General features: G+C 32.2%; 121 protein-coding genes, 3 pseudogenes and 1 riboswitch (1 of these 125 running past the window's edge). Of the genes and pseudogenes, 94 read left to right on the top strand and 30 right to left on the bottom strand.

The window, feature by feature from the left end; all coding sequences use genetic code 11:
* Positions 1-572: the 3' portion of a type I 3-dehydroquinate dehydratase gene (gene aroD / locus ACXQH5_RS02710; protein WP_000150029.1), read on the top strand. Its footprint begins 145 nt before the window's first position; the window shows 572 of its 717 coding nt (coding positions 146-717); its start codon lies beyond the left edge, outside the window; the stop codon is at positions 570-572.
* An 82-nt stretch (positions 573-654) separates the two neighbouring features.
* Positions 655-1,194: a nitroreductase family protein gene (locus ACXQH5_RS02705; RefSeq protein ID WP_000422908.1), complete on the top strand. Its 540-nt coding sequence runs from the start codon at positions 655-657 to the stop codon at positions 1,192-1,194.
* 149 nt (positions 1,195-1,343) lie between these two features.
* Here the strand turns inward: ACXQH5_RS02705 and ACXQH5_RS02700 are convergent, their stop codons facing one another.
* A complete protein-coding gene (locus ACXQH5_RS02700) occupies positions 1,344-1,664 on the bottom strand; it encodes a thioredoxin family protein (RefSeq protein WP_001147955.1) in 321 nt (106 codons plus the stop codon).
* A 143-nt stretch (positions 1,665-1,807) separates the two neighbouring features.
* Between ACXQH5_RS02700 and ACXQH5_RS02695 the strand changes: the two genes are divergently transcribed.
* From ACXQH5_RS02695 to ACXQH5_RS02660, 8 genes are all read left to right on the top strand, one after another.
* Complete coding sequence (locus tag ACXQH5_RS02695) at positions 1,808-2,164, top strand: arsenate reductase family protein (RefSeq protein WP_000589549.1); 357 nt, start codon at positions 1,808-1,810, stop codon at positions 2,162-2,164.
* A 157-nt stretch (positions 2,165-2,321) separates the two neighbouring features.
* Positions 2,322-2,702, top strand: a complete 381-nt coding sequence (gene gcvH, locus ACXQH5_RS02690) for a glycine cleavage system protein GcvH (RefSeq protein WP_000290491.1) — start codon at positions 2,322-2,324, stop codon at positions 2,700-2,702.
* 178 nt (positions 2,703-2,880) lie between these two features.
* The gene (locus tag ACXQH5_RS02685) at positions 2,881-3,759 is read left to right on the top strand and encodes a YwqG family protein (RefSeq protein WP_000932206.1); all 879 of its coding nucleotides are present in this window, start codon (positions 2,881-2,883) and stop codon (positions 3,757-3,759) included.
* An 822-nt stretch (positions 3,760-4,581) separates the two neighbouring features.
* On the top strand, positions 4,582-4,968 hold the full coding sequence (locus ACXQH5_RS02680) for a toprim domain-containing protein (protein ID WP_001018961.1): 387 nt from the start codon (positions 4,582-4,584) through the stop codon (positions 4,966-4,968).
* Complete coding sequence (locus ACXQH5_RS02675; protein WP_001065801.1) at positions 4,961-5,257, top strand: thioredoxin family protein; 297 nt, start codon at positions 4,961-4,963, stop codon at positions 5,255-5,257. Before ACXQH5_RS02680 ends, ACXQH5_RS02675 begins: the two co-directional genes overlap by 8 nt.
* Before the next feature lie 57 nt (positions 5,258-5,314).
* Positions 5,315-5,418, top strand: a riboswitch (SAM riboswitch).
* An 88-nt stretch (positions 5,419-5,506) separates the two neighbouring features.
* Positions 5,507-6,532: a methionine ABC transporter ATP-binding protein gene (locus tag ACXQH5_RS02670; RefSeq protein ID WP_000571213.1), complete on the top strand. Its 1,026-nt coding sequence runs from the start codon at positions 5,507-5,509 to the stop codon at positions 6,530-6,532.
* Positions 6,525-7,220, top strand: a complete 696-nt coding sequence (locus ACXQH5_RS02665; protein WP_000520233.1) for a methionine ABC transporter permease — start codon at positions 6,525-6,527, stop codon at positions 7,218-7,220. The genes ACXQH5_RS02670 and ACXQH5_RS02665 overlap by 8 nt, the downstream gene beginning before the upstream one ends.
* A 17-nt stretch (positions 7,221-7,237) precedes the next feature.
* A complete protein-coding gene (locus ACXQH5_RS02660; RefSeq protein WP_000732334.1) occupies positions 7,238-8,059 on the top strand; it encodes a MetQ/NlpA family ABC transporter substrate-binding protein in 822 nt (273 codons plus the stop codon).
* 142 nt (positions 8,060-8,201) lie between these two features.
* Here the strand turns inward: ACXQH5_RS02660 and ACXQH5_RS02655 are convergent, their stop codons facing one another.
* The 6 genes from ACXQH5_RS02655 to ACXQH5_RS02630 all read right to left on the bottom strand — a co-directional run bounded on the left by ACXQH5_RS02655 (position 8,202) and on the right by ACXQH5_RS02630 (position 12,312).
* The gene (locus ACXQH5_RS02655) at positions 8,202-9,422 is read right to left on the bottom strand and encodes a tyrosine-type recombinase/integrase (protein WP_000266157.1); all 1,221 of its coding nucleotides are present in this window, start codon (positions 9,420-9,422) and stop codon (positions 8,202-8,204) included.
* An 88-nt stretch (positions 9,423-9,510) separates the two neighbouring features.
* Positions 9,511-10,239 carry a staphylococcal enterotoxin type K gene (sek, locus tag ACXQH5_RS02650; protein WP_000733774.1) on the bottom strand — a complete coding sequence of 243 codons (729 nt, stop codon included), beginning with the start codon at positions 10,237-10,239 and terminating at the stop codon, positions 9,511-9,513.
* A gap of 23 nt (positions 10,240-10,262) precedes the next feature.
* Positions 10,263-10,991, bottom strand: a complete 729-nt coding sequence (gene seq, locus ACXQH5_RS02645; RefSeq protein ID WP_234720422.1) for an exotoxin beta-grasp domain-containing protein — start codon at positions 10,989-10,991, stop codon at positions 10,263-10,265.
* 70 nt (positions 10,992-11,061) lie between these two features.
* Positions 11,062-11,493, bottom strand: coding sequence for a hypothetical protein (locus tag ACXQH5_RS02640; RefSeq protein ID WP_001228759.1), 432 nt, complete (start codon positions 11,491-11,493; stop codon positions 11,062-11,064).
* A gap of 16 nt (positions 11,494-11,509) precedes the next feature.
* On the bottom strand, positions 11,510-11,968 hold the full coding sequence (locus ACXQH5_RS02635; RefSeq protein ID WP_000281657.1) for an ImmA/IrrE family metallo-endopeptidase: 459 nt from the start codon (positions 11,966-11,968) through the stop codon (positions 11,510-11,512).
* Between the two features lie 11 nt (positions 11,969-11,979).
* Complete coding sequence (locus tag ACXQH5_RS02630; protein WP_001260004.1) at positions 11,980-12,312, bottom strand: helix-turn-helix domain-containing protein; 333 nt, start codon at positions 12,310-12,312, stop codon at positions 11,980-11,982.
* A gap of 192 nt (positions 12,313-12,504) precedes the next feature.
* Here ACXQH5_RS02630 and ACXQH5_RS02625 point away from each other — a divergent pair, with 192 nt between their 5' ends.
* From ACXQH5_RS02625 to seb, 17 genes are all read left to right on the top strand, one after another.
* Positions 12,505-12,768, top strand: coding sequence for a helix-turn-helix domain-containing protein (locus ACXQH5_RS02625; RefSeq protein WP_000243851.1), 264 nt, complete (start codon positions 12,505-12,507; stop codon positions 12,766-12,768).
* Complete coding sequence (locus ACXQH5_RS02620; protein WP_000091731.1) at positions 12,761-13,033, top strand: helix-turn-helix domain-containing protein; 273 nt, start codon at positions 12,761-12,763, stop codon at positions 13,031-13,033. Before ACXQH5_RS02625 ends, ACXQH5_RS02620 begins: the two co-directional genes overlap by 8 nt.
* An 11-nt stretch (positions 13,034-13,044) precedes the next feature.
* A complete protein-coding gene (locus tag ACXQH5_RS02615; protein WP_000784875.1) occupies positions 13,045-13,191 on the top strand; it encodes a hypothetical protein in 147 nt (48 codons plus the stop codon).
* On the top strand, positions 13,184-13,393 hold the full coding sequence (tscA, locus tag ACXQH5_RS02610) for a type II toxin-antitoxin system antitoxin TscA (protein WP_001058486.1): 210 nt from the start codon (positions 13,184-13,186) through the stop codon (positions 13,391-13,393). Before ACXQH5_RS02615 ends, tscA begins: the two co-directional genes overlap by 8 nt.
* Before the next feature lie 2 nt (positions 13,394-13,395).
* Complete coding sequence (gene tscT, locus ACXQH5_RS02605) at positions 13,396-13,716, top strand: type II toxin-antitoxin system toxin TscT (RefSeq protein WP_001103942.1); 321 nt, start codon at positions 13,396-13,398, stop codon at positions 13,714-13,716.
* 63 nt (positions 13,717-13,779) lie between these two features.
* Positions 13,780-14,649, top strand: a complete 870-nt coding sequence (locus tag ACXQH5_RS02600; RefSeq protein WP_001002732.1) for a primase alpha helix C-terminal domain-containing protein — start codon at positions 13,780-13,782, stop codon at positions 14,647-14,649.
* 16 nt (positions 14,650-14,665) lie between these two features.
* The gene (locus ACXQH5_RS02595) at positions 14,666-16,135 is read left to right on the top strand and encodes a virulence-associated E family protein (protein WP_000390454.1); all 1,470 of its coding nucleotides are present in this window, start codon (positions 14,666-14,668) and stop codon (positions 16,133-16,135) included.
* Between the two features lie 285 nt (positions 16,136-16,420).
* The gene (locus ACXQH5_RS02590) at positions 16,421-16,783 is read left to right on the top strand and encodes a hypothetical protein (protein WP_001039168.1); all 363 of its coding nucleotides are present in this window, start codon (positions 16,421-16,423) and stop codon (positions 16,781-16,783) included.
* 1 nt (position 16,784) lies between these two features.
* Entirely contained in the window at positions 16,785-17,069 is a 285-nt protein-coding gene (locus ACXQH5_RS02585) for a hypothetical protein (RefSeq protein ID WP_000998181.1), read from the top strand.
* Entirely contained in the window at positions 17,066-17,707 is a 642-nt protein-coding gene (locus ACXQH5_RS02580; RefSeq protein ID WP_001019764.1) for a hypothetical protein, read from the top strand. Before ACXQH5_RS02585 ends, ACXQH5_RS02580 begins: the two co-directional genes overlap by 4 nt.
* Positions 17,708-18,223: 516 nt before the next feature.
* Positions 18,224-18,565: a pathogenicity island protein gene (locus ACXQH5_RS02575; protein ID WP_234720421.1), complete on the top strand. Its 342-nt coding sequence runs from the start codon at positions 18,224-18,226 to the stop codon at positions 18,563-18,565.
* Positions 18,566-18,576: 11 nt separating this feature from the next.
* Positions 18,577-19,155 carry a hypothetical protein gene (locus ACXQH5_RS02570; protein WP_000846285.1) on the top strand — a complete coding sequence of 193 codons (579 nt, stop codon included), beginning with the start codon at positions 18,577-18,579 and terminating at the stop codon, positions 19,153-19,155.
* Between the two features lie 17 nt (positions 19,156-19,172).
* On the top strand, positions 19,173-19,391 hold the full coding sequence (locus tag ACXQH5_RS02565; RefSeq protein ID WP_000448773.1) for a capsid morphogenesis B protein: 219 nt from the start codon (positions 19,173-19,175) through the stop codon (positions 19,389-19,391).
* Positions 19,392-19,441: 50 nt separating this feature from the next.
* Entirely contained in the window at positions 19,442-19,969 is a 528-nt protein-coding gene (locus tag ACXQH5_RS02560) for a spore coat protein (protein WP_000771368.1), read from the top strand.
* Between the two features lie 131 nt (positions 19,970-20,100).
* Positions 20,101-20,313, top strand: coding sequence for a hypothetical protein (locus ACXQH5_RS02555; protein ID WP_045181470.1), 213 nt, complete (start codon positions 20,101-20,103; stop codon positions 20,311-20,313).
* The gene (locus ACXQH5_RS02550) at positions 20,310-20,879 is read left to right on the top strand and encodes a terminase small subunit (protein WP_001293067.1); all 570 of its coding nucleotides are present in this window, start codon (positions 20,310-20,312) and stop codon (positions 20,877-20,879) included. The genes ACXQH5_RS02555 and ACXQH5_RS02550 overlap by 4 nt, the downstream gene beginning before the upstream one ends.
* A gap of 307 nt (positions 20,880-21,186) precedes the next feature.
* Positions 21,187-21,987: a staphylococcal enterotoxin type B gene (seb, locus tag ACXQH5_RS02545; protein WP_000278085.1), complete on the top strand. Its 801-nt coding sequence runs from the start codon at positions 21,187-21,189 to the stop codon at positions 21,985-21,987.
* A gap of 77 nt (positions 21,988-22,064) precedes the next feature.
* Here the strand turns inward: seb and ACXQH5_RS02540 are convergent, their stop codons facing one another.
* Positions 22,065-22,622: a DUF4888 domain-containing protein gene (locus ACXQH5_RS02540; protein ID WP_001035631.1), complete on the bottom strand. Its 558-nt coding sequence runs from the start codon at positions 22,620-22,622 to the stop codon at positions 22,065-22,067.
* A 373-nt stretch (positions 22,623-22,995) separates the two neighbouring features.
* Between ACXQH5_RS02540 and ACXQH5_RS02535 the strand changes: the two genes are divergently transcribed.
* The 4 genes from ACXQH5_RS02535 (at position 22,996) to ACXQH5_RS02520 (ending at position 24,834) form a co-directional block, all read left to right on the top strand.
* Complete coding sequence (locus tag ACXQH5_RS02535; RefSeq protein ID WP_001795626.1) at positions 22,996-23,148, top strand: hypothetical protein; 153 nt, start codon at positions 22,996-22,998, stop codon at positions 23,146-23,148.
* A 70-nt stretch (positions 23,149-23,218) separates the two neighbouring features.
* The gene (locus tag ACXQH5_RS02530) at positions 23,219-23,329 is read left to right on the top strand and encodes a hypothetical protein (protein ID WP_000139423.1); all 111 of its coding nucleotides are present in this window, start codon (positions 23,219-23,221) and stop codon (positions 23,327-23,329) included.
* Position 23,330: 1 nt separating this feature from the next.
* Positions 23,331-23,516: a hypothetical protein gene (locus ACXQH5_RS02525; RefSeq protein WP_001286805.1), complete on the top strand. Its 186-nt coding sequence runs from the start codon at positions 23,331-23,333 to the stop codon at positions 23,514-23,516.
* A 1,123-nt stretch (positions 23,517-24,639) separates the two neighbouring features.
* Positions 24,640-24,834: a CsbD family protein gene (locus ACXQH5_RS02520; RefSeq protein ID WP_000752917.1), complete on the top strand. Its 195-nt coding sequence runs from the start codon at positions 24,640-24,642 to the stop codon at positions 24,832-24,834.
* Positions 24,835-25,067: 233 nt separating this feature from the next.
* Here the strand turns inward: ACXQH5_RS02520 and ACXQH5_RS02515 are convergent, their stop codons facing one another.
* Positions 25,068-25,919, bottom strand: a complete 852-nt coding sequence (locus ACXQH5_RS02515; RefSeq protein WP_001183851.1) for a polyprenyl-phosphate transporter PopT — start codon at positions 25,917-25,919, stop codon at positions 25,068-25,070.
* A gap of 328 nt (positions 25,920-26,247) precedes the next feature.
* Between ACXQH5_RS02515 and sufC the strand changes: the two genes are divergently transcribed.
* The 6 genes and pseudogenes from sufC to ACXQH5_RS02485 all read left to right on the top strand — a co-directional run bounded on the left by sufC (position 26,248) and on the right by ACXQH5_RS02485 (position 32,097).
* Positions 26,248-27,009, top strand: coding sequence for a Fe-S cluster assembly ATPase SufC (gene sufC, locus ACXQH5_RS02510; protein ID WP_000168845.1), 762 nt, complete (start codon positions 26,248-26,250; stop codon positions 27,007-27,009).
* A 97-nt stretch (positions 27,010-27,106) separates the two neighbouring features.
* Positions 27,107-28,414, top strand: a complete 1,308-nt coding sequence (gene sufD / locus ACXQH5_RS02505; RefSeq protein ID WP_000205572.1) for a Fe-S cluster assembly protein SufD — start codon at positions 27,107-27,109, stop codon at positions 28,412-28,414.
* Positions 28,415-28,519: 105 nt separating this feature from the next.
* Positions 28,520-29,770, top strand: coding sequence for a cysteine desulfurase (locus ACXQH5_RS02500; RefSeq protein WP_001838628.1), 1,251 nt, complete (start codon positions 28,520-28,522; stop codon positions 29,768-29,770).
* Entirely contained in the window at positions 29,760-30,224 is a 465-nt protein-coding gene (sufU, locus tag ACXQH5_RS02495) for a Fe-S cluster assembly sulfur transfer protein SufU (protein ID WP_001010508.1), read from the top strand. The genes ACXQH5_RS02500 and sufU overlap by 11 nt, the downstream gene beginning before the upstream one ends.
* 150 nt (positions 30,225-30,374) lie before the next feature.
* Complete coding sequence (gene sufB / locus ACXQH5_RS02490; RefSeq protein WP_001074405.1) at positions 30,375-31,772, top strand: Fe-S cluster assembly protein SufB; 1,398 nt, start codon at positions 30,375-30,377, stop codon at positions 31,770-31,772.
* Positions 31,773-31,957: 185 nt separating this feature from the next.
* Positions 31,958-32,097: pseudogene (locus ACXQH5_RS02485) on the top strand (hypothetical protein).
* Positions 32,098-32,102: 5 nt separating this feature from the next.
* Here the strand turns inward: ACXQH5_RS02485 and ACXQH5_RS02480 are convergent.
* Complete coding sequence (locus ACXQH5_RS02480; RefSeq protein ID WP_000274032.1) at positions 32,103-32,417, bottom strand: hypothetical protein; 315 nt, start codon at positions 32,415-32,417, stop codon at positions 32,103-32,105.
* A gap of 364 nt (positions 32,418-32,781) precedes the next feature.
* Here ACXQH5_RS02480 and ACXQH5_RS02475 point away from each other — a divergent pair, with 364 nt between their 5' ends.
* From ACXQH5_RS02475 to ACXQH5_RS02440, 8 genes and pseudogenes are all read left to right on the top strand, one after another.
* The gene (locus ACXQH5_RS02475) at positions 32,782-33,822 is read left to right on the top strand and encodes a hemolysin family protein (protein WP_000582332.1); all 1,041 of its coding nucleotides are present in this window, start codon (positions 32,782-32,784) and stop codon (positions 33,820-33,822) included.
* A 13-nt stretch (positions 33,823-33,835) separates the two neighbouring features.
* Positions 33,836-34,903, top strand: coding sequence for an NAD(P)H-dependent flavin oxidoreductase (locus ACXQH5_RS02470; protein ID WP_000267245.1), 1,068 nt, complete (start codon positions 33,836-33,838; stop codon positions 34,901-34,903).
* A 63-nt stretch (positions 34,904-34,966) separates the two neighbouring features.
* Positions 34,967-35,066: pseudogene (locus ACXQH5_RS02465) on the top strand (hypothetical protein).
* A 391-nt stretch (positions 35,067-35,457) separates the two neighbouring features.
* Positions 35,458-36,306 (top strand): DUF72 domain-containing protein, encoded by an 849-nt coding sequence (locus tag ACXQH5_RS02460; protein WP_000608137.1) that lies wholly within the window; start codon positions 35,458-35,460, stop codon positions 36,304-36,306.
* Between the two features lie 12 nt (positions 36,307-36,318).
* On the top strand, positions 36,319-37,146 hold the full coding sequence (locus ACXQH5_RS02455) for a sulfite exporter TauE/SafE family protein (RefSeq protein WP_000927625.1): 828 nt from the start codon (positions 36,319-36,321) through the stop codon (positions 37,144-37,146).
* A 26-nt stretch (positions 37,147-37,172) separates the two neighbouring features.
* A complete protein-coding gene (locus ACXQH5_RS02450) occupies positions 37,173-38,492 on the top strand; it encodes a bifunctional metallophosphatase/5'-nucleotidase (RefSeq protein WP_001241231.1) in 1,320 nt (439 codons plus the stop codon).
* Between the two features lie 83 nt (positions 38,493-38,575).
* Positions 38,576-39,493: a lipoyl synthase gene (lipA, locus tag ACXQH5_RS02445; protein WP_000201875.1), complete on the top strand. Its 918-nt coding sequence runs from the start codon at positions 38,576-38,578 to the stop codon at positions 39,491-39,493.
* 129 nt (positions 39,494-39,622) lie between these two features.
* On the top strand, positions 39,623-40,006 hold the full coding sequence (locus ACXQH5_RS02440; RefSeq protein WP_000598444.1) for a YutD family protein: 384 nt from the start codon (positions 39,623-39,625) through the stop codon (positions 40,004-40,006).
* A 78-nt stretch (positions 40,007-40,084) separates the two neighbouring features.
* Here the strand turns inward: ACXQH5_RS02440 and ACXQH5_RS02435 are convergent, their stop codons facing one another.
* The gene (locus tag ACXQH5_RS02435) at positions 40,085-40,351 is read right to left on the bottom strand and encodes a DUF3055 domain-containing protein (protein WP_000566643.1); all 267 of its coding nucleotides are present in this window, start codon (positions 40,349-40,351) and stop codon (positions 40,085-40,087) included.
* 97 nt (positions 40,352-40,448) lie between these two features.
* On the opposite strand from ACXQH5_RS02435, the gene ACXQH5_RS02430 reads away from it, so the two are divergent.
* The 9 genes from ACXQH5_RS02430 to dltD all read left to right on the top strand — a co-directional run bounded on the left by ACXQH5_RS02430 (position 40,449) and on the right by dltD (position 47,328).
* On the top strand, positions 40,449-40,883 hold the full coding sequence (locus tag ACXQH5_RS02430; RefSeq protein ID WP_000273979.1) for a DUF86 domain-containing protein: 435 nt from the start codon (positions 40,449-40,451) through the stop codon (positions 40,881-40,883).
* Positions 40,883-41,662: a TIGR01457 family HAD-type hydrolase gene (locus ACXQH5_RS02425; protein ID WP_458066458.1), complete on the top strand. Its 780-nt coding sequence runs from the start codon at positions 40,883-40,885 to the stop codon at positions 41,660-41,662. The genes ACXQH5_RS02430 and ACXQH5_RS02425 overlap by 1 nt, the downstream gene beginning before the upstream one ends.
* A 32-nt stretch (positions 41,663-41,694) precedes the next feature.
* Positions 41,695-42,654: a 2-hydroxyacid dehydrogenase gene (locus tag ACXQH5_RS02420; protein WP_000239125.1), complete on the top strand. Its 960-nt coding sequence runs from the start codon at positions 41,695-41,697 to the stop codon at positions 42,652-42,654.
* Between the two features lie 253 nt (positions 42,655-42,907).
* Entirely contained in the window at positions 42,908-43,018 is a 111-nt protein-coding gene (locus ACXQH5_RS02415) for a hypothetical protein (protein ID WP_001790652.1), read from the top strand.
* Between the two features lie 47 nt (positions 43,019-43,065).
* On the top strand, positions 43,066-43,218 hold the full coding sequence (locus ACXQH5_RS02410) for a teichoic acid D-Ala incorporation-associated protein DltX (RefSeq protein ID WP_000837752.1): 153 nt from the start codon (positions 43,066-43,068) through the stop codon (positions 43,216-43,218).
* 15 nt (positions 43,219-43,233) lie between these two features.
* Entirely contained in the window at positions 43,234-44,691 is a 1,458-nt protein-coding gene (gene dltA / locus ACXQH5_RS02405; RefSeq protein ID WP_000129662.1) for a D-alanine--poly(phosphoribitol) ligase subunit DltA, read from the top strand.
* Entirely contained in the window at positions 44,688-45,902 is a 1,215-nt protein-coding gene (dltB, locus tag ACXQH5_RS02400; protein WP_000613541.1) for a PG:teichoic acid D-alanyltransferase DltB, read from the top strand. The genes dltA and dltB overlap by 4 nt, the downstream gene beginning before the upstream one ends.
* Before the next feature lie 17 nt (positions 45,903-45,919).
* Positions 45,920-46,156, top strand: a complete 237-nt coding sequence (dltC, locus tag ACXQH5_RS02395) for a D-alanine--poly(phosphoribitol) ligase subunit 2 (protein ID WP_000395692.1) — start codon at positions 45,920-45,922, stop codon at positions 46,154-46,156.
* Positions 46,153-47,328: a D-alanyl-lipoteichoic acid biosynthesis protein DltD gene (dltD, locus tag ACXQH5_RS02390; protein ID WP_000769416.1), complete on the top strand. Its 1,176-nt coding sequence runs from the start codon at positions 46,153-46,155 to the stop codon at positions 47,326-47,328. The genes dltC and dltD overlap by 4 nt, the downstream gene beginning before the upstream one ends.
* 262 nt (positions 47,329-47,590) lie before the next feature.
* Here the strand turns inward: dltD and ACXQH5_RS02385 are convergent, their stop codons facing one another.
* On the bottom strand, positions 47,591-47,833 hold the full coding sequence (locus ACXQH5_RS02385) for a NifU family protein (RefSeq protein ID WP_001138790.1): 243 nt from the start codon (positions 47,831-47,833) through the stop codon (positions 47,591-47,593).
* 100 nt (positions 47,834-47,933) lie between these two features.
* Between ACXQH5_RS02385 and ACXQH5_RS02380 the strand changes: the two genes are divergently transcribed.
* On the top strand, positions 47,934-48,257 hold the full coding sequence (locus tag ACXQH5_RS02380; protein ID WP_000401417.1) for a YuzD family protein: 324 nt from the start codon (positions 47,934-47,936) through the stop codon (positions 48,255-48,257).
* 59 nt (positions 48,258-48,316) lie between these two features.
* Here the strand turns inward: ACXQH5_RS02380 and ACXQH5_RS02375 are convergent, their stop codons facing one another.
* Entirely contained in the window at positions 48,317-49,381 is a 1,065-nt protein-coding gene (locus ACXQH5_RS02375) for an NAD(P)/FAD-dependent oxidoreductase (protein WP_000794020.1), read from the bottom strand.
* 316 nt (positions 49,382-49,697) lie between these two features.
* Here ACXQH5_RS02375 and ACXQH5_RS02370 point away from each other — a divergent pair, with 316 nt between their 5' ends.
* The 6 genes from ACXQH5_RS02370 to ACXQH5_RS02345 all read left to right on the top strand — a co-directional run bounded on the left by ACXQH5_RS02370 (position 49,698) and on the right by ACXQH5_RS02345 (position 55,684).
* Entirely contained in the window at positions 49,698-49,934 is a 237-nt protein-coding gene (locus tag ACXQH5_RS02370; RefSeq protein ID WP_001068337.1) for a YuzB family protein, read from the top strand.
* Positions 49,935-49,946: 12 nt separating this feature from the next.
* Positions 49,947-50,306, top strand: a complete 360-nt coding sequence (locus ACXQH5_RS02365; RefSeq protein WP_001143497.1) for a HesB/IscA family protein — start codon at positions 49,947-49,949, stop codon at positions 50,304-50,306.
* A gap of 443 nt (positions 50,307-50,749) precedes the next feature.
* Positions 50,750-51,958 carry an NAD(P)/FAD-dependent oxidoreductase gene (locus ACXQH5_RS02360; RefSeq protein ID WP_000046076.1) on the top strand — a complete coding sequence of 403 codons (1,209 nt, stop codon included), beginning with the start codon at positions 50,750-50,752 and terminating at the stop codon, positions 51,956-51,958.
* Positions 51,959-52,088: 130 nt separating this feature from the next.
* Positions 52,089-53,564 carry a M17 family metallopeptidase gene (locus ACXQH5_RS02355; protein ID WP_001009700.1) on the top strand — a complete coding sequence of 492 codons (1,476 nt, stop codon included), beginning with the start codon at positions 52,089-52,091 and terminating at the stop codon, positions 53,562-53,564.
* 410 nt (positions 53,565-53,974) lie between these two features.
* Positions 53,975-55,291, top strand: a complete 1,317-nt coding sequence (locus ACXQH5_RS02350; RefSeq protein WP_000606324.1) for a Na+/H+ antiporter family protein — start codon at positions 53,975-53,977, stop codon at positions 55,289-55,291.
* Between the two features lie 18 nt (positions 55,292-55,309).
* Complete coding sequence (locus tag ACXQH5_RS02345) at positions 55,310-55,684, top strand: PaaI family thioesterase (RefSeq protein ID WP_000149294.1); 375 nt, start codon at positions 55,310-55,312, stop codon at positions 55,682-55,684.
* 55 nt (positions 55,685-55,739) lie between these two features.
* Here ACXQH5_RS02345 and ACXQH5_RS02340 read toward each other — a convergent pair whose 3' ends face one another.
* From ACXQH5_RS02340 to ACXQH5_RS02300, 9 genes are all read right to left on the bottom strand, one after another.
* Complete coding sequence (locus ACXQH5_RS02340) at positions 55,740-56,894, bottom strand: FAD/NAD(P)-binding protein (protein WP_000558763.1); 1,155 nt, start codon at positions 56,892-56,894, stop codon at positions 55,740-55,742.
* A 262-nt stretch (positions 56,895-57,156) separates the two neighbouring features.
* Positions 57,157-57,513: a Na+/H+ antiporter Mnh1 subunit G gene (mnhG1, locus tag ACXQH5_RS02335; protein WP_000590451.1), complete on the bottom strand. Its 357-nt coding sequence runs from the start codon at positions 57,511-57,513 to the stop codon at positions 57,157-57,159.
* Complete coding sequence (mnhF1, locus tag ACXQH5_RS02330; RefSeq protein ID WP_001016306.1) at positions 57,491-57,784, bottom strand: Na+/H+ antiporter Mnh1 subunit F; 294 nt, start codon at positions 57,782-57,784, stop codon at positions 57,491-57,493. Before mnhF1 ends, mnhG1 begins: the two co-directional genes overlap by 23 nt.
* Positions 57,784-58,263 (bottom strand): Na+/H+ antiporter Mnh1 subunit E, encoded by a 480-nt coding sequence (gene mnhE1 / locus ACXQH5_RS02325; RefSeq protein ID WP_458066457.1) that lies wholly within the window; start codon positions 58,261-58,263, stop codon positions 57,784-57,786. The genes mnhF1 and mnhE1 overlap by 1 nt, the downstream gene beginning before the upstream one ends.
* Position 58,264: 1 nt before the next feature.
* Positions 58,265-59,761: a Na+/H+ antiporter Mnh1 subunit D gene (gene mnhD1, locus ACXQH5_RS02320; RefSeq protein ID WP_000573084.1), complete on the bottom strand. Its 1,497-nt coding sequence runs from the start codon at positions 59,759-59,761 to the stop codon at positions 58,265-58,267.
* Positions 59,754-60,095, bottom strand: coding sequence for a Na+/H+ antiporter Mnh1 subunit C (gene mnhC1 / locus ACXQH5_RS02315; RefSeq protein ID WP_000402803.1), 342 nt, complete (start codon positions 60,093-60,095; stop codon positions 59,754-59,756). Before mnhC1 ends, mnhD1 begins: the two co-directional genes overlap by 8 nt.
* The gene (mnhB1, locus tag ACXQH5_RS02310) at positions 60,095-60,523 is read right to left on the bottom strand and encodes a Na+/H+ antiporter Mnh1 subunit B (RefSeq protein ID WP_001081626.1); all 429 of its coding nucleotides are present in this window, start codon (positions 60,521-60,523) and stop codon (positions 60,095-60,097) included. Before mnhB1 ends, mnhC1 begins: the two co-directional genes overlap by 1 nt.
* A complete protein-coding gene (mnhA1, locus tag ACXQH5_RS02305) occupies positions 60,516-62,921 on the bottom strand; it encodes a Na+/H+ antiporter Mnh1 subunit A (protein ID WP_000054601.1) in 2,406 nt (801 codons plus the stop codon). Before mnhA1 ends, mnhB1 begins: the two co-directional genes overlap by 8 nt.
* A 130-nt stretch (positions 62,922-63,051) precedes the next feature.
* Positions 63,052-63,435 carry a kinase-associated lipoprotein B gene (locus ACXQH5_RS02300; protein ID WP_000781162.1) on the bottom strand — a complete coding sequence of 128 codons (384 nt, stop codon included), beginning with the start codon at positions 63,433-63,435 and terminating at the stop codon, positions 63,052-63,054.
* Between the two features lie 63 nt (positions 63,436-63,498).
* On the opposite strand from ACXQH5_RS02300, the gene ACXQH5_RS02295 reads away from it, so the two are divergent.
* The 5 genes from ACXQH5_RS02295 (at position 63,499) to ACXQH5_RS02275 (ending at position 69,225) form a co-directional block, all read left to right on the top strand.
* The gene (locus tag ACXQH5_RS02295) at positions 63,499-64,092 is read left to right on the top strand and encodes a peptidylprolyl isomerase (protein WP_000035058.1); all 594 of its coding nucleotides are present in this window, start codon (positions 63,499-63,501) and stop codon (positions 64,090-64,092) included.
* A 414-nt stretch (positions 64,093-64,506) separates the two neighbouring features.
* Entirely contained in the window at positions 64,507-64,884 is a 378-nt protein-coding gene (gene ygs / locus ACXQH5_RS02290) for a S1 domain-containing post-transcriptional regulator Ygs (protein WP_001067294.1), read from the top strand.
* A 361-nt stretch (positions 64,885-65,245) separates the two neighbouring features.
* Positions 65,246-66,373, top strand: coding sequence for an NADH-dependent flavin oxidoreductase (locus ACXQH5_RS02285; protein ID WP_000838027.1), 1,128 nt, complete (start codon positions 65,246-65,248; stop codon positions 66,371-66,373).
* A gap of 308 nt (positions 66,374-66,681) precedes the next feature.
* Positions 66,682-67,872, top strand: coding sequence for an ornithine--oxo-acid transaminase (locus tag ACXQH5_RS02280; protein ID WP_000167314.1), 1,191 nt, complete (start codon positions 66,682-66,684; stop codon positions 67,870-67,872).
* A gap of 108 nt (positions 67,873-67,980) precedes the next feature.
* Positions 67,981-69,225, top strand: a complete 1,245-nt coding sequence (locus tag ACXQH5_RS02275) for a Glu/Leu/Phe/Val family dehydrogenase (RefSeq protein ID WP_000138487.1) — start codon at positions 67,981-67,983, stop codon at positions 69,223-69,225.
* A 451-nt stretch (positions 69,226-69,676) separates the two neighbouring features.
* On the opposite strand, the gene ACXQH5_RS02270 is transcribed toward ACXQH5_RS02275, so the two are convergent.
* From ACXQH5_RS02270 to ACXQH5_RS02260, 3 genes are all read right to left on the bottom strand, one after another.
* Positions 69,677-70,606: a glycerophosphodiester phosphodiesterase gene (locus ACXQH5_RS02270; protein WP_000185327.1), complete on the bottom strand. Its 930-nt coding sequence runs from the start codon at positions 70,604-70,606 to the stop codon at positions 69,677-69,679.
* 241 nt (positions 70,607-70,847) lie between these two features.
* Positions 70,848-72,227 (bottom strand): argininosuccinate lyase, encoded by a 1,380-nt coding sequence (gene argH, locus ACXQH5_RS02265; RefSeq protein ID WP_000066053.1) that lies wholly within the window; start codon positions 72,225-72,227, stop codon positions 70,848-70,850.
* A complete protein-coding gene (locus ACXQH5_RS02260) occupies positions 72,217-73,422 on the bottom strand; it encodes an argininosuccinate synthase (RefSeq protein WP_000660050.1) in 1,206 nt (401 codons plus the stop codon). The genes argH and ACXQH5_RS02260 overlap by 11 nt, the downstream gene beginning before the upstream one ends.
* A 350-nt stretch (positions 73,423-73,772) precedes the next feature.
* Between ACXQH5_RS02260 and ACXQH5_RS02255 the strand changes: the two genes are divergently transcribed.
* The 8 genes from ACXQH5_RS02255 (at position 73,773) to ACXQH5_RS02220 (ending at position 86,798) form a co-directional block, all read left to right on the top strand.
* Positions 73,773-75,104: a glucose-6-phosphate isomerase gene (locus tag ACXQH5_RS02255; protein ID WP_000148859.1), complete on the top strand. Its 1,332-nt coding sequence runs from the start codon at positions 73,773-73,775 to the stop codon at positions 75,102-75,104.
* A 923-nt stretch (positions 75,105-76,027) separates the two neighbouring features.
* Positions 76,028-76,603, top strand: coding sequence for a TVP38/TMEM64 family protein (locus ACXQH5_RS02250; RefSeq protein ID WP_000007965.1), 576 nt, complete (start codon positions 76,028-76,030; stop codon positions 76,601-76,603).
* A 4-nt stretch (positions 76,604-76,607) separates the two neighbouring features.
* Positions 76,608-77,132 carry a signal peptidase I gene (gene lepB, locus ACXQH5_RS02245; RefSeq protein WP_000758211.1) on the top strand — a complete coding sequence of 175 codons (525 nt, stop codon included), beginning with the start codon at positions 76,608-76,610 and terminating at the stop codon, positions 77,130-77,132.
* A gap of 15 nt (positions 77,133-77,147) precedes the next feature.
* Positions 77,148-77,723, top strand: coding sequence for a signal peptidase I (gene lepB, locus ACXQH5_RS02240; protein WP_000711897.1), 576 nt, complete (start codon positions 77,148-77,150; stop codon positions 77,721-77,723).
* Positions 77,724-77,882: 159 nt separating this feature from the next.
* A complete protein-coding gene (gene addB / locus ACXQH5_RS02235) occupies positions 77,883-81,359 on the top strand; it encodes a helicase-exonuclease AddAB subunit AddB (RefSeq protein WP_000172334.1) in 3,477 nt (1,158 codons plus the stop codon).
* Positions 81,360-85,013: a helicase-exonuclease AddAB subunit AddA gene (gene addA / locus ACXQH5_RS02230; protein WP_000154915.1), complete on the top strand. Its 3,654-nt coding sequence runs from the start codon at positions 81,360-81,362 to the stop codon at positions 85,011-85,013. It abuts the gene before it with no gap.
* 165 nt (positions 85,014-85,178) lie between these two features.
* Positions 85,179-86,081 carry a fumarylacetoacetate hydrolase family protein gene (locus ACXQH5_RS02225; RefSeq protein ID WP_000670755.1) on the top strand — a complete coding sequence of 301 codons (903 nt, stop codon included), beginning with the start codon at positions 85,179-85,181 and terminating at the stop codon, positions 86,079-86,081.
* Positions 86,082-86,408: 327 nt separating this feature from the next.
* Positions 86,409-86,798, top strand: coding sequence for a YisL family protein (locus ACXQH5_RS02220; RefSeq protein WP_000902813.1), 390 nt, complete (start codon positions 86,409-86,411; stop codon positions 86,796-86,798).
* 171 nt (positions 86,799-86,969) lie between these two features.
* Here ACXQH5_RS02220 and ACXQH5_RS02215 read toward each other — a convergent pair whose 3' ends face one another.
* Together ACXQH5_RS02215 and ACXQH5_RS02210 are read right to left on the bottom strand one after the other, a co-directional pair.
* Positions 86,970-88,286, bottom strand: a complete 1,317-nt coding sequence (locus tag ACXQH5_RS02215; RefSeq protein WP_001124491.1) for a CoA-disulfide reductase — start codon at positions 88,284-88,286, stop codon at positions 86,970-86,972.
* A 51-nt stretch (positions 88,287-88,337) separates the two neighbouring features.
* Positions 88,338-89,162, bottom strand: coding sequence for a Cof-type HAD-IIB family hydrolase (locus ACXQH5_RS02210; RefSeq protein ID WP_001182436.1), 825 nt, complete (start codon positions 89,160-89,162; stop codon positions 88,338-88,340).
* Between the two features lie 113 nt (positions 89,163-89,275).
* Here ACXQH5_RS02210 and ACXQH5_RS02205 point away from each other — a divergent pair, with 113 nt between their 5' ends.
* The 3 genes from ACXQH5_RS02205 to clpB all read left to right on the top strand — a co-directional run bounded on the left by ACXQH5_RS02205 (position 89,276) and on the right by clpB (position 94,864).
* Positions 89,276-89,584 (top strand): metal-sulfur cluster assembly factor, encoded by a 309-nt coding sequence (locus ACXQH5_RS02205; protein ID WP_000390575.1) that lies wholly within the window; start codon positions 89,276-89,278, stop codon positions 89,582-89,584.
* Between the two features lie 653 nt (positions 89,585-90,237).
* Entirely contained in the window at positions 90,238-92,052 is a 1,815-nt protein-coding gene (locus ACXQH5_RS02200) for an acyltransferase family protein (protein ID WP_057504518.1), read from the top strand.
* Between the two features lie 202 nt (positions 92,053-92,254).
* Positions 92,255-94,864, top strand: coding sequence for an ATP-dependent chaperone ClpB (gene clpB, locus ACXQH5_RS02195; protein ID WP_000353962.1), 2,610 nt, complete (start codon positions 92,255-92,257; stop codon positions 94,862-94,864).
* A gap of 58 nt (positions 94,865-94,922) precedes the next feature.
* On the opposite strand, the gene ACXQH5_RS02190 is transcribed toward clpB, so the two are convergent.
* Positions 94,923-95,792, bottom strand: coding sequence for a LysR family transcriptional regulator (locus ACXQH5_RS02190; protein WP_001047064.1), 870 nt, complete (start codon positions 95,790-95,792; stop codon positions 94,923-94,925).
* Between the two features lie 109 nt (positions 95,793-95,901).
* On the opposite strand from ACXQH5_RS02190, the gene ACXQH5_RS02185 reads away from it, so the two are divergent.
* The 5 genes and pseudogenes from ACXQH5_RS02185 to ACXQH5_RS02165 all read left to right on the top strand — a co-directional run bounded on the left by ACXQH5_RS02185 (position 95,902) and on the right by ACXQH5_RS02165 (position 100,027).
* On the top strand, positions 95,902-97,047 hold the full coding sequence (locus tag ACXQH5_RS02185; protein WP_000619354.1) for a LeuA family protein: 1,146 nt from the start codon (positions 95,902-95,904) through the stop codon (positions 97,045-97,047).
* Positions 97,031-97,672, top strand: coding sequence for an L-threonylcarbamoyladenylate synthase (locus tag ACXQH5_RS02180; protein WP_000404422.1), 642 nt, complete (start codon positions 97,031-97,033; stop codon positions 97,670-97,672). Before ACXQH5_RS02185 ends, ACXQH5_RS02180 begins: the two co-directional genes overlap by 17 nt.
* Positions 97,665-98,783: pseudogene (locus ACXQH5_RS02175) on the top strand (MFS transporter). The gene ACXQH5_RS02180 and the pseudogene ACXQH5_RS02175 overlap by 8 nt, the downstream one beginning before the upstream one ends.
* Positions 98,767-99,282, top strand: coding sequence for a YbhB/YbcL family Raf kinase inhibitor-like protein (locus ACXQH5_RS02170; protein ID WP_000695347.1), 516 nt, complete (start codon positions 98,767-98,769; stop codon positions 99,280-99,282). Before ACXQH5_RS02175 ends, ACXQH5_RS02170 begins: the two are co-directional and overlap by 17 nt.
* A gap of 310 nt (positions 99,283-99,592) precedes the next feature.
* Positions 99,593-100,027, top strand: coding sequence for an MAP domain-containing protein (locus ACXQH5_RS02165; RefSeq protein WP_000769690.1), 435 nt, complete (start codon positions 99,593-99,595; stop codon positions 100,025-100,027).
* Positions 100,028-100,283: 256 nt separating this feature from the next.
* Here ACXQH5_RS02165 and ACXQH5_RS02160 read toward each other — a convergent pair whose 3' ends face one another.
* Entirely contained in the window at positions 100,284-100,469 is a 186-nt protein-coding gene (locus ACXQH5_RS02160) for a YjzD family protein (RefSeq protein WP_000682089.1), read from the bottom strand.
* A 294-nt stretch (positions 100,470-100,763) separates the two neighbouring features.
* Between ACXQH5_RS02160 and ACXQH5_RS02155 the strand changes: the two genes are divergently transcribed.
* Positions 100,764-101,705 (top strand): beta-ketoacyl-ACP synthase III, encoded by a 942-nt coding sequence (locus tag ACXQH5_RS02155; RefSeq protein WP_001100526.1) that lies wholly within the window; start codon positions 100,764-100,766, stop codon positions 101,703-101,705.
* Positions 101,706-101,716: 11 nt separating this feature from the next.
* On the top strand, positions 101,717-102,961 hold the full coding sequence (gene fabF, locus ACXQH5_RS02150; RefSeq protein WP_000081240.1) for a beta-ketoacyl-ACP synthase II: 1,245 nt from the start codon (positions 101,717-101,719) through the stop codon (positions 102,959-102,961).
* Positions 102,962-103,014: 53 nt separating this feature from the next.
* Here the strand turns inward: fabF and ACXQH5_RS02145 are convergent, their stop codons facing one another.
* A complete protein-coding gene (locus ACXQH5_RS02145) occupies positions 103,015-103,386 on the bottom strand; it encodes a DUF3899 domain-containing protein (protein WP_000915162.1) in 372 nt (123 codons plus the stop codon).
* Between the two features lie 242 nt (positions 103,387-103,628).
* Here ACXQH5_RS02145 and opp3b point away from each other — a divergent pair, with 242 nt between their 5' ends.
* From opp3b to opp4C, 10 genes are all read left to right on the top strand, one after another.
* Positions 103,629-104,555 carry an oligopeptide ABC transporter permease gene (gene opp3b / locus ACXQH5_RS02140; protein ID WP_000521533.1) on the top strand — a complete coding sequence of 309 codons (927 nt, stop codon included), beginning with the start codon at positions 103,629-103,631 and terminating at the stop codon, positions 104,553-104,555.
* Positions 104,555-105,625: an oligopeptide ABC transporter permease gene (gene opp3C / locus ACXQH5_RS02135; RefSeq protein WP_000829639.1), complete on the top strand. Its 1,071-nt coding sequence runs from the start codon at positions 104,555-104,557 to the stop codon at positions 105,623-105,625. The genes opp3b and opp3C overlap by 1 nt, the downstream gene beginning before the upstream one ends.
* A gap of 15 nt (positions 105,626-105,640) precedes the next feature.
* Positions 105,641-106,723, top strand: coding sequence for an ABC transporter ATP-binding protein (locus ACXQH5_RS02130; RefSeq protein ID WP_000140050.1), 1,083 nt, complete (start codon positions 105,641-105,643; stop codon positions 106,721-106,723).
* Entirely contained in the window at positions 106,713-107,654 is a 942-nt protein-coding gene (locus ACXQH5_RS02125) for an ABC transporter ATP-binding protein (protein ID WP_000786743.1), read from the top strand. Before ACXQH5_RS02130 ends, ACXQH5_RS02125 begins: the two co-directional genes overlap by 11 nt.
* An 18-nt stretch (positions 107,655-107,672) precedes the next feature.
* Positions 107,673-109,328: a peptide ABC transporter substrate-binding protein gene (locus tag ACXQH5_RS02120; RefSeq protein ID WP_000197089.1), complete on the top strand. Its 1,656-nt coding sequence runs from the start codon at positions 107,673-107,675 to the stop codon at positions 109,326-109,328.
* A 212-nt stretch (positions 109,329-109,540) separates the two neighbouring features.
* Positions 109,541-111,256 (top strand): oligopeptide ABC transporter substrate-binding protein, encoded by a 1,716-nt coding sequence (gene opp4A, locus ACXQH5_RS02115; protein ID WP_000517168.1) that lies wholly within the window; start codon positions 109,541-109,543, stop codon positions 111,254-111,256.
* A gap of 50 nt (positions 111,257-111,306) precedes the next feature.
* Entirely contained in the window at positions 111,307-112,293 is a 987-nt protein-coding gene (locus ACXQH5_RS02110; RefSeq protein ID WP_057504516.1) for an ABC transporter ATP-binding protein, read from the top strand.
* Between the two features lie 2 nt (positions 112,294-112,295).
* Entirely contained in the window at positions 112,296-113,276 is a 981-nt protein-coding gene (locus ACXQH5_RS02105) for an ABC transporter ATP-binding protein (RefSeq protein WP_000427764.1), read from the top strand.
* Entirely contained in the window at positions 113,269-114,231 is a 963-nt protein-coding gene (gene opp4B / locus ACXQH5_RS02100; protein WP_000593421.1) for an oligopeptide ABC transporter permease, read from the top strand. Before ACXQH5_RS02105 ends, opp4B begins: the two co-directional genes overlap by 8 nt.
* Before the next feature lie 41 nt (positions 114,232-114,272).
* A complete protein-coding gene (opp4C, locus tag ACXQH5_RS02095) occupies positions 114,273-115,124 on the top strand; it encodes an oligopeptide ABC transporter permease (protein WP_049786226.1) in 852 nt (283 codons plus the stop codon).
* Positions 115,125-115,343 lie beyond the last annotated feature (219 nt).

The raw sequence follows: 115,343 nt of genomic DNA, 5'->3' as shown, positions 1-115,343 counted from the left end.
TGGCAGAAATGATTACAAAGCTGAAGGTTATGCAAGATTCATTCAAATTATTAGTTACGTATCGTACAAAGTTACAAGGTGGCTATGGGCAATTTACAAATGACTTGTATCTTAATTTAATATCAGACTTAGCAAATATCAATGGTATAGATATGATTGATATAGAATGGCAAGCAGATATTGACATTGAAAAACATCAACGAATCATTACACATTTGCAACAATATAATAAAGAGGTGGTTATATCACATCATAATTTCGAAAGTACGCCTCCATTAGATGAATTGCAATTTATATTTTTTAAAATGCAAAAATTCAATCCAGAATACGTTAAATTAGCAGTAATGCCACATAATAAAAATGACGTGTTAAATTTATTGCAGGCAATGTCTACATTTTCAGATACTATGGACTGCAAAGTTGTTGGTATTTCAATGTCTAAACTTGGACTAATAAGTAGAACGGCTCAAGGCGTTTTTGGTGGTGCGTTGACTTATGGTTGTATCGGAGAACCACAAGCTCCAGGACAGATTGATGTTACTGATTTAAAAGCACAAGTGACTTTATACTAATAAAATGAATTAGGTTGCTTTTGTGTAAGTGCTGTCTTATAATTGAGAAGTATTATCATTGTTCGTGGAGGAGCGATTTTAGATGGAATTACAACAAGCAATAGCTAATAGAAGAAGTGTGAAAAAATTTAAAAGAGATATGCACATAGATGACGCATTGCTATATCAAGCAATTGAGAAAGCTGCTGATGCTCCAAATCACGGAATGAGGGAACCATGGAGAGTTGTGCATGTTCCGAAAGACAGATTAGGAGATATGAGTAAGGATATTTCTAAATTTGCATTTCCTAATGAATTAGATAAGCAACAATGTCATTATGATGCAGTAACGAAACTAGGTGGCATGTTATTGCTTATTTTAAAAACAGATCCAAGACAACGTCAAAATGATGAAAACTACTTTGCATTTGGTGCATATGCACAAAATCTTATGTTGTTACTTTATGAAGCGGGAATAGGTACATGTTGGAAATCGCCATTATATATCTATGATCCTAAAGTAAGAAAAACACTTGGTATAAAGAAAGATGAAGTTCTTGCTGGATTCTTATATTTAACGGATTTAGAAGAAGATATGCCTAAAGCACCACGTAAAAATAGAAACTTAATTACATTATATTAATATGTATAATTATAGAAACATTAATAAAAGCTGAGTCATGAATTGATGGACATCTATCGAGTTAGAGATTTAATCTAACTTACTAGAGTCGGTACAATCACAGTCTCAGCTTTTTATTGTGCAGTATATACACATTTTTATTTTAGTATTTATTTAAAAGTTTCTGCTAAAAATGATTCAACTTGTTCAGGTGACTTAGCATTTGCTGAATGAAGGTGTGCAATTTTGTCGCCGTTTTTAAATACTAGCAAGCTAGGGATACCCATAACTTCATTTTCAACAACTACATCTTCTAATTCATCACGATTAACAGTATACCATTGGTAATCATTATATTGTTCTACGATTGGGTCAATCCATAAATCCATAGCACGACAGTCTGGGCACCATCCTGCCTCAAATTTAACAATTACAGGTGTATCGCTATTAATTACAGATTTAAATGATTCATTACTTTTGATTGCTTGCATTGTAACAACTCCTCTAGATAGTTTAATAATTTTTATTATAGCTAAATTTATATCATAATAAAAAAATTTAGCTTCAAAATAAAAGCCTTTTGCTATGGAAAATGATATATTTATTTTAAATACATAAAGGAGGTTGCAGTCGTATGATTAAATTTTACCAATATAAGAATTGTACAACTTGTAAAAAGGCAGCAAAGTTTTTAGATGAATATGGCGTAAGTTATGAACCAATTGATATCGTTCAACATACACCTACAATAAATGAATTTAAAACAATAATTGCAAATACAGGCGTAGAAATTAATAAATTGTTTAATACACACGGCGCGAAATATCGTGAGCTTGATTTGAAAAATAAATTACAAACTTTATCAGATGATGAAAAGTTAGAGTTGTTATCATCTGATGGTATGTTAGTAAAGCGTCCTCTAGCAGTAATGGGCGATAAGATAACATTAGGATTTAAAGAAGATCAATATAAAGAGACTTGGTTAGCGTAAGCATAATGTAAACGTTTACTAAATATCTCGATATTTAGATTCATTACATGTAAAATGAAATAAGCTATACAATTGTTAATTTTTATAAATATAGTTGAATAGCATCTAGCCTTATGGCATCATTAATGATGTAAAGATTAATTAGGAGGGGATTCTCTTGGCAGTACCAAATGAATTGAAATATTCAAAAGAGCATGAATGGGTTAAAGTTGAAGGTAATGTAGCAACAATTGGAATCACAGAATACGCACAAAGCGAGTTAGGTGATATTGTTTTTGTTGAATTACCAGAAACAGATGATGAAATTAATGAAGGGGATACGTTTGGTAGCGTAGAATCAGTTAAAACTGTATCAGAATTATATGCACCAATCTCTGGTAAAGTAGTTGAAGTCAACGAAGAACTAGAAGATAGTCCCGAATTTGTAAATGAATCTCCATACGAAAAAGCATGGATGGTAAAAGTAGAAATTAGTGATGAAAGTCAGCTTGAAGCTTTATTAACAGCTGAAAAATATTCAGAAATGATTGGTGAATAATCACCGTGTAACTCCTTAATCTAAGATTGAGGAGTTTATTTTTAGTCTGAGTAAGTAAATAATATGAAAGAAAATTTATTAGGTACTATTATTTGGAGTATTGCTACATTTTGTTATTCAAGAATGATGAAAATAATGAATTTAGCTATTTTAAAAATAAAAATTGGGGGAAGTTAATATGCTAAACATTCAAGACGTTAGTCATCTTTCTAAAAAGGAGCAAAAAGCATATAACCGTTTCGTAGAATCTGTAGAAAACGGTAATTTACCAATACTGCCATGTATTGAAATGGATCTAAAAGAGATGCAAGAAGAAACATTAAACCAGAGTAAGATTGGCGGAATGCCATTTTTAAAATCTTTTAAAGATATACCATTAGATGAAAATAATGTACCAATGGTATTGCTAGCACAGATTAATTTGGATGATCTTCCAGAACAACAAGAATTATTTCCTGTAAATGAAGGGATATTGCAGTTTTGGATTAGTTCAGAAGATCAAATGTATGGTATGTCTGAAAATTTAAAGGGAAACAATATAAACTCAAGGCTTGTTTATATAAAAGAGCCAATTACAGATTTATCACTTGAAAATATTCAAATGCATTTGAAGTCATTAGATACTGATAATGAGGATATCCCGTTCAGTGGAGCATTTTCTATAGAATTTAGATTGTCGAAACAAACTATTACATGTACTGATTATAAGTACGATGAGGACGTGCTTGCATTGTGGAATAAAGTCAATCCATCCTTCGCGCTAAAATCGATGTTTGGTGGATATGATGAATTAATGGAACCTGTGTGTAACACATTTACTGCTAAGGAGCCATTTAATCAACTTGGTGGTTATCCATATTTTGACCAAATAGATCCAAGAACGAACGATCAAGAACTGAAAATGTATGATAGAGTCTTACTGCAAATTGATTCTACAAGAGATGGTAATTCTTCGATTATATGGGGTGATTTGGGTATTGCCAATATCTTAGTAAAATCTACTGACCTTGAGGCTATGAAGTTTGATGATTACATGTATTCATGGGATTGCAGCTAAGAGAATCATAAAAATATATTACTTTAATAAGTGTAGTAACTATAGATCAATCTAGGGAGTGGGACAGAAATGATAAGGGAGTAGGACAGAAATGATATTTTCTCAAAATTTATTTCGTCGTCCTACCCCAACTTGCATTGTCTGTAGAAATTGGGAATCCAATTTCTCTTTGTTGGGGCCCTCACCCCAACTCGCATTGCCTGTAGAATTTCTTTTCGAAATTCTCTATGTTGGGGCCCCTGACTATAATTGAAAAAAGCTTGTTACAAGCGCATTTTCGTTCAGTCAACTACTGCCAATATAACTTTGTAGAGCATTGAACATTGATTTATGTCTCAAGTTCTTTTTCATAAGCCACAGCTAATGTGTACTTAAAAATAGGTATACATGAGTAAAACTCATGCATAAGAAATACTAATTTCTAAAGAAAAAGTATTTCTTTATGTTGGGGTCCCGCCCCAACTCGCATTGCCTGTAGAATTTCTTTTCGAAATTCTCTATGTTGGGGCCCCGCCAACTTGCATTGTCTGTAGAATTTCTTTTCGAAATTCTCCATGTTGGGGCCCCACTATAATTGAAAAATGCTTGTTATAGGTGTATTTTCTTTTGGTTAACTATTGGTAATATAACATTGTAGATTTTAGGATGTTGATTTATGGTTTAGCCTTTGTCTGTTTATGTAAAATATCCCAGCTAGTCAAACATTGATTTTGTAATTATTATATTAAGCTAGTTTAAATTTTTGTGATTTATGTTTTATTCATACCAATTTTGTGAAATGATACAGTGACAGATGTTTATTGATTTTAAAGGGTGATGATGATGGCTATTGTAAATAAAGTGATAATTGTTGAAGGAAAATCTGATAAAAAAAGGGTGCAACAGGTTATTGCAGAACCAGTCAATATTATTTGTACTCATGGAACAATGAGTATAGATAAGCTTGATGATATGATAGAATCACTATATGATAAACAAGTTTTTGTATTAGCCGATTCTGATGACGAAGGAGATCGAATTAGAAATTGGTTTAAACGTTATTTGAGTGAAAGCGAACATATATTTATTGATAAAACTTACTGTCAAGTTGCGAATTGCCCCAAACAATATTTGGCACATGTACTTTCAAAACATGGCTTTACTTGTAAGAAAGAAACACCTTTCTTACCGAATATAAATAATGAAAGGTTAGTTTTAGTAAATGAATAATTCATTAGACATCAAAGATGTAACTACATTTTATGAGGAAGACAAACATTTAATCTTTGGTTATACACCAACTTGTGGTACTTGTAAGGTTTCAGAAAGAATGTTAGACATTGCTAATGAAATATTGCAGTTGCCATTATTGAAAATAGATTTAAACTTTTATCCTCAGTTTTGTAAAGATATGCAAATCATGTCTACGCCGATTTTATTGTTGATGAATAAAGATAAAGAAGTAAAACGAATTTATGCATTTAAATCGGTGACTGATTTGTTAGAAAATTTAAAATAGTTATTGACGAAATTTTACTTAGGTGTTAGGATTAATACAAATTAAATGATGCGTAAACTCTTATCGAGAGTGGTGGAGGGATGTGCCCTACGAAGCCCGGCAACCGTCTTATATAGAAATGGTGCCAATTCACATAAAGTTTTAACTTTTGAAGATGAGAGAAACAATACTACTATTGCTTTCTCAATTTTTCTATCGATATTGAGAAAGCATTTTTTATTTTATTAAGCAACACAGGGAGGAATCAACGTGATTGAATTAAAAGAAGTTGTTAAAGAATATCGGACTAAAAATAAAGAAGTCCTTGCTGTAGATCACGTTAATTTATCGATTCGAGCAGGATCGATTTATGGCGTCATTGGTTTTTCTGGAGCAGGAAAAAGTACTTTGATTCGAATGTTTAATCATTTAGAAGCGCCTACATCAGGTGAAGTTATTATAGATGGAGACCATATAGGCCAATTGTCCAAAAATGGATTAAGAGCAAAAAGACAAAAAGTAAGTATGATCTTCCAACATTTTAATTTGTTATGGTCAAGGACTGTGTTAAAAAATATTATGTTTCCGCTTGAAATTGCAGGTGTCCCTAGAAGGAGAGCAAAGCAAAAAGCATTAGAACTTGTCGAACTCGTCGGTTTAAAAGGTAGAGAAAAGGCTTATCCATCAGAGTTATCAGGCGGACAAAAGCAACGTGTTGGGATTGCACGAGCGTTAGCTAATGATCCAACGGTCTTGCTTTGTGATGAGGCAACAAGTGCACTTGATCCGCAAACAACAGATGAAATTTTAGATCTACTACTAAAAATTAGAGAACAACAAAATTTAACAATTGTACTAATTACGCATGAAATGCATGTCATTCGTCGTATTTGTGATGAAGTTGCAGTTATGGAAAGTGGTAAAGTGATAGAACATGGACCGGTAACACAGGTTTTTGAAAATCCGCAACACACTGTGACAAAACGATTTGTGAAAGAAGATTTAAATGATGATTTCGAAACATCTTTAACAGAATTAGAGCCATTAGAAAAAGATGCTTATATCGTTAGATTAGTTTTCGCTGGTTCAACAACAACCGAGCCTATTGTATCGAGTCTATCAACTGCCTATGATATTAAAATTAATATTTTAGAAGCAAATATTAAAAATACAAAAAATGGAACAGTCGGCTTTTTAGTTCTGCATATTCCATATATTTCAAGTGTAGATTTCGGAAAATTCGAAAAAGAGTTAATTGAGCGACAAGTTAAAATGGAGGTGTTAAGACATGGGTAAATCATTTAGTGAAATTATAAATGAAATGATTACAATGCCTAATATTCAGTGGCCAGAAGTTTGGACTGCAATAGTCGAAACACTATACATGACAGTTGTCTCAACTATATTTGCATTTATACTCGGTCTTATTTTAGGTGTGTTATTATTCTTGTCTGCTAAAGGTAAGTCTATCGGTGCAAGGTTATTTTATTCTATCGTTTCTTTTATTGTTAACTTATTTAGAGCGATACCATTTATTATTTTAATTTTATTATTAATTCCATTTACAAGTTTGATACTTGGAACGATAAGTGGTCCGACAGGTGCGTTACCAGCCTTGATCATTGGCGCAGCGCCGTTTTATGCAAGGCTCGTAGAAATTGCTTTTAAAGAAATTGATAAAGGTGTCATCGAAGCGGCCTGGTCAATGGGTGCTAATACTTGGACAGTAATTCGTAAAGTCCTCTTACCTGAAGCCATGCCAGCGCTAGTGTCTGGCATTACAGTTACAGCAATCGCTTTAGTTGGTTCAACGGCAGTTGCAGGTGTAATTGGTGCCGGTGGTTTAGGAAATTTAGCATACTTAACAGGTTTCACTCGAAATCAAAATGATGTCATTTTAGTATCAACAGTTTTTATTTTAATTATTGTATTTATAATCCAATTCATTGGGGATTGGCTTACAAATAAACTTGATAAACGATAAATTGGGGGTTTCATTTTATGAAAAAATTATTTGGTCTTATTTTAGTATTAACATTTGCAGTTGTATTAGCAGCTTGCGGTAATGGAAGCAAAAGTGGCAGTGACGACAAGAAAATAACAGTAGGTGCTTCACCAGCACCACATGCTGAAATTTTAGAAAAAGCAAAACCATTATTAGAGAAAAAAGGTTATGAACTAGATATTAAAACAATTAACGATTACACTACGCCTAATAAATTACTAGACAAAGGTGAAATTGACGCAAACTATTTCCAACATACACCATATTTAAACACAGAGAAAAAGGATAAAGGTTACAAAATCGTAAGTGCCGGTGATGTTCACTTAGAACCTATGGCTGTATACTCTAAAAAGTATAAAAGTTTAAAAGAATTACCAAAAGGTGCAACAGTCTATGTGTCTAATAATCCAGCTGAACAAGGACGTTTCTTAAAATTCTTCGTTGATGCAGGTTTGATTAAAATCAAAAAAGGCGTAAAAATTGAAGATGCTAAGTTTAGTGATATTACAGAGAATAAAAAAGATATTAAGTTTAATAATAAACAATCAGCAGAATTCTTACCTAAAATTTATCAAAATGAAGACGCGGATGCTGTTATCATTAATTCAAACTTTGCAATCGAACAAAAATTAAATCCTAAAAAAGATTCTATTGCTGTAGAAAGTGCGAAAGATAATCCTTATGCAAACTTAATTGCTGTTAAAGAAGGACATCAAGATGATAAGAAAATCAAAGCATTAATTGAAGTATTACAATCTAAAGATATTCAAGACTTCATTAATGAAAAATACAACGGTGCAGTTATTCCTGCTAAATAATATCAATTAAATAGAAATACCCTTTAATGAAAACGATTAAGGGGTTATTTTTGTGGTATTGAAAATAAAAAAAGGGCGCAAAAGGGGCGGTATATGCAAATTATCGAATTTCAAACAAAAAATACGCTCAGATTTGAGCGCATTATCCAAGTTTTACCTGTTCAAGTTTGTTCATCATATCCTTATCCATCTGTTCAGTAACGTGAGAATAAATGGAAAGTGTTGTACGGTGGTCGGAATGGCCTACACGATCCATAATAGCTTTAAGTGACACGCCTTGTTGAGAGAGTAATGATATGTGGCTATGTCTTAATATATGTGAAGAAACTTCTTTATCAATACCAACATCTTTAGCTGCTTCCCTAAGGATTTTATTGAATCTTTCAGTCTGCATTGGGTTGCCTTTATGATTAGTAAATACAAAATTTCTATTTAGATATCCATCATTCCATTTTGAATCCTTTTTGTTCTCCAGTATTGCTTTCTTTAATATCTCGCAACTTCTGCTACTCAATCCAATTGTTCTATAACTAGACTCTGTTTTAGTGGTATCTTTTACACCGAATCCACCAGATTCATCGTGAAACCAATGGATTGTTCCGTTAATATTTAAACTCTTATTATCAAAGTCTATATCTTCATTTTGAATGGCTAACATTTCACCAATACGCATACCATTTAAGGCTTGGAATTCTGTCATGAGTGCAACGAATAAATAAAACCGCTTATGGATACCTGAGTGCATCTTCTGAGCCTTCGTATTAATATCTTTGATGATAGATTGTATTTCATTTAATTCGAGGTACTTATTACGTTTAGCTTTCACTTCATCATAAGACTTAATTCTTTTATTTAACGTTATATCTTTTAAAAATTCTAAATCTTGCAGTTTATAGATACGTCTAGTGTATTCAAATACATTTTTGAATATGCTTAACGCATCTTTGTTTACTTGATATACATAACCTTTATTATCCATTTCATCGAAAACTTGTTGCGCATATGAAAGTGTTATTTTATTGATTAAAATATCTTCATCTACAAATTTCTTCAAAGTGTTTAGCTTACTCAATTTAGTTTTAATAGTTGTTCTTTTTGACCCAGACGTTTTGATATAACTCTGAAACCACTCATCACATGCGACATGGAAAGTTAGTGACTTAAGTGTAGTAGGTGTCTTATCATTCAGTTTTGCTTCTATACGCTCATTTAAGAGTCTTTGAGCTTCTTTTTGTGATTGCTTACCATTCTTATTAAGTACCACGCTAACACGTCTCCATTTGGCAGTGAGAGGGTCTTTGTACTTCTCGTAATATCTATATTTAGTTTCTTTATTCTTATTTTTAAATTTTTCTAACCACATTTTGCTTATCCCTCCTCAAAATTGGCAAAAAAATAATAAGGGTAGGCGGGCTACCCGAAAAATAATGATTATAATATAATTAATAGATTTATATCGTTTCTTTATAAGAAATATCGACATCCAAATGGAATTTCTCAGACTCTACAGTTTTATTGTCTTCGTAAATTTTTAAAAAACTTTTTGGTAACCCATCATCTCCTGTGTAGAATAAATCATATGAAAAAGTGTCATTATTATTTAAATGGAACGTTACTTTACCAATATTAAATCCAGAATAAAATTTTGATTTATGACCATATTCTTCTCCTTTTTTAGTGCCGTTATGTCCATAAATGTTGTATTCTTCTTGAAGGTACTTTCTTAATTTGACATCAATCTCTTGAGCGGCAACAAATTTTTTATTTGTCGAAACTTTATTGGTAGAAATAGTTTTGTGATTTCCATTAATCCATATATTTATAGGTATATTTCTAGATTTATCTAGATATTCGTTAGTAGCTGTGACTCCGCCATATATGTATTTAGTGTTACACTGGCCATTATAACTAATACCAAAAACATCAAGTTTTTTTCCCTTGAAATTACTAAATTTATTAAAATCTTTTGATTCTGAAATTAAATCATAAGATTCATTTGAAAATTGTAGTTGATTAGCTATAGGAGTATCATTGTCTTTTACATCTTTTAAATCTACGAAGTCTTTTTTTGTATAAAAATTCCTGAGATTATCAATTCCTATATCACCTTGAGCGCTGGCACTATTAGAGACACCTAAAATTATTATATTTATTAATAAGATGCTTATTAATTTTTTCATTGCCTTTTCTCCTTAAATTATATTTATTCAGTCTTCTCATATGAAATCTCTACATCCAAATGAAAATTCTCTGTATCTATAGTTTTATTATCATCGTAAATTTTTAAAAAACTCTCTGCTTGACCAGTTCCGGTGTAAAACAAATCGTATGTAAAAGAAGGTTCATTATTTAAATGGAAAGTAATTTTTCCTTTGTTAAACCCAGAATTAAATTTTGACTGATATCCATATTCCTGACCTTTTTTTGTTTTATTAAAACCATATATATTGTATTCGTTTTGTAGGTATTTTCGTAACTTAATATCAATCTCTTGAGCAGTTACCTCTTTTTTTTGAGTAGAAACTTTGTCTGTAGATATAGTATTTTGCTTACCATTGACCCAGAGATTAATAGGTATATTTCTAGGTTTATCTAAATTTTGATTCGCCAACGTAATTCCACCATACATATATTTTATATTACAAAGACCTGAGTAACTTATTCCAAAGATATCTACTTTATGATCTTTTAATCTCTTCGCTTCATATTCATTATGAAACTGTGAATATAAAGTGTATTTTCCATCAATATACTCTAATTGATGAGAAGTAGAAAAATTTCCAGAACTAACTCCTTGAAGCTTTTCAGGTTCATAATTAGCATAAAAGTTTCTAAGGTTGATTACCCCTACATCAGCATATGCTAGATTGTTTTTTATTAAAAATGTGAAGAAAAACAAGCTAACAGTGAGTATTCTAAATATTTTATTCATTTTGATGGCTCCTTTTTTTTTATATTACAACGCCATATAGGCATTTTTAATCACAATACAACTTTTCCCATCACTTTAATGTTTTATCCATAGAATTCTTGTATTTATTGAAAGTAGCATCATCGATATCACCGTTCATTTGTATTAAAAACTTACCTTTAGAATGGGTATGTGAATAGAAAGCTGCACTTTCTTTACCTAATTCATCGTAATATTTTTTAGTTTGTTTTAGATCATCACTATTTTTAAATTTCATTACTCTAGCATTTTTATCATCTTGAACAACAAACATTTTAGCTTCGTCCGTCTTCATTGGAGCAAGCCCAAAGTCTTCACGTGTCATTTCTTTTTCATTGATAACATTTAATTTATTATCTTTAAAACCTTTAACGATATCATTTGTAGTATAGCTCTTGCTTTCTTCTTTCTTATCTCCGTCGTTGCTACCACAAGCGCCTAAAATTAACGTACTTGCTAATGCTAAACCTAATAATTTTCTCATTTTTCATTTCTCCTATTTATATTTCTTTATATTTAAAAACTCTCAACGGCTCAAATGTAATAGAATACTCGCCATAGTGAGTTCCAATACCATATATCTTTTTATATTGTTCTATTGCTTCTAATATGTATTCTTCGCTTAATTGTAGATACTCAGACAATTCATACAAGTTACGTACGCCATAATTGTAAGCTTCTACAATTTCACGTAACGGGACTGCTGAGATAAAGCCGTGTCTACGTGCGTAATTTTCGAACTTGCGATTGTTGAACTTCGATTGGTCTAAAATATTGCCATACGTCAACTTGTGGTGGGCAAGTTCTTCGTATAACACTTCGGCTTTACGCCTTTCGGATAAATTTTTATTAATTAAAATAACTCCATTGTCATAGAGACCCTCAAAATTACCTAAAGACTTCCCATCATCAATTGGTATCTCTTTGTTTTCAATAACCATCTTTTCGTATAAATACATACAATAACCCCTTACTGATTTCGATGTGCTTTTCTAACTAACTCCGCATACTTTCTAATTTCAATTAATTCTTCCTCTGTAAAATCTCCATCTAAGTGCGCGGCGATAGTATCTTGTTTTGTAGATTCTTCGCGTTCAGCAAATCCTAATAAATATTCTGTTTTTATTCCAAGTACTTTCGCAAAATCTTCAGCGCGATTCAATGGGAACTCTCTAGTTAAATTTAAATATCTTGATACTGCTGATTTTGCTACACCTACACGACGAGCTAATTCACTTAGTGACATATTTTGTTCTTTCATTGATGTTTTAATTATTGTAATTATTTCATCATTAGTTCTCATTTCTTGTATCTCCTGAATTGAATATTTGTTCTTATTTGTGAACGATTTGATTATAACACCGTTCCCAAAAGAATACAATATATAAGAAAGAAAAAACTTTTTGAATTTTTTTAAGTAAAAAGTGTTGACGAACGAGAACGTAAATGGTAAATTGTAATTAGTTCTCAAACGAGAACGATAGGAGGTGTAAACGTGGTACTAAATTTAAAAAGATTGAGAGCGGAAAGAATAGCTTGTGGTATTACGCAAGATGAAATGGCTCACAAAATGGGGTGGAAAACAAGAACGCCTTATGCAAAGAGAGAAAATGGAATAGTAGATATTGGAGCGAATGAATTTATTAAAATGGCAAAAATATTAGGTTATGAAACAAATAACCTAGATATTTTTTTTACCAATAACGTTCCCAGAAAAGAACGTAAAAACATCTTAAAAGGAGGTGAATTAAATGTCTAGAACAAAATTGCATGATGTACCAGCTAAAGAAAATACAATTACAGAACCAAAGCAAGTTGTAGTGAATCCTTTGTTTGCGAAACCTAATGCACTAGCTAGTATTTTTGGAATTTCATATAGTTCGGTGAATCGCATTTTAAAAGAATGGGAAAAAGATTCTAAAGGTGTTGATGATTTATATTACTCGTTATCATCAACAATGATTGTTATAAGTATTCCACGATTCGAGGAGTACATGAAGGCACGTCATAAAAAATGGATGTAGGAGGCAAGGCAATGAAAATGTATTTAGCTTATATCTGCTTAGTTTCATTGTTAACAATTTTATTACTAGCAATATCTAACATGTATGTCGCTTTTAGCGTTTATGCTTGGCTAATAACTTTAGGATGTAATTTAACAGGAGGATTAGAAAATGAATAATGAACAAAAAGAAGTAATAGAACACTTGGTTTATCAACTTGAGTTAAGTGTCATGAATAATTTGGAAAGTTACGAACACACAGAATATGTTAATGGTATTGAAGTGGTTTCAGAGATCAGTCGTGAAAAGCACTTAGAATTGATAATGAAATGGTGCGCACAAGAATTAAAGAATAATTTTCAATTAGAGAAAGGAGAATAAAAATGAATTGGGAAATTAAAGATTTAATGTGTGACATTGAAGTGATAAAACAAAAAATTAATGATGTAGCTACCAAACATGCTTGGTTTGTTGAAGATAGATTTGTAAAAAATGAATTAGAAACAAAACGGGAACATATTAATTTTTCTGCTAGCTATTTAGAACATCGTATACAAAATGAACATACAGTTGAGTTATTACATGTGTACTTAAAAGAATTCAGTGAACTTATACAAAAATTTCATGAAATAGAAAAAGCGTCATCAGAGAACTTTGACGAGGAATCAGATGACGCAAAGAATTCAATAAAAGTAGCAGAGTAATTTAGAAATTACACATTCTTATTATAACATCTTTACTCTGTTGTTTCATTAGAGGTGCAAAAAATGAATGAAATTAAATTGAAATATGATACGCAAGTTTCGGTGGTACATTATGAAAGTTTAGACTCACGTTCATTTAAGAGCTTTTCAATGCCTAAATGGAGTAAGTTGGTTAATAAACTGTCTGTGCCTATAGAAGCAAATTATAAGTATGCACGTGGTGTTGCTGTATATGGTGATATTAAAGACAATACAAATGATCATGGTGAAATTATCAAAAAGCATCGAAACGATAAAAATGTCATATATAGAAATGTGATTGTACTTGATTACGATGAAATAAATGATGTAAAACAACTACATGACGCAATCAGCTCAGTTTTAAGCAGTGTTGCATGGTATTGGCACACATCGTTTAGCCATACAACTGAACAAGCTAGAATACGCTTGTATATCCCTCTAAATGAGCGAATAAGTGCAGATGATTATCGTAAATATACAAAAGTATTAGCAAATAAAATTGGCCATAAAGTGGATGAAGGTTCGTATCAGCCAAGTAGATGTTTTGCGTTACCAGTTATTCAAAAAGGACACATATTTATTAAGCGAGTGAATGACTGTCCAATTATGGATGTTGATATGCTCGAACAGTGGTCAAAGGAGTATAAACAATCAAATGGTAGTCCTAATATCAAAGGGTACACACGACGTGATAGTGCGTATTGGCGAGATATAGCTTTTGGTGTAAGTGAGGGAGAGCGCAATTCAACATTGGCTTCAATTACAGGTTATCTTTTGCGTAGGTATGTAGATCCAAACTTAGTTTATGGGTTAGTGAGTGCGTGGGCGAGTGTATGCAAACCACCTATTAATCAAAGTGAAGTAAATAATACTTTTAAAAGTATTTTGAAAAAAGATAGTAAAAACAGTTAGAAATGGAGGTTTTTGTTTGGAAGATGTTACAAACGAAGAAGTATTTGAAATGATTGATAGCAGAACCGGTGTTTTAAATGCTAATGATTGGAAAAGTCAATTAAGGCGTTCTGCTACTACACAAGCATTGAAAAAAACGACTACAAATGCTGAAATCATATTGTGTAATGATGAGAGTTTAAAAGGGCTAGTACAATATGACGCTTTTGAAAAAGTAACCAAACTGAAACGTCTACCGTATTGGAGGTCAAAAGGAGATACGAATTATTATTGGGCTGATATAGATACCACACATGTGATTTCACATATTGATAAATTGTATAATGTGCAGTTTAGCCGTGATCTTATTGATACTGTAATTGAAAAGGAAGCTTATCAAAATAGATTTCACCCTATTAAATCGATGATTGAATCTAAATCATGGGACGGAATCAAAAGAATTGAAACGCTCTTCATTGATTATTTAGGTGCTGAAGATAACCACTATAATAGAGAAGTTACAAAAAAATGGATGATGGGCGCAGTTGCTAGAATCTATCAGCCAGGTATTAAATATGATTCCATGATTATTTTATATGGTGGTCAAGGTGTTGGAAAATCTACGGCAATGAGTAAATTGGGAGGTCATTGGTATAACCAAAGTATTAAAACGTTTAAAGGTGATGAGGTCTATAAGAAATTGCAGGGTTCTTGGATATGTGAAATTGAAGAACTGTCGGCATTTCAAAAGTCTACTATTGAAGATATTAAGGGGTTTATAAGTGCTATTGTAGATATTTATAGAGCTTCGTATGGTAAACGAACAGAGCGTCATCCTAGACAGTGTGTGTTTGTAGGGACAACCAATAACTATGAGTTTTTAAAAGACCAAACAGGCAATCGTCGTTTTTTCCCTATTACGACAGATAAAAATAAAGCAACTAAAAGCCCGTTTGACGATCTAACACCAGATGTTGTGCAACAAATGTTTGCTGAAGCTAAAGTATATTTTGATGAGGATCCGACGGATAAAGCATTGTTATTAGATAAAGAAGCGAGTGAGATGGCTTTAAAAGTCCAAGAAGCTCATTCTGAAAAAGATGCTTTAGTTGGAGAAATAGAAGAATTCCTTGAACGTCCTATTCCGTCAGACTATTGGTATAGAACGTTAGAAGAAAAAAGAGTGTCTGCGCATGATGTTATAGACCAAGACTATATTAAATTATATGGTGATGGTAAATTGATTGAATTACCGAATACAAAACCAGGTGCTTATGTATGGCGTGACAAGGTATGTAGCATGGAAATTTGGAAAGTGATGATGAAACGAGATGACCAACCACAACAACACCATTTAAGAAAAATTGATAAAGCGTTAAGAAATACAAGTTATTGTGGGCAAAGTAAGTCGCGTCATAGATTTGGTGAAGGTATTGGTAGACAATATGGTTTTGGTATTAATTTAATATCCTATTATCAAGGTTTAAAAAGCAAAGAACAAAAATAACGGGACAACGAGACGATTATGGGACAATGGTAGGACACCTTCAATCTCTTGTGGCAGTAAGCATTATGTTATGTTTGTCCCTGTGTCCCGCAACTTTTACCCTAAACTTTTAAAATAATATATACACATTAAAAAATATATAAGTGTAGGCATAAAACAGTGGGACAATGGGACAGATAACTTTAATCCATTGGGAGAGTGGTGTTTGAGCATTGTCCTGACAATGTCCTGAAACATATTGAAAATAGCGAAATGGGACACCTATCAAAAATTAGGAGGAAGAAAATGAATAAAAATCAATTAAAGTCAGAAATTTTAGAATATATAAAGGCGCATGCTGGTACATCATTTGTAGAAATAGAACGTGTATTTGAAGAAAATAACTTTGATTATAAAGGTGACGGCGCATATACAAGTGGTCAACATCCCAATGTTGTGTTTTGGATTGGGTGGAATCAAGAAGCGTTTGATGTTATCGCTGAACTTAAAAAAGACAGACGTATTGAGATGGATATTTGTGAGCCAATTGTTTATATGGTTGATGGTAAAGGTTTGGATTTGCCTATTGTAAGGTCGAAAAACATTAAAACAGATCATTGGCTACCTGTCACGTTTACTATTAGTAAGAAAGAAACGGAGTGTGTCTAATATGAATGATAAAGAGAAAATTTATAATCAACTTCATCATGATGCACCAATTCAAATTATGCCAGCACCCGAAAATTTATTTGTCGAATATATAGAAGATGGCGAAGTGTGGTATTCACCAGTTGTATGTATAGCTTTAAGTAAAGCCCATAATATTAATTTTTATGACAGTGATGATGTGGGGTGCATCGATAAAGCAGCCACATGTAGCATTAAAAAATTTAATCCTGAGACAGGTGAGTTTGAACAATTCAGCAAAATGGCTCAAAAGGAGATAACACAATGAACATAGAAACTATCGTAAATGAATTTGAAACACGAGCAGGCACGTTACTAAGGTACTACACAGGATTATTAGAACGTAGTAAAGTGCAACCGTGTTGCTTTAAGTTATACAATGATCCATTTGATATGGTATACGTGATGATGAATAGTAAGTTGTTTAGTCATGTATATATTAAAGATTGTAAAGTAAGGCAATCATTTGAATTAGCGTCACCTAAGCACACTGAGGGGCTTATAAGAAGCATAGAGGGGCATTATGTAGGTTATGAATTACATGACGGTAAACAGCTTTCTATTAGCGATATGATGGCCAGTCAATTGTTTGAAGATGAGTATTTTATGTATGGATTACAAACATATGCAGAATCAAATAATAGTGATGTGTTTAAGTGCTTAGAAAATGGATTTGATACAGATACACTTGAGGGCATTCAATCGAGTAATACTGATGTGATAGCGAATATTGAAATGTTGTATCAGTTAGCTACGGGAATCAATGAACCAGTACCAGAGTTAGTTGAGGGGTTAAAATTAGTAACTGAGTTTGTACAAGATGAGAATGCGACACAAGAGGATTACAAGGCGTTAGAACGTAAATTGAATGATCTAAAAGCGTCTTACTATAGCTTGAGTAAATAATGTTATGAGGGGTCACATGTAGTGTGTGGCTTCTAATAAAATACTACGATTTTATACGAGGTATAGCAGTTTAAAATGGTTGAGGTACAGAACTTTAAAAAAGTATAAAACGTTGATATTAAGCTATTTTATGGCTTTGAAAATAATAAGGTTATATAAAGGTGCTAGCTTTTAAAATCGGAAGGTATACAGTCTTTGAGAATTGAAAAAATGGCAAGATTTGTGCAAGGTGTGCGAACTTTGTTAACGCTAATACAAGCTAAAGTTTGTGTTTTTGGTATAGGCCTAAAAGTTAAGTTTGTTCGTAATTTGTTCGCTCTGTTTTATCGAACTTAAGTTCTGTATTTGAATGATCTAAAAGGCTCCTTATTAATTTTATAATGTTGTTTTATAAGTGTTATATGAGATAGGCTAAACAACTGACAAAGCGTGCTATAAAGCGAACGTAAGTTTGTTTTAGGTCAGTGAAAATGGTATAATTTAGGTATGAAATAATTAAAAGAAAGAGGTGTAGAAATGCAAAGTATCGCAGAAAAAGAGACGTATCATTTACCCACCGAACACCTGCAAGTTTTCAATGTGATAAAAAATACGTCCAATAAATATATTACTAAAACTAAAATCTTAAATCAATTGGGATATGAATATAATTCAAGCAATGAACGATGGTTACGAAGAGTAATCAATTCATTAGTATATGATTATGGCTATCCTATCGGGTGCAGTTATAAACCTAGTGAACGTGGTTATTACATCATTACGACAGAACAAGAAAAGCAACAAGCGATGAGAAGTATTAAGAAATTAGCTGATGGCAGTATGAAACGCTATGAAGCTTTGAAACGAATTAAATTGTAAAGGGGATAAAAATGAAAACTGAATCGTACTTTAAAGAATACAACCAATTTGTAATAGATCAACAAAAGGCTATACAAGAATTGAAACAAGAGCGTAATGCATTGGAGAGTAAAATAAAGATAGATAAGTCCACATATAAACAGTTAATCATGGATGGACAAGATGATAAAGCAGATAACCTATATCAAGCAACAGATGCTGATGAAAAGAAACTAAAAGCACTTAATAAACGCTTAGAGACAAAGAAAAGTGTGTCGAAAGAAGTTAAATATCAAAAGACAATTGAATTATTAAAACATCAAAGCGAGTTGTCATCATTATACGAATCAGAAAAGCAATCAGCTTTAGGTAAATTAAAAAAAGTAGTCGATGCATATAATGAGATCATTGATGAAATAGAAGATATTAATGATAGATATGAAGATGAGCATCAGCAATATGCGAGTATTTATAGTCAAGAACAATTATATGATGATAAAGAGGCTAGGGAAGCATTGAATGGCTACTTTAGAGAAAATATATTTACATCATATATTAATGGTAATGATTTGCCATACGAACACAATAACAAGTTGTTTTTAAAACGTTAAAAAGAAAGGGTAATTAAATGGAAACAAAATACGAGTTAAATAATACTAAAAAGGTCGCAAATGCATTTGGTTTAAATGAAGAAGATACAAATCTATTAATAAATGCAGTTGATTTGGATATTAAAAACAATATGCAGGAGATTTCAAGTGAGTTACAACAATCAGAACAGTCTAAGCAAAAGCAATTAGGTACAACGCTACAAAATTTAGCTAAGCAAAACAGGATTATTAAATAGCAATGATTGCCTATCCAATTCGGGTAGGCTCTGTTTATAGGGGTGAATAAATGAAACTGCTTAAAACGAAGAATTGTTTATATTATCGTAATGGCGACAATAAACTATCTGAGTATCAACTATTAACGCAATTTAACCCAGCATTTATTAATAAAAAAATTAAGATGTGTGAATTCCAAATTGAAAGTATGTACCATATGAGTGCGTCGACCACAACATGTGATGAAATAATGGGGGTCGTGTCTGTCTCATATCCGATTGAAAAATTAGTTATCAAAATTATTGAAACAAAAGCAGGGTTACAAAACTATAAAAATAGATCTATAAATAATATGGCGTTGTTGAAAAAGGTACTAAATCATTATACAGAAAAAGAGCAGAAGCAAGTTGTAAAATATATGCGTTCAAATGGACGATATAAGCCCTACAACGTCATTGAACGCTTACAAGTTGATTTGTATCAAGCAAGTATTAAACAACGTTCAGAACGTCAAAAACAAAGAAATACAGCAATTGAAAACAGTAAGATTGCACGAGTAAATGCATATCACCAATCTTCATATGTAAAAGTGGTGTAACAATGGATAAAAAGCAAATAAAAGACTTCGTTTGTGATTATCATAAGCGAACTAGAAGTGATGTGTTGATAGATGATGAAATAAATACCGATGAATTCTTTTCAATAGGTGATGAAAATTCCAATGAATGGATGGCAGACGATAACATTGATGATCATATTGTAAAGAATCACTTAGAAATGATTGTTGACCGAGTAGCTAATGATAAAGAGTTTTATATTTTCGATTCTTTAATACAAGGACGTAGTTTTAAAGATATTAGTAATGTCTTAGAGTGTTCAGAACAATCTGTAAGATTATGGTATGAAACCTTATTAGATAAAATTGTGGAGGTGATAGAATGAGTGAGTTAACGGCAAAACAAGCGCGTTTTGTGAATGAGTATATAAGAACACTTAATGTAACACAAAGTGCCATAAAAGCAGGCTATAGCGCAAATAGCGCACATGTGACAGGGTGTAGGTTATTGAAGAAGCCACACATCAAGCAATATATACAAGAACAAAAAGATAAGATTATAGATGAGAATGTATTAACCGCAAAAGAGTTACTACATGTGCTTACGAATGCGGCAGTCGGTGATGAAACAGAAACGAAAGAAGTTGTAGTCAAGCGTGGAGAATATAAAGAGAATCCAAAAAGTGGCAAAGTACAATTAGTCTATAATGAACATGTTGAACTGATAGAGGTACCAATAAAACCTAGTGATCGTTTAAAAGCTCGTGATATGTTGGGTAAATACCATAAGTTATTTACAGATAAGCATGATATTAACGGGAATGTGCCTATATTCATTAACATTGGTGAATGGGATGGCGATGATGAGGAATTAGATAAGGCAGTGAAAGATGTATCTAACGCTAATCCTAATCATACTGTGATTGTGGATGATATTCCGTTAGAGGATTGAGGAGATTGAAGCAACGCTTAATTGTGCTATATAGTGTTCATAACATTATACAGTCATAAAATTAGAACTAGGTAGAAAAATAATTATGAGAAAACACTATGTTGTTAAAGATGTTTTCGTATATAAGTTTAGGTGATGTATAGTTATTTAATTTTAAAAGCATAACTTAATTAATATAAATAACATGAGATTATTAAATATAATTAAGTTTCTTTTAATGTTTTTTTAATTGAATATTTAAGATTATAACATATATTTAAAGTGTATCTAGATACTTTTTGGGAATGTTGGATAAAGGAGATAAAAAATGTATAAGAGATTATTTATTTCACATGTAATTTTGATATTCGCACTGATATTAGTTATTTCTACACCCAACGTTTTAGCAGAGAGTCAACCAGATCCTAAACCAGATGAGTTGCACAAATCGAGTAAATTCACTGGTTTGATGGAAAATATGAAAGTTTTGTATGATGATAATCATGTATCAGCAATAAACGTTAAATCTATAGATCAATTTCTATACTTTGACTTAATATATTCTATTAAGGACACTAAGTTAGGGAATTATGATAATGTTCGAGTCGAATTTAAAAACAAAGATTTAGCTGATAAATACAAAGATAAATACGTAGATGTGTTTGGAGCTAATTATTATTATCAATGTTATTTTTCTAAAAAAACGAATGATATTAATTCGCATCAAACTGACAAACGAAAAACTTGTATGTATGGTGGTGTAACTGAGCATAATGGAAACCAATTAGATAAATATAGAAGTATTACTGTTCGGGTATTTGAAGATGGTAAAAATTTATTATCTTTTGACGTACAAACTAATAAGAAAAAGGTGACTGCTCAAGAATTAGATTACCTAACTCGTCACTATTTGGTGAAAAATAAAAAACTCTATGAATTTAACAACTCGCCTTATGAAACGGGATATATTAAATTTATAGAAAATGAGAATAGCTTTTGGTATGACATGATGCCTGCACCAGGAGATAAATTTGACCAATCTAAATATTTAATGATGTACAATGACAATAAAATGGTTGATTCTAAAGATGTGAAGATTGAAGTTTATCTTACGACAAAGAAAAAGTGAAATTATATTTTAGAAAAGTAAATATGAAGAGTTAGTAATTAAGGCAGGCACTTATAGAGTACCTGCCTTTTCTAATATTATTTAGTTATAGTTATTTTTGTTATATCTCTCTGATTTAGCATTAACCCCTTGTTGCCATTATAGTTTTCACCAACTTTAGCTGAAATTGGGGGATCATTTTTATCTTTACTATGGATAGTTACTGTGTCGCCGTTTTTAACGATTTGTTTCTCTTTTAATTTGTCAGTTAATTTTTTCCATGCATCATTTGCGTCAAACCTATTTCCATTTGGATTTATTCTTGACAAATCAATTCTTTTAACACTATCGGTATTAATCGGCTTGTTATTAAAATTACTAAGTTCATCTAAATCAGCTGTACCCGTAATACTACTTTCGCCACCATTATTTAAATTGTACGTAACACCAACTGTCTCATTTGCTGTTTTATCGATAATATTTGCTTCTTTCAAAGCATCTCTTACATTTTTCCATAAGTCTCTATCTGTTATTTCAGAAGCCTTTGCAACGTTATTAATACCATTATAATTTGAAGAAGAATGAAAACCTGAACCTACTGTTGTTAAAACTAAAGCACTTGCTATCAATGTTCTTGTTAATAGTTTTTTATTCATTTTATTTTCTCCTATAACTTATTTGCAATCGATTACAAAGTAATTTTACAATAATTATTTATGTGAATCAATTAAATAATTATTAACAAATATATAAAAATTTATCATTAAAATATAATAATTTTGAGCTAGAAATATTCGTCATCTATGCTATAATCGTTTTAGACACAGCAATGTGTTCAAATTTTCATCTATTCGTAAGTTAGCCTTCGGGCTGACTTTTTATTTCCATTATTCACATGTTAATCTTGTTGTTATTTAGGCAGGTACTTCGGTACTTGCCTATTTTTTTATGCAAATTAAAAAAACACTCGCTTAATAAACACTTGTTTAGTATAATTATATTTGTAGGTTAGTTGATGACTTACAAATTATGCGTAAGGAGGTGAAAAGCCTCATGCTAGACATAATAAAAACACTTCTAGAACATCAAGTATTGGCAGTACTGATAATTCCAGAAGTGTTAAAACAACTTAGAGAATGGCATCTCGGCTACCTAGACCGAAAGCCAAACAACAAAGATTAACATTATGCTTGGAGCCTGATGGCTCCTCCTTACACTTATATAATATAATATTATTTGGAGGTTTTCAATTATGACAGAACAAATGTATTTAATATTGTTTTTATTAAGCCTACCATTGTTATTATTTATCGGGAGAAAAACACATTTTTATTGTTTAGATAAAAAGAATGGACGTAGATAATATGAGTGATTATAAATTAAAAATAATTGAATTGATCAAAAGTGATATAACAGGTTACCAAATTCACAAACAAACTGGCGTAGCGCAATATGTAATTTCACAATTAAGGCAAGGAAAGCGCGAAGTAGATAACTTAACTTTAAATACAACTGAAAAACTATACAGTTACGCACGACAAGTGTTATAATATAAATGTGAAATGGTCATTCTTGAAATGACTCGGTCGCTACTGGCACAGACCGTTTAAAGTGTCACCACGACATGAACTTAGAATTCTTATGACGTTGCTGACGAGCGACAAAGCTCTGTGTTCCTGGATGGGAGTAAGTTTGTGTGGTGGTTTAATTTAGTAACAGCATAGACTGTCTATAGCAAGATTGTCGAAGAGATTCTAAACGTATTTGTAAGTACGTGGTTCTTGCTAGATAACCGTATCGAATTCGAGGCGGTTATTTTTTTATTCTCACACAACCAAAATAACCACACCACCTATTAATTTAGGAGTGTGGTTGTTTTCAAGGGCAAAAAAAGGGCATAATTTTAAAACAAAGGGCAAGGGTATGAATAATAAATTATCTTGAAAATTTTATAAATACATATATAACAATGTTTTGATTGCCCTTGAACTTACTTGATAATCTGGCTAATTATTCCTGCTAAATAATTATTAATTAGAGCTCATTGACTGATATGCTCCCATCAAAGTAGACATTGAAAAAATGCGAACTTTGATGGGAGTTTTTTTAAATTAGAATCAATATGAAATGTGGAAGATTTAATATGATAAGAGATGAATAACTATGTATAAATGATTATCAAGTCATTATGTATTAAATGAAAGCCTATACGCTTCTGTGACTTCAATCAATGTCCAAAGCTTTACAATGTTATATAAGCAGTAGTTGATTGAATGAAAATACGATTGTAACAACCTTTTTACAATAATTGCGGGGCCCCAACATAGAGAAATTGGATTCCCAATTTCTACAGACAATGCAAGTTGGCGGGGTCCCAACACAGAGAATTTCAAAAAGAAATTCTACAAACAATGCAAGTTGGGGTGGGGCCCCAACACAGAAGCTGACGAAAAGTCAGCTTACGATAATGTGCAAGTTGGGGTTGGACGACGAAATAAATTTTGCGAAAATATCATTTCTGTCCCACTCCCTCAAGTTAATGATGAATCTATTTCGCTAGTTATAAAATGACGTCAAATCAATATCAAAAATTATTTAAGTAAAATGTTTAGATAATTTTTCAGTGGGTAAGTATTATATATAACATTTAATTATTCCGAGGAGGCATTTATTATGGCAGACGAAAGTAAATTTGAACAAGCAAAAGGTAATGTTAAAGAAACAGTAGGTAATGTTACTGATAATAAAAATTTAGAAAACGAAGGTAAAGAAGATAAAGCTTCTGGTAAAGCGAAAGAATTCGTTGAAAATGCAAAAGAAAAAGCAACTGATTTTATTGATAAAGTAAAAGGTAACAAAGGCGAGTAATTTTACTTTTTATTCCTAATACACTGCACATGCCACTTAGTCGGTATAACCATCGGCTAGGTGGTTTTTTGTATTAAAAAAGTGGATACAAAAATTTATTAATAATTATTTTAATGTTAGAAAAAAACTAAATAAAAACTCGCTAATGATATCCAACAATATGTATACAAAACGAGACATATATTGCATATGATTAACGAGATACTGAATATATTTTATCACCCCTAAAATGATTATTCATTTTCAGCGGTAATTCGACCTAAAGTCAAACTTACAATAAAACCGATGATAAATACTACTAATGAAACGAACCACATCACGATATTAGTTGGTAAACCTGGAAATACTGCAAAGAGGGAGCCAACAACAAAACCAATGATTAATGCAAAAGTCATTAGTTTATGATGTGTTAGGAAATACTGGATAATTTTGCTTGAAATAATGAATCCAGCAAGCACGCCAAATCCGACTGCAAGTAATATAGGAAGACCGGCAAAGTTAAGTTTAACAACTTCAGATATTGCTAGCATGACTGTGCCATAGACGCCAAATACTAATAACATAAATGACCCTGAAATACCTGGGAGTAACATAGCACTAGATGCACACATACCTGCAATAAAGTATTTAATAATAAGACCAGTTGATAGAGTAAGTGTTTCTCCAGCATGTTTATCGCCATTATTCATTAATGTAATAACAATTAAGATAGCGATACCAGCTATAACCATCATGTAATGTTTAGTTGTAAATGACGTTTTATAGTTAGAAATTTTCAATAAATATGGAACGATACCAATGATTAATCCACCAAAGAAAAACATAGTTGGAATATGGTGTTGGCTTAATAAATAATTAAAAAGATTACTTAGTGATCCCATTGCCAGTAACATTCCAATTATAATGGGGATTAAAAATGTAAAACTTGGCCAAAAACGTCGTGAGAATATGCCGCTAATTGAAGCGATAAATTGATTGTATATACCTAACAATAATGCGATAGTCCCACCGCTAACACCAGGTACCAAGTCACTCGTTCCCATAGCAAAACCTTTTAGAATATTAATCCATTTAAATTGTTGCATGAATAACTCCTTTCAAACGATTGGAATAAAGTCATAAATAGCATCATACCATATTACAAATGTCCTAGTGAAATGATAACATATTTTAAATTCATAAAATCCATTGAGAAATTATGTGCACTTATTATCATTTATATTTTTAAAAGAGAGCGGCTTAGACTTGTACTTTAGAGTTATTAAAAATAATAAAAAGGGTTTAAGTTGTTTATATTAAGGTATAAGTAAGTTATAATTAACTGAACGCATTATTACAAAGTCTTTTTGACTACAAATTAAAATTATTATAAACTAGTTAAGAAAACTTTATATTTTACGGAGGGAATATAAAATGGCATCAACATTAGAAATCAAAGACCTACATGTGTCTATTGAGGATAAAGAAATCTTAAAAGGTGTTAACTTGACAATTAACACTGATGAAATACATGCGATTATGGGACCAAACGGGACAGGTAAATCAACTTTATCATCTGCAATTATGGGACACCCAAGCTATGAAGTAACTAAAGGAGAAGTACTTTTAGACGGTGTAAATATTTTAGAATTAGAAGTTGATGAAAGAGCAAAAGCAGGATTATTCTTGGCAATGCAATATCCATCAGAAATTACAGGTGTTACAAATGCTGATTTCATGCGTTCAGCAATCAATGCGAAACGTGAAGAAGGACAAGAAATCAACTTAATGCAATTTATTAAGAAATTAGATAAAAATATGGATTTTCTAGACATAGATAAAGACATGGCACAACGTTATTTAAATGAAGGTTTCTCAGGTGGAGAGAAGAAACGTAACGAAATCTTACAATTAATGATGTTAGAACCTAAGTTTGCAATCTTAGATGAAATCGATTCAGGATTAGACATCGATGCATTAAAAGTTGTATCTAAAGGTATTAACCAAATGCGTGGGGAAAACTTTGGTGCATTAATGATCACACACTATCAACGATTATTAAATTACATTACTCCTGATAAAGTACATGTAATGTATGCTGGTAAGGTCGTTAAATCTGGTGGTCCAGAATTAGCAAAACGTCTTGAAGAAGAAGGATATGAATGGGTTAAAGAAGAGTTCGGTTCAGCTGAATAATCTTATTAATACAGTATCCATGAGATGTTCATCTATATATGATGAAAATGAACATTTATACGAAATAGTAAATTTCATCAAGTAGGAGGAAAAAGTTATGACAACTGATATTTTGAACATTTCTGAAGAACAACTTGTTGATTATTCTAAAGCCCACAATGAACCTTCTTGGATGACAGAATTACGTAAAAAAGCTTTGAAATTAACAGAAACTTTAGAAATGCCAAAACCTGATAAAACAAAATTAAGAAAATGGGATTTTGATTCTTTTAAACAACACGATGTAAAAGGTGATGTTTATCAATCTTTATCACAATTACCTGAGTCAGTAAGAGAAATTATTGACGTAGATCATTCTAAAAACTTAGTAATTCAACATAATAATACGATTGCGTACACACAAGTTGATGATAATGCATCGAAAGATGGCGTTATCGTTGAAGGTTTAGCAGACGCTCTTATGAATCATAGTGATTTAGTACAAAAGTACTTTATGAAAGATGCAGTAACAGTAGATGAACATCGTATCACAGCGCTACACACGGCATTAGTTAATGGTGGCGTATTTGTTTATGTTCCTAAAAATGTAGTTGTAGAACATCCAGTACAATACGTTGTGTTGCACGATGACGAAAATGCAAGCTTTTATAACCATGTCATCATCGTTACTGAAGAAAGCGCCGAAGTCACATATGTTGAAAATTACTTATCAAATGCATCTGGTGAAGGAAATCAATTAAATATTATTTCTGAAGTGATTGCTGGTGCAAATTCAAATATCACGTATGGCTCAGTAGACTATATGGATAAAGGCTTTACAGGTCATATCATTCGACGTGGTATTACTGAAGCGGATGCCTCAATTAATTGGGCACTAGGTTTAATGAATGAGGGTAGCCAAATTATTGATAATACAACAAATTTATTTGGTGATCGTTCAACAAGTTCACTTAAATCAGTAGTTGTAGGTACAGGCGAACAAAAAATTAATCTAACATCTAAAATCGTACAATATGGTAAAGAAACAGATGGTTATATCCTTAAACATGGTGTTATGAAAGAACATGCATCATCTGTATTTAATGGTATCGGCTACATTAAGCATGGTGGAACTAAATCAATTGCTAATCAGGAATCACGTGTATTAATGTTATCTGAACATGCTCGTGGTGACGCGAATCCAATTTTATTAATTGATGAAGATGATGTACAAGCTGGTCATGCTGCATCAGTAGGTCGTGTTGATCCAGATCAACTTTACTATTTAATGAGCCGTGGTATTTCTCAAAGAGAAGCGGAACGTCTTGTTATACATGGTTTCTTAGATCCAGTAGTACGTGAATTACCTATCGAAGACGTTAAACGTCAATTGAGAGAAGTAATTGAACGCAAAGTTTCTAAATAATATTTTGAAAATAAAAGTTTGTAATAGATATAGACTGTCGATATTGGTATAAGACTAATACAACGTCAGTATTTAAATGATTAGGATTTTTATTTAAGAAAGGTCGTGAATGAAGTGGCCGAACACTCATTTGACGTTAATGAAGTAATCAAGGATTTTCCGATATTAGATCAAAAAGTCAATGGCAAACGTTTAGCATATCTTGATTCAACAGCGACAAGTCAAACGCCTGTGCAAGTGTTAAATGTTTTAGAGGATTACTACAAGCGTTATAATTCAAACGTTCATCGTGGTGTTCATACATTAGGATCATTGGCAACTGATGGTTATGAAAATGCCCGTGAAACCGTTCGTCGTTTTATTAATGCGAACTATTTTGAAGAAATCATTTTCACACGCGGAACAACTGCATCGATTAACCTTGTAGCACATAGCTATGGTGATGCAAATGTTGAAGAGGGCGATGAAATTGTTGTCACTGAAATGGAACATCATGCCAATATTGTTCCTTGGCAACAGTTAGCAAAGCGTAAAAATGCGACATTGAAATTTATACCAATGACAGCTGACGGGGAATTAAACATCGAAGATATTAAGCAAACGATTAATGATAAAACAAAGATCGTTGCTATTGCACATATTTCTAATGTACTCGGTACAATTAATGATGTTAAAACCATTGCAGAAATAGCTCATCAACATGGTGCAATTATCAGTGTTGATGGGGCGCAAGCAGCACCACATATGAAACTTGATATGCAAGAAATGAATGCTGATTTTTATAGTTTTAGTGGTCATAAAATGCTTGGACCAACAGGTATTGGCGTATTATTTGGTAAACGTGAGTTACTACAAAAAATGGAACCGATTGAGTTCGGTGGCGACATGATTGATTTTGTAAGTAAGTATGATGCAACATGGGCTGATTTACCTACTAAATTTGAAGCGGGTACTCCATTAATTGCTCAAGCAATTGGGCTTGCAGAAGCTATTCGATATTTAGAACGCATAGGTTTTGATGCAATTCATAAATATGAACAAGAATTAACGATATATGCTTATGAGCAAATGTCTGCAATTGAAGGAATTGAAATTTATGGCCCGCCAAAGGATCGTCGTGCAGGTGTAATAACGTTTAATTTACAAGATGTACATCCACACGATGTTGCTACAGCCGTAGATACAGAAGGTGTAGCGGTTAGAGCTGGGCATCATTGTGCGCAACCGTTAATGAAATGGTTAAATGTGTCTTCAACAGCTAGAGCGAGTTTTTATATATACAACACGAAAGAAGACATTGATCAGTTAATAAATGCCTTGAAACAAACGAAGGAGTTTTTCTCTTATGAATTTTAATAATCTAGATCAATTATATAGATCTGTCATTATGGATCATTATAAAAATCCTAGAAATAAAGGTGTATTAGATAACGGGTCTATGACAGTAGATATGAATAACCCGACATGCGGTGACCGTATACGACTAACATTTGATATAGAAGACGGCATTATAAAAGATGCTAAGTTTGAAGGTGAAGGTTGTTCGATTTCAATGGCAAGTGCATCGATGATGACACAAGCTGTTAAAGGTCATTCACTTGGAGAAGCAATGCAAATGAGCCAAGAATTTACGAAAATGATGCTTGGTGAAGACTATGTGATTACAGAAGAAATGGGAGATATTGAAGCATTGCAAGGTGTATCTCAATTCCCAGCTCGTATTAAATGTGCCACATTAGCTTGGAAAGCATTGGAAAAAGGTACTGTTGCTAAAGAAGGTAAAGCAGAAGGTACGACTGAAGAAGAATAGAATGCTGTTAATCATAGATGATTTTGATATTAGACATATAAAAGTATAAAAATTTTTATAAGATGTCATGTCATTGTTATAATATGGTTTACATCATGAATTAAAAACTTACGCACGCCGTTGTAAATATATTTTTAAGGAGTGATTGAAATGGCTAAAAAAGCACCTGATGTTGGGGATTATAAATATGGATTCCACGACGATGATGTGTCCATTTTCAGATCAGAACGTGGTTTAACTGAGAATATCGTTAGAGAAATTTCTAACATGAAAAATGAGCCGGAATGGATGTTAGATTTCCGTCTTAAATCATTAAAATTGTTTTATAAAATGCCAATGCCTCAATGGGGTGGCGACTTATCAGAATTGAATTTCGATGACATTACTTACTATGTAAAGCCTTCAGAACAAGCTGAACGTTCATGGGATGAAGTGCCAGAAGAAATTAAAAGAACTTTCGATAAATTAGGAATTCCTGAAGCTGAACAAAAATATTTAGCTGGCGTTTCTGCTCAATATGAATCTGAAGTTGTTTACCATAATATGGAAAAAGAACTTGAAGAAAAAGGTATTATCTTTAAAGATACAGATAGTGCTTTACAAGAAAATGAAGAATTATTCAAAAAATACTTTGCTTCTGTAGTACCTGCAGCAGATAACAAATTTGCGGCGTTAAACTCAGCAGTATGGTCAGGAGGTTCGTTCATTTATGTACCTAAAAATATCAAACTAGATACGCCATTACAAGCTTATTTCCGTATTAACTCTGAGAACATGGGTCAATTTGAACGTACATTAATCATTGCTGATGAAGGTGCTTCTGTACATTACGTAGAAGGTTGTACTGCACCAGTTTATACAACTAGCTCTTTACACTCTGCTGTTGTGGAAATCATTGTGCATAAAGATGCGCACGTTCGTTATACTACGATTCAAAACTGGGCGAACAATGTATACAATTTAGTTACAAAACGTACTTTTGTTTATGAAAACGGAAATATGGAATGGGTAGATGGTAACTTAGGTTCTAAGTTAACGATGAAATATCCAAACTGTGTTCTTTTAGGTGAAGGTGCAAAAGGTAGTACATTATCTATTGCATTTGCTGGTAAAGGACAAGTTCAAGATGCCGGTGCTAAAATGATTCATAAAGCGCCAAATACATCTTCAACGATTGTTTCTAAATCTATTTCTAAAAATGGTGGTAAAGTTATTTATCGTGGTATTGTACATTTTGGACGTAAAGCAAAAGGCGCTCGTTCAAATATTGAATGTGATACATTAATCTTAGATAACGAATCAACATCAGATACAATTCCATATAACGAAGTATTCAACGATCAAATATCATTAGAACATGAAGCGAAAGTTTCAAAAGTTTCTGAAGAACAATTATTCTATCTAATGAGTCGTGGTATTTCTGAAGAAGAAGCGACAGAAATGATTGTTATGGGATTCATCGAACCATTTACAAAAGAACTTCCAATGGAATACGCGGTCGAAATGAACCGTTTAATCAAGTTCGAAATGGAAGGTAGTATTGGGTAGCTTTAAACCGCGTTGTTAAGCCATTCTTGACTTCCGGAAATGGCTATTGATACCATTTTGATACTGAATATAACAAAAAGCCACATTACTGTGGCTTTTTTGTTTTATAACTAAATCGGATTGATAGATAAGCTTTGTACTTATTTATATCAGTCCGATTTTTTGATTGGTGTAAAAAATAATCATTGATGGTGAATAAAGCGACAACACAAATACAACATGATTGTGGCATTAGAGTGCTGGTCTTTATTAAATTAATTGAAAACTACATCAAATATTCTTTAAAGATAATTCGATATTAGTTCGATTAAGATTCGTTGTATAAGTGAGTTAAAATAAGAAAACTATTAATAATATTAAGTTCACTACAGATGTTGCTAATGGGCCGTAAGTTTTAAAGACATCTTTACTTTTATAACCAACAATCGCATCTAAAAATTGAACTAAAATCATTGCAATGGATATAGTTATCAAAAATATAGCACTATGAATGACTAAAGAAAAAATAGCTAATAAAAATAAAGGTAAGCTTCGACTAAGTGCATAATATGCATTTATATTATGGCTAGATGCACATGCTTGAATTGAATAACCTAAACTTACACTGGCGCTAATGATTGTAAATATTGCTAAAACAAAATACATGTTAATCCTTCTTTCTATATTTGAATATAAACAAGTACTTGTCTAAAGATATTTAAAAGATAATTAGAATAAATTTATGAGAAACTTGTTGTTATCATTATAACGGTTTCAAATCATTATAACTATGTCATAAACTGAATTTGTTAAAATTTTTCATTATGTAAATTTATTCGTAACAATCAGCTCGAACTATAGCATCATTTTACTAATGAATGCATTAAAGTAACTATGATTAAAAATGCATATTAATTATCATTATTAAGTCTATTATATATAATGAATTTTAACTGGTTTATTAAACGAGAACGTCGGGAATTAAGTAACTACAATAAAAATAAGATATGACAATAAGGAGACTACACGCGTGATCATTGCCATAATTATATTGATATTTATTTCGTTTTTCTTTTCAGGAAGCGAGACGGCATTAACGGCTGCCAATAAAACAAAATTTAAAACTGAAGCTGACAAAGGTGATAAAAAAGCAAAAGGCATTGTAAAGTTACTTGAAAAACCAAGTGAGTTTATTACAACGATTCTAATTGGAAATAATGTCGCGAATATTTTATTACCAACACTTGTTACAATTATGGCTTTACGTTGGGGGATTAGCGTTGGTATTGCATCAGCTGTTTTAACAGTTGTTATCATTTTGATTTCCGAAGTGATTCCCAAGTCTGTCGCTGCAACATTTCCAGATAAAATAACAAGGCTTGTATATCCAATTATTAATATTTGTGTAATTGTGTTCCGTCCTATCACATTACTTTTAAATAAGTTGACGGACAGTATTAATCGAAGTTTATCTAAGGGTCAACCTCAAGAACATCAATTTTCAAAAGAAGAATTTAAAACAATGTTAGCAATTGCTGGACATGAAGGTGCTTTAAATGAAATTGAGACGAGTAGGTTGGAAGGTGTCATTAATTTTGAAAATTTAAAAGTAAAAGATGTTGATACAACACCTAGAATTAATGTGACGGCATTTGCTTCAAATGCGACATACGAAGAAGTTTATGAAACGGTTATGAATAAGCCATACACTAGATATCCAGTGTACGAGGGAGATATTGATAACATTATTGGGGTGTTTCATTCTAAATATCTGTTGGCTTGGAGTAATAAAAAAGAAAATCAAATTACAAACTATTCAGCTAAGCCATTATTTGTGAATGAACACAATAAAGCTGAATGGGTATTACGTAAGATGACTATTTCTAGAAAACATTTAGCAATTGTGTTGGACGAATTTGGTGGTACTGAAGCGATAGTGTCACATGAAGACTTAATTGAAGAATTATTAGGTATGGAAATTGAAGATGAGATGGATAAAAAGGAAAAAGAAAAACTTTCTCAACAGCAAATTCAATTTCAACAACGGAAAAATCGCAACGTATCTATATAAGGAGCGAACAGATATGTGGAATAAGAATCGACTTACTCAAATGTTAAGTATTGAATATCCAATTATACAAGCAGGTATGGCAGGAAGTACGACACCGAAATTAGTTGCATCAGTAAGTAACAGTGGTGGATTAGGCACAATAGGCGCAGGTTACTTTAATACGCAGCAATTAGAAGACGAAATAGATTATGTACGCCAATTAACGTCAAATTCTTTTGGTGTAAATGTCTTTGTACCAAGTCAACAATCATATACCAGTAGTCAAATTGAAAATATGAATGCATGGTTAAAACCTTATCGACGCGCATTACATTTAGAAGAGCCGGTTGTAAAAATTACCGAAGAACAACAATTTAAGTGTCATATTGATACGATAATTAAAAAGCAAGTGCCTGTATGTTGTTTTACTTTTGGAATTCCAAATGAATCTATTATAAAAAGATTGAAAGAAGCAAACATTAAGCTAATAGGTACAGCAACAAGTGTTGATGAAGCTATTGCGAATGAAAAAGCGGGTATGGATGCTATCGTTGCTCAAGGTAGTGAAGCAGGTGGACATCGTGGTTCATTTTTAAAACCTAAAAATCAATTACCTATGGTTGGAACAATATCTTTAGTGCCACAAATTGTAGATGTCGTTTCAATTCCGGTCATTGCCGCTGGTGGAATTATGGACGGTAGAGGAGTTTTGGCAAGTATTGTCTTAGGTGCAGAAGGGGTACAAATGGGCACCGCATTTTTAACATCACGAGATAGTAATGCATCAGAACTACTGCGAGACGCAATTATAAATAGTAAAGAAACAGATACAGTCGTTACAAAAGCGTTTAGTGGAAAGCTTGCACGCGGTATCAACAATAGGTTTATCGAAGAAATGTCCCAATACGAAGGCGACATCCCAGATTATCCAATACAAAATGAGCTAACAAGTAGCATAAGAAAAGCCGCAGCAAACATCGGCGACAAAGAGTTAACACATATGTGGAGTGGACAAAGCCCGCGACTAGCAACAACGCATCCTGCCAACACCATCATGTCCAATATAATCAATCAAATTAATCAAATCATGCAATATAAATAATCGACCGCAATCCACAAAAGCACAAGTACTCCCAAACATTATTTTAGTGCTTGCCATTGTGGATTGCGTTTCTATTTTACCAATCTAATCAAACGAAAACATCAAACTAAAGTTCGCTGAAATGATTATAATTAAACGAAAACATCAAACTAAAGTTCGCTGAAATGATTATAGTCAAACGAAATTATCGAGCTAAAGTTCACTGAAATGATTATAGTCAAACGAAATCATCAAACTAAAGTTCACTGAAATGATTATAGTCAAACGAAATCATCAAACTAAAGTTCGCTGAAATGATTATAATCAAACGAAATTATCGAGCTAAAGTTCACTGAAATGATTATAGTCAAACGAAATCATCAAGCTAAAGTTCACTGAAATGATTATAGTCAAACGAAAACATCAAGCTAAAGTTCGCTGAAATGATTATAGTCAAACGAAATTATCGAGCTAAAGTTCGCTGAAATGATAATGATTAAACGAAATCATCAAACTAAAGTTCGCTGAAATGATTATGATAAAAGTTATATGGTATGATGACATTGGTGATATATATGATAAACATCGGATTAACAGGTTGGGGTGATCACTATTCATTATATGAAGATTTAGAACGCCAAACCGATAAACTTAAAACATATGCTGGACATTTTCCGGTTGTCGAATTAGATGCGACATACTATGCGATACAACCGGAAAGAAATATATTGAAATGGATAAAAGAAACGCCTGATACATTTGAATTTGTGGTTAAAATTCATCAAGCACTCACATTGCATGCAGAGTACAAAACATTTGCAGATTCAAGGCAAGAACTATTTGATCAATTTAAGAATATGATAGAGCCCTTACATACACAGAAAAAATTAGCAATGGTATTGGTTCAATTTCCTCCATGGTTTGACTGCAATGCACAAAATATCAAATATATTTTGTATGTAAGACAACAATTACAAGCATTTCCAATGTGTGTAGAATTTAGGCATCAATCATGGTTTAGTGATGCATTTAAAGAACAAACATTGGCATTTTTAACAGAACATCAAATCATTCATGCAGTAGTTGATGAACCACAAGTGAAAGATGGCAGTGTACCTTTAGTCAATCGAATCACAAATGAAATTGCGTTTGTACGTTATCATGGACGTAATCATTACGGTTGGACTAAGAAAGATATGTCAGATCAAGAATGGCGAGATGTACGCTATTTATATGATTATAATGAGCAAGAATTAATAGACTTGGCACAAAAGGCACAAATATTAGCACAAAAAGCTAAGAAAGTTTACGTCATATTTAACAATAATTCTGGTGGTCATGCAGCAAATAATGCCAAAACATATCAGCGATTATTGAATATAGAATATGAAGGGTTAGCACCACAACAATTAAAATTATTTTAAGAGGCGACGACTATGTTATTAACAATTACATTATTAGTACTAATCGGTGGTTTGTCAGCAATCATCGGATCAATCGTTGGTATTGGGGGCGGTATTATTATCGTTCCAACAATGGTTTACCTCGGTGTTGAACATGGGTTATTACATAATATTACAACGCAAATAGCGATTGGGACATCGTCTGTCATTCTAATTGTGACAGGACTTTCTTCATCGCTTGGATATCTAAAAACAAAACAAGTTGATATTAAAAATGGCTCTATCTTTTTATTTGGATTATTACCAGGTTCATTGCTTGGGTCATTCATTAGTAGATATTTAACATTTGAGTCATTTAATTTATATTTTGGAATCTTTTTAATCTTTGTAGCTATTTTATTAATGGTAAGAAATAAGATTAAACCGTTTAAAATATTTGATAAACCAAAGTATGAAAAAACTTATGTAGACGCTAAAGGTAAAACATATCATTATAGTGTGCCACCATTGTTTGCTTTTATTACAACGTTTTTAATTGGTATATTGACAGGTTTATTTGGTATTGGAGGTGGCGCACTAATGACGCCACTAATGCTTATTGTATTTAGATTTCCACCTCATGTAGCTGTTGGAACAAGTATGATGATGATATTCTTTTCAAGTGTCATGAGTTCTATAGGGCACATTGCTCAAGGGCACGTAGCTTGGGGTTATGCAATCATTTTAATTATTTCTAGTTATTTTGGTGCGAAAATCGGTGTCAAAGTGAATCAATCAATTAAGTCAGATACGGTAGTAACATTATTGAGAACAGTAATGTTGTTAATGGGTATATATTTAATTATTCGTGCGTTGATTTAATACAACTTTAAAAGGAGGACGTCAATTTGAGGCTTACAATTTATCATACGAACGATATTCATAGTCATTTACATGAATACGAACGCATCAAAGCATATATGGCAGAACAACGGCCACGACTTAATCATCCTTCTTTATATGTTGATCTAGGTGATCATGTAGATTTATCCGCACCTATAACTGAAGCAACTTTAGGTAAAAAGAATGTGGCATTACTAAATGAAGCAAAATGTGATGTTGCGACAATCGGTAATAATGAAGGAATGACCATTTCACACGAAGCTTTAAATCACCTTTACGACGAAGCAAAATTTATAGTGACATGTAGCAATGTTATAGATGAATCAGGTCATTTACCAAATAATATCGTTTCTTCTTATATTAAGGATATAGACGGTGTGAAAATACTATTCGTTGCAGCGACAGCACCTTTTACCCCATTTTATCGTGCACTAGATTGGATTGTTACCGATCCACTTGAATCTATAAAAGAAGAAATTGAACATCAACGAGGTAAATTTGATGTATTAATCGTGCTAAGTCATTGTGGCATTTTCTTCGATGAAACATTATGCCAAGAATTGCCTGAAATTGATGTCATTTTTGGTAGTCATACGCATCATTATTTTGAACATGGTGAAATCAATAATGGTGTACTGATGGCGGCAGCTGGAAAGTATGGTAATTATCTTGGAGAGGTTAATTTAACTTTTGAGGCACATAAAGTAGTACATAAAACTGCAAAGATTATTCCTTTAGAAACATTACCTGAAGTTAAAACTTCATTTGAAGAAGAAGGAAAAACGTTAATGTCCAATCCAGTAATTCAACATCCAGTAGTGCTTAAACGTAGTATGAACCACATAACTGAAGCTGCATACTTATTAGCTCAAAGTGTTTGTGAGTATACACATGCACAATGTGCTATCATCAATGCTGGCTTACTCGTTAAAGATATTGTAAAAGATAAAGTGACAGAATATGACATTCATCAAATGTTACCGCATCCGATTAATATGGTAAGGTTTAGACTTTCTGGTGTGAAATTAAAAGAGATTATAGCTAAAAGTAATAAACAAGAATATATGTATGAACATGCACAAGGTTTGGGTTTCAGAGGGAATATATTTGGAGGATATATTCTTTATAATTTAGGGTACATTCATTCTACAGGGCGTTACTATCTGAATGGAGAAGAAATCGAAGACGATAAAGAATATGTACTAGGTACGATAGATATGTATACGTTCGGTCGTTATTTCCCAACATTGAAAGAATTACCAAAAGAGTATTTAATGCCAGAGTTTTTAAGAGATATATTTAAAGAAAAATTATTGGAATATTAAAAAGTAAGATTATTGGATTTTCATTTGTCATGAATTTCGATATAATGTTTAAAGATACACTTAACAGGAGGGTATGTGTTGTTATGGCGACAAAAAACGAGGAAATATTACGTAAACCGGATTGGTTGAAAATAAAATTAAATACCAACGAAAACTATACAGGACTTAAGAAGATGATGAGGGAAAAAAATCTTAATACTGTATGTGAAGAAGCTAAATGTCCTAATATACATGAATGTTGGGGTGCACGTCGTACAGCGACATTTATGATTTTAGGTGCCGTATGTACAAGAGCTTGTCGTTTTTGTGCGGTTAAGACAGGTTTACCTAATGAACTTGATTTAAATGAGCCTGAACGTGTAGCTGAATCAGTTGAATTAATGAACTTGAAACACGTTGTTATCACTGCTGTTGCGCGTGATGATTTAAGAGATGCTGGTTCAAATGTTTATGCTGAGACAGTACGTAAAGTTAGAGAAAGAAATCCATTTACAACGATTGAAATTTTACCATCAGATATGGGCGGGGACTATGATGCGTTAGAAACATTAATGGCTTCAAGACCTGACATTTTAAACCATAATATTGAAACTGTTCGTCGATTAACACCGAGAGTTCGTGCGCGTGCGACTTACGACAGAACATTAGAGTTTTTACGTCGTTCAAAAGAATTACAACCGGATATCCCAACTAAATCAAGTATTATGGTTGGATTAGGTGAAACTATAGAAGAAATTTATGAAACGATGGATGATTTACGTGCGAATGATGTAGATATTTTAACGATTGGTCAATATTTACAACCTTCACGTAAACATTTAAAGGTTCAAAAATATTACACGCCTTTAGAGTTTGGTAAATTAAGAAAAGTGGCAATGGATAAAGGGTTTAAACATTGCCAAGCTGGACCTTTAGTTCGTAGTTCTTATCATGCCGATGAGCAAGTAAATGAAGCTGCTAAAGAAAAGCAACGCCAAGGTGAGGCACAGTTAAATAGTTAATATTTAACCATTAAAAAGGCATAAAGGCTTAGTTTGTACAAAACGAACGTGTCATAGAAGTAATCATTATTTTTATGAAACACTAAAAGTATAAACTGAGCCTTTCATTGTCATAGATAGGTGAAGAATTTGATAAAAGTAGATCAACATTACTTTGAATTAATAGAAAATTATCGCGAATGTTTTAATGAAGAACAATTTATTGCTAGGTATTCAGATATTTTAGATAAATATGATTACATAGTTGGTGACTATGGTTACGATCAATTACGATTAAAAGGCTTTTACAAAGATTCTAATAAAAAAGCAGAGATGAGTAAACGTTTTTCAAATATTCAAGATTACATATTTGAATATTGTAACTTTGGTTGTCCTTACTTTGTATTAAGACATTTGTCTAAACAAGAGGTTAAAAAGTTAATCGAAGAAGTTCATCCGTCTGATGTGATAGATGACGACAATAAACTTCAAGATGTGAAGATTAAGCCAACCATTCAAGATACTGAACATTAATAAAACCCTTAGCTAGATTGAAAATGGGAATCATGCAATTCAAGCATGGACCTGTAATCTAGTTAGGGGTTTTTATCTTTAATGAATGACTTCATTTAAATACTCAGTAATTTCATCGCCTTCTTCAGCATTTACACCTAAAATATGAGCGATATAGCCTTCTTCTTTTAAATCATCAGTACCGATAATACCGAATTTATTTGTTTGCATATTAAGTACGAGTGTCTTACCATAATGTCTATTTGTATGGACTAACATTAAATCATATCGACCATGCTCGCCAACAAAACCAACAAACTGAACTTGACTCTCTTCGTTGTCATCATATAAATACATATCAATCATTTTGTAGTGACTCCTTTTAAAAGTAGTAAAGTTAGTATAACGACAAATGAAGTATACTGCAAAATTATGATAATATATAAGCGAGAGGTGACAAGGAATGTATTTTGTAGACAAAGATAAACTAACTCAGAAATTAGCCTATTTACAAGCATTAACTGATGATTATCATGAGAGTAAGCACAATCATTATGCATTTGAACGCATTGCTCAAATGTTGATAGAATCATCGGTAGATATAGGGAATATGATTATCGATGCATTTATTTTAAGGGATCCTGGTAATTATAAAGATGTGATTGATATATTAGAACTAGAAAATGTAATTACCAAAGAAACACAGCAGGCGATTAATAAAACTGTCGATATTCGTAAACAATTTACATATGATTACACAGCCTTAGATATTAAGGTTATCATGCCAATGTTTGATGACGCATTACCATATTACAAACAATTTATTACAGAAGTAACGACATTTTTACATCAAGAAAATGTACCAGTAACAGCTTTTGGTAAAGGAGAAAATCAATAATGAAACAGTATAAAGCGTATTTAATCGATTTAGATGGCACAATGTATATGGGAACAGATGAGATTGATGGAGCAAAACAATTCATCGATTATTTAAATGTAAAAGGCATTCCTCATTTATACGTAACTAATAATTCAACGAAAACACCTGAGCAAGTAACTGAAAAATTACGTGAAATGCATATTGATGCTAAACCAGAAGAGGTTGTAACGTCAGCGTTAGCCACTGCTGATTATATTTCAGAACAATCACCAGGAGCATCAGTATATATGTTAGGTGGTAGTGGTTTAAATACTGCGTTAACCGAAGCGGGACTTGTCATTAAAAATGACGAGCATGTTGATTATGTAGTTATTGGACTTGACGAACAAGTTACATATGAAAAGCTTGCGATTGCAACGTTAGGTGTAAGAAATGGAGCAACATTTATTTCTACAAATCCAGATGTGTCAATTCCAAAAGAGCGAGGATTTTTACCAGGGAATGGTGCTATTACAAGTGTTGTAAGTGTATCGACAGGTGTATCGCCACAATTTATTGGTAAACCAGAACTGATTATTATGGTTAAAGCATTAGAAATTTTAGGACTAGATAAATCCGAAGTTGCTATGGTAGGCGATTTGTACGATACCGATATTATGTCTGGTATTAACGTAGGTATGGATACGATTCATGTACAAACAGGTGTATCCACGTTAGAAGATGTGCAAAATAAAAATGTGCCACCAACGTATTCTTTTAAAGATTTAAATGAAGCAATAGCTGAATTAGAAAAATAGATATAGTCATTTTATAAAGTAGGTGAATTGATTTGGTAAAAATAGTTGTTTCGAGGAAAATTCCAGATAAATTTTATCAACAATTAAGTAAACTTGGTGACGTTGTTATGTGGCAAAAATCATTAGTGCCTATGCCTAAAGATCAATTTGTGACAGCACTTCGTGATGCAGATGCTTGTTTTATCACATTAAGTGAACAGATCGATGCAGAAATTTTAGCACAATCACCAAATTTAAAAGTAATTGCGAATATGGCTGTAGGATATGACAACATCGATGTTGAAAGTGCAACAGCGAACAACGTGGTTGTCACGAATACACCAAATGTACTTACTGAAACAACTGCAGAATTAGGATTTACATTAATGCTTGCTATAGCACGTCGTATTGTAGAAGCTGAAAAATATGTAGAAGCAGATGCATGGCAAAGCTGGGGTCCTTATTTATTGTCAGGTAAAGATGTCTTCAATTCAACTATTGGAATATATGGTATGGGAGATATTGGTAAAGCTTTTGCAAGAAGGTTGCAAGGGTTTAATACTAAAATTCTTTATCATAATCGATCAAGACATAAAGATGCAGAGGCAGACCTTAATGCAACATATGTTTCTTTTGAAACGTTGTTAGCAGAAAGTGATTTTATCATCTGTACAGCGCCACTTACAAAAGAAACACATCATAAATTTAATGCTGAAGCATTTGCACAAATGAAAAATGATGCAATTTTTATTAATATCGGTAGAGGGCAAATTGTAGATGAAACAGCATTAATCAATGCACTAGACAATAAAGAAATATTAGCATGTGGTTTAGATGTATTAGCAAATGAACCAATTGATCATACACATCCATTAATGGGACGTGATAATGTACTGATTACACCACATATTGGCAGCGCATCAGTAACGACACGGGACAATATGATTCAATTATGTATTAATAATATAGAAGCGGTTATGACAAATCAGGTAGCACTTACTCCAGTAAATTGAAAATAAGTATGGTTTTTAATCATTGGTAAAACGAGCAAAGCAATTGTTAAATATGCTATGCTTGACTTGCTAATGTATATATTTGCGCTGATGATAATTCAATAACATTATAAACTCGTCATATTAATGTGATGAGTTTATTTGATTTTGACGTATATAACAAAATTGTTATATAGACTGTAATTGTTTATTGTTTAAATAACCTTTAAAATGAATGATGTTCTCAACAAAGTGTATCATTTACAATAATTGAGTGATGACAACCAATTACTATGTTGAATCTATAAAATTAAAATTGAATTTCATTATGAATATCGATATAATGAATTGTAAAAAACAAATTTTAAAACGTATTTTATATTGAACGGTCTTTATAAAGGCGTTTTTACTAAGAACTTTAAGAGGTGCATTATGAAATCTAAAAGTAAACAGCCACCTAATAAATATGTTGAAGCATTCAAACCATATTTATTAACACTATTGTATTTGGCAATATTTATTACTTTATATTTAATTTATGGCAGTGGCGACACACACAATAACTTCATTTATAATGAGTTCTAATGAGGGAGACTTAATATGACAGATATTATTAACAAGCTGCAAGCGTTTGCGGATACAAATCCACAAAGCATTGCTGTTAGACACACAACTGATGAATTAACTTATCAACAGTTAATGGATGAGTCTAGTAAATTAGCACATCGATTACAAGGTAGTAAGAAACCGATGATTTTATTCGGTCACATGTCACCATATATGATTGTTGGGATGATTGGTGCCATTAAAGCAGGATGTGGATATGTACCTGTAGACACTTCAATTCCTGAAGACCGTATTAAAATGATTATTAACAAGGTTCAACCAGAGTTTGTATTTAATACGACTGATGAATCATTTGAAAGTTTAGAAGGCGAAGTATTTACAATAGAAGATATTAAAACATCTCAAGACCCAGTAATTTTTGATAGTCAGATTAAAGATAACGACACAGTATACACAATCTTTACATCTGGTTCTACTGGGGAACCTAAAGGTGTTCAAATTGAATATGCAAGTTTAGTTCAATTTACTGAGTGGATGTTAGAACTTAATAAATCAGGAAATGAACAACAATGGCTTAACCAAGCGCCATTTTCATTTGATTTATCTGTAATGGCTATTTATCCATGTTTAGCATCAGGCGGTACATTAAATCTTGTAGATAAAAACATGATTAATAAACCTAAATTATTAAATGAAATGCTAACAGCAACACCGATTAACATTTGGGTATCAACACCATCATTTATGGAAATGTGTTTATTATTACCAACGCTTAATGAAGAACAGTATGGTAGTCTTAACGAATTCTTCTTCTGTGGTGAAATTCTACCTCACAGAGCAGCAAAAGCGTTAGTAAGCCGTTTCCCAAGTGCGACGATTTACAACACATATGGTCCAACTGAAGCTACGGTAGCAGTTACAAGTATTCAAATTACACAAGAAATCTTAGATCAATATCCGACATTACCTGTTGGCGTTGAAAGACCAGGCGCAAGATTATCTACGACAGATGAAGGTGAACTTGTTATCGAAGGTCAAAGTGTAAGTTTAGGATACTTAAAAAATGACCAAAAAACAGCTGAAGTATTTAATTTCGATGACGGTATTCGTACTTATCACACTGGTGATAAAGCGAAGTTTGAAAATGGTCAATGGTTCATTCAAGGTCGTATTGATTTCCAAATCAAATTGAATGGCTACAGAATGGAATTAGAAGAAATTGAAACACAATTACGCCAGTCTGAGTTCGTAAAAGAAGCGATTGTTGTACCTGTATATAAAAATGATAAAGTTATTCATTTAATTGGTGCAATTGTGCCAACGACTGAAGCTACGGACAATGCAGAAATGACTAAAAATATTAAAAATGACTTGAAATCACGCTTACCAGAGTATATGATTCCTAGAAAGTTTGAATGGATGGAACAATTGCCATTAACTTCAAATGGTAAAATTGACAGAAAGAAAATTGCAGAGGTAATTAACGGATGATTCCATATGGTGATTTTACATTCTTCTTAATTGCTTTAATTGCATTATTACCAGTCATTATACTTGGATTTTTAGGTAAGCGAAGTTACATTTATAATGGCGTAGTTACAGCATTTATGATTGTGTTAATCTTTTCTTCTGATAAACATAATCTGTTTGACCAAAAGTATTTAAGTGTTCAATTAATTAGTTTTATTATTTACGTCGTATGGCAAGTTTTATTGATAATGTTTTATTATCATTCAAAACCAAAAAATAATTCATTTTCAAAATTTGTAACTGTAATGGTTTTATCAATATTGCCATTAGCACTTGTGAAAGTGTTACAAAGTACATGGTTAGGTGGACATCAGATTCACTTCCATGAAAGTAAATTAATTGAATTTGTTGGTTTCTTAGGAATTTCTTATGTTACATTCAAAAGTGTGCAGTTAATTATGGAAATTCGTGATGGTTCTATCAAAGAAATTAAAGTATGGAAATTAATTCAATTTATTTCATTCTTCCCAACGATTTCATCTGGACCAATCGATCGTTACAAACGTTTCGTTAAAGACGATAAAAAAGTACCAACAGGCAATGAATATCGTGAATTAGTATTAAAAGCAATTCACATGATTATGCTTGGTTTCTTGTATAAATATATTGTTGCTTACTTTATTAACACATATGCAATCATGCCGTTACAATTAGACTTACATGGCTTTGTCAATTTGTGGTTATATATGTACGCATACAGCTTATATTTATTCTTTGACTTTGCAGGTTATAGTTTATTTGCGATAGCATTTAGTTATTTATTCGGTATTAAAACACCACCAAACTTCGATAAACCTTTCAAAGCGAAAAATATTAAAGATTTCTGGAATAGATGGCATATGACATTATCATTCTGGTTCAGAGATTGTATTTACATGAGATCTTTATTCTACATGTCTCGTAAAAAATTATTGAAGAGTCAATTTGCAATGTCTAACGTGGCATTCTTAATCAACTTCTTCATAATGGGAATTTGGCATGGTATCGAAGTGTATTACATTGTTTATGGTTTATACCATGCAGCATTGTTTATAGGTTATGGCTATTATGAACGTTGGCGCAAGAAACATCCGCCACGTTGGCAAAATGGTTTCACAACAGCACTTAGCATTGTGATTACATTCCACTTTGTAACATTTGGCTTTTTAATCTTCTCAGGTAAACTTATATAATAAAGGAGAATTTAATTATGGAATTTAGAGAACAAGTATTAAATTTATTAGCAGAAGTAGCAGAAAATGATATTGTAAAAGAAAATCCAGACGTAGAAATTTTTGAAGAAGGTATTATTGATTCTTTCCAAACAGTTGGATTATTATTAGAGATTCAAAATAAACTTGATATCGAAGTATCTATTATGGACTTTGATAGAGATGAGTGGGCAACACCAAATAAAATCGTTGAAGCATTAGAAGAGTTACGATGAAATTAAAACCTTTTTTACCCATTTTAATTAGTGGAGCGGTATTCATTGTCTTTCTATTATTACCTGCTAGTTGGTTTACAGGATTAGTAAATGAAAAGACTGTAGAAGATAATAGAACTTCATTGACAGATCAAGTACTAAAAGGCACACTCATTCAAGATAAGTTATACGAATCAAACAAGTATTATCCTATATACGGCTCTAGTGAATTAGGTAAAGATGACCCATTTAATCCTGCAATTGCATTAAATAAGCATAACGCCAACAAAAAAGCATTCTTATTAGGTGCTGGTGGTTCTACAGACTTAATTAACGCAGTTGAACTTGCATCACAGTATGATAAATTAAAAGGTAAGAAATTAACATTTATTATTTCACCACAATGGTTTACAAACCATGGTTTAACGAATCAAAACTTTGATGCTCGTATGTCTCAAACTCAAATTAATCAAATGTTCCAGCAGAAAAACATGTCTACTGAATTAAAACGTCGTTATGCACAACGTTTATTACAGTTTCCACATGTACACAATAAAGAATACTTGAAATCTTATGCTAAAAACCCTAAAGAAACTAAAGATAGTTATATTTCTGGTTTTAAAGAGAATCAATTGATTAAAATAGAAGCGATTAAATCATTGTTTGCAATGGATAAATCTCCATTAGAACATGTTAAACCTGCTACAAAACCAGACGCTTCTTGGGATGAGATGAAACAAAAAGCAGTTGAAATTGGTAAAGCTGATACTACATCGAATAAATTTGGTATTAGAGATCAATACTGGAAATTAATTCAAGAAAGTAAGCGTAAAGTTAGACGTGACTACGAATTCAATGTTAATTCTCCAGAATTCCAAGATTTAGAATTACTTGTAAAAACAATGCGTGCTGCTGGTGCAGATGTTCAATATGTAAGTATTCCATCAAACGGTGTATGGTATGACCACATTGGCATCGATAAAGAACGTCGTCAAGCAGTCTATAAAAAAATCCATTCTACTGTTGTAGATAATGGTGGTAAAATTTACGATATGACTGATAAAGATTATGAAAAGTATGTTATCAGTGATGCCGTACACATCGGTTGGAAAGGTTGGGTTTATATGGATGAACAAATTGCGAAACATATGAAAGGTGAACCACAACCTGAAGTAGATAAACCTAAAAATTAAAATACAAATAGCACATAACTCAACGATTTTGATTGAGCGTATGTGCTATTTTTATATTTTAAATTTCATAGATTAGAATAGTAATATGCGCTTGGATATGTGGCAATAATAAAATAATTAATCAGATAAATAGTATATTATAACTTTCCCATCAGTCCAATTTGACAGCGAAAAAAGACAGGTAATAACTGATTATAAATAATTCAGTATTCCTGTCTTTGTTGTTATTCATAATATGTGCTGTTAACTTAATATCTTTATATTAGAATACTTGTTCTACTTCTATTACACCAGGCACTTCTTCGTGTAATGCACGCTCAATACCAGCTTTAAGAGTGATTGTAGAACTTGGGCATGTACCACATGCACCATGTAATTGTAATTTAACAATACCGTCTTCCACGTCAATCAATGAGCAGTCGCCACCATCACGTAATAAAAATGGGCGAAGACGTTCAATAACTTCTGCTACTTGATCAAACATCGTTGTATCTTCACTAGGCATCAGGCAAGTCTCCTTTCGAGAGATGAATTTGATAATCTTTATTAGTATATTATAATAGATAGTGTAATAAAAATCTATCAAACCAATGGGGGATAAATATATGGAGCACGTGAGTGTGGTAGTATATGGGGCAGATGTTATATGTGCAAGTTGCGTTAATGCGCCAACATCGAAAGATATTTATGACTGGCTACAGCCGCTATTAAAAAGAAAATACCCAAATATAACATTTAAATATACGTATATAGATATTACAAAAGATAATGACAACTTAACAGATCATGATTTACAATTTATTGAAAGAATAGAACAAGATGAACTATTTTATCCATTAATTACAATGAACGATGAATATGTAGCAGATGGTTATATACAAACAAAGCAAATCACTCGATTTATAGACCAAAAGCTTGTGAATGAATAATATACACATAATAAAAAGCAATGTCAGTAATAGTGTGAACTGACATTGCTTTTTAATTTTTAACCATTATGATATTTATATAACCAAAGTACGCCGGATTTTAAAATAGAAGCGAGTCGTCCAGTTACAGTGCGATCCATGATATATGCAAAACCTTGTTTATCTCCTAATGACCCAACGATACCTTGTACCTTTAGTTCGGGCATTTTGTCAGGTAATGGTTCATTTAGCCATTGCTTTTTAAGCACATCGGCAATTTGATCACCTTGAACTTCGGCTAACTGAGCACTTGGCGCATGTGGTAAATCAGCACAATCACCAACTACATAGACGTTACGATATGTTGGTACTTGATGATACTGGTTAACTATCACGCGTCCATTACTATTTATGTCAATCGGCAAGTTACGAACAACTTCAACAGGTTGAATTCCTGCTGTCCATACAACTAAATCAATATCTTTAGGTTCATCACAGTTATATATTTTACCAGGTTCAACTTTATTAATATTTGAATTTGGAACAACGGTAACATTATTTTTGGCGAACCATTTCGCAACATACTTACTTAATTTTTCTGGAAAATTTCTTAAAATTCGTGGCCCACGGTCATAAAGATATATTTCCAAGTCTGATCTACTTTCTCTTAATTCGCTGGCAAGTTCTATGCCGCTTAATCCAGCACCAACGATACCAACTTTAGCACCTTCTGGTAGTTCACTAATACTATGGAAAGTATCCCGAGCCTTTGAGAGTGTTTGAATACTATGTGTATATTCTTCGGCTCCTGGAACGTTATGATATTTATCTTCACATCCTAAACCAATGATTAGCTCATCATAATCAATTTTAGAATTACCGACTGAGACAATTTGAGCATCTAAATCTATGTCGTTAATTTCACCATAAACCGTATTCACTTGTGGATGATTAGGGAATTTCATGCGAACATCTTTATCTGATTTCGTGCCCGCAGCTAAAGCATAAAATTCTGGTTTCAATCCATGAAATGGCATACGATCAACTAATGTGACTGTATAATCTTGTGGTAAAGATGTAGTTAAAATGCGTGACATGATACGCATATTACCATATCCGCCGCCTAACAAAACTAAGTTTTTCATAATGAAGTACCCCTTTTATATGTTAATATTTACTTTAATTTTGAAAAGATCAAAGTGCATAGATATATTTGTTAATGAACAGTTATAAAATGCAAGTGTCTTTGATTCATCAATAACCCCTAAAAAAGTAAATATGTATTTATATGCTTATTATATATTTTTTTGAAAATGACTACAAATAAATATTTGTACTAACTAAGGCACTATTACATAACTGGGATAAGAAACATCAGTTGTTGCTAATTGAGCACATCATGTTAAAATACCAGTTTTAAAATGCTATAATATTGTAACAAATGAAATAAGAAGGTGAAGTATGAATCCGATCGTAGAATTTTGTCTCTCTAACATGGCAAAAGGTGGAGATTATGTTTTTAATCAACTGGAAAATGACCCAGATGTCGATGTGTTAGAGTATGGTTGCCTGACACATTGTGGTATATGTTCAGCCGGGTTGTATGCTTTAGTAAATGGTGATATTGTTGAAGGTGATTCGCCGGAAGAATTATTACAAAATATATATGCACATATAAAAGAAACTTGGATTTTTTAAGGAGGAGTTATCATGCCAACAGTTATATTAACAGAAGCAGCTGCCTACGAAGTAAAAGATATGCTTAAAGCAAATGAAATGCCAGATGGCTATTTAAAAATTAAAGTGAATGGTGGCGGGTGCACTGGTTTAACATACGGTATGGGTGCAGAAGAAGCGCCTGGTGAAAATGATGAAGTCTTAGAATACTTTGGATTAAAAGTTTTAGTAGACAAAAAAGATGCACCCGTATTAAATGGTACGACTATTGATTTTAAGCAATCATTAATGGGTGGCGGTTTCCAAATCGACAATCCTAATGCAATTGCATCATGTGGCTGTGGTAGTTCATTTAGAACTGCAAAAGTTGCAGGTAATCCTGAAAACTGCTAATTATTAAGGTTAACCCAATTTTTTGGATACAAATTGATATCAATTACGATTAGGGACATATTTGATTATGTCCTATTTTTGCGTAAAGATATTTTGTTTTATTAAAAAGTTTATTAAAAATTAAGAATCTGACTATTAATAGTATTTTAAATGATCGTGATAACGGATACATTTTTAATCGAAATCACGCTACGAAAAAATTAATTAATTTTTTCACAATCTGACTGAATCTTGCTTGAAAATATAACATAAAAGCTATAGAATTAGTATTGGATTAAAAATGTCTTTTTTGTGAACATCACAGGTTTTTACATAATTTAAAAGACTTAAATAACAAAATGATGATAAACTAGTATACATTGTGGTAAAAGTAGTAATGACCAGTTGTTACTAGTAATTATCAGCATTTGGTTAAAAAAATATGAAAGCTTAGGTGAAATTAAATGGCTCAAGATCGTAAAAAAGTACTTGTACTTGGTGCTGGTTATGCAGGTTTACAAACTGTAACTAAATTGCAAAAAGCGATATCAACAGAAGAAGCAGAAATTACGCTTATTAATAAAAATGAATATCACTATGAAGCAACATGGTTACATGAAGCATCAGCAGGTACACTAAACTATGAAGATGTATTATATCCTGTGGAAAGTGTCTTGAAGAAAGACAAAGTGAACTTTGTTCAAGCAGAAGTAACAAAAATTGACCGTGATGCTAAAAAGGTAGAAACAAATCAAGGTATTTATGACTTTGATATTTTAGTAGTAGCATTAGGTTTCGTTAGTGAAACATTCGGCATCGAAGGTATGAAAGATCATGCTTTCCAAATTGAAAATGTTATCACAGCACGTGAATTATCACGTCATATCGAAGACAAATTTGCTAACTATGCAGCATCAAAAGAAAAAGATGATAACGATTTATCTATCTTAGTTGGTGGTGCTGGATTCACTGGTGTTGAATTCTTAGGTGAATTAACAGACAGAATTCCTGAATTATGTAGCAAATATGGTGTGGATCAAAATAAAGTCAAAATCACTTGTGTTGAAGCAGCACCTAAAATGTTACCAATGTTCTCAGAAGAATTAGTTAACCACGCAGTTAGCTACTTAGAAGACCGCGGTGTTGAATTTAAAATTGCTACACCAATCGTTGCTTGTAACGAAAAAGGTTTCGTAGTTGAAGTAGATGGTGAAAAACAACAATTAAATGCAGGTACTTCAGTATGGGCAGCTGGTGTACGTGGTAGTAAATTAATGGAAGAATCATTTGAAGGCGTTAAACGTGGACGTATCGTTACAAAGCAAGATTTAACAATCAATGGTTACGACAACATTTTTGTTATTGGTGACTGTTCAGCGTTTATCCCAGCTGGAGAAGAACGTCCATTACCAACTACAGCACAAATTGCAATGCAACAAGGTGAAAGTGTTGCTAAAAACATTAAACGCATCTTAAACGGTGAATCAACTGAAGAATTCGAATACGTTGATCGTGGAACTGTTTGTTCTTTAGGTTCACATGACGGTGTAGGTATGGTATTTGGTAAACCTATCGCTGGTAAAAAAGCAGCATTCATGAAAAAAGTGATTGATACACGTGCGGTATTCAAAATCGGTGGTATCGGTTTAGCATTCAAAAAAGGTAAATTCTAGGCTTTAAATTAAGTTACAGCTAAACACATAAAATTAAATTATTCATTTATAAAGTCCTTCAGTGTCACTGAAGGGCTTTATTGTTGTACAATTTGAAGTGAGTAACATATCAAATCTAAGGAGGTACATTATGAATTTTAAATTAAATAACACACTAAGCAACGAAATAAATACATTGATTATTGGTATACCAGAACATTTAAATCAGTTAGAGCGCATTAGTTTTAATCATATCGATATTACAGAATCACTTGAAAGACTAAAACATCAACATATTATTGGTAGTAAAGTTGGGAAGATTTATACAACTGCATTTGATGTACAAGATCAAACATATCGTTTAATTACAGTTGGTTTAGGAAACTTAAAAACACGTAGTTATCAAGATATGTTGAAAATATGGGGACATCTTTTCCAATACATAAAGTCAGAACACATTGAAGATACGTATTTACTTATGGATTCATTTATTTCAAAATATGATCAGTTATCAGATGTATTAATGGCATGCGGCATTCAAAGTGAGCGTGCAACATATGAATTCGATCATTATAAATCAAGTAAGAAGGCACCGTTTAAGACGAATTTAAACCTTATTAGTGAATCATTAATTGAATTAGATTTCATTCATGAGGGTATCAGTATTGGCCAGTCCATTAATTTGGCAAGAGACTTTAGTAATATGCCACCGAATGTATTAACACCACAAACATTTGCAGAAGATATTGTTAATCATTTTAAAAATACAAAGGTCAAAGTAGAGGTTAAAGATTATGACACTTTAGTTTCTGAAGGATTCGGACTTTTACAAGCAGTAGGTAAAGGTAGTAAGCATAAACCGAGATTAGTAACCATCACATATAATGGCAAAGACAAAGATGAAGCACCAATTGCCTTAGTTGGTAAAGGTATAACATATGATTCTGGTGGTTATAGTATTAAAACGAAGAATGGCATGGCTACAATGAAGTTTGACATGTGTGGCGCTGCGAATGTCGTTGGTATCATTGAAGCGGCTAGTCGTTTACAACTGCCTGTAAATATTGTCGGAGTGCTTGCTTGTGCTGAAAATATGATAAATGAAGCGTCAATGAAGCCAGATGATGTATTTACAGCATTAAGTGGTGAAACTGTAGAAGTAATGAATACAGACGCTGAAGGTAGATTAGTCCTTGCAGATGCTGTGTATTATGCAAATCAATATCAGCCTAGTGTGATTATGGACTTTGCTACATTAACGGGTGCAGCAATTGTTGCACTAGGCGATGATAAAGCTGCTGCATTTGAATCGAATAGTAAAGTGATATTAAACGATATATTACAAATAAGTTCTAAAGTCGATGAAATGGTATATGAATTACCGATTACTGCAACCGAACGTGCAAGTATTAAACACAGTGATATCGCTGATTTAGTTAACCATACGAATGGACAAGGTAAAGCGCTATTTGCGGCAAGTTTTGTAACACATTTTAGTGGTCAAACACCTCACATTCATTTCGATATTGCAGGTCCAGCAACGACTAATAAAGCTTCATATAATGGTCCAAAAGGGCCAACAGGATTTATGATTCCGACGATAGTACAATGGTTAAAACAACAATAATTTAATTATTTGCCTGATACAACTTGTGTCTTGTTATACATTTCTAATTTAACTCTTGAAAGTATAAAGGATCGCATTGTATCAGGCATTTTCATTGTTGTAAGAAAATATAAATCGCATATCCTTATGAGCATAAATCAACTTGACTAGCATTGCAAAAACGTATTATAAGCATATGTTCATTCAGTCAACGACTACTAATATAACATTATAGAACTTAGGATTTTGATTGGTGTTCCAGTCTTGTAAAATTGTTTAATTTAATGAAAGCGAAAATTATTTTAAGAAAGACAATTAACTAAAAAATAAAGATTATTAGTATAGTTTGCTATTGACAGGTGTTAAAGCTACTGATACTATGTAGTCTATAAACGCTTTAGTTCGATAGAGTGATAAAGGATGGTTGTCATATGATAAATGCAGTAGTAATAGCAGTAATATTAATGATTGTGCTATGTTTATGTCGATTAAACGTAGTTATAAGCTTATTTATCAGTGCGCTAGTTGGTGGCTTAATTTCAGGCATGAGCATTGAAAAAGTTATAAATGTATTTGGGAAAAATATAGTCGATGGTGCTGAGGTAGCATTAAGCTATGCCTTATTAGGTGGATTTGCAGCATTAATTTCATACAGTGGTATCACAGACTATTTAGTAGGAAAAATTATAAATGCAATTCACGCTGAAAATAGTCGATGGTCAAGAGTTAAAGTAAAAGTGACAATAATTATTGCATTATTAGCTATGAGTATCATGAGTCAAAACTTAATTCCTGTACATATTGCATTCATTCCAATTGTCATTCCACCATTGTTAAGTCTGTTTAATGACTTAAAAATAGATAGACGTTTAATCGGTTTGATTATCGGTTTTGGTTTATGTTTCCCGTATGTGTTATTACCTTATGGATTCGGTCAAATTTTCCAACAAATTATTCAAAGTGGCTTTGCAAAGGCGAATCACCCAATTGAGTTTAATATGATTTGGAAAGCAATGCTTATTCCTTCAATGGGGTATATTGTTGGCTTACTTATCGGCTTATATGTATATCGTAAACCACGTGAATATGAAACACGTAAAATTTCAGATAGTGACAATGTTACAGAGTTAAAACCATATATCTTAATAGTAACAATTGTAGCAATACTAGCTACATTTTTAGTACAAACATTTACAGATTCAATGATTTTTGGTGCACTGGCCGGGGTACTCGTATTCTTTATTTCACGTGCATATAATTGGTATGAATTAGATGCTAAGTTTGTTGAAGGTATTAAAATTATGGCTTATATTGGTGTAGTTATTTTAACAGCAAATGGATTTGCTGGTGTAATGAATGCTACTGGTGATATAGATGAATTAGTTAAAACTTTAACAAGTATTACTGGTGATAATAAATTATTTAGCATTATCATGATGTATGTGATAGGTTTAATTGTCACTTTAGGTATTGGATCATCATTTGCAACAATTCCTATTATCGCATCATTATTCATTCCTTTTGGAGCGTCAATTGGACTAGATACTATGGCATTAATCGCATTGATTGGAACAGCGAGTGCATTAGGTGACTCAGGTTCACCTGCAAGTGATTCAACATTAGGACCAACTGCGGGATTAAATGTTGATGGCCAACATGATCATATACGCGATACTTGTGTACCAAACTTCTTGTTTTATAATATTCCTTTAATGATTTTCGGTACTATTGCTGCTATGGTACTATAAGCATAAAGAGGTGAAAATATGACTCATTTATTAGAGACATTTGAGATGTCAATAGATCACCAGGAAGATGGTTTAGTTGTTATTTCTATGCCTGTTACTGATAAAGTAAAACAACCATTTGGATATTTACATGGTGGTGCTTCGATTGCTTTAGGTGAAACAGCATGTTCATTAGGATCTGCTAATCTAATTGATACAACCAAATTTATTCCATTAGGTTTAGAGATGAATGCCAACCATATTCATTCTGCTAAAGATGGTCGTGTTACTGCGACAGCTGAGATTATTCATCAAGGTAAGTCGACACATGTATGGGATATAAAAATTAAGAATGACAAAGAACAATTAATTACAGTTATGCGTGGTACAGTTGCTATTAAACCTTTAAAATAAAAGAACTGCTAGCTGAAATGTTATGAGATATTCATAACTACGGCTAGCAGTTTTTTTATGCGCTATATTGTTGTAGTTTTAGAAATGCTTGTTCAATGCGTTCGGCAGCTTTACGGCCACCCATAACATTTCTACCAAATGGTCCTAATTCTAAGTCTGCAAAGCATCCTGCGACAAATAGATTTGGTATCCATTCTAATTTTTCGGAAATAACAGGGTAATTACATTCGTTGATAGGTGCATCATAATTTTGTATTAATTGCTTAATAAGTGGTTGTGACATAAAATCTTGTTCAAAACCAGTTGCAACCATAATCTGTTGATATGGAACAGAATCATTTTCAGTGTTAATTAAACCATCACTAATTTGAGTGATAGGTGTTTTATGCACATTTATACGACCATTTTTAATATGTTTTTTAAGGCGTAAGTACAGTTCGTGAGGCATTGATCCTTTATGACGTTCACGTTGTACAATGGCATTTCTTTCAGGCATGCTTTTAGTACTTAAAAATGAAGACATATTTTTCGGACCTAACCAACCAGGATCAGCATCAAAGTCATGTATCTCAATATCTTTATTTAGCCATAAATGAATCTTTTTATCGTCATCATGATTTAACAATTTAAGTGCAAGATGTGCAGCAGTAATGCCACTACCAACGATATGATCGGTCTTATCATATACTACTTGATCATGTTCTTTCTCGAAGATATGATTTACATTTTGTTTGTCTTTTAAAATGTCAGGCATAAACGGAATATTTGTACTACCTATTGCAATAACGACGCAATCTGTAGTGATAATTTGTCCATCTTCTAACTTGATATGCCATTTGTCTTCTTGTTTATCTAAAGTTTGAACTAAACCTTGAACCAAGCAATCCTCTAATTGATATTGTTTAGAAGCATGTGCAATATGATCCATAAACATTGTCAATTCAGGTCGCTGATAAGGACCATAAAAAGCATTTGTATATTGGTGCTGTTTAGCGAATTGTTTTAGATGGAACGGTTGTGGATGTACGTGGTGTACAATCGGTGATCTTAAATAAGGCATTTCTATTCGATTTGTATATGAGTTAAACCTTTGGCAAAAAGTTTCGTGTGGGTCAATGATTGTTAATCGGTCTGTTGTTAATCCGCTTGATAATAGTTTTTGTGCGATTGCAGTTCCCTGTATGCCACCGCCGATAATTGTCCAATGCATAATAAAACCTCTCTCTTTTTAAAGCGTAATCGTTACGATTTATAATTATTATTATCATAATACATAACGACATGAAAGGCAATTAAATTAAAGAGATATACGTAGATAGGGCGAAGCTGTAGTCAAAGAAGTATGTACTAAACTAAATTCATTGAAAAAGAGGTAACAATGTCAAAAGAAAACAGCAGTAAAATCATTCCTAATTTGGAATCATCTTACTGCTGTTTGTTGTTGATTTATATTTATGACTTTGTTAAATAATCTACAATTTTGTGTCTTTTAAGTCTTCCGAAATTTCATCGACTTTAGTCTTTTTAGTATAAGGCGTTTTAATATTATATGCTGCTTTCATAATCATATGACTTGAAAGAGGACCTGTAATTAATACAAAGATAATCGCAACGATTAATTGCATATTTACAAAACCTTGAGTAGCAATAAAATATAAAAAAGTACCAAATAGTAATGACATTGCACCTAATGTTGATGCTTTTCCGGCAGCATGTGCACGTGAATATACATCTTCAAGTCTCAATAATCCTATGGCTGCTAGGGCGCTAATTAAAGCACCGATGATAACAAAGATAAGTGCAAGACTAATCAGTATGATTTTGATCATGTTCAATCACCTTACCTTTGTCCATAAATTTAGAGAATACTGCAGTACCTAAAAAGGCTAATATACCAATCATCATAATAACGACAATCATGTATTTAATATTTAATAAAATACTGAATAATGCTATAACTGCCATTAATTGAAGACCAATCGCATCTAATGCGACAACACGATCGGCAAGTGATGGGCCTAGCACAACGCGAATGAGCATAGCTAACATAGAAATGACAACTATGATTAATGCAATAACGATAATAACATTATGATTCATTATATTTCGCCCACCTCTCTTACAATTTTCTCTAATGATGTTTTAATACTTTCTACTTCTTGCTCTTTAGTTGAAAAATCTATGGCATGAATATAAATTTTTGTACGATCATCACTTACACCAAGCACTACAGTACCAGGTGTTAATGTAATTAAATTAGACAACAAGACAATTTGCCAATCTTTTTTTAAATCTGTGTGATAAACAAAGAATCCTGGTTCATTTTTAATCGAAGGTTTAATAATAATTTTCAAAACATCAAAATTAGCTTTAATCAGTTCGATTAAGAAAATAATAATTAATTTAATAATACGATATAGCGTGATGACATAAAATCTACCTGGTAACACTCTGTGTAAGAGGTAAAAAAGAACTAGGCCAAAGATGAAACCTAACACAAAGTTATTTGTTGTGTAACTATTTGTCACAAACAACCAAAACACTGCGATAATAAAGTTTAATACTAATTGTACAGCCATGTTATTTACCTCCTAATACAGCTTTAACGTAGGTTGATGGATTGTAGAATGTTTCTGCACCAGCTTTTACCATTGGATATAAGTAATCTGCTGACAATCCATATAAAACAGTTATCACAACTGCAACGATTGCAATCGTAGTTAAATATTTGACGTCGACTTTGTTATTAAGATCATATCCTTTTGGTTGACCGAAAAAGCCTTGTAGGAATATGCGAATGACAGAATATAATACGACTAAACTTGATAATAAGACGATGACACCACTCAAATAAAATCCTCTTTCAAATGTTGATTGGACAATGAAAAATTTTCCATAAAAGCCACTGAGTGGGGGAATGCCAGCTAAACTTAATGCTGCAATAAAGAATGACCAACCAAGTACAGGATATCGTTTAATTAAGCCACCAAATTGTCTTAAATCAGCAGTGCCTGTAATTTTAATTATAATTCCGATAAGCAAGAATAATGCAAGTTTTACTAACATGTCATGCAATGTATAGTAAATAGCACCAATCATACCTGACTCTGTCATCATTGCAACGCCGACTAAGATCACACCTACAGCAATCATGACATTGTATAGGATGATTTTTTTAATGTTGGCATATGCAACAGCACCGACACAACCAAAGATGATCGTTAATAGTGCTAAGAATAAAATGACATAATGTGAAAAGCTTACATTATCACTAAAGAATAGGCTCAATGTTCTAGCGATTGCATAAACACCAACTTTTGTTAACAAAGCGCCAAAGAATGCAATGATTGGAATTGGTGGTGCATAGTATGCACTAGGTAACCAAACAAACATTGGGAATACGCCAGCTTTTGTAGCAAAAACAAAGATAAATAGTATGAAAACGATATTGACTAAGCCACTGTCATGCGCTGAAAGGTTAGCTAATTTATTGCTTATATCTGCTAGATTCAATGTTCCTACTACTGAATATAAAATCGCTACACCCATTACGAAGAAGGATGATGATACAACGTTAACAAGAACATATTTTATTGTTTCTTGTAATTGGATTTTTGTAGAACCTATAACTAATAAGAAATATGATGACATTAGAAATACTTCGAAAAATACGAATAGGTTGAAAATGTCACCAGTTGTAAAGGCACCAATGATACCTATTAACATAAATAGTACTGAAAAATAATAATAATATCTTTCACGTTCAATACCAATTGTTTGGTATGAATATAAAATCACAATAGCTGTAATAATAATACTAGTAATAATTAGTAAGGCACTGAATATGTCTAAAACAAAGACAATACTGTAAGGCGCTTTCCATGAACCTAGTTCAACTCGTAATGGTCCATGTTTTACAACATTTGCTAAATTGATAATTGCCGCGACCAAGGTTAATAATGTACCGCCTAGTGCGACATAACGCTTTATAATAGGACGCTTTCCAATAAAGACAAGTAATATGGCTGTAATTACTGGAATGACGAGCGTTAACACAAGCATATTACTTTCAATCATCTTCTGGAACTCCTTTCATACTCTCAACGTTATCTGTGCCTAATTCTTTATATGTTCTAAATGCTAATACTAAGAAAAAGGCTGTTGTCGCAAAGGCGATAACGATTGCTGTTAAAATAAGTGCTTGCGGGATAGGATCAACATAGCTTTTTACGTTCGCTTCATAAATTGGAACAGTACCATGTTTAAGTCCACCCATAGTTATTAAAAATAAATTTGCTGCATGTGTTAGTAGTGTAGTTCCCATAACAATTCGTATCAGACTTTTAGACAAAACGAGATAGACACTAATTGCTGTGAGAATACCACTAACAAAAATCATAATAATTTCCACTATTCGTTCTCTCCAATCGAAATAATAATTGTCATGACAGTACCAACTACTGCACATAAAACACCGAAATCAAAGAATACTGCTGTTGTCATATGAACAGGTTCTAATATAAATAACGGTATATCAAATGTGACATGCGTAAAGAAATTTTTGCCTAAAAACCAACTTGCGATAGGCGTCGCAATACAAAAAACTAATCCGATACCTATCAAGATTTTAAAATCTAATGGGAAAATTTTACGCATTGTTTCTATATCAAATGCAATCGTAATGATAACAAGTGAACTTGCGAATAATAATCCGCCGACGAAACCGCCACCAGGTGTATAATGTCCTGCTAAGAAAAGTGAAAAACCAAAGACCATTACCATGAAAAAGATAATAACTGCAGCAAATTGCAAAATTAGATCATTTTGTTGTCTATTCATGATTTTTCACCTCGTTACCTTGCGTTTGACGCTTTTTACGTAATTTAATCATTGTATATACAGCTAATCCTGCGATACCAAGCACAGATGACTCGAATAAAGTATCCATACCACGGAAATCCACAAGTATGACGTTTACCATGTTTTTACCGTGAGCTAAATCATAAACGTGCTCTTGATAAAACTTAGATATCGATTCAAAATGTCTATTTCCGTATGCAATTAAACCGATAATAATGACGGACAAACCAACACCACCAGCAATTAAAGCATTAGTAAGCTGGAATGAGCGCTTTTCATTATAACGATTTAAATTTGGTAAGTGGTAGAAGCATAATAAGAACAATGCTGTTGAAATAGATTCAACGACAAACTGTGTCAATGCTAAGTCGGGTGCTTTAAAGAATATAAACAATACAGACACAGCATATCCAACTGCACTTAGCATAATGATGCTAAATAATCTTGATTTAGCGAAAAGAATTAAAAAGGCAGCACTTAATAATAAAATTACGATACAAACTTCGAAAATTCTAATCGGACTAACGTCTTTAAAATTAATGTTGAAAGGTACTGAGAATACAGTGATAAATGTTAATAAAATTAATGCACCAAAAATGATAACTAAATTATTACGTGAATAATCGGTAACATAGCTATTCGTCATCTTTTCAGAGTAGTTTGGAATAACATTTGCACTTCTGTTGTACCAATAATTGAATGTTAGTTTACCAGGTTGTCGTTGCAACAATTTTACCCAATAACTAAATGTCACAATTAGTAAGATACCTAAAATATAAATCACTAATGTTGATAAAAAGGCAGGCGTTAATCCATGGAACATATGGAATTCAACATCATCAATTACCGTATGATTAATCGAAGATGTAGCTGGTTCAATAATCGAATTAGTTAAAATGCCAGGGAATAAACCAAATACAATTACTAATGTAGCTAAAATAGCTGGTGATAAAAGCATTAATATTGATACTTCGTGTGCTTTTTTAGGTAATTGTTCAGGTTTATATTGTCCGAAAAATATATGCATTATAAATTTAATTGAATATACAAATGTGAAGACACTGCCCACTATACCAATGATTGGGAATAGGTAGCCTAATGTATCAACACTGAATAAATTTGCTTGGCTTGCTGTAAATGTTGTTTCTAAAAATGATTCTTTTGATAAGAAACCATTGAACGGTGGTACACCAGCCATACTTAATGCCGTAATAACAGTGATTGTAAATGAAATAGGCATAATTGTTAGTAAGCCACCTAATTTCTTAACATCACGTGTACCAGTAGAATGATCCACTGCACCTGTAATCATAAATAGGGCACCTTTAAATGTTGCATGGTTGATTAAATGGAATATTGCAGCCGTAAATGCAGCAGCATATATTTTGCTATCATCGCCTTGATAGTGATAACTAATGGCACCGATTCCAAGCATCGCCATAATCATACCTAATTGGGATACTGTTGAAAATGCCAGTATACCTTTCAAGTCTTGTTGTTTTGTTGCGTTTAGCGAAGCCCAGAATAACGTAATTAAACCAACGAGTGTGACAGTCCATATCCAACCTTGCGATGCTGCGAAGATTGGTGTCATTCGAGCGATTAAATATAACCCTGCTTTAACCATTGTTGCTGAATGAAGATAAGCACTGACTGGTGTAGGTGCTTCCATTGCATCTGGTAGCCAAATATAAAATGGAAACTGAGCAGATTTTGTAAAAGCACCAATCATAATTAAAATCATCGCAAAAATGAAGAATGGGCTATTTTGAATTTCAGAAGCATGTTGAATCATGTACTGAATGCTAAATGATTGCGTTGGTATAGCGAGTAAGATGATACCACCTAATAATGATAGACCACCAAATACTGTGATTATGAGCGATTTTTGAGCACCATATATAGATGCTTGTCGTTCGCGCCAGAATGAAATAAGTAAAAAACTAGAAAATGACGTTAGCTCCCAGAATAAATATAGAATAATAACATTATCTGAAAGTACGACACCTAACATTGCACCCATAAATAGTAATAAATAACAATAAAAATTCCCTAGTTGTTCTGACTTACTTAAGTAGCCGATTGAATATAATACTACTAAACTGCCGATTCCTGAAATAAGCAAACTAAAGAGTAAACCTAAGCCATCAAGATATAAATCAAAGTTCATACCAAAATGAGGCATCCAATTTAAGGTTTTCATTACAGTATTACCTGACATCGTCGTTTTAATTAATGTAAGCATATAAATAAATATGACGATAGGGACAGGTAATACGAACCATCCTAAATGTATACGTTTAAAAAATCTATACAGGATAGGAATAATGAGTGCGAATATTAACGGTAATATCACCGCAATATGTAACAAACTCACTATGTTGTCCTCCTTTAAAAAATATTTATGTTATTCATTATACATGAATGATATAGTTCTGAAAAACGTACACACTCCTTGTTGTGCTTTATTTTCAGAAGTATTTAAATAAGAAGAAACACGTCATTTTTTATTTAAAATTTTCTTTGTATTGAAGTGAATAATCTTCTTTTAAGCGTGCTAAACTAGCTAAAGACATTTCAGCATGTTTTGTTTGCTGAGCTTTAAGTTTAGTTTCTAAATCTGTAATTGCTTGTTGAAGTGAATCTTCATAGCGCAATACATCAACATTGAAGTCGCGTAATTGTGAACGTTTCGTATAGCGTTTTTCAAAATGGCTTAATGCTTTGCGTTCATGGAAAAATACACCTTCAGTTTCAGTAGGGTTATGTAAATCACCTTGTTTCGGGTGTTTGATAACTTGTTCAACTTTAACAAGTACATCGTCTCCATTTTCTTCAACAATCGTGACACCATAGCTACCTGTTTTGTGTGAAAATCGATATAGCTTCATGCTATTTTCCTCCCTTAAAAGTATGTTAATATATATGTATCATAACATGAATGGAGAATATAAATGGCTAACTATCCACAGTTAAACAAAGAAGTACAACAAGGTGAAATTAAAGTGGTTATGCACACAAATAAAGGTGACATGACATTCAAATTATTTCCAAATATTGCACCAAAAACAGTTGAAAATTTTGTGACACATGCAAAAAATGGTTATTATGATGGAATAACATTCCACCGTGTCATTAATGACTTCATGATTCAAGGTGGCGATCCAACAGCTACTGGTATGGGTGGCGAAAGTATTTATGGCGGTGCTTTTGAAGATGAATTTTCATTAAATGCATTTAACTTATATGGCGCATTATCAATGGCTAACTCAGGACCTAATACTAATGGTTCACAATTTTTCATTGTTCAAATGAAAGAAGTACCTCAAAATATGTTAAGTCAACTTGCAGATGGTGGTTGGCCACAACCAATCGTTGATGCATATGGCGAGAAGGGTGGTACACCATGGTTAGATCAAAAACATACAGTATTCGGTCAAATCATTGATGGTGAAACTACATTAGAAGATATTGCAAATACAAAAGTGGGACCACAAGATAAACCACTTCATGATGTTGTAATTGAATCTATTGATGTTGAAGAATAATATCTAAACATAATTAACTACCAACATTTTAAACTCGGATAAAGCTAATTTATGAATGGATTAGTATATATTCCAACTAAAACAAATAAACTAACATGATAAGCAATCTTAATATATTTATCAAGAAAGCACAGTTTTTAAATAGATGTGTATTCTAAAGATAATAGTTGAGGTTGCTTTTTATGTTTTACAGAGAATTGCTATTCAAATAGTTAATAAATTGAAAACAAAGTAGCTGGATATCATATTGGTTTAGATAGGAATTTGTTGCTGATTTTATTTGTAAATCCAAGTTTGTAGAATTCTTATTCATTTATAAAATAATATTCGTATGATTTGATGTTTTAATTAGTCCACCATTTCGATTTGTGCTATGATAATAGTGTTAAGTAAACGAAATAAGGGGTTATTAAGTTGAATAACTACAAAATTGGCCAACATATCAAGGTGCGTGTAACTGGTATTCAACCATACGGTGCGTTTGTTGAGACCCCTAATCATACTGAAGGACTGATTCATATATCAGAAATTATGGATGACTACGTTCATAATTTGAAGAAATTTCTATCAGAAGGCCAAATTGTTAAAGCTAAAATTTTGTCTATAGATGATGAAGGAAAGCTTAATCTATCATTAAAGGATAATGATTACTTCAAAAATTATGAGCGTAAGAAGGAAAAACAATCAGTATTAGATGAAATCAGAGAAACAGAAAAATATGGGTTTCAAACACTTAAAGAACGCTTACCAATCTGGATAAAACAGTCAAAGCGAGCAATTCGAAACGACTAAAGGAACAGATAAATCGTACCGAAAATCATACAAAGGGTCTGAAATGAAAGTTTCTTAGACTATAAAAGAGATTAGTATCTATCAAATTTTATTAGATACTAATCTCTTTTTGTCTACGATAACGTAATATGATTGATTCTATTTACACTTACAAATGGTTTAAGGTGACATATCCATTATCTTTGTTAGATAGAATCGTTGACTTGCAATGATGTATGTGGATTTGTTTTTTAAATTTATTTTAGAAATGAGAACTACAACTTAAAGTATTAAACGAAATGTAACTATATAAACAGATAATTGGAGAATGAAAAAATTACATGTTATAGTCAACTCAATAATTTTAAGGAGGAATTAAGTAATGAAAAGTAAATACGAACCATTGTTTGATAAAGTAGAATTACCAAATGGAGTAGAGTTGAGAAATCGATTTGTGTTAGCCCCTTTAACACATATTTCTTCAAATGATGATGGTACTATTTCAGATGTAGAACTTCCTTATATTGAAAAGCGTTCACAAGATGTTGGTATTACAATTAATGCTGCGAGTAATGTGAGTGATGTCGGAAAAGCATTTCCAGGACAGCCATCAATCGCGCATGACAGTGATATTGAAGGACTAAAACAATTAGCTACAGCAATGAAGAAAAACGGTGCCAAAGCACTCGTACAAATACATCATGGCGGTGCACAAGCATTGCCTGAATTAACACCTGATGGAGACGTCGTAGCACCAAGTCCAATTTCTTTAAAAAGTTTCGGTCAGAAACAAGAACATAGTGCTAGAGAAATGACGAATGAAGAGATTGAACAAGCAATCAAGGATTTTGGTGAAGCAACACGACGTGCAATTGAAGCAGGGTTTGATGGTGTTGAAATACATGGCGCGAATCATTACTTAATTCATCAATTTGTATCACCATACTATAATAGAAGAAATGATGTATGGGCAAATCAATATAAATTCCCGGTCGCTGTGATTGAAGAAGTGCTTAAAGCGAAAGAAGCGTATGGCAATAGAGACTTTATAGTTGGATACAGATTATCTCCAGAGGAAGCGGAGTCTCCAGGAATCACAATGGAAATTACAGAGGAACTCGTTAATAAAATTAGCCATATGCCAATCGACTATATTCATGTTTCAATGATGGATACGCATGCAACGACACGTGAAGGTAAATACGCTGGACAAGAAAGACTGCCTTTAATTCACAAATGGATAAATGGTCGTATGCCACTTATCGGTATAGGTTCAATTTTCACAGCTGACGAAGCTTTAGATGCAGTTGAAAATGTTGGTGTTGACTTAGTAGCCATTGGTAGAGAGCTACTACTGGATTATCAATTTGTTGAAAAAATTAAAGATGGACGGGAAGATGAAATTATTAATTACTTTGATCCAGAGAGAGAAGATAATCATCACTTAACTCCTAATTTATGGCATCAATTTAATGAAGGGTTCTATCCATTACCACGTAAAGATAAATAAGTGTTTAACTGTTACCACTAATGATATTGTGTATGCAATTTGTTAGTGGTTTTCAATATTTATAATTAAAAATATTCTTAGTAAAATATACTTTTGATTAAGTGTAAAATTATCAATTCTTTTGCTTGTAATCATTTAAGTAATTATGTCATTATAAATGTAAGGGTTTTCAAAATAGACAAATTTAATGAAACTTAGTGATTATTTCATCTTTTTTTGGTGGAAAAGTATCTGCTTTGAAAACTAATGTAATTATTTGGATAATGTTTCATGTATAATAGTTATAAATGATGAAAAGGGGAGATATGATGACTAAATCTGAAAAAATTATTGAGTTAACAAATCATTACGGAGCACATAATTATTTACCATTGCCAATTGTCATTTCAGAAGCTGAAGGGGTATGGGTTAAAGATCCTGAAGGCAATAAATATATGGATATGTTATCTGCATATTCCGCTGTTAACCAAGGTCATAGACATCCGAAAATTATTCAAGCATTAAAAGATCAAGCTGATAAAGTGACTCTAGTTTCACGTGCTTTTCATAGTGATAACTTAGGAGAATGGTACGAAAAAATTTGTAAACTGGCAGGTAAAGATAAAGCTTTGCCAATGAATACAGGTGCTGAAGCAGTAGAAACAGCTTTGAAAGCAGCACGACGCTGGGCATACGATGTTAAAGGAATTGAGCCAAATAAAGCAGAAATCATTGCATTTAATGGTAACTTCCATGGTCGAACAATGGCGCCAGTTTCATTATCATCAGAAGCAGAATACCAACGTGGTTATGGTCCGTTATTAGATGGATTTAGAAAAGTTGATTTTGGAGATGTAGATGCATTGAAAGCTGCAATTAATGAAAATACTGCAGCAGTTTTAGTAGAACCAATTCAAGGTGAAGCGGGTATAAATATACCGCCAGAAGGATATTTGAAAGCAATTAGAGAATTATGTGATGAACATAATGTCTTATTTATTGCTGACGAAATCCAAGCAGGATTAGGTCGTTCGGGTAAATTATTTGCTACGGATTGGGATAATGTAAAACCTGATGTCTATATTTTAGGTAAAGCACTAGGTGGTGGTGTCTTCCCAATTTCTGTTGTATTAGCAGATAAAGAAGTATTAGATGTCTTTACACCTGGCTCACATGGTTCAACATTTGGTGGTAATCCACTTGCTTGTGCTGCATCAATTGCTGCATTAGATGTTATCGTTGATGAGGATTTACCAGGGCGCTCTTTGGAATTAGGAGATTATTTTAAAGAACAATTAAAGCAAATTGATCATCCATCAATTAAAGAAGTCCGTGGACGTGGTTTGTTTATAGGTGTGGAACTTAATGAAAGTGCTAGACCATATTGTGAAGCTTTGAAAGAAGAAGGTTTATTATGTAAAGAAACGCATGATACTGTCATTCGTTTTGCACCACCATTAATTATTACTAAAGAAGAATTGGACCTTGCACTTGAAAAAATAAGACATGTATTTCAATAATGTCAAAAAGTTGTAACAATCAGTTTGTAAGGGCTTTAAAAAGGAATACGTTATGTTACAATATGTTTGAAAGCGAAATCATTAGGTAAAGAAGAGGCGAAAAGGATCATGACTGAGAACAATAATTTAGTAACTTCTACTCAAGGAATTATTAAAGAAGCATTGCATAAATTGGGATTTGACGAAGGAATGTACGATTTAATTAAAGAACCTTTAAGAATGTTACAAGTGCGTATCCCTGTACGAATGGATGATGGCACTGTTAAAACATTTACAGGTTACCGTGCGCAACATAATGATGCTGTTGGACCAACAAAAGGGGGCGTGCGTTTCCACCCAGATGTTGATGAAGAAGAAGTAAAAGCATTATCAATGTGGATGACTTTGAAATGTGGCATTGTTAACTTACCATACGGTGGTGGTAAGGGTGGTATCGTTTGTGATCCACGTCAAATGAGCATTCATGAAGTTGAACGTTTATCACGCGGATATGTAAGAGCAATTTCACAATTCGTAGGTCCGAACAAAGATATTCCAGCACCAGATGTATTTACAAACTCACAAATTATGGCTTGGATGATGGATGAATATAGTGCATTAGATAAATTTAATTCACCAGGTTTCATCACAGGTAAACCAATTGTATTGGGTGGTTCTCATGGACGCGACAGATCAACTGCACTAGGTGTAGTTATTGCAATTGAACAAGCTGCAAAACGTCGTAATATGCAAATTGAAGGTGCCAAGGTTGTTATTCAAGGTTTCGGTAATGCCGGAAGTTTCTTAGCTAAATTCTTATATGATTTAGGTGCAAAAATTGTAGGTATCTCTGATGCTTACGGTGCATTACACGATCCAAATGGCTTAGATATAGATTATTTATTAGACCGTCGTGATAGTTTTGGTACGGTAACAAATTTATTTGAAGAAACAATCTCAAATAAAGAATTGTTTGAATTAGATTGTGACATTTTAGTACCAGCGGCTATTTCAAACCAAATCACAGAAGACAATGCACATGATATTAAAGCTAGTATCGTTGTTGAAGCTGCTAATGGACCTACAACACCAGAAGCAACACGTATTTTAACTGAACGTGGTATATTATTAGTTCCAGACGTATTAGCAAGTGCTGGTGGTGTAACGGTTTCTTACTTCGAATGGGTACAAAATAATCAAGGTTATTATTGGTCTGAAGAAGAAGTAAATGAAAAGCTACGTGAAAAATTAGAAGCGGCATTTGATACGATTTACGAATTGTCTCAAAATCGAAAAATAGATATGAGACTTGCAGCATATATCATAGGTATTAAACGTACAGCAGAAGCAGCTAGATATCGTGGTTGGGCATAATTAATTATCATATGTGATTTAACGAGCTTGGGACAGAAAACAAAGCCCTAAGCTCGTTAATTTTATTTTAGCAGTAGTTGACTGTAAAACAATGCCCGTGTAACAAGCTTATTTCAAAAATAGTCGGGGCCCCCAACACAGAGAAATTGGGGAGCCAATTTCTACAGACAATGCAAGTTGGGGCGGGCCCCAACACAGAAGCTGGTGGAAAGTCAGCTTACAATAATGTGCAAGTTGGCGGGGCCCCAACACAGAGAAATTGGGGAGTCAATTTCTACAGACAATGCAAGTTGGGGTGGCCCCGAACACAGAGAATTTCTAATTAAACGCTCAACTATATATAATTGAGCAAAAAGACAGCAGTAGGATATTTTCTATTCGGAAATATCTTACTGCTGTTTTTTATAGTAATAGCTATATTTTTGTATTTATGTTTTCTAGTTTAACAATACTATTTAATGACTTCTTTATATTTATCAGCGAAATTTGTAAAGACACCATCAACGCCGTATTTATTTAATCGTAACATATCAGCTTTTTCATTTACTGTATAAGGATGTACTATAAATCCTAAGTCTTTTAAATGATGGGTATTTTGTTCAGTTAAATCTGTATAATCAGGTCCTAATCCAATCGCATAAGAGCGTATCTCCTTTAAGCGTTGGTCGTTAAATTGTTGTAGTTCACCTTTATCAACTAATTTTACTAATGGCACATGCTTATTTTGACGATGAATTTTCTTTAAACTTTCATCAGAAAATGATTGAATCATTACATGTCCATTTTTTAATTTATTGTTATTTAAAAGGTGATGCTTTTTCAATGAAGCTAATAATTGTTCTTCCATTCCTGGGTATACATCAGGTGACTTTGTTTCAATATAATAGTTTGCATACGGACCATAACGTTCTAAAATTTCATCTAAAGTGGGTACTTTAGCATTTTTATAACTTGCTCTTGCGTATTTTGGATATTTTTTATTAAACCAACTTCCTGCATCTAACTGTTTTAATTCATCAAGGGTATAATCCTCAACTTTACCGTGTCCATTTGTTGTACGGTTAACTGTTTCATCATGCATAGCAACTAAATGGCCATCTTTGGTACGTTGTAAATCAATTTCGATATACGATGCTTTTAACTCATTATGACTCTTATCATATGCTTGAAACGTATGCTCGGGTGCATAGCCACTTGCGCCACGATGTGCGATAGTAGTGAATCGCTCATTCGTTAAATTTGTATGCCATTGAATAGCCTGAGGTTTATTTGCAATTTGATTTGTTTGTTCAGCGCCAGCAGTAGGTACTGATAAAAATCCCATAGTAAAAACAGCAGAAGCAGCCATAAATTTAGTGAAGCTTTTCGAAGAGTTAGTCATAGTCTTTATCCTTTCATCTCTTTATTTGTAGTCTAACAATTTTAAAATACTACAAAAACCTGCTTGTGAAAACGCTTTACACATTTCTTTTACAATTTATAACATTTTTGTAATATAAATTTAAAAGAATTATCAAACATTTTAGGAATATTAAAAATGTGATGTTCAATAAGACGAAGAGAGCATTAAAATACCCACAATGTAATTTTTATAGACATTGTGGGTAGGTAGATTAACGTATTTATTGTGACAGTAATTGTTTAGCAACATCAAGTTGTTGTTTGACCGATGATTGACCCGTTGACCCGTAACTTTGACGTCGTTTCAAGCAATTTTCAGGCTGCAAATAATCGTAAATATCGGCATCGATACTAGAATGATGTTGTTGATATGTTGCTAAAGGAACATCTAATAAATAATGACCTTGTTGTATACATTCTAAGACGATTTTTCCTACAATTTCATGTGCAGTTCTAAATGGAATATTTTTAGTTACTAAATAATCTGCTAGTTCCGTTGCATTTGAAAAATCTTCTTTAACAGTTTGATTGAGTCGTTCTTTATTAATTGTCATCGTTTGAATCATACCTTCGAAAATACGTAAAGAACCTTTAATTGTATGGACAGCATCGAATAAACCTTCTTTATCTTCCTGCATATCTTTGTTATATGCTAGAGGTAATCCTTTTAAAGTCATAAGCATGCTCATTAAATGACCAGTCGTTCGACCAACTTTACCTCTAATTAATTCTGCCATATCAGGATTTTTCTTTTGTGGCATAATAGATGAGCCAGTAGAAAATGCATCTGATAATGTAATGAATTTAGCTTCGTCTGTGGACCAGAAAATAATTTCCTCTGCAAAGCGTGATAAGTGAACCATCGTTAAAGAAATATTATGCAATGTTTCAATAATATAGTCTCTGTCACTAACAGCATCTAGGCTATTCTCATAGAGACTGCCAAAGTTCAACAATGCTGTTGTCTCGTGTCTATCGATAGGGTATGTGGTACCACTTAAGGCTGCTGCACCTAAAGGATTAATATCGATTCGTTTTAAACTATCTTCAAATCGTTGTTGGTCTCGTTGTAACATCCAAAAATAAGTCATAATATGATGTGCAAATGAAATTGGCTGTGCACGCTGTAAATGAGTATAACCAGGCATAATTGTATCAACATTATTGGAAGCGATGTCTACAATTACACTTTGTAACGACTTAATTAATGCGATGATATCTTGCACTTGTTTCTTAGTGTACAAGTGCATGTCTGTTGCAACTTGATCGTTTCTACTGCGTCCAGTATGCAACTTACCACCAGCATCACCAATACGTTTAATTAATTCATGTTCAATATTTAAATGAATATCTTCTAATGATGCACTAAATTGAATTTGATCTTGATGATAATCATGTTGAATAGATTTTAGTCCTTGTATAATTTGTTCGCTGTCTTGTTGACTAATAATGCCTTGATTCGCAAGCATAGTTGCATGCGCAATGCTGCCTTCGATATCTTGATCTATGAGCGTTTGATCAAAAGTAATGGATGCGTTAAAGTCGTCAACCCACTCTTCAGGTTGTACTTCAAATCTACCGCCCCAAGCTTTATTGCTCATTGCTATAGCCTCCATGTAACATCGCATTTACTTGAGTAGGTAAACCATAGATATCGATAAAGCCAACAGCAGCGTCTTGATTAAATGCATCTTCTTTTGTATAAGTTGCTAATTTTTCATCATATAATGTGTAAGGTGATTTTCTACCATTAACGATGGCATTACCTTTGAATAATTTAATTCTGACATCACCACTTACGTATTGCTGAGTACTATCAATAAATAATTTCAAGCTATCAGTTAAAGGTGAGAACCAAAGTCCATTGTATAGTTGTTCAGCAAATTGCTTCTCGATGATTGGTTTAAAGTGTGCGACATCTTTCGTTAACGTAATCGTTTCTAATGCTTTATGCGCTTTTAAAATAACTTCTGCAGCAGGTGCTTCATAAATTTCTCTTGATTTGATACCTACAAGTCTATTTTCTACATGGTCAATTCTTCCGATACCATGCTTACCAGCTAATGCATTCAACGTTAAAATTAAATCGTCTAATTCATATGTTTTGCCATCAATTTGAACTGGGATACCTTTAACAAACGTTAAAATGATTTCATCAGCAGTATCTGGTGTTTCTTCTAAAGCATTTGTTAGATCGAACGCATCCTCTGGTGGCGCAGCATAAGGATCTTCTAAAATACCACATTCATTCGCTCTGCCCCATAGGTTTTGATCGATAGAATAAGGTGAATCATGGTTGATTGATACAGGGATATTATGTTTAATTGCATAATCAATTTCTTCTTCACGACTCCATGCCCACTCACGTACAGGTGCGAATGCTTTCAATGATGGGTTTAATGCTTTAATGGCAACTTCGAAACGTACTTGGTCATTCCCTTTACCAGTACAACCATGTGCAATACCTACTGAATTTGTTTTCTCAGCAATCTCTACTAATTTTTTAGCGATTAATGGTCTTGATAAAGCAGAAACTAATGGATATGCATTTTCATACATTAAATTTCCTTTGATTGCATAACTTACATACTCATCACTAAATTCTTTTGTTGCATCAATAATATGACATTCAACAGCTCCCATATCTAAAGCTTTTTTATAAACGATGTCTAAATCTTTACCTTCACCAACATCTAGGCAACAAGCTACAACGTCGTATCCTTTGTCGATAAGCCATTGAACGGCCACACTTGTATCTAGTCCTCCTGAATATGCTAAAACAATTTTCTCTTTCATAAAATTCACCTCATTGTAGTTATCTGAATATTTCGTATGAACACATGATAGCAAACTTTTAATGAAAATAAAACCATTATTTTACATATTTATTCATAAAATATGATAGAGGTAGTTAGAGTTGTAAGTATAAATGCTTATTTATCAATGTTTAAAATTGTTTTAAAAAACATGCAAATTGTATAAAAAATGTTTGAGTGTTTGACGCCAGATTGAAATGTTTGTTGAAAAATAGGTGTGAAACGTCACATAAATATCAATTTTATTGATTAAGTACAAACTTGTGAATTGAATCGCAAACGTAAACTTAGTAAAATTAAGATATTAAATGAAACAGGAGGCTTTTATAGATGACTCATATTCAATTAGATTTTAGTAAAACGTTAGAATTTTTCGGTGAACACGAATTAAAACAACAACAAGAAATTGTTAAATCAATTCACAAAACAATTCATGAAGGTACTGGTGCAGGTAGTGACTTCTTAGGCTGGGTTGATTTACCAGTTGATTACGACAAAGAAGAAATTTCAAGAATTGTTGAAGCATCAAAACGCATTAAAGAAAATTCTGATGTTTTAGTAGTCATCGGTATTGGTGGTTCTTATTTAGGTGCACGTGCAGCAATCGAAATGTTAACGTCATCATTTAGAAACAGCAATGAATACCCTGAAATTGTATTTGTTGGTAATCACTTATCATCAACATATACGAAAGAGTTAGTTGATTATTTAGCAGACAAAGATTTCTCTGTAAACGTTATTTCTAAATCTGGTACAACTACAGAACCAGCAGTTGCATTTAGATTGTTCAAACAATTAGTTGAAGAAAGATACGGTAAAGAAGAAGCACAAAAACGTATATTTGCAACAACGGATAAAGAAAAAGGTGCTTTAAAACAGTTGGCTACAAACGAAGGGTATGAAACGTTCATCGTACCTGATGATGTAGGTGGAAGATATTCTGTTTTAACAGCAGTAGGATTATTACCAATTGCAACAGCTGGAATTAACATCGAAGCTATGATGAATGGTGCTGCAAAAGCACGTGAAGAATTATCTTCAGATAAATTAGAAGAAAACATTGCATACCAATATGCGACAATTCGAAACATTTTATATGCAAAAGGTTATACAACAGAAATGTTGATTAACTATGAACCATCTATGCAATACTTTAATGAATGGTGGAAACAATTATTTGGTGAATCAGAAGGTAAAGACTTCAAAGGTATCTATCCTTCAAGTGCCAACTACACTACTGATTTACATTCTTTAGGTCAATATGTACAAGAAGGCCGTCGTTTCTTATTCGAAACAGTTGTAAAAGTAAATCATCCTAAATATGATATTACTATTGAAAAAGATAGTGATGATCTAGACGGATTAAATTATTTAGCTGGTAAAACAATCGACGAAGTTAACACAAAAGCATTCGAAGGGACATTATTAGCGCATACTGATGGTGGTGTTCCAAACATGGTAGTGAACATTCCACAATTAGATGAAGAAACTTTCGGTTATGTCATATACTTCTTCGAACTTGCTTGTGCAATGAGTGGATACCAATTAGGCGTAAATCCATTTAACCAACCTGGTGTAGAAGCATATAAACAAAATATGTTCGCATTATTAGGTAAACCTGGTTTTGAAGACTTGAAAAAAGAATTAGAAGATCGTTTATAAAATATATTACTTCAATGATTAGTAATCTATAAAATGGTATAAATATAGAGCTGAATATTAAGTTCATTGATAAAAATGAAAAGGCAATTTCTATTAGAGTTATTTAAATAGAAGTTGTCTTTTTATATTATTAAAAATTTTGATTGGTATAGAATTAGGTTACATGCATTTATTATTAGATAACTATATTTATAGGAGGCGGTTAGTATGAATACAAGTTTGTTTTTAATAATTGCTGTTTTTAGTGTTTTGTTGACGATGATAATTTCTATAAATGAAAAGCATAAAAAATAAACATTGTACATCGAAGTGTATATTAAATAAATAGTGATGAAAGAGATTAATTATATTACTTGTTCGAAGTGATGGTAAGTTTTGTGATATTTAATTAGCACCTATAATTTACACTGTAAAAGAAACTTTAAAGAGAGGTTTATGTTGGAAAGTTTATATAGAAAAATACAGATAGTATTAATATTATTAACAGCAGTTGTTTGTTTTAATGGGTTATTAAATACTAATGTAACGTTAAAATCGAATATAAATATTTTTGTTTTTAGTGGCATATTGTTATTGGCTTTTATTTGTTGGGCTTATGTTAAACTTAACAAATTTAAGTAATGGATGGGCAATGGATTAGAAAAGCAATGAGAAATTTTAAAATATAAAGTGCAAGTATTCAACGACAGTAAGTGTCTGAGATATATAAAGGTCCTAGGCTCGTTTGCTACGTTTAGACAAATACTTAAGACGAAGAATGTTAAGAGAAAATTAAAGATAAAATAATATCTGCCATACAATAATATTGTTATACTACTAGAGACTGATTTATTAGCATGATTACATGTTAATGTTTCTTTACTTAGTAATTAACTTTATAATGTAAGAATAATTATCTTCAGCCAAAGAAAGGGATTGATGATTTGTCGTTTCATCAAGTAGAAGAATGGTTTGAGATATTTCGACAGTTTGGTTATTTACCTGGATTCATATTGTTATATATAAGAGCGATTATTCCAGTATTTCCATTAGCACTCTATATTTTAATTAATATTCAAGCCTATGGACCTATTTTAGGTATATTGATTAGTTGGCTTGGATTAATTTCTGGAACATTTACAGTCTATTTGATCTGTAAACGATTGGTGAACACTGAAAGGATGCAGCGAATTAAACAACGTACTGCTGTTCAACGCTTGATTAGTTTTATTGATCGCCAAGGATTAATCCCATTGTTTATTTTACTATGTTTTCCTTTTACGCCAAATACATTAATAAATTTTGTAGCGAGTCTATCTCATATTAGACCTAAATATTATTTTATTGTTTTGGCATCATCAAAGTTAGTTTCAACAATTATTTTAGGTTATTTAGGAAAGGAAATTACTACAATTTTAACGCATCCTTTAAGAGGGATATTAATGTTAGTTGTGTTGATTGTATTTTGGATTGTTGGAAAAAAGTTAGAACAGCATTTTATGGGGTCGAAAAAGGAGTGACATCGTGAAAAAAGTTGTAAAATATTTGATTTCATTGATACTTGCTATTATCATTGTACTGTTCGTACAAACTTTTGTAATAGTTGGTCATGTCATTCCGAATAATGATATGTCACCAACCCTGAACAAAGGGGATCGTGTTATTGTAAATAAAATTAAAGTTACATTTAATCAATTGAATAATGGTGATATCATTACATATAGGCGTGGTAACGAGATATATACTAGTCGAATTATTGCCAAACCTGGTCAATCAATGGCGTTTCGTCAGGGACAATTATACCGTGATGACCGACCGGTTGACGCATCTTATGCCAAGAACAGAAAAATTAAAGATTTTAGTTTGCGCAATTTTAAAGAATTAGATGGAGATATTATACCGCCTAACAATTTTGTTGTGCTAAATGATCATGATAACAATCAGCATGATTCTAGACAATTTGGTTTAGTTGATAAAAAGGATATTATTGGTAATATAAGTTTGAGATATTATCCTTTTTCAAAATGGACGATTCAGTTCAAATCTTAAAAAGAGGTGTCAAAATTGAAAAAAGAATTATTGGAATGGATTATTTCAATTGCAGTCGCTTTTGTCATTTTATTTATAGTAGGTAAATTTATTGTTACACCATATACAATTAAAGGTGAATCAATGGATCCAACTTTGAAAGATGGCGAGCGAGTAGCTGTAAACATTATTGGATATAAAACAGGTGGTTTGGAAAAAGGTAATGTAGTTGTCTTCCATGCAAACAAAAATGATGACTATGTTAAACGTGTCATCGGTGTTCCTGGCGATAAAGTAGAATATAAAAATGATACATTATATGTCAATGGCAAAAAACAAGATGAACCATATTTAAACTACAATTTAAAACATAAACAAGGTGATTACATTACTGGGACTTTCCAAGTTAAAGATTTACCGAATGCGAACCCTAAATCAAATGTCATTCCAAAAGGTAAATATTTAGTTCTTGGGGATAATCGTGAAGTAAGTAAAGATAGCCGTGCGTTTGGCCTTATTGATGAAGATCAAATTGTTGGTAAAGTTTCATTTAGATTCTGGCCATTCAGCGAATTTAAATATAATTTCAATCCTGAAAATACTAAAAATTAATATGAAACAAATACAACATCGTTTGTCGGTTTTAATACTGATAAACGATGTTTTATTTTGTCAGTACCACAATAAAAGCTAAGTTCGAAATGAACTTATAATAAATCAATCACAATCACTTTGTGTTAAAATATGTGTCAAAGGAAGTGAGGGTTTGTCATGACATTACATGCTTATTTAGGTAGAGCGGGAACAGGTAAGTCTATGAAAATGTTGACCGAAATAAAACAAAAAATGAAAGCAGATCCGCTTGGAGATCCAATCATTTTAATTGCGCCAACTCAAAGTACATTTCAATTAGAACAAGCCTTTGTCAATGATTCGGAATTAAATGGTAGTTTAAGAACAGAAGTGTTGCATTTTGAACGATTAAGTCATCGTATTTTCCAAGAAGTTGGTAGTTATAGCGAACAAAAGTTATCTAAAGCTGCAACGGAAATGATGATTTATAACATTGTTCAAGAACAACAAAAGTATTTAAAACTTTATCAATCACAAGCAAAATATTATGGGTTTAGTGAAAAATTAACAGAACAAATTCAAGATTTTAAAAAATATGCAGTAACGCCTGAACATTTAGAAAGCTTTATTGCTGATAAAAATATGCAAACTCGAACTAAAAATAAGTTAGAGGATATTGCTTTAATATACCGAGAGTTCGAACAACGCATTCAAAACGAGTTTATTACGGGTGAGGATGCATTACAATATTTTATTGATTGTATGCCGAAATCAGAGTGGCTAAAACGTGCTGATATATATATTGATGGTTTTCACAACTTTTCAACGATTGAGTATTTAATAATCAAAGGATTAATTAAATATGCGAAGAGTGTCACAATTATATTGACGACAGATGGTAACCACGATCAATTCAGTTTATTTAGAAAACCATCGGAAGTGTTACGACATATTGAAGAAATAGCAAATGAACTCAATATTTCTATTGAACGTCAATATTTCAAGCAATTATATCGCTTTAATAATCAAGATTTAAAGCATCTTGAACAAGAATTTGATGCACTTCAAATCAATCGAGTGGCATGTCAAGGTCATATCAATATTTTAGAATCTGCGACTATGAGAGAGGAAATAAATGAAATTGCACGACGTATCATCGTTGATATTCGTGATAAGCAATTACGATATAAAGATATTGCTATTTTATATCGTGACGAGTCTTATGCTTATTTATTTGATTCCATATTACCGCTTTATAATATTCCTTATAACATTGATACAAAGCGTTCGATGACACATCATCCGGTCATGGAAATGATTCGTTCATTGATTGAAGTTATTCAATCTAATTGGCAAGTTAATCCAATGCTACGCTTATTAAAGACTGATGTGTTAACGGCATCATATCTAAAAAGTGCATACTTAGTTGATTTACTTGAAAATTTTGTACTTGAACGTGGTATATACGGTAAACGTTGGTTAGATGATGAGCTATTTAATGTCGAACATTTTAGCAAAATGGGGCGTAAAGCGCATAAACTGACCGAAGATGAACGTAACACATTTGAACAAGTCGTTAAGTTAAAGAAAGATGTCATTGATAAAATTTTACATTTTGAAAAGCAAATGTCACAAGCAGCAACTGTAAAAGACTTTGCAACTGCTTTTTATGAAAGTATGGAATATTTTGAACTGCCAAATCAATTGATGACGGAGCGAGATGAACTTGATTTAAATGGTAATCATGAAAAGGCGGAAGAAATTGATCAAATATGGAATGGCTTAATTCAAATCCTCGATGACTTAGTTCTAGTATTTGGAGATGAACCAATGTCGATGGAACGTTTCTTAGAAGTATTTGATATTGGTTTAGAACAATTAGAATTTGTTATGATTCCGCAAACATTGGATCAAGTTAGTATTGGTACGATGGATTTGGCTAAAGTCGACAATAAGCAACATGTTTACTTAGTTGGAATGAATGATGGTACGATGCCACAACCAGTAACTGCGTCAAGCTTGATTACAGATGAAGAAAAGAAATACTTTGAACAGCAGGCTAATGTCGAGTTAAGTCCAACATCAGATATTTTACAGATGGATGAAGCATTTGTTTGTTATGTTGCTATGACTAGAGCTAAGGGAAATGTTACATTTTCTTATAGTCTAATGGGATCAAGTGGTGATGATAAGGAAATCAGCCCATTTTTAAATCAAATTCAATCATTGTTCAACCAATTGGAAATTACTAACATTCCTCAATACCATGAAGTTAACCCATTGTCACTAATGCAACATGCTAAGCAAACCAAAATTACATTATTTGAAGCATTGCGTGCTTGGTTAGATGATGAAATTGTGGCTGATAGTTGGTTAGATGCTTATCAAGTAATTAGAGATAGCGATCATTTAAATCAAGGTTTAGATTATTTAATGTCAGCATTAACGTTTGACAATGAAACTGTAAAATTAGGTGAAACGTTGTCTAAAGATTTATATGGTAAGGAAATCAATGCCAGTGTATCTCGCTTTGAGGGATACCAACAATGCCCGTTTAAACATTATGCGTCACATGGTCTGAAACTAAATGAGCGAACGAAGTATGAACTTCAAAACTTTGATTTAGGTGATATTTTCCATTCCGTTTTAAAATATATATCTGAACGTATTAATGGCGATTTTAAACAATTAGACCTGAAAAAAATAAGACAATTAACGAATGAAGCATTGGAAGAAATTTTACCTAAAGTTCAGTTTAATTTATTAAATTCTTCAGCTTACTATCGTTATTTATCAAGACGCATTGGCGCTATTGTAGAAACAACACTAAGCGCATTAAAATATCAAGGCACGTATTCAAAGTTTATGCCAAAACATTTTGAGACAAGTTTTAGAAGGAAACCAAGAACAAATGACGAATTAATTGCACAAACATTAACGACAACTCAAGGTATTCCAATTAATATTAGAGGGCAAATTGACCGTATCGATACGTATACAAAGAATGATACAAGTTTTGTTAATATCATTGACTATAAATCCTCTGAAGGTAGTGCGACACTTGATTTAACAAAAGTATATTATGGTATGCAAATGCAAATGATGACATACATGGATATCGTCTTACAAAATAAACAACGCCTTGGATTAACAGATATTGTGAAACCAGGCGGATTATTATATTTCCATGTACATGAACCTAGAATTAAATTTAAATCTTGGGCAGATATTGATGAAGATAAACTAGAACAAGATTTAATTAAAAAGTTTAAGCTGAGTGGTTTAGTGAATGCAGACCAAACTGTTATTGATGCATTGGATATTCGTTTAGAACCTAAATTCACTTCAGATATTGTACCAGTTGGTTTGAATAAAGATGGCTCTTTGAGTAAACGAGGCAGCCAAGTTGCAGATGAAGCAACGATTTATAAATTCATCCAACATAACAAAGAAAATTTTATAGAAACAGCTTCAAATATTATGGATGGGCATACTGAAGTTGCACCATTAAAGTACAAACAAAAATTGCCATGTGCTTTTTGTAGTTATCAATCGGTATGTCATGTAGATGGCATGATTGATAGTAAGCGATATCGAACTGTAGATGAAACAATAAATCCAATTGAAGCAATTCAAAATATTAACATTGATGATGAATTTGGGGGTGAGCAATAGATGACAATTCCAGAGAAACCACAAGGCGTGATTTGGACTGACGCGCAATGGCAAAGTATTTACGCAACTGGACAAGATGTACTTGTTGCAGCCGCGGCAGGTTCAGGTAAAACAGCTGTACTAGTTGAGCGTATTATCCAAAAGATTTTACGTGATGGCATTGATGTCGATCGACTTTTAGTCGTAACGTTTACAAACTTAAGTGCACGTGAAATGAAGCATCGTGTAGACCAACGTATTCAAGAGGCATCGATTGCTGATCCTGCAAATGCACACTTGAAAAACCAACGCATCAAAATTCATCAAGCACAAATATCTACACTTCATAGTTTTTGCTTGAAATTAATTCAACAGCATTATGATGTATTAAATATTGACCCGAACTTTAGAACAAGCAGTGAAGCTGAAAATATTTTATTATTAGAACAAACGATAGATGAAGTCATAGAACAACATTACGATATCCTTGATCCTGCTTTTATTGAATTAACAGAGCAATTGTCTTCAGATAGAAGTGATGATCAGTTTCGAATGATTATTAAACAATTGTATTTCTTTAGCGTTGCAAATCCAAATCCTACAGATTGGTTGGATCAATTGGTGACACCATACGAAGAAGAAGCACAACAAGCGGAACTTATTCAACTACTAACAGACTTATCTAAAGTATTTATCACAGCTGCATATGATGCTTTAAATAAGGCGTATGATTTGTTTAGTATGATGGATGGCGTCGATAAACATTTAGCTGTTATAGAAGATGAACGACGTTTAATGAGGCGTGTTTTAGAAGGTGGCTTTATTGATATACCTTATTTAACTGGTCACGAATTTGGCGCGCGTTTGCCTAATATAACAGCGAAAATTAAAGAAGCAAATGAAATGATGGTCGATGCCTTAGAAGATGCTAAACTTCAGTATAAAAAATATAAATCATTAATTGATAAAGTGAAAAGTGATTACTTTTCAAGAGAAGCTGATGATTTGAAAGCTGATATGCAACAATTGGCGCCACGAGTAAAGTACCTTGCGCGTATTGTGAAAGATGTTATGTCAGAATTCAATCGAAAAAAGCGTAGCAAAAATATTCTGGATTTTTCTGATTATGAACATTTTGCATTACAAATTTTAACTAATGAGGATGGTTCGCCTTCAGAAATTGCTGAATCATACCGTCAACACTTCCAAGAAATATTGGTCGATGAGTATCAAGATACGAACCGAGTTCAAGAGAAAATACTATCTTGCATCAAAACGGGTGATGAACATAATGGTAATTTATTTATGGTTGGAGATGTTAAGCAGTCCATTTATAAATTTAGACAAGCTGATCCAAGTTTATTTATTGAAAAGTATCAACGCTTTACTATAGATGGAGATGGCACTGGACGTCGAATTGATTTGTCGCAAAACTTCCGTTCTCGAAAAGAAGTACTGTCAACGACAAACTATATATTCAAACATATGATGGATGAACAAGTCGGTGAAGTAAAATATGATGAAGCGGCACAGTTGTATTATGGTGCACCATATGATGAATCAGACCATCCAGTAAACTTAAAAGTGCTTGTTGAAGCGGATCAAGAACATAGTGATTTAACTGGTAGTGAACAAGAAGCGCATTTTATAGTAGAACAAGTTAAAGATATTTTAGAACATCAAAAAGTTTATGATATGAAAACAGGAAGCTATAGAAGTGCGACATACAAGGATATCGTTATTCTAGAACGCAGCTTTGGGCAAGCTCGCAATTTACAACAAGCCTTTAAAAATGAAGATATTCCGTTCCATGTGAATAGTCGTGAAGGTTACTTTGAACAAACAGAAGTCCGTTTAGTATTATCATTTTTAAGAGCGATAGATAATCCATTACAAGATATTTATTTAGTTGGGTTAATGCGCTCCGTTATATATCAGTTCAAAGAAGACGAATTAGCTCAAATTAGAATATTGAGTCCAAATGATGATTACTTCTATCAATCGATTGTAAATTACATTAATGACGAAGCAGCAGATGCTATTTTAGTTGATAAATTAAAAATGTTTTTATCAGATATTCATAGTTACCAACAATATAGTAAAGATCATCCGGTGTATCAGTTAATTGATAAATTTTATAATGATCATTATGTTATTCAATACTTTAGTGGACTCATTGGTGGACGTGGAAGACGTGCAAATCTTTATGGTTTATTTAATAAAGCTATCGAGTTTGAGAATTCAAGTTTTAGAGGTTTATATCAATTTATTCGTTTTATCGATGAATTGATTGAAAGAGGCAAAGATTTTGGTGAGGAAAACGTAGTTGGTCCAAACGATAATGTCGTTAGAATGATGACAATTCATAGTAGTAAAGGTTTAGAGTTTCCTTTTGTTATTTATTCTGGATTGTCAAAAGATTTTAATAAACGTGATTTGAAACAACCAGTTATTTTAAATCAGCAATTTGGTCTCGGAATGGATTATTTTGATGTGGATAAAGAAATGGCATTTCCATCTTTAGCTTCGGTTGCATATAGAGCTGTTGCCGAAAAAGAACTTGTATCAGAAGAAATGCGATTAGTCTATGTAGCATTAACAAGAGCGAAAGAACAACTTTATTTAATTGGTAGAGTGAAAAATGATAAATCATTACTAGAACTAGAGCAATTGTCTATTTCTGGTGAGCACATTGCTGTCAATGAACGATTAACTTCACCAAATCCGTTCCATCTAATTTATAGTATTTTATCTAAACATCAATCTGCGTCAATTCCAGATGATTTAAAATTTGAAAAAGATATAGCACAAGTTGAAGATAGTAGTCGTCCGAATGTAAATATTTCAATTGTGTACTTTGAAGATGTGTCTACAGAAACCATTTTAGATAATGATGAGTATCGTTCGGTTAATCAATTAGAAACTATGCAAAATGGTAATGAAGATGTTAAAGCACAAATTAAACACCAACTTGATTATCAATATCCATATGTAAATGATACTAAAAAGCCCTCAAAACAATCTGTTTCTGAATTGAAAAGACAATATGAAACTGAAGAAAGTGGCACAAGTTACGAACGAGTAAGGCAATATCGTATCGGTTTTTCAACGTATGAACGACCTAAATTTCTAAGTGAACAAGGTAAACGAAAAGCGAATGAAATTGGTACGTTAATGCATACAGTGATGCAACATTTACCATTCAAAAAAGAACGCATATCTAAAGTTGAGTTACATCAGTATATCGATGGATTAATCGATAAACATATTATCGAAGCAGATGCGAAAAAAGATATTCGTATGGATGAAATAATGACATTTATCAATAGTGAGTTATATTCGATTATTGCTGAAGCAGAGCAAGTTTATCGTGAATTACCGTTTGTAGTTAACCAAGCATTAGTTGACCAATTGCCACAAGGAGACGAAGACGTCTCAATTATTCAAGGTATGATTGACTTAATCTTTGTTAAAGATGGTGTGCATTATTTTGTAGACTATAAAACCGATGCATTTAATCGTCGCCGTGGGATGACAGATGAAGAAATTGGTACACAATTAAAAAATAAATATAAGATACAGATGAAATATTATCAAAATACGCTTCAAACGATTCTTAATAAAGAAGTTAAAGGTTATTTATACTTCTTCAAATTTGGTACATTGCAACTATAGTATTTTGATTTTCAAAAGAATAAAAAATAATTTCGATTAAGTGCAAAGTCCTTGTAGCAGAATGAACACAACTCATTTTCAAAATTGTCTTACTTATTTATTTGTTATTTGATAACGAAAAAAGTTATAATGTGAATTAAGATAAAGATGAGGAGTTGAGAATGAATGAAATTCTTATCATTCAAGTATAATGACAAAACTTCATATGGCGTTAAAGTAAAACGCGAAGATGCTGTATGGGATTTAACACAAGTATTTGCTGACTTTGCAGAAGGAGATTTCCATCCTAAAACATTGTTAGCTGGTTTACAACAAAATCATACTTTAGATTTTCAAGAACAAGTACGTAAAGCAGTTGTAGCAGCAGAAGATAGCGGCAAAGCTGAAGACTATAAAATTTCATTTAATGATATTGAATTTTTACCACCAGTAACACCTCCGAATAATGTGATTGCTTTTGGTAGAAATTACAAAGATCATGCGAACGAATTAAATCATGAAGTAGAAAGATTATATGTATTTACAAAAGCAGCGTCATCTTTAACTGGAGATAATGCAACAATTCCAAATCATAAAGATATTACTGATCAATTAGATTATGAAGGTGAATTAGGTATTGTTATTGGTAAGTCTGGTGAAAAGATTCCAAAAGCATTAGCTTTAGATTATGTTTACGGCTATACAATTATTAACGATATCACTGATCGCAAAGCACAAAGTGAACAAGATCAAGCATTTTTATCAAAAAGTTTAACTGGCGGTTGCCCAATGGGTCCTTATATCGTTACTAAAGACGAACTACCATTACCTGAAAATGTAAATATTGTTACAAAAGTTAACAATGAAATTAGACAAGATGGTAACACTGGCGAAATGATTCTTAAAATTGATGAATTAATAGAAGAAATTTCAAAATATGTTGCACTACATCCGGGAGATATTATTGCAACTGGTACACCAGCAGGCGTTGGTGCAGGTATGCAACCACCTAAATTCTTACAACCAGGTGATGAAGTTAAAGTGACTATTGATAATATTGGAACGCTGACAACTTATATCGCTAAATAATTATCATTTAAAAAGCTAACCAGTCTTTATATAGATTGGTTAGTTTTTTTCTTGCTTTTCTAAAAAGGTGTTAAAGATCATTGTTTATAATGTTACCATTTTGAGACGAAAGTGAAATGTTGATATTAAGCAGTAGTTGATTATTTTACAGCAGATGCACAATATTCTAATAAGTAATAAAATGTCATGTTCTTCCTCACAAATATAGAAGTGTGGTAAAATATGTATTTGTGTATGAATAAATAATGATTAAATTATAAGAAAGTGGGTATTTATCCCATGAAGTTTTAATTTAATAACTAAAATTATTAAAGTGGGGGAATTAATATGTTACATTTACATATTTTAAGTTGGGTATTAGCAATCATTTTATTTATCGCTACATACTTAAATATTTCAAAAAATCAAGGTGGTACGCCATATTTCAAACCATTACATATGGTACTACGATTATTTATGCTGTTGACGTTAATTTCAGGATTTTGGATATTAATTCAGTCATTTATGAATGGCGGGGCAAATCATATGTTGCTTACATTGAAAATGCTGTGTGGTGTTGCAGTAGTTGGATTGATGGAAGTGTCGATTGCTAAAAGAAAGAGACATGAACAAAGTCACACAATGTTTTGGATAACAATTGCATTAATTATCATCACAATGGTATTAGGTGTCATTCTACCGTTAGGGCCTATATCAAAATTATTCGGTATTGGCTAATTGATAAGACATATAGTATATGACATAAGGCATTGACAATTATTAGTCCAAGACCTTATGTCTTTTTTTGATTCTAAAAATGTTTAAACAAAAAAATGGACTGGATAGTAATACCAGTCCAACATAATTCTAACCTAGACAATTAAGATTAGATTGAATCGCATGATTCATTTATTTAGCTTTGTAACCAATCATATTGATTAAATCTTTAGGGTGACTATATGGTGGTGCATAAGCCACTTCAAACTCAGTTAACTCATCTACAGTTAGCTGGTTCATCATTGCCATCGATAGTACATCAATACGTTTATCTGCGCCTTCTTTTCCTACTGCAGCTGCTCTTAAAATCTGACGGTTTGAAGTGTCATAATATACTCTTAAGTGTAAAGGGGAATTTCCTGGGTAATAATTCGCGTGTGCACCTTGAGTGACTTCCACCATTTTATAGTCAAATTGCTTTAGTTCGTTTGGTTTAACGCCGACACTAGCAAATGTATAATCAAAGAACTTCACAATATTGTTGCCTAAGAAGCCTTTGAATTCAATAGTGTCATTTCCAGCAATTTGTTCGGCAACAATACTTGCTGCACGATGAGCGCCCCAAGCTAAAGGAACACTTGCCGGTAGATCGACATGTCGATAATGTGATGTTGCAATATCGCCTATTGCATAAATGTTTGGAACATTTGTTTCAAATTTATCGTTTACCGGTATGAAACCTTTTCGATCAAGTTTGATATTTGAACTTTCGATAAATTTTGAATTGGGGTGAGTACCGACACCTTCAATAATCATATCGTAATGTTCAACTCTTCCTGATTTAAATGTAATTTCATTTCCATTGATAGCAACAATTTCCTCATTTAAACGGTATGGAATCTCTCGCTTATCTAATTCATCAAGTATAGGTTGATTCATGTCGGCATCCATTAATTTATTTATCTTATCAGATCGATGAATTAAAGTAGGGTGTAAACCACGTTCATAAAGATTTTCAAGAACTTCTAATGAAACATACCCTGCACCTACAACCAATACTTTATCAACTTGATTTGCTTTGATGAATTGATCGATAGCATCAGTGTCTTCTAAATTTCTAAGTGTAAATGTAATATCACTTTCAAAGCCAAGGCTATGTGCACTTGCACCAGGGCTTAAAATGAGTTTATCGTATGATTCTTCAAATTGTTCGTTGGTCTTTCTATTTAATACAGATACAGTTTGTCTTTCATCATTGATTGCAATAACTTCATGATAAGTTTTTACTGTAATTTGCTTTCTATCATAAAATTTTTCAGGTGTATATGCTAAAGCATATTTTCTATCTTCAACAACTTCGCCAATGACATAAGGCAATGCACAATTAGCAAAGCTCATATCACGATCTTTTTCAAAAATAATAATGTCACTTTCTTTATCTAAACGTCGAATTTGGCTGGCACATGTAGCACCGCCAGCGACTGCTCCGACTACGACTATTTTGGGCATCGTAACTTACCTCCTATTGTTTTAAAATATTATAAAATGATTAGTTATAAATTAACAGTAATATCTAATATTTAAATTAAAGAAATCATTCAAATATCGACCAATGCCATCTTCATTATTGTTGAATGTAATATTGTTCGCTACATCTTTAAGTTCTTGCAAACCATTTTCCATAGCAACACCATGGCGGGCGTACTCAATCATTTCTATATCATTATCTTCATCACCGAATGCAATAATATTATTTCGGTCAATATTTAAAAATTGTCTAACTTGTTCAATACCTCTTGCTTTATTAATACCAAGTTTTACAATTTCAATGACAGGGAATGGTGCGCCCCAGCGTCGATGCTCAATATGATCGGCATAAAAATGAGTAAGCATATTTTTTATTTCAGGTATTTTACTTTCTTCGGCTTCAATTAAAATTGAGGTAGGGGATTCTTTCAAGTGGACAAGTAAATTACCAGTTTGAATTCTTGGATTACCCATTGAAAAACCTTCAAATAATCTTGGATCATGATTGTTAATGAAAACATAATCTTTCACTTCTGCAATAATATTCGATACTTGATATTGTTGTAATCCTTGAATAATATTTTGTGCGATGCCTAAATCTAAAATTTCATGGCAAGTTTTGAAGTTTTTATCTTTAGGGTGATGTACGTAAGCGCCATTAAAATTAACAATTGGTGTCGTTAAATTTAATTCATGATAATACATTTGACTTGCACGATAAGGTCTGCCAGTCGCAATCATAATTTGGTGTCCACGTTGTTGTAATTCATTTAATACTTGTTTAGTATATGATGAAATTTCTTTGTTATCGTTTAATAATGTTCCGTCTAAGTCTAGACATATTAAATGTGGTTGCATATCTCTCTCCTCATAAGTTGCTTAGTTCATATAGATACATCATAGCATTTTATTGGCGTTTTGTCGGATATTTGATATATTATGAATAATATGACATTAAAGAGGTGATATGGATGGAAGAGGCATTGAAAGATAGTATCTTAGGTGCATTAGAAATGGTAATTGACCCTGAATTAGGAATTGATATCGTTAATTTAGGTTTAGTATACAAAGTAAATGTTGATGATGAAGGCGTATGTACAGTTGATATGACTTTAACATCAATGGGATGTCCAATGGGACCTCAAATTATTGATCAAGTTAAAACAGTATTAGCAGAGATTCCTGAAATTCAGGATACTGAAGTGAATATCGTATGGAGTCCACCTTGGACAAAAGATATGATGTCACGTTACGCTAAGATTGCACTTGGTGTGAGCTAACATAAACTTGTATTGCTTGTAGAAATTGGAAATCCAATTGGGGCTCCGCGTCCAACTTGCATTGCTTGTAGAATTTCTTTTCGAAATTCTCTGTGTTGGGGCCCACTCCCCAACTCGCATTGCTTGTAGAATCTCTTTTCGAAATTCTCTGTGTTGGGGCCCCGCAGTCAATATAACATTGTAGAGTATAATTCATTGTGAATAAGCTCCCTTCAAAGTAGACATTGAAAAATGAAAATTTTGAAGGGAGCCTTATTTACGTTCTAGGTTCTGATTTTATTTTGAAAATTTATATTTAACTTGTTTCAAAAAATATGAACTAAGACAGTGACACGCACTTCTAAGAGTGCACAATTCATTTCCTAGTTGAATATTTTCTTTAAAATTTCTATAATAAATTGAATTTATATTACAGTTATATTACAATACATAATACTTCATAGTTTTTAAGTTGCCGAGTTGCATTACAAATTGGATTTCGAAATAAGAATCATCATTGGTAATTTTTTAATTTAACAGTATTTTAGTCAATATGATTTTGATGATGTCGTAATTCAATAATATACATATGCATTTCAATATTCTTTTAAACAGCATAACTAAATTTAATTAAGCATCTAAGAAGAACAGTTTTAAAAGGGAAGAATGCAAAAATGAACAAAACAAAGGGTTTTACAAAATATAAGAAAATGATATATATGCCAGGGCTCGATGGTTTGAGGGCAATCGCTGTTCTAGGAATTATTATTTACCACTTAAATAAGCAATGGTTGACAGGTGGCTTTTTAGGTGTAGATACATTTTTTGTGATCTCTGGTTATTTAATTACAAGCTTATTACTCAAAGAGTATGATGACACGGGTATCATTAAATTGAAAAGCTTTTGGATACGTCGTTTAAAACGTTTATTACCAGCAGTCATAGTTTTATTAATGGTTGTAGGGACAGCAACCTTATTATTAAAATCAGAAAATATCATTAGGGTTAAACATGATATTATTGCTGCGATATTTTATGTATCAAACTGGTGGTATATAGCAAAAGATGTTAATTATTTTGAGCAATTTTCATTTATGCCATTAAAGCATTTATGGTCTTTAGCAATTGAAGAACAGTATTACATATTTTTCCCAGTTATTTTGGTTACATTATTGTTAACAATTAAAAAGCGATACAAAATAGGATTTATTTTTTGGGGAGTATCTATAATTTCTTTAGGGTTAATGATGTTTATCTACAGTATTAATGGGGATCATTCACGAGTGTATTTTGGAACAGATACAAGATTACAGACATTGTTACTGGGTGTTATTTTAGCTTTTTTATGGCCACCGTTTAAATTGAAAAATGATCCACCTAAAGTTGTAAAATATATTATTGATAGCATAGGTAGTTTATCATTTATAGTACTTATATTATTATTTTTCATTATTAATGATGAGACGAATTGGATATATGATGGTGGTTTTTATTTAATATCCATATTAACGTTATTCATTATTGCCAGTGTCGTTCATCCATCTACATGGATAGCGAAGATATTTTCAAATCCAGTGTTAGTATTTATCGGGAAAAGGTCTTACAGTTTATATTTATGGCATTTTGCAGTAATTAGTTTCGTACATAGTTACTATGTAGACGGACAGATACCTGTATATGTGTACTTTATAGATATAAGTTTTACAATTATATTTGCAGAGCTATCATATCGCTTTATAGAAACTCCATTTAGAAAAGAAGGTATTAAAGCTTTAAATTGGCGACCTTCTTATATACCACAATTTATAAGAATGGCAATTGTAGTAACCTTGTTAATTCCATTTATGTTGATTTTAGTAGGTGCATTCAATAAATATGGTAAAGACATTATAGGAGAAAAAGCGAATAGCTTTGATACCACTATTGAAGATAATTATTTAATGCGGATAGCACCAATTGATAACATTCACATTGATGGCTTAGTAAGTGAGAAGAAAAAGGAATCTTCCGACGTATATAATAATATTAAACCTCTTTTAATCGGTGATTCAGTAATGGTTGATATCGGTGAGTCATTTAAGTCATCAGTTCCTAAGTCTAGAATTGATGGAAAAGTAGGGCGTCAATTGTATCAAACCTTACCTTTAGTTAAAGCGAATTATTCACAATATAAAAAATCATCTGATCAAGTCGTATTAGAATTAGGTACAAATGGCGACTTTACTGTCAAACAGCTCGACGATTTACTTAATCAATTTGGAAAAGCCAAGATTTATTTAGTTAATACACGTGTTCCAAGAATTTATGAGGCAAATGTAAATCGATTATTAGCTGACGCGGCGAAACGAAAGTCCAATGTCACATTAATTGATTGGTATAAGCGATCACAAGGACATAGTGAATATTTTGCACCAGACGGTGTACATTTAGAGTACAAAGGAGTCCTAGCTTTAAAAGATGAAATATTAAAAGCACTTAAAAAGAAATAACATATGTTTAATAAGTCTAGTTAATGTGTAACGTAACATTAGCTAGATTTTTTTAATTCAAAAATTTATTTACAAATATTAGGAAATTTAAGTGTAAAAGAGTTGATAAATGATTATATTGGGACTATAATATAACTAAGGTCAAAGAAAGTCAAAGTCAAAATTGCAACTTGACCAACTCTACAAATTAGAGGTGAAATTAATGGATATAAATAAAATGACATATGCAGTTCAAAGTGCTTTGCAACAAGCAGTTGAACTGAGTCAGCAACATAAATTACAAAATATAGAAATTGAGGCAATTTTAAGCGCTGCCTTAAATGAAAGTGAAAGCTTATATAAAAGTATTTTAGAACGAGCAAATATTGAGGTAGATCAATTAAACAAAGCTTATGAAGACAAACTAAACACCTATGCATCTGTAGAAGGTGACAATATACAATATGGTCAATATATTAGCCAACAAGCAAACCAATTGATAACTAAGGCTGAATCATACATGAAAGAATATGAAGATGAATATATTTCAATGGAGCATATTTTACGTTCGGCAATGGACATTGATCAAACAACAAAACATTATATAAATAATAAAGTAGAAGTTATCAAAGAAATTATTAAAAAAGTAAGAGGGGGAAATCACGTGACATCACAAAATCCAGAAGTTAATTACGAAGCATTAGCTAAATATGGCCGCGACTTAGTAGAAGAAGTTAGACAAGGTAAAATGGATCCTGTTATAGGAAGAGATGAAGAAATTCGAAATACGATTCGTATTTTAAGTCGTAAAACTAAAAACAACCCTGTGCTCATTGGTGAACCTGGTGTTGGTAAAACTGCAATTGTTGAAGGATTAGCGCAGCGTATAGTTAAGAAAGATGTGCCAGAATCATTATTAGATAAAACTGTTTTTGAGTTAGATTTAAGCGCATTAGTAGCGGGCGCTAAATATCGTGGTGAATTTGAAGAGAGATTAAAAGCAGTCCTAAAAGAAGTTAAAGAGTCTGATGGTAGAATTATATTATTTATTGATGAAATCCATATGCTTGTAGGTGCTGGTAAAACAGATGGTGCCATGGATGCAGGCAACATGCTAAAACCAATGTTAGCACGAGGAGAGTTACATTGTATTGGTGCAACAACTTTAAATGAATATCGAGAATATATTGAAAAAGATTCGGCATTAGAGCGTCGTTTCCAAAAAGTAGCAGTTAGTGAGCCTGATGTTGAAGATACAATTTCAATTTTACGTGGTTTAAAAGAACGATATGAAGTGTATCATGGTGTGCGTATTCAAGATAGAGCCTTAGTTGCTGCCGCTGAATTGTCTGATCGTTACATCACTGATCGTTTTTTACCAGATAAAGCGATTGATTTAGTTGACCAAGCATGTGCAACAATTCGTACGGAAATGGGATCAAATCCAACTGAATTGGATCAAGTTAATAGACGTGTTATGCAATTAGAAATTGAAGAAAGCGCACTTAAAAATGAATCTGACAATGCGAGCAAACAGAGATTACAAGAACTACAAGAAGAGCTTGCCAATGAAAAAGAGAAACAAGCAGCACTTCAATCTCGTGTAGAATCAGAAAAAGAAAAAATAGCAAATTTACAAGGAAAACGTGCGCAACTAGATGAAAGTAGACAAGCGTTGGAAGATGCACAAACAAATAACAATTTAGAAAAAGCAGCTGAACTACAATATGGAACAATTCCTCAATTGGAAAAAGAACTTAGAGAATTAGAGGATAATTTCCAAGATGAGCAAGGTGAAGATACAGATCGAATGATTCGTGAAGTTGTAACAGACGAAGAAATTGGCGATATTGTCAGCCAATGGACAGGCATACCAGTTTCAAAATTAGTTGAAACAGAACGTGAAAAATTACTTCACTTAAGTGATATCTTGCATAAACGTGTTGTAGGCCAAGATAAAGCGGTTGACCTGGTTTCAGATGCAGTAGTTAGAGCAAGAGCAGGTATTAAAGATCCAAACAGACCTATTGGTAGTTTCTTATTCCTAGGTCCAACTGGGGTAGGTAAAACTGAATTAGCTAAATCATTAGCTGCATCATTATTTGATTCTGAAAAACATATGATTCGTATTGATATGAGTGAATATATGGAAAAACATGCAGTATCAAGATTGATAGGGGCACCTCCAGGATATATTGGACATGATGAAGGGGGTCAATTAACTGAAGCGGTTCGTCGTAATCCATACTCAGTTATTTTATTAGATGAGGTTGAAAAAGCGCATACTGACGTCTTTAATGTATTATTGCAAATTTTAGATGAAGGCCGTTTAACTGATTCTAAAGGACGTAGCGTTGATTTTAAAAATACTATTATTATTATGACAAGTAATATTGGATCTCAAGTTTTATTAGAAAACGTAAAAGAGACTGGTGAAATTACAGAACCAACAGAAAAAGCTGTTATGACAAGTTTAAATGCATATTTCAAACCAGAAATTTTGAATCGTATGGATGACATCGTATTATTTAAACCTTTATCTATTGATGACATGAGTATGATTGTAGACAAAATATTAACGCAATTAAATATAAGATTACTAGAACAACGAATCTCAATTGAAGTTTCTGATGATGCTAAAGCTTGGCTAGGTCAAGAGGCTTATGAACCTCAATACGGTGCAAGACCATTAAAACGTTTTGTACAACGCCAAATTGAAACACCATTAGCACGTATGATGATTAAAGAGGGATTCCCAGAAGGTACAACTATTAAAGTTAATTTAAATTCAGACAATAACTTAACGTTTAATGTTGAAAAAATTCATGAATAAAATTGAACCAAGAATGTGATGATTAATCGCATTCTTGGTTTTTTAGATTTGAAATTTATTATAATTGTTCATTGGCAATATACTTTTTAAATGATTTAATAAACACCAATATTTCTGGGATTTCTTTTTTGCTGTATATATATGTAAATGAAATAGGTGCTTGTAAAATTTTCGTGTTAATAACCGAAATATTGTAATCACTATTTGTTGTTATATAAAGAGGCAGGAATGATATACCTTGATTCATTTCGATTAATTTAATTGAAGTATGCACATCATTGATAGATAGAAATTGTGCTTTTTCATAAATATTTAAAATATTATTTTTAAGTGATGACCAATATTCTGGATGGTTATCACTTATTATTTTGTATTTTTCAAATAAAGATGCCTCAGTTAGAAGATGATTATTCTCTTTATTGGGAGCAATCAATACAATTTTACCTTCGCATACTTTTTCAGAATGAACTTCTCTTAGTTTAGGTTGATTTCTGCTAATCCCGATGTCATACGTATGATTATTAATATCTTTTTCAATATTTTCATTTTTGACATGAAGAGAAACATCGATAAAAGGATGCTCGTTAAAGAATGATTTTAAAAATTTGGGCATAATGAATGTCGCGATATATGAAGACACGACAACATTTAATTTCGATTGAAACATCGTTTTTTTAAGTTGGATATGTTTGATGCCACTTTCATATTGTTCAATAAAACTTTGCGCAATTGGAAGAAATGTATGACCATCTTCAGTCAAGATAATTTGATTTTTATAAGTTTCAAATAGTTTCACATTGAGATGTTGTTCTAAATTTTTAATTTGCTTATGTATAGAAGGTATAGTGAGATTAATTTCTTCACTAGCTAATCGATAGTTTAACGTCTTCGCTAAAATGACAAATGTATAGTACCAATCCAAATTCATGAACTTACCTCTTTCAAAAAAGTTAATAATTCATTAGATAATATTTAATTTTTATTGCATAAAAATAATATTAATATTATATCAGAGGTTATCGAGGGGGTGAAGTAATATGATTCGAATTCAAGATAATACAATAAGGGATGGTATGCAACAAAGTAATGTTCGAAAAAGTCTATTTATAAAAAAAGAAGTATTGAAACAAATTAACAAGTTAAATATAAATTCTGTTGAAGTAGGCATGTGTACTACTATCGAGGATGAATTTAATATTCATCAATTCAGAGACATTTTAAGCCCTGAAAAAGAATTAGTAGTATTGACTAGGCTTAATGAAAAAGAAATAAAAAAAATAGTCAAATTGAAAATTCATAATTTAGTGGTAAAAATACTATTGCCAATATCTGACTTGCATATAAAAGAAAAGCTTAATTTTTCAAATAAATATTATATTCAGAAAATCAAAGACTGCTTGGAAATATTAAAGAAAGATAAAAAAGGAGTAGATATTTGTTTTGAAGATGCAACAAGGACTTCTAGAGAAAAATTGAAAGAATACATGGAAATTATTTCAAAATATCAAGTTAGAACAGTTACATTTGCGGACACTGTAGGATGTTCGACACCATTAGAATACGGAGATATTTTTAATTACTTTGTAAAAAAATATTCTAACATAATTTTTTCTGCTCATTGTCATAACGATCTAGGGTTGGCTACTGCAAATACATTAGCTGCAATTTTAAATGGTGCAAAGCAAATAGAAACTACATTTTTGGGAATTGGTGAGAGAGCGGGTAATGCTCCTATTGAGGAAATAATTACTATTTTGACAAAAAAACAAATAGAAAGTACGGAATTCACTTTACCCGACGTATATAAAACTAGTATTAATATTTCTAAAATTCTCGATTTTCAAATATCAGAAAACAAACCTATAATTGGTGAAAATATATTTAAACATGAATCAGGAATTCATCAAGATGGTACTAAAAAAAATATAAATATGTATCAATATTTAGTTCCTAGTGATTTAGGATTGAAAAATTCACAAGTTGTTCAGTTTCCAATAAGTAATATTTCTAGTAAGAAAATCTTGCACAATAAATTTAAATCAATAGTTAACACTGAAGAAATTGATGAAAATATTTCTTTCTATAAACTTGTGAACAAGTTTTCACCTGAAGTAGCACCTGAAGATACAGTGGATTTACTTCAGATAATAAAAAGGAGGAGTAAAGATGGAAATTTTAAATGATTCTGTAAAAAGTTTTGAAAAACTTTATTTACAATTACAAGATGGTTTTCCAGTGATTGTTCCTACTGATACTAATTATAATTTATGTAGTTTACCTAACAACGATCTTTGTATCGATAAAATATTTGAATATAAAAAGCGATCGAAAGATAAGCCATTATCATTATTTATTGATAAGCCAGAGGATTGGAAATTGTATGGAGATAATCAAAATACGGAAATAGTTGATAAACTAGTTGAAATATTTTGGCCTGGACCATTAAATATTATTTTAAAAAATAAAACAAGCTATAATTATATGCTCAATAATTCAGATAGTATAGCTATAGGATGTGTACAAAATAAAACGATGAGAAGATTTATTTCATATATTAATTCACCTATAGCAATTACTTCAGCAAATATCTCTGGAACTGCCGATGATATTTTAATAACTGAAAATGAAGCAATTAAGCACATGGGCGAAAATGTAAGATATATGCTAAGAAGTCAAAATAAAACTAACTATAAAACATCTAGTACGATTATTAAAGTGACAGATAATAAAATTGAATTATTAAGAGAAGGAGATATAAAGTTTGAAGAAATAAAAGAAAGACTAGGTACAGGTATTATTTATGAATAAGTTAATACTTGGGATTTATTTATACCGAATTTTTTCACGAGCATACTTTTATTTATCGTTTTTATTAATTTACTTTTTGATTCAAGGTTATTCCATAATACAATTAGAAATATTAATGGCGTCTTATGGTATTGCAGCATTTTTATTCTCTCTATACAAAGAGAAGTGTTTTAAAATTTGTAACTTAAAAGATTCTAATAAATTAGTTGTTAGTGAAATATTCAAAATCATCGGTTTATTGTTGTTATTATATCAAAATCAATATTTAATTTTAGTAGTGGCACAAATATTATTAGGGTTAAGTTACTCAATGATGGCGGGTGTTGATACAGCAATAATTAAAAGAAATATAACAAATGAGAAATACGTACAAAATAAGTCAAATAGCTATATGTTCCTATCATTATTAATTTAAGGGATTATAGGTAGTTATCTTTATGGAATAAATATTAAATGGCCTATAATAATGACTGGTATATTTTCAATTCTAACAATTATAATTATTCGATGCACATTAGTTGAAAATAGGGAATTAAATTTAATAGGAGAAACAAAGGGAAAGATAAAGAAATTTCTACCGGAAGAGAAGTTTTGGATATTGCATTATTCTTTTTTAAGAGCGTTAATATTAGGATTTTTTATAGGATTTATTCCAATTAATATATATAATGATTTAAAACTGAATAATTTACAATTTATTTCAGTATTAACTTGTTACACAGTTATGGGTTTTGTATCTTCACGTTATTTAACTAAATACTTGAACTATAAGTTTGTGTCAGAAATTTGTTTAGTAATATTTTTAATAATATATACATATCAAAGTTTCATAGCAGTTACTATTTCTATGATATTTTTAGGTATTTCTTCAGGGTTAACTCGTCCACAAACTATAAATAAACTTTCTAGCAGTAGTAACTTAAGAGTGATGCTTAATTATGCAGAAACGTTATATTTTATTTTTAATATCGCATTTTTACTTTTGGGTGGTTACTTATATACAATAGGAACTATTCAATACTTAATATTATTTATTTCGTTATTAATTTTTATATATTTAATAATAATATTTTATTTTACAAGGAGAGAGCAACATGAAAATAAAAACTGAATTTAAAGGGAACAATATACCATATGAATACGCAGCAGGTGCAGATGTGAGTGATTCTATTAACGGGAATCCAATTAAATCATTTCCATTTGAAGTAACTGAATTACCGGAAGGGACTAAATATCTTGCTTGGTCTTTAATTGACTATGATGCAATTCCTGTGTGTGGCTTTGCATGGATTCATTGGAGTGTAGCTAATGTAAGTGTTAGTGGCAATTCAATTTCTATAAAAGCAGATTTATCAAGAACAAAGGGTGACTATGTACAAGGTAAAAATAGCTTTACTAGTGGGTTGTTGGCTGAAGATTTTTCAGAAATAGAAAATCACTATGTAGGACCAACACCACCTGATAAAGATCATCAATATGAATTAACCGTTTATGCATTAGGTCATTCTTTAAATTTGAAGAATGGGTTCTACTTGAATGAATTTTTAAAAGAAGTAAATCAACATAAAATTGATCAAACAAGTATTAACCTTATAGGAAGAAAAATTTAATACTAAATATCTCATCAATATAAAATTGTTCAATTAAAAGTATGAAGAAACAAGGGATTTAATTTATATATTAGGTACGGCGTTCGCTATAATGCAAAGAAGTAATTAAATTTAAGTAATGTAAACTTAGTTATTGTAATGTGAATTTATTCGAAAAAATAGAAAGTATTAACAATTATAGCTTTTACATTAATTAAAATTAATTTTTAAAAACAAGTAAACAATTTACATACTTATAATTTTTGAAACTTTTAGATTTGTGTTATATTGATTTTGTAAGATACTTTAACTCACAAAGGAGAGAGATTATATGAAATTAAAATCATTTATAACTGTAACTTTGGCACTGGGCATGATCGCAACGACTGGCGCTACTGTGGCAAGTAATGAGGTATCTGCAGCAGAAAAGGACAAACTACCGGCAACTCAAAAAGCTAAAGAAATGCAAAATGTTCCATATACAATCGCAGTAGATGGCATTATGGCTTTCAATCAATCTTACTTAAATTTACCAAAAGATAGCCAATTATCATATTTAGATTTAGGGAATAAAGTTAAAGCTTTATTATATGATGAACGTGGTGTAACACCTGAGAAGATTCGAAATGCAAAATCTGCCGTTTACACGATTACTTGGAAAGATGGCAGTAAAAAAGAAGTTGATTTAAAGAAAGATAGTTATACAGCAAACTTGTTTGATTCAAATTCAATTAAACAAATTGATATTAATGTAAAAACTAAATAAACACTTAAAATTATCAAATTCAACATGAAGCATTTAATTTTACAGTGATGATTATAATATAATTGCCTTGATACAAAGATTACTCGTAAATGACATCTTTGTATTAAGGCTTTTTCTAAATTTTAATGTGATGGGTTAGAGGTCATTGAGCTTTAAAATATTCATAATACAAAACATTAATGGCCAAAAATAAAAGCCGCCTTTATCTGGGCAGCTTCAATAATAAGAAAGACATATTTCATTTTATACTAAATAGTTATTGTGATGAATCTTTCGGTGGTTTAATTACTGCAGCAAAAATTGCTGTAAAAATCGTGAACAATACTGCCATGATAATTGGATTCACTACATTTAAGCTGTCTCCACCTACTAGGCTATTAAGTACAAAGTTAACCATTTGCATTAATAATAATGCCCAAAAGAATGTTACGAGGTGTTTCATGTCATTCTACCTCCACTTTAATTATATATATTTTATTTTAAGTGAAAGTTAGAAATTTGTATAGTAACATCTCATATATTTTGACCATATTATACAGTTTAAATAAATGATTTTATCTGAATGGCTATTCTAATTTAAGCGCATTAAAACCAATTTCATACTGAAATTTGACGATAATAAAGCATTAAAATTTTATTAACTAGTCAATATTCCTACCTCTGACTTGAGTTTAAAAAGTAATCTATGTTAAATTAATACCTGGTATTAAAAATTTTATTAAGAAGGTGTTCAACTATGAACGTGGGTATTAAAGGTTTTGGTGCATATGCGCCAGAAAAGATTATTGACAATGCCTATTTTGAGCAATTTTTAGATACATCTGATGAATGGATTTCTAAGATGACTGGAATTAAAGAAAGACATTGGGCAGATGACGATCAAGATACTTCAGATTTAGCATATGAAGCAAGTGTAAAAGCAATCGCTGACGCTGGTATTCAGCCCGAAGATATAGATATGATAATTGTTGCCACAGCAACTGGAGATATGCCATTTCCAACTGTTGCAAATATGTTGCAAGAACGTTTAGGGACGGGCAAAGTTGCCTCTATGGATCAACTAGCAGCATGTTCTGGATTTATGTATTCAATGATTACAGCTAAACAATATGTTCAATCTGGAGATTATCATAATATTTTAGTTGTCGGTGCAGATAAATTATCTAAAATAACAGATTTAACTGACCGTTCTACTGCAGTTCTATTTGGAGATGGTGCAGGTGCGGTTATCATCGGTGAAGTTTCAGAAGGCAGAGGTATTATAAGTTATGAAATGGGTTCTGATGGCACTGGTGGTAAACATTTATATTTAGATAAAGATACTGGTAAACTGAAAATGAATGGTCGAGAAGTATTTAAATTTGCTGTTAGAATTATGGGTGATGCATCAACACGTGTAGTTGAAAAAGCGAATTTAACATCAGATGATATAGATTTATTTATTCCTCATCAAGCTAATATTAGAATTATGGAATCAGCTAGAGAACGCTTAGGTATTTCAAAAGACAAAATGAGTGTTTCTGTAAATAAATATGGAAATACTTCAGCTGCGTCAATACCTTTAAGTATCGATCAAGAATTAAAAAATGGTAAACTCAAAGATGATGATACAATTGTTCTTGTCGGATTCGGTGGCGGCCTAACTTGGGGCGCAATGACAATAAAATGGGGAAAATAGGAGGATAACGAATGAGTCAAAATAAAAGAGTAGTTATTACAGGTATGGGAGCCCTTTCTCCAATCGGTAATGATGTCAAAACAACATGGGAGAATGCTCTAAAAGGCGTAAATGGTATCGATAAAATTACACGTATCGATACTGAACCTTATAGCGTTCACTTAGCAGGAGAACTTAAAAACTTTAATATTGAAGATCATATCGACAAAAAAGAAGCGCGTCGTATGGATAGATTTACTCAATATGCAATTGTAGCAGCTAGAGAGGCTGTTAAAGATGCGCAATTAGATATCAATGAAAATACTGCAGATCGAATCGGTGTATGGATTGGTTCTGGTATCGGTGGTATGGAAACATTTGAAATTGCACATAAACAATTAATGGATAAAGGCCCAAGACGTGTGAGTCCATTTTTCGTACCAATGTTAATTCCTGATATGGCAACTGGGCAAGTATCCATTGACTTAGGTGCAAAAGGACCAAATGGTGCAACAGTTACAGCATGTGCAACTGGTACAAACTCAATCGGAGAAGCATTTAAAATTGTGCAACGCGGTGATGCAGATGCAATGATTACTGGTGGTACGGAAGCTCCAATTACTCATATGGCAATTGCAGGTTTCAGTGCAAGTCGAGCGCTTTCTACAAATGATGACATTGAAACAGCATGTCGTCCATTCCAAGAAGGTAGAGACGGTTTTGTTATGGGTGAAGGTGCTGGTATTTTAGTGATCGAATCTTTAGAATCAGCACAAGCTCGAGGTGCCAATATTTATGCTGAGATAGTTGGCTATGGTACTACAGGTGATGCTTATCATATTACAGCGCCAGCTCCAGAAGGTGAAGGCGGTTCTAGAGCAATGCAAGCAGCTATGGATGATGCTGGTATTGAACCTAAAGATGTACAATACTTAAATGCCCATGGTACAAGTACTCCTGTTGGTGACTTAAATGAAGTTAAAGCTATTAAAAATACATTTGGTGAAGCAGCTAAACACTTAAAAGTTAGCTCAACAAAATCAATGACTGGTCACTTACTTGGTGCAACAGGTGGAATTGAAGCAATCTTCTCAGCGCTTTCAATTAAAGACTCTAAAGTCGCACCGACAATTCATGCGGTAACACCAGATCCAGAATGTGATTTGGATATTGTTCCAAATGAAGCGCAAGACCTTGATATTACTTATGCAATGAGTAATAGCTTAGGATTCGGTGGACATAACGCAGTATTAGTATTCAAGAAATTTGAAGCATAATTATAAAAATCTTCAGTAACGTTGTTTTAGTTACTGAAGATTTTTCTGTTTCTTTATACTAAGATGAGCGACAGCACAATCGTCATAATAAAATATAAAATATTTATTAATAATAAGGGCATTATCCATGTAGAAACAAAGTAATGCTCTTTTTTTACCTCTTGTGGGTTGAAAAATGGATCATCAGAGATAGACTTCTTCTTTTTCGAAGATGACATTTGATACTTTAATCTTCTAAAACCATAACTTGTCGCATCAAAAATGCCTTCTTGTACAAGTAAAATCAAAAATATGCTAATAAAAATAATTAATGAAACATAAAACAATATATTTAAATATGTAATGATAGTATGGCTATTAAAAACCCATATAATAAACGTTAACATTGGGGTTATTAGTGCCATTCCAAGCCATTTTTTCAACATTTGATCACTCCCACTTATAGAAAACTCTTACGCATAGTTTACATTAAAATGAGACATTGAGGAATGATTTTTTAATTTCTTCAGTTTTATTGAAATTCTAAAATCAATCATTCTTCATTAGTTTAAAGCAAAAAAATATTGATATATAGTAAATATTGTATATATAATATTAGTTAAGATTTCAGAAAATTTTGAAGGGAATGGAAATTTAGAAATCGGAATTTGTTAGAGGAGGGGATTAGATGGGGAAATATATTTTCAAACGATTTATTTATATGCTTATTTCTTTATTTATTATTATTACAATTACATTTTTCTTAATGAAATTAATGCCAGGTTCGCCATTTAACGATGCTAAATTAAATGCTGAACAAAAAGAAATTTTAAATGAAAAATATGGATTAAATGATCCTGTAGCTACGCAGTATTTACATTATTTAAAAAATGTTGTTACAGGCGATTTTGGTAATTCATTCCAGTATCATAATCAACCTGTGTGGGATTTGATTAAACCGAGACTACTACCTTCTTTTGAAATGGGTCTTACAGCAATGTTCATCGGTGTGATACTGGGACTTATTTTAGGTGTTGCAGCAGCTACTAAACAAAATTCTTGGGTTGACTATACAACTACAGTTATTTCAGTTATTGCAGTATCTGTACCATCTTTTGTACTTGCTGTACTTTTACAATATGTATTTGCAGTTAAATTAAGATGGTTCCCAGTAGCTGGATGGGAAGGTTTTTCGACCGCGGTATTACCGTCACTTGCATTATCTGCAGCTGTTTTAGCAACTGTCGCCAGATACATAAGAGCAGAGATGATAGAGGTATTAAGTTCAGACTACATTTTATTAGCGAGAGCTAAAGGTAATTCGACAATGCGTGTACTTTTTGGACATGCACTTAGAAATGCTTTAATTCCAATTATTACAATTATCGTTCCCATGTTAGCAAGTATTTTAACAGGCACTTTAACAATTGAAAATATTTTTGGGGTTCCTGGATTAGGGGATCAATTCGTACGTTCAATTACAACAAATGATTTCTCAGTAATCATGGCAATCACACTATTATTTAGCACATTGTTTATCGTTTCTATTTTTATTGTAGATATTTTGTACGGTGTGATAGATCCACGAATTCGTGTTCAGGGAGGTAAAAAATAATGGCTGAAAATAAAAACAATTTGTCGATTAACGACGATCATTCTAATGCAGCTATGACGCATACCTCTGACGCTATCGCATCATCTGATTTTATTATTAGAGAATTAGATTTGAATCAGGAACCTGAAATGCAACGAGAAAGCAAAAACTTTTGGCAAGATGCTTGGGCTCAGTTAAAACGAAATAAGTTAGCTGTTGTCGGTATGATAGGTTTAATTATCATTGTAATATTTGCTTTTATCGGTCCAGTTATAAATAAACATGATTATGCTGAACAAAATGTACAACATAGAAATCTTCCGGCAAAAATACCTGTATTAGACAAAGTTCCATTTTTACCTTTTGATGGTAAAGATGCAGATGGCAAGGATGCTTATAAAGCAGCAAATGCTAAAGAAAATTATTGGTTTGGTACTGATCAGTTGGGTCGAGATTTATGGACAAGAACATGGAAAGGTGCTCAAATTTCATTGTTTATCGGTGTTGTTGCAGCGATGTTAGATATTTTTATTGGCGTTGTATATGGTGCGATTTCTGGATTCTTCGGTGGACGTGTCGATACGATTATGCAACGTATACTTGAAGTCATAGCATCTATTCCGAATTTAATTGTCGTAATTTTATTTGTATTAATTTTTGAACCATCCATTTGGACAATTATATTGGCTATGTCTATCACAGGCTGGTTAGGCATGAGCAGAGTTGTACGTGGAGAATTTTTAAAATTGAAAAATCAAGAGTTTGTCATGGCTTCGAAAACATTGGGGGCTTCAAAATTCAAATTGATATTTAAGCATATTTTACCTAATACGTTAGGTGCTATCGTGGTTACATCAATGTTTACAGTACCTAGTGCTATTTTCTTCGAAGCATTTTTAAGTTTCATTGGTATAGGTGTACCCGCACCTCAAACATCGTTAGGGTCATTAGTAAATGATGGGCGCGCAATGTTATTAATTTATCCACATGAATTATTTATACCAGCAATGATTTTAAGTTTATTAATTCTATTCTTTTACTTATTTAGTGATGGATTACGTGATGCATTTGATCCGAAAATGCGTAAATAAAAGGGGGCATAGCATATGACTGAAAGAATATTAGAAGTAAATGATTTGCATGTTTCCTTTGATATTACAGCAGGGGAAGTGCAGGCAGTGAGAGGTGTAGATTTTTATTTAAACAAAGGGGAAACATTGGCAATTGTTGGTGAATCAGGTTCAGGTAAATCTGTAACAACAAAAGCAATTACAAAATTATTCCAAGGGGACACAGGAAGAATTAAAAAGGGAGAAATTTTATTTTTAGGGGAAGATTTAGCAAAAAAACCTGAAAATGAGTTAATTAAATTACGTGGCAAAGATATTTCAATGATCTTTCAAGATCCAATGACATCTTTAAACCCAACGATGCAAATTGGTAAACAAGTCATGGAACCATTAATTAAGCACAAAAATTATAGTAAAGCACAAGCTAAAAAGCGCGCATTGGAAATACTAAATCTTGTAGGTTTACCAAATGCAGAAAAAAGATTTAAAGCATATCCACATCAATTTTCAGGTGGACAAAGGCAAAGAATTGTTATTGCAACCGCATTAGCTTGTGAACCTAAAGTGCTCATTGCTGATGAACCAACGACTGCATTAGACGTAACGATGCAGGCACAAATTTTAGATTTAATGAAAGAACTACAACAAAAAATCGATACAGCAATTATTTTTATAACGCATGATTTAGGGGTTGTTGCGAATATTGCTGATAGAGTGGCAGTTATGTATGGTGGTCAAATGGTTGAAACAGGAGATGTTAACGAAATATTTTATGATCCAAAGCATCCATATACATGGGGATTATTATCGTCAATGCCTGATTTATCAACAACAAATGACACACCATTACTAGCGATTCCTGGAGCGCCACCTGATTTATTACACCCACCTAAAGGTGATGCATTTGCTAGACGTAGTCAATATGCATTAGATATTGATTTTAAAGTAGAACCACCGTGGTTTAAAGTTTCACCGACACATTTTGTGAAATCTTGGTTATTAGACGCACGTGCACCAAAAGTTGAACTACCCGAGCTGGTAAAACAACGTATGAAACCGATGCCTAATAATTATGAAAAACCACTCAAGGTAGAAAGGGTGTCGTTCAATGAAAAATGATGAAGTGCTATTATCTATTAAAAATTTAAAGCAATATTTTAACGCAGGAAAGAAAAACGAAGTGAGAGCGATTGAAAATATTTCGTTTGAAATATACAAAGGGGAAACATTAGGTTTAGTAGGAGAATCGGGGTGCGGTAAATCTACAACTGGTAAATCAATTATCAAACTTAATGATATTACAAGTGGAGAAATTTTGTATGAGGGTATTGATATACAAAAGATTCGTAAACGTAAAGATTTGCTTAAATTTAATAAAAAGATACAGATGATTTTTCAAGACCCATATGCGTCTTTAAATCCTAGGTTAAAAGTAATGGATATAGTAGCTGAAGGCATTGATATCCATCATTTAGCAACTGATAAACGTGACCGTAAAAAACGTGTCTATGATTTACTTGAAACTGTTGGATTAAGTAAAGAACATGCCAATCGTTATCCTCATGAATTTTCAGGTGGACAACGCCAACGTATTGGAATTGCCCGTGCATTAGCCGTTGAACCAGAATTTATTATAGCAGATGAACCTATTTCAGCATTGGATGTTTCAATTCAAGCTCAAGTAGTCAATTTGTTATTAAAATTACAGCGTGAAAAAGGTATTACATTCCTATTTATTGCACATGATTTATCAATGGTGAAGTATATCTCTGATCGAATTGCAGTCATGCATTTTGGGAAAATTGTAGAAATCGGACCAGCAGACGATATTTATCAATATCCATTACATGATTATACTAAGTCTTTATTGTCGGCAATTCCTCAACCGGATCCTGAATCGGAACGTAGTCGCAAACGATTTAGTTATATTGATGATGAAGCAAATAATCATTTAAGACAATTACATGAAATAAGACCAAAGCATTTTGTTTTTAGTACTGAAGATGAAGCGGCACGACTACGAAAAAATTTGTTGGTGACACAAGATTAAGGGGAAGGGGGAAATGAAATGACAAGAAAGTTGAAAGCGCTGATTTTAATATTGGTTGCCACAATTGCATTAAGTGGTTGTGCTAATGATGATGGTATTTATTCAGATAAAGGTCAAGTATTCAGAAAAATTTTGTCAGCAGACTTAACATCCCTTGATACATCATTAATAACGGATGAAATATCTTCTGAAGTGACTGCGCAAACATTCGAAGGTTTATATACATTAGGAAAAGGTGACAAACCGGTGTTAGGTGTTGCGAAAGCTTTTCCTGAAAAGAGTAAAGATGGTAAAACTTTAAAGGTTAAATTAAGAAACGATGCTAAATGGAGCAATGGTGACAAAGTGACTGCACAAGACTTTGTTTATGCTTGGAGAAAAACAGTTGACCCTAAAACAGGTTCTGAATTTGCATACATTATGGGGGACATTAAAAATGCGAGTGATATTAGTACTGGTAAGAAACCTGTAGAGCAATTAGGTATCAAAGCATTAGATGATAAAACATTACAAATTGAATTAGAAAAGCCGGTTCCATATATTAATCAATTATTAGCACTAAATACATTTGCACCTCAAAATGAAAAAGTTGCCAAAAAATATGGTAAAAATTACGGTACGGCAGCTGATAGAGCGGTATACAATGGTCCATTTAAAGTTGATGATTGGAAACAAGAAGATAAAACCTTACTATCTAAAAATCAGTATTATTGGGATAAAAAGAATGTAAAATTAGATAAAGTGAATTATAAAGTTATTAAAGACTTACAAGCAGGTGCATCATTGTATGATACTGAATCAGTAGATGACGCAGTTATTACAGCAGATCAAGTAAATAAATATAAAGATAATAAAGGATTAAACTTTGTGTTAACGACTGGGACATTTTTTGTGAAAATGAATGAAAAACAATATCCTGATTTTAAAAACAAAAATTTAAGATTGGCTATCGCGCAAGCAATAGATAAAAAAGGATACGTAGATTCAGTGAAAAACAATGGCTCAATTCCTTCCGATACATTAACAGCCAAAGGCATTGCGAAAGCGCCTAATGGCAAAGATTATGCGAGTACCATGAATTCGCCTTTAAAATATAATCCTAAAGAAGCAAGAGAACACTGGGACAAAGCTAAAAAAGAGTTAGGTAAAAATGAATTGACATTTTCAATGAACACAGAAGATACACCAGATGCAAAAATATCTGCTGAATATATCAAATCGCAAGTTGAGAAAAATTTACCAGGAGTTACTTTGAAAATTAAGCAATTGCCGTTCAAACAAAGAGTATCATTAGAACTGAGTAACAATTTTGAAGCATCACTTAGTGGTTGGTCTGCAGATTACCCTGATCCTATGGCTTACTTAGAAACAATGACCACAGGTAGCGCACAAAATAATACAGACTGGGGTAATAAAGAATACGATCAATTACTTAAAGTAGCAAGAACCAAATTGGCACTTCAAACGAACGAACGATATGAAAACTTGAAAAAAGCAGAAGAAATGTTCCTAGGAGATGCACCGGTAGCACCAATTTATCAAAAAGGTGTTGCACATTTAACAAATCCTCAAGTAAAAGGATTGATTTACCATAAATTTGGTCCAAATAACTCACTTAAACATGTATATATTGATAAATCGATAGATAAAGTAACAGGTAAGAAGAAAAAATAATATGCTTTGTAAATTAGGCTGGAGATATATCTCCAGTCTTTTTGTGTTGCAGAAAAACTTTGGGAATAAAAAATTAAAATAAGTCGTTTTTTAAATTACTGAAATTGATTAAATGCATTAATAACTGAATATTCTAAAAATAAACTTGTAATAATTTTTTCTATGAGTAAACTAAAAAGAAAAAAATTAGATTGAAAGTAGGAGGCATATAAATGGGGAAGCTAATTAAATATATTTCAATACTTATTGTTATCGTTTTAGTGTTGAGTGCTTGCGGAAAAAGCAGTAATAAAAATGAAGGAGTAAAAGATGCTACTAAAACAGAAATCTCAAAACATAAAGGCGGTACCTTAAATGTAGCATTAACAGCACCGCCAAGTGGCGTTTATTCTTCGTTATTAAATAGTACACATGCAGATGCTGTAGTTGAAGGATATTTTAACGAAAGCTTATTAGCAATTGATAAAAAAATACGTCCTAAGGCATATATTGCTTCATGGAAGGACATCGAGCCGGCTAAGAAAATAGAATTTAAAATTAAAAAAGGTATTAAATGGCATGATGGTAATGAATTGAAAATTGATGATTGGATTTATTCAATTGAAGTCTTAGCTAACAAGGATTACGAAGGTGCTTATTATCCAAGTGTAGAAAATATCCAAGGTGCGAAAGATTATCATGAAGGAAAAACTGATCATATTAGCGGATTGAAGAAAATAGATGACTACACTATGCAGGTTACATTTGATAAAAAACAAGAAAATTACTTAACAGGATTTATTACTGGACCTTTATTAAGTAAAAAATATTTATCAGATGTACCAATTAAAGATTTAGCGAAATCAGATAAAATCCGAAAATACCCTATTGGTATTGGACCGTATAAAGTTAAGAAAATTGTTCCAGGTGAGGCTGTTCAACTCGTTAAATTTGATGATTATTGGCAAGGTAAGCCTGCACTAGACAAAATCAATTTAAAAGTTATTGATCAAGCTCAAATTATTAAGGCAATGGAAAAAGGCGATATTGATGTTGCGAATGATGCTACCGGTGCAATGGCAAAAGATGCTAAGTCATCTAATGCTGGTCTCAAGGTATTATCTGCGCCAAGCTTAGACTACGGTTTAATAGGATTCGTATCTCATGATTACGATAAAAAAGCTAATAAAACTGGTAAAGTGAGACCAAAATATGAAGACAAAGAATTACGTAAAGCAATGCTTTATGCAATTGATAGAGAAAAATGGATCAAAGCATTTTTCAATGGTTACGCTAGTGAAATAAATAGTTTTGTACCATCAATGCATTGGATAGCAGCTGATCCTAAGGAACTAAACGATTATAAATATGATCCTGAAAAAGCTAAAAAAATCTTAGATAAGTTAGGTTATAAAGATAGAGATGGTGACGGATTTAGAGAAGATCCTAAAGGTAATAAATTTGAGATTAACTTTAAACATTATTCAGGTTCAAATCCTACTTTTGAACCAAGAACTGCTGCGATAAAAGATTTCTGGGAAAAAGTTGGCTTGAAAACAAATGTGAAGTTAGTAGAATTCGGTAAATATAATGATGACTTAGCAAATGCATCTAAAGATATGGAAGTGTACTTCAGATCATGGGCAGGAGGTACAGATCCAGATCCATCAGATTTATACCATACTGATAGACCTCAAAATGAAATGAGAACAGTTTTACCAAAATCAGATCAATATTTAGATGATGCATTAGACTTCGAAAAAGTAGGCATTGATGAAAAGAAACGTAAAGATATTTATGTAAAATGGCAAAAATATATGAATGATGAGTTACCTGGATTACCAATGTTCCAAGGTAAATCGATAACTATTGTTAACGATAAAGTACGAAACTTAGACATTGAAATTGGAACTGATCAAAGTTTATATAATTTAACTAAAGAAGCTTAGTAATGTAACCTCGACGATTTTGTCGAGGTTTACTTATATGGGGGGATGTTATGAATAATGTATTGTTAGAGGTTAAAGATTTAGAAACATCATTAAAAATAGATAATGAATGGTTAGCAACTGTTGAAAATATTTCTTTTGAATTATCTAAAGGAGAAGTTTTGGGTATAGTAGGGGAATCTGGTTGCGATAAGTCCATATTAAGTAAGTCAATTATTAAATTATTACCAGAAAAGATATCTAAACTAAGTAATGGAGAAGTTATATTTGATGGTAAACGAATCGATACGCTCAATGAGAAGCAATTGCTAGATATTCGAGGAAATGATATTGCTATGATTTTTCAAGAACCTATGACTGCTTTAAATCCGGTATTTACCATAAAAAATCAACTAGTGGAATCTATAAAATCACATAAAAAAATTTCTAAAAAAGAAGCAAATAACTTAGCAAAAGATTTACTAAAAAAAGTTGGAATTGCAAGACAAGATGAAATATTAAATAGCTATCCTCATCAATTATCTGGTGGTATGAGGCAAAGAGTAATGATTGCAATGGCCATTTCATGTTCTCCCAAATTATTAATTGCTGATGAACCTACAACTGCTTTGGATGTCACGATTCAAGCTCAAATATTAGACTTATTAAAAGAATTGCAAAAGGAAACGCAAATGGCAATTATGATGATTACACATGATTTGAGTGTGGTTGCTGAATTTTGCGATAAAGTTTTGGTTATGTATGCAGGTCAAATTGTAGAATTTGGAGGCATAAAAGAAATACTACACAATCCGAAACATCCTTATACCCAAAAATTATTATCTACAATTCCAAAACTTAAAGAAGAGCAGAAACGACTTGAAACGATAGAAGGAATTGTGCCATCAATTCAAGCATTTCACGTAAATAAGTGCAGATTTGCAAATAGATGTAACAAAAAACTGGATATTTGTAATAATCAATCTCCTAAAATGCATGTTTGTGAAGACGTCATTGTACGTTGTCATTTGTACCAAAATGAATATAAGGAGATATAAGAATGGAAAATATTTTAGAAGTAAATCACATAAAAAAATACTACAAAATTAAAACTGGATTATTACAAAAAACTCAGTACGTTAAAGCTGTTGATGACGTATCGTTTTCAATAAAAAAAGGACAAACTTTTGGATTAGTAGGAGAATCGGGTTGTGGTAAGTCAACGTTAGGTAAAGTGATTATCAGGCTTGAAGATGCAACTTCAGGCTCAATAATTGTTAATGGTGAAGATATAACAAGGTTACAAGGTAAAAAACTGAGAAAATCACGACAACAATATCAGATGATATTTCAAGATCCGTATGCATCATTGAATCCGATGCAAATGGTTGGAGATATCATTTCAGAACCTATTTTAAATTATAAAAAATTGCCAAAAGAAGAAATAAAAAAAGAAGTACTATATTTATTAAAATGTGTTGGCCTAAGTGAAGATGCATATTATAAATATGCACATGAATTTTCAGGTGGACAGAGACAAAGAGTGGGAATTGCAAGAGCATTGGCTTTGCGTCCGAGTTTAATTGTTGCTGATGAGCCTGTAAGTGCATTAGATGTATCTGTTCAATCTCAAGTACTGAATTTATTAAAAGATTTACAAGAACAATTTAACTTAAGCTATTTATTTATTGCACATGATTTAAGTGTAGTAAAACATATAAGTGATGTCATTGGAGTTATGTATTTAGGTCATATAGTTGAAATCGCATCTGATAAAGAAATTTATGAAAATCCCAAACATCCATATACAAAAGCGTTGATTTCATCAATACCACAAATTGATAAGCTAAATAAAAATAGAATTATATTAAAGGGAGAATTACCTTCGCCAAGTAATCCGCCACAAGGTTGTCCTTTCCATACTAGATGTCCAATTGCTCAAGATATGTGCAAAAAAAGTATGCCAGAATTAAAGGACATTGGTAACGAACATCAAGTTGCTTGTTTCTACGTAGATAAAGTAGGTGATTTAAATGATTAAATTAATACTTAAAAGATTAGGGTTAATGATCCCGTTACTAATTTTAATCTCAATAGTTGTATTTTCATTAGCAATCATACAACCAGGAGATCCATTTTCAGATCTACAAAACGGTAAAATAAAACAAGAAGCAATAAATGCACAAAGAGAAAAGTTAGGTCTCAACGACTCAATACCACATCAATACATTAGATGGGTCAATCATGTTATACACGGTGATTTAGGGGAGTCAATCAAATATAAAAGGCCGGTAATTGATGTTATTGAGGAAAGAATTCCAAATACAATATTACTCGGTGCTATGTCATTAATTATTACTTATATTATCTCATTTGCTTTAGGAATAACGTCAGGTAGATATTCTTACAGTTTGACGGATTATACTGTGCAAATATTTAATTATTTGATGTTAGCCATTCCATCTTTTATTGCGGGAGTATTTGCAATTTTTATTTTTTCTTTTGAATTACAATGGTTTCCGTTTCAAGGTTCTGTTGATATTAACCTTAAAGAAGGTACTTTTGAATATTATATGAGTAAAATTTATCATACATTTTTACCTGCATTAACTTTAGGATTATTATCTACTGCTGGTTATATTCAATATTTACGTAATGATATTATTGAAAATTCTAAAAAAGATTATGTATTGACGGCAAGGTCAAAAGGATTATCTATGAATAAAATTTATAATAAACATATATTGAGAAATTCTCTAATACCTATTATTACATTTTTAGGTGCTGATATTGTAAGTATTTTAGGTGGAGCTGTGATTACGGAGACTATCTTTTCATATAACGGTATCGGTAAATTATTTTTAGAATCGGTAATAGGCCAAGACTATCCATTAATGATGGCATTAACGTTATTTTTCTCATTTTTAGGTTTACTGGGTAATTTGATTTCTGATATTACTTATGGATTTATAGATCCAAGAATTAGAAGTAACTAGGGGGGATTAGAATGTAAAATAAGTCAAAATCGCCTTTTAAAATTGCATTGTCTAAATTTATTCATAATAAAATTGCAATGTTATCGATTATTTTTTTATTAATCATAACTATTGTATCAATTATAGCGCCATTAATAGCTCCTTTTCCAGTGAACCAACAAGATTTATTAAATATAAAAGGTGAAATGACAGCACAAAACATTCTTGGTACAGACTCTGGTGGTAGGGATAACTTTAGTCGTTTGTTATATGCAGGTCGTATTTCATTATCCATTGGAATTACATCTACAATAGGAATGCTTTTGATTGGAATTACAGTTGGAGTGATTTCTGGTTATTTTGGAGGTATTGTTGATACATTATTAATGAGAATAACCGAATTTGTTATGTTATTTCCGTTTTTAATATTTGCAATTGTATTAAATGCCGCACTTGGAGATAAAATTAAAAATCCTTATGGATCTGCCATAATTCTTGTTCTAGTTATTATCGTATTAAGTTGGGGAGGTATTGCAAGACTCGTTCGTGGTAAAGTACTTCAAGAAAAAGAAAATGAATACTTTTTGGCAGCAAAATCAATTGGTACACCCACATATAAAATTATTTTGAAACATCTTTTGCCGAATATATTAAGTGTAGTTATCGTACAAGCAACATTGTTATTTGCCGGTATGATTGTAGTGGAATCAGGATTGAGTTTTTTAGGATTCGGAATTAGTAAAGCAATCCCATCTTGGGGTAATATGTTGAGTGATGCTCAAGAAGGTGATGTTATAAGTGGTAAACCGTGGATATGGATGCCACCTGCTATAATGATTACATTAACTATATTAAGTATAAACTTTGTAGGGGAAGGGCTTAAAGATGCTTTTAATCCTAGAGGTAGACGTTAAATAATAAACAGGCTGGGACATAAATCCCTAAAAAACAGCAGTAAGATAATTTTCAATTAGAAAATATCTTACTGCTGTTCTCTATTTATACAATACTTCGTATTGAATGGCTTCGCTTTCCTAGGGTGCCGTCTCAGCCTCGGTCTTCGACTGGCACTGCTCCCTCAGGAGTCTCGCCATTAATACTACGTATTAACATGTAATTTTACTTTGAAATAC

The organism is Staphylococcus sp. SA22 (assembly GCF_054165785.1).
The sequence above is the reverse complement of the archived record's forward strand: the minus strand, read 5'-3'. Positions and strand labels throughout refer to the sequence as shown.

Excerpts from the sequence above, each read along its gene's own strand:
- ACXQH5_RS02705 (WP_000422908.1), top strand. The coding sequence starts at position 655 with ATGGAATTACAACAAGCAATAGCTAATAGAAGAAGTGTGAAAAAATTT.
- ACXQH5_RS02700 (WP_001147955.1), bottom strand. The coding sequence starts at position 1,664 with ATGCAAGCAATCAAAAGTAATGAATCATTTAAATCTGTAATTAATAGC.
- ACXQH5_RS02695 (WP_000589549.1), top strand. The coding sequence starts at position 1,808 with ATGATTAAATTTTACCAATATAAGAATTGTACAACTTGTAAAAAGGCA.
- ACXQH5_RS02685 (WP_000932206.1), top strand. The coding sequence starts at position 2,881 with ATGCTAAACATTCAAGACGTTAGTCATCTTTCTAAAAAGGAGCAAAAA.
- ACXQH5_RS02680 (WP_001018961.1), top strand. The coding sequence starts at position 4,582 with ATGGCTATTGTAAATAAAGTGATAATTGTTGAAGGAAAATCTGATAAA.
- ACXQH5_RS02675 (WP_001065801.1), top strand. The coding sequence starts at position 4,961 with ATGAATAATTCATTAGACATCAAAGATGTAACTACATTTTATGAGGAA.
- ACXQH5_RS02665 (WP_000520233.1), top strand. The coding sequence starts at position 6,525 with ATGGGTAAATCATTTAGTGAAATTATAAATGAAATGATTACAATGCCT.
- ACXQH5_RS02660 (WP_000732334.1), top strand. The coding sequence starts at position 7,238 with ATGAAAAAATTATTTGGTCTTATTTTAGTATTAACATTTGCAGTTGTA.
- ACXQH5_RS02655 (WP_000266157.1), bottom strand. The coding sequence starts at position 9,422 with ATGTGGTTAGAAAAATTTAAAAATAAGAATAAAGAAACTAAATATAGA.
- sek (WP_000733774.1), bottom strand. The coding sequence starts at position 10,239 with ATGAAAAAATTAATAAGCATCTTATTAATAAATATAATAATTTTAGGT.
- seq (WP_234720422.1), bottom strand. The coding sequence starts at position 10,991 with ATGAATAAAATATTTAGAATACTCACTGTTAGCTTGTTTTTCTTCACA.
- ACXQH5_RS02640 (WP_001228759.1), bottom strand. The coding sequence starts at position 11,493 with ATGAGAAAATTATTAGGTTTAGCATTAGCAAGTACGTTAATTTTAGGC.
- ACXQH5_RS02635 (WP_000281657.1), bottom strand. The coding sequence starts at position 11,968 with ATGTATTTATACGAAAAGATGGTTATTGAAAACAAAGAGATACCAATT.
- ACXQH5_RS02630 (WP_001260004.1), bottom strand. The coding sequence starts at position 12,312 with ATGAGAACTAATGATGAAATAATTACAATAATTAAAACATCAATGAAA.
- ACXQH5_RS02620 (WP_000091731.1), top strand. The coding sequence starts at position 12,761 with ATGTCTAGAACAAAATTGCATGATGTACCAGCTAAAGAAAATACAATT.
- ACXQH5_RS02615 (WP_000784875.1), top strand. The coding sequence starts at position 13,045 with ATGAAAATGTATTTAGCTTATATCTGCTTAGTTTCATTGTTAACAATT.
- tscA (WP_001058486.1), top strand. The coding sequence starts at position 13,184 with ATGAATAATGAACAAAAAGAAGTAATAGAACACTTGGTTTATCAACTT.
- tscT (WP_001103942.1), top strand. The coding sequence starts at position 13,396 with ATGAATTGGGAAATTAAAGATTTAATGTGTGACATTGAAGTGATAAAA.
- ACXQH5_RS02600 (WP_001002732.1), top strand. The coding sequence starts at position 13,780 with ATGAATGAAATTAAATTGAAATATGATACGCAAGTTTCGGTGGTACAT.
- ACXQH5_RS02590 (WP_001039168.1), top strand. The coding sequence starts at position 16,421 with ATGAATAAAAATCAATTAAAGTCAGAAATTTTAGAATATATAAAGGCG.
- ACXQH5_RS02585 (WP_000998181.1), top strand. The coding sequence starts at position 16,785 with ATGAATGATAAAGAGAAAATTTATAATCAACTTCATCATGATGCACCA.
- ACXQH5_RS02580 (WP_001019764.1), top strand. The coding sequence starts at position 17,066 with ATGAACATAGAAACTATCGTAAATGAATTTGAAACACGAGCAGGCACG.
- ACXQH5_RS02575 (WP_234720421.1), top strand. The coding sequence starts at position 18,224 with ATGCAAAGTATCGCAGAAAAAGAGACGTATCATTTACCCACCGAACAC.
- ACXQH5_RS02570 (WP_000846285.1), top strand. The coding sequence starts at position 18,577 with ATGAAAACTGAATCGTACTTTAAAGAATACAACCAATTTGTAATAGAT.
- ACXQH5_RS02565 (WP_000448773.1), top strand. The coding sequence starts at position 19,173 with ATGGAAACAAAATACGAGTTAAATAATACTAAAAAGGTCGCAAATGCA.
- ACXQH5_RS02560 (WP_000771368.1), top strand. The coding sequence starts at position 19,442 with ATGAAACTGCTTAAAACGAAGAATTGTTTATATTATCGTAATGGCGAC.
- ACXQH5_RS02555 (WP_045181470.1), top strand. The coding sequence starts at position 20,101 with ATGGCAGACGATAACATTGATGATCATATTGTAAAGAATCACTTAGAA.
- ACXQH5_RS02550 (WP_001293067.1), top strand. The coding sequence starts at position 20,310 with ATGAGTGAGTTAACGGCAAAACAAGCGCGTTTTGTGAATGAGTATATA.
- seb (WP_000278085.1), top strand. The coding sequence starts at position 21,187 with ATGTATAAGAGATTATTTATTTCACATGTAATTTTGATATTCGCACTG.
- ACXQH5_RS02540 (WP_001035631.1), bottom strand. The coding sequence starts at position 22,622 with ATGAATAAAAAACTATTAACAAGAACATTGATAGCAAGTGCTTTAGTT.
- ACXQH5_RS02535 (WP_001795626.1), top strand. The coding sequence starts at position 22,996 with ATGCGTAAGGAGGTGAAAAGCCTCATGCTAGACATAATAAAAACACTT.
- ACXQH5_RS02530 (WP_000139423.1), top strand. The coding sequence starts at position 23,219 with ATGACAGAACAAATGTATTTAATATTGTTTTTATTAAGCCTACCATTG.
- ACXQH5_RS02525 (WP_001286805.1), top strand. The coding sequence starts at position 23,331 with ATGAGTGATTATAAATTAAAAATAATTGAATTGATCAAAAGTGATATA.
- ACXQH5_RS02520 (WP_000752917.1), top strand. The coding sequence starts at position 24,640 with ATGGCAGACGAAAGTAAATTTGAACAAGCAAAAGGTAATGTTAAAGAA.
- ACXQH5_RS02515 (WP_001183851.1), bottom strand. The coding sequence starts at position 25,919 with ATGCAACAATTTAAATGGATTAATATTCTAAAAGGTTTTGCTATGGGA.
- sufC (WP_000168845.1), top strand. The coding sequence starts at position 26,248 with ATGGCATCAACATTAGAAATCAAAGACCTACATGTGTCTATTGAGGAT.
- sufD (WP_000205572.1), top strand. The coding sequence starts at position 27,107 with ATGACAACTGATATTTTGAACATTTCTGAAGAACAACTTGTTGATTAT.
- sufU (WP_001010508.1), top strand. The coding sequence starts at position 29,760 with ATGAATTTTAATAATCTAGATCAATTATATAGATCTGTCATTATGGAT.
- sufB (WP_001074405.1), top strand. The coding sequence starts at position 30,375 with ATGGCTAAAAAAGCACCTGATGTTGGGGATTATAAATATGGATTCCAC.
- ACXQH5_RS02480 (WP_000274032.1), bottom strand. The coding sequence starts at position 32,417 with ATGTATTTTGTTTTAGCAATATTTACAATCATTAGCGCCAGTGTAAGT.
- ACXQH5_RS02470 (WP_000267245.1), top strand. The coding sequence starts at position 33,836 with ATGTGGAATAAGAATCGACTTACTCAAATGTTAAGTATTGAATATCCA.
- ACXQH5_RS02460 (WP_000608137.1), top strand. The coding sequence starts at position 35,458 with ATGATAAACATCGGATTAACAGGTTGGGGTGATCACTATTCATTATAT.
- ACXQH5_RS02455 (WP_000927625.1), top strand. The coding sequence starts at position 36,319 with ATGTTATTAACAATTACATTATTAGTACTAATCGGTGGTTTGTCAGCA.
- lipA (WP_000201875.1), top strand. The coding sequence starts at position 38,576 with ATGGCGACAAAAAACGAGGAAATATTACGTAAACCGGATTGGTTGAAA.
- ACXQH5_RS02435 (WP_000566643.1), bottom strand. The coding sequence starts at position 40,351 with ATGATTGATATGTATTTATATGATGACAACGAAGAGAGTCAAGTTCAG.
- ACXQH5_RS02430 (WP_000273979.1), top strand. The coding sequence starts at position 40,449 with ATGTATTTTGTAGACAAAGATAAACTAACTCAGAAATTAGCCTATTTA.
- ACXQH5_RS02425 (WP_458066458.1), top strand. The coding sequence starts at position 40,883 with ATGAAACAGTATAAAGCGTATTTAATCGATTTAGATGGCACAATGTAT.
- ACXQH5_RS02410 (WP_000837752.1), top strand. The coding sequence starts at position 43,066 with ATGAAATCTAAAAGTAAACAGCCACCTAATAAATATGTTGAAGCATTC.
- dltA (WP_000129662.1), top strand. The coding sequence starts at position 43,234 with ATGACAGATATTATTAACAAGCTGCAAGCGTTTGCGGATACAAATCCA.
- dltB (WP_000613541.1), top strand. The coding sequence starts at position 44,688 with ATGATTCCATATGGTGATTTTACATTCTTCTTAATTGCTTTAATTGCA.
- dltC (WP_000395692.1), top strand. The coding sequence starts at position 45,920 with ATGGAATTTAGAGAACAAGTATTAAATTTATTAGCAGAAGTAGCAGAA.
- dltD (WP_000769416.1), top strand. The coding sequence starts at position 46,153 with ATGAAATTAAAACCTTTTTTACCCATTTTAATTAGTGGAGCGGTATTC.
- ACXQH5_RS02385 (WP_001138790.1), bottom strand. The coding sequence starts at position 47,833 with ATGCCTAGTGAAGATACAACGATGTTTGATCAAGTAGCAGAAGTTATT.
- ACXQH5_RS02380 (WP_000401417.1), top strand. The coding sequence starts at position 47,934 with ATGGAGCACGTGAGTGTGGTAGTATATGGGGCAGATGTTATATGTGCA.
- ACXQH5_RS02375 (WP_000794020.1), bottom strand. The coding sequence starts at position 49,381 with ATGAAAAACTTAGTTTTGTTAGGCGGCGGATATGGTAATATGCGTATC.
- ACXQH5_RS02370 (WP_001068337.1), top strand. The coding sequence starts at position 49,698 with ATGAATCCGATCGTAGAATTTTGTCTCTCTAACATGGCAAAAGGTGGA.
- ACXQH5_RS02365 (WP_001143497.1), top strand. The coding sequence starts at position 49,947 with ATGCCAACAGTTATATTAACAGAAGCAGCTGCCTACGAAGTAAAAGAT.
- ACXQH5_RS02360 (WP_000046076.1), top strand. The coding sequence starts at position 50,750 with ATGGCTCAAGATCGTAAAAAAGTACTTGTACTTGGTGCTGGTTATGCA.
- ACXQH5_RS02355 (WP_001009700.1), top strand. The coding sequence starts at position 52,089 with ATGAATTTTAAATTAAATAACACACTAAGCAACGAAATAAATACATTG.
- ACXQH5_RS02350 (WP_000606324.1), top strand. The coding sequence starts at position 53,975 with ATGATAAATGCAGTAGTAATAGCAGTAATATTAATGATTGTGCTATGT.
- ACXQH5_RS02345 (WP_000149294.1), top strand. The coding sequence starts at position 55,310 with ATGACTCATTTATTAGAGACATTTGAGATGTCAATAGATCACCAGGAA.
- ACXQH5_RS02340 (WP_000558763.1), bottom strand. The coding sequence starts at position 56,894 with ATGCATTGGACAATTATCGGCGGTGGCATACAGGGAACTGCAATCGCA.
- mnhG1 (WP_000590451.1), bottom strand. The coding sequence starts at position 57,513 with ATGATCAAAATCATACTGATTAGTCTTGCACTTATCTTTGTTATCATC.
- mnhF1 (WP_001016306.1), bottom strand. The coding sequence starts at position 57,784 with ATGAATCATAATGTTATTATCGTTATTGCATTAATCATAGTTGTCATT.
- mnhE1 (WP_458066457.1), bottom strand. The coding sequence starts at position 58,263 with ATGGCTGTACAATTAGTATTAAACTTTATTATCGCAGTGTTTTGGTTG.
- mnhD1 (WP_000573084.1), bottom strand. The coding sequence starts at position 59,761 with ATGATTGAAAGTAATATGCTTGTGTTAACGCTCGTCATTCCAGTAATT.
- mnhB1 (WP_001081626.1), bottom strand. The coding sequence starts at position 60,523 with ATGAATAGACAACAAAATGATCTAATTTTGCAATTTGCTGCAGTTATT.
- ACXQH5_RS02300 (WP_000781162.1), bottom strand. The coding sequence starts at position 63,435 with ATGAAGCTATATCGATTTTCACACAAAACAGGTAGCTATGGTGTCACG.
- ACXQH5_RS02295 (WP_000035058.1), top strand. The coding sequence starts at position 63,499 with ATGGCTAACTATCCACAGTTAAACAAAGAAGTACAACAAGGTGAAATT.
- ACXQH5_RS02285 (WP_000838027.1), top strand. The coding sequence starts at position 65,246 with ATGAAAAGTAAATACGAACCATTGTTTGATAAAGTAGAATTACCAAAT.
- ACXQH5_RS02280 (WP_000167314.1), top strand. The coding sequence starts at position 66,682 with ATGACTAAATCTGAAAAAATTATTGAGTTAACAAATCATTACGGAGCA.
- ACXQH5_RS02275 (WP_000138487.1), top strand. The coding sequence starts at position 67,981 with ATGACTGAGAACAATAATTTAGTAACTTCTACTCAAGGAATTATTAAA.
- ACXQH5_RS02270 (WP_000185327.1), bottom strand. The coding sequence starts at position 70,606 with ATGACTAACTCTTCGAAAAGCTTCACTAAATTTATGGCTGCTTCTGCT.
- argH (WP_000066053.1), bottom strand. The coding sequence starts at position 72,227 with ATGAGCAATAAAGCTTGGGGCGGTAGATTTGAAGTACAACCTGAAGAG.
- ACXQH5_RS02260 (WP_000660050.1), bottom strand. The coding sequence starts at position 73,422 with ATGAAAGAGAAAATTGTTTTAGCATATTCAGGAGGACTAGATACAAGT.
- ACXQH5_RS02255 (WP_000148859.1), top strand. The coding sequence starts at position 73,773 with ATGACTCATATTCAATTAGATTTTAGTAAAACGTTAGAATTTTTCGGT.
- addB (WP_000172334.1), top strand. The coding sequence starts at position 77,883 with ATGACATTACATGCTTATTTAGGTAGAGCGGGAACAGGTAAGTCTATG.
- addA (WP_000154915.1), top strand. The coding sequence starts at position 81,360 with ATGACAATTCCAGAGAAACCACAAGGCGTGATTTGGACTGACGCGCAA.
- ACXQH5_RS02225 (WP_000670755.1), top strand. The coding sequence starts at position 85,179 with ATGAAATTCTTATCATTCAAGTATAATGACAAAACTTCATATGGCGTT.
- ACXQH5_RS02220 (WP_000902813.1), top strand. The coding sequence starts at position 86,409 with ATGTTACATTTACATATTTTAAGTTGGGTATTAGCAATCATTTTATTT.
- ACXQH5_RS02215 (WP_001124491.1), bottom strand. The coding sequence starts at position 88,286 with ATGCCCAAAATAGTCGTAGTCGGAGCAGTCGCTGGCGGTGCTACATGT.
- ACXQH5_RS02210 (WP_001182436.1), bottom strand. The coding sequence starts at position 89,162 with ATGCAACCACATTTAATATGTCTAGACTTAGACGGAACATTATTAAAC.
- ACXQH5_RS02205 (WP_000390575.1), top strand. The coding sequence starts at position 89,276 with ATGGAAGAGGCATTGAAAGATAGTATCTTAGGTGCATTAGAAATGGTA.
- ACXQH5_RS02200 (WP_057504518.1), top strand. The coding sequence starts at position 90,238 with ATGAACAAAACAAAGGGTTTTACAAAATATAAGAAAATGATATATATG.
- clpB (WP_000353962.1), top strand. The coding sequence starts at position 92,255 with ATGGATATAAATAAAATGACATATGCAGTTCAAAGTGCTTTGCAACAA.
- ACXQH5_RS02190 (WP_001047064.1), bottom strand. The coding sequence starts at position 95,792 with ATGAATTTGGATTGGTACTATACATTTGTCATTTTAGCGAAGACGTTA.
- ACXQH5_RS02185 (WP_000619354.1), top strand. The coding sequence starts at position 95,902 with ATGATTCGAATTCAAGATAATACAATAAGGGATGGTATGCAACAAAGT.
- ACXQH5_RS02180 (WP_000404422.1), top strand. The coding sequence starts at position 97,031 with ATGGAAATTTTAAATGATTCTGTAAAAAGTTTTGAAAAACTTTATTTA.
- ACXQH5_RS02170 (WP_000695347.1), top strand. The coding sequence starts at position 98,767 with ATGAAAATAAAAACTGAATTTAAAGGGAACAATATACCATATGAATAC.
- ACXQH5_RS02165 (WP_000769690.1), top strand. The coding sequence starts at position 99,593 with ATGAAATTAAAATCATTTATAACTGTAACTTTGGCACTGGGCATGATC.
- ACXQH5_RS02160 (WP_000682089.1), bottom strand. The coding sequence starts at position 100,469 with ATGAAACACCTCGTAACATTCTTTTGGGCATTATTATTAATGCAAATG.
- ACXQH5_RS02155 (WP_001100526.1), top strand. The coding sequence starts at position 100,764 with ATGAACGTGGGTATTAAAGGTTTTGGTGCATATGCGCCAGAAAAGATT.
- fabF (WP_000081240.1), top strand. The coding sequence starts at position 101,717 with ATGAGTCAAAATAAAAGAGTAGTTATTACAGGTATGGGAGCCCTTTCT.
- ACXQH5_RS02145 (WP_000915162.1), bottom strand. The coding sequence starts at position 103,386 with ATGTTGAAAAAATGGCTTGGAATGGCACTAATAACCCCAATGTTAACG.
- opp3b (WP_000521533.1), top strand. The coding sequence starts at position 103,629 with ATGGGGAAATATATTTTCAAACGATTTATTTATATGCTTATTTCTTTA.
- opp3C (WP_000829639.1), top strand. The coding sequence starts at position 104,555 with ATGGCTGAAAATAAAAACAATTTGTCGATTAACGACGATCATTCTAAT.
- ACXQH5_RS02130 (WP_000140050.1), top strand. The coding sequence starts at position 105,641 with ATGACTGAAAGAATATTAGAAGTAAATGATTTGCATGTTTCCTTTGAT.
- ACXQH5_RS02125 (WP_000786743.1), top strand. The coding sequence starts at position 106,713 with ATGAAAAATGATGAAGTGCTATTATCTATTAAAAATTTAAAGCAATAT.
- ACXQH5_RS02120 (WP_000197089.1), top strand. The coding sequence starts at position 107,673 with ATGACAAGAAAGTTGAAAGCGCTGATTTTAATATTGGTTGCCACAATT.
- opp4A (WP_000517168.1), top strand. The coding sequence starts at position 109,541 with ATGGGGAAGCTAATTAAATATATTTCAATACTTATTGTTATCGTTTTA.
- ACXQH5_RS02110 (WP_057504516.1), top strand. The coding sequence starts at position 111,307 with ATGAATAATGTATTGTTAGAGGTTAAAGATTTAGAAACATCATTAAAA.
- ACXQH5_RS02105 (WP_000427764.1), top strand. The coding sequence starts at position 112,296 with ATGGAAAATATTTTAGAAGTAAATCACATAAAAAAATACTACAAAATT.
- opp4B (WP_000593421.1), top strand. The coding sequence starts at position 113,269 with ATGATTAAATTAATACTTAAAAGATTAGGGTTAATGATCCCGTTACTA.